The 115,343-nt window shown below is 39.8% G+C and carries 116 protein-coding genes, 1 riboswitch and 2 other annotated features (2 of these 119 cut by a window edge); of the genes, 79 read left to right on the plus strand and 37 right to left on the minus strand.

The features are described 5' to 3' along the window. Together AABM38_RS11835 and AABM38_RS11840 are read left to right on the plus strand one after the other, a co-directional pair. On the plus strand, positions 1–38 hold the end of the coding sequence (locus AABM38_RS11835; RefSeq protein WP_423410568.1) for an AAA family ATPase. Its footprint begins 487 nt before the window's first position; only the last 38 of its 525 coding nucleotides appear in the window; its start codon lies beyond the left edge, outside the window; its stop codon occupies positions 36–38. Between the two features lie 99 nt (positions 39–137). Next, a complete protein-coding gene (locus AABM38_RS11840) occupies positions 138–809 on the plus strand; it encodes an NAD(P)H-dependent oxidoreductase (protein WP_423410569.1) in 672 nt (223 codons plus the stop codon). Between the two features lie 56 nt (positions 810–865). On the opposite strand, the gene AABM38_RS11845 is transcribed toward AABM38_RS11840, so the two are convergent. Further along, positions 866–1,324 carry a DinB family protein gene (locus AABM38_RS11845; RefSeq protein ID WP_423410570.1) on the minus strand — a complete coding sequence of 153 codons (459 nt, stop codon included), beginning with the start codon at positions 1,322–1,324 and terminating at the stop codon, positions 866–868. A 605-nt stretch (positions 1,325–1,929) separates the two neighbouring features. Here AABM38_RS11845 and AABM38_RS11850 point away from each other — a divergent pair. The 7 genes from AABM38_RS11850 to AABM38_RS11880 all read left to right on the plus strand — a co-directional run bounded on the left by AABM38_RS11850 (position 1,930) and on the right by AABM38_RS11880 (position 9,149). Next, on the plus strand, positions 1,930–2,811 hold the full coding sequence (locus AABM38_RS11850; RefSeq protein ID WP_423410571.1) for an aminoglycoside 6-adenylyltransferase: 882 nt from the start codon (positions 1,930–1,932) through the stop codon (positions 2,809–2,811). Between the two features lie 75 nt (positions 2,812–2,886). Then, positions 2,887–3,134: a binding site (T-box leader), on the plus strand. A gap of 87 nt (positions 3,135–3,221) precedes the next feature. Next, complete coding sequence (locus AABM38_RS11855; RefSeq protein WP_423410720.1) at positions 3,222–3,779, plus strand: GNAT family N-acetyltransferase; 558 nt, start codon at positions 3,222–3,224, stop codon at positions 3,777–3,779. A 23-nt stretch (positions 3,780–3,802) separates the two neighbouring features. Further along, positions 3,803–4,477, plus strand: coding sequence for a Type 1 glutamine amidotransferase-like domain-containing protein (locus AABM38_RS11860; protein ID WP_423410572.1), 675 nt, complete (start codon positions 3,803–3,805; stop codon positions 4,475–4,477). A 556-nt stretch (positions 4,478–5,033) separates the two neighbouring features. Next, positions 5,034–6,227 (plus strand): hypothetical protein, encoded by a 1,194-nt coding sequence (locus AABM38_RS11865; protein WP_423410573.1) that lies wholly within the window; start codon positions 5,034–5,036, stop codon positions 6,225–6,227. Positions 6,228–6,244: 17 nt separating this feature from the next. Continuing rightward, positions 6,245–7,474: a Zn-dependent hydrolase gene (locus AABM38_RS11870; protein WP_423410574.1), complete on the plus strand. Its 1,230-nt coding sequence runs from the start codon at positions 6,245–6,247 to the stop codon at positions 7,472–7,474. After that, a complete protein-coding gene (locus tag AABM38_RS11875; protein WP_423410721.1) occupies positions 7,474–8,652 on the plus strand; it encodes an amidohydrolase in 1,179 nt (392 codons plus the stop codon). Before AABM38_RS11870 ends, AABM38_RS11875 begins: the two co-directional genes overlap by 1 nt. 104 nt (positions 8,653–8,756) lie before the next feature. After that, the gene (locus AABM38_RS11880; protein WP_423410575.1) at positions 8,757–9,149 is read left to right on the plus strand and encodes a VOC family protein; all 393 of its coding nucleotides are present in this window, start codon (positions 8,757–8,759) and stop codon (positions 9,147–9,149) included. A 112-nt stretch (positions 9,150–9,261) separates the two neighbouring features. On the opposite strand, the gene AABM38_RS11885 is transcribed toward AABM38_RS11880, so the two are convergent. Further along, positions 9,262–10,044, minus strand: coding sequence for an SDR family oxidoreductase (locus AABM38_RS11885; RefSeq protein WP_423410576.1), 783 nt, complete (start codon positions 10,042–10,044; stop codon positions 9,262–9,264). A gap of 717 nt (positions 10,045–10,761) precedes the next feature. On the opposite strand from AABM38_RS11885, the gene AABM38_RS11890 reads away from it, so the two are divergent. Continuing rightward, positions 10,762–12,144 (plus strand): LVIVD repeat-containing protein, encoded by a 1,383-nt coding sequence (locus AABM38_RS11890; protein ID WP_423410577.1) that lies wholly within the window; start codon positions 10,762–10,764, stop codon positions 12,142–12,144. Positions 12,145–12,193: 49 nt separating this feature from the next. Here AABM38_RS11890 and AABM38_RS11895 read toward each other — a convergent pair whose 3' ends face one another. After that, positions 12,194–12,412 carry a hypothetical protein gene (locus AABM38_RS11895; protein ID WP_423410578.1) on the minus strand — a complete coding sequence of 73 codons (219 nt, stop codon included), beginning with the start codon at positions 12,410–12,412 and terminating at the stop codon, positions 12,194–12,196. Positions 12,413–12,515: 103 nt separating this feature from the next. Here AABM38_RS11895 and AABM38_RS11900 point away from each other — a divergent pair, with 103 nt between their 5' ends. The 11 genes from AABM38_RS11900 (at position 12,516) to AABM38_RS11950 (ending at position 24,860) form a co-directional block, all read left to right on the plus strand. Beyond that, positions 12,516–13,391 carry a formate/nitrite transporter family protein gene (locus AABM38_RS11900; protein WP_423410579.1) on the plus strand — a complete coding sequence of 292 codons (876 nt, stop codon included), beginning with the start codon at positions 12,516–12,518 and terminating at the stop codon, positions 13,389–13,391. Then, positions 13,384–16,365 (plus strand): formate dehydrogenase subunit alpha, encoded by a 2,982-nt coding sequence (gene fdhF / locus AABM38_RS11905; protein WP_423410580.1) that lies wholly within the window; start codon positions 13,384–13,386, stop codon positions 16,363–16,365. Before AABM38_RS11900 ends, fdhF begins: the two co-directional genes overlap by 8 nt. Continuing rightward, a complete protein-coding gene (locus tag AABM38_RS11910) occupies positions 16,340–16,837 on the plus strand; it encodes a DUF1641 domain-containing protein (protein ID WP_423410581.1) in 498 nt (165 codons plus the stop codon). The genes fdhF and AABM38_RS11910 overlap by 26 nt, the downstream gene beginning before the upstream one ends. Positions 16,838–16,851: 14 nt before the next feature. Further along, complete coding sequence (locus tag AABM38_RS11915) at positions 16,852–17,064, plus strand: heavy-metal-associated domain-containing protein (RefSeq protein ID WP_423410582.1); 213 nt, start codon at positions 16,852–16,854, stop codon at positions 17,062–17,064. 12 nt (positions 17,065–17,076) lie between these two features. Beyond that, complete coding sequence (locus AABM38_RS11920) at positions 17,077–17,217, plus strand: hypothetical protein (protein WP_423410583.1); 141 nt, start codon at positions 17,077–17,079, stop codon at positions 17,215–17,217. A gap of 548 nt (positions 17,218–17,765) precedes the next feature. Further along, positions 17,766–18,131 (plus strand): GNAT family N-acetyltransferase, encoded by a 366-nt coding sequence (locus AABM38_RS11925; protein WP_423410584.1) that lies wholly within the window; start codon positions 17,766–17,768, stop codon positions 18,129–18,131. A gap of 108 nt (positions 18,132–18,239) precedes the next feature. Continuing rightward, on the plus strand, positions 18,240–19,181 hold the full coding sequence (locus AABM38_RS11930; protein ID WP_423410585.1) for a lysostaphin resistance A-like protein: 942 nt from the start codon (positions 18,240–18,242) through the stop codon (positions 19,179–19,181). A gap of 99 nt (positions 19,182–19,280) precedes the next feature. Then, a complete protein-coding gene (locus tag AABM38_RS11935) occupies positions 19,281–20,069 on the plus strand; it encodes a GNAT family N-acetyltransferase (protein ID WP_423410586.1) in 789 nt (262 codons plus the stop codon). 386 nt (positions 20,070–20,455) lie between these two features. Beyond that, complete coding sequence (locus AABM38_RS11940) at positions 20,456–21,025, plus strand: YdhK family protein (protein ID WP_423410587.1); 570 nt, start codon at positions 20,456–20,458, stop codon at positions 21,023–21,025. A 703-nt stretch (positions 21,026–21,728) separates the two neighbouring features. Continuing rightward, complete coding sequence (locus tag AABM38_RS11945) at positions 21,729–22,895, plus strand: TraB/GumN family protein (RefSeq protein WP_423410588.1); 1,167 nt, start codon at positions 21,729–21,731, stop codon at positions 22,893–22,895. A 150-nt stretch (positions 22,896–23,045) separates the two neighbouring features. Next, a complete protein-coding gene (locus AABM38_RS11950; RefSeq protein WP_423410589.1) occupies positions 23,046–24,860 on the plus strand; it encodes a S9 family peptidase in 1,815 nt (604 codons plus the stop codon). A gap of 54 nt (positions 24,861–24,914) precedes the next feature. On the opposite strand, the gene AABM38_RS11955 is transcribed toward AABM38_RS11950, so the two are convergent. Both AABM38_RS11955 and AABM38_RS11960 read right to left on the minus strand, forming a co-directional pair. Then, entirely contained in the window at positions 24,915–25,070 is a 156-nt protein-coding gene (locus AABM38_RS11955) for a hypothetical protein (RefSeq protein WP_423410590.1), read from the minus strand. An 87-nt stretch (positions 25,071–25,157) separates the two neighbouring features. Beyond that, entirely contained in the window at positions 25,158–25,622 is a 465-nt protein-coding gene (locus AABM38_RS11960) for a hypothetical protein (protein ID WP_423410591.1), read from the minus strand. 401 nt (positions 25,623–26,023) lie between these two features. Here AABM38_RS11960 and AABM38_RS11965 point away from each other — a divergent pair, with 401 nt between their 5' ends. Beyond that, positions 26,024–26,839 carry a DUF2935 domain-containing protein gene (locus tag AABM38_RS11965; RefSeq protein WP_423410592.1) on the plus strand — a complete coding sequence of 272 codons (816 nt, stop codon included), beginning with the start codon at positions 26,024–26,026 and terminating at the stop codon, positions 26,837–26,839. 200 nt (positions 26,840–27,039) lie between these two features. Further along, complete coding sequence (locus AABM38_RS11970) at positions 27,040–27,135, plus strand: putative holin-like toxin (protein ID WP_229365770.1); 96 nt, start codon at positions 27,040–27,042, stop codon at positions 27,133–27,135. A gap of 226 nt (positions 27,136–27,361) precedes the next feature. Here AABM38_RS11970 and AABM38_RS11975 read toward each other — a convergent pair whose 3' ends face one another. After that, a complete protein-coding gene (locus AABM38_RS11975; RefSeq protein ID WP_423410593.1) occupies positions 27,362–28,228 on the minus strand; it encodes a phosphotransferase family protein in 867 nt (288 codons plus the stop codon). A gap of 174 nt (positions 28,229–28,402) precedes the next feature. On the opposite strand from AABM38_RS11975, the gene AABM38_RS11980 reads away from it, so the two are divergent. Beyond that, positions 28,403–28,612 carry a hypothetical protein gene (locus tag AABM38_RS11980; protein ID WP_423410594.1) on the plus strand — a complete coding sequence of 70 codons (210 nt, stop codon included), beginning with the start codon at positions 28,403–28,405 and terminating at the stop codon, positions 28,610–28,612. A 127-nt stretch (positions 28,613–28,739) separates the two neighbouring features. Here AABM38_RS11980 and qoxD read toward each other — a convergent pair whose 3' ends face one another. The 4 genes from qoxD to qoxA are packed head-to-tail and all read right to left on the minus strand — an operon-like array spanning position 28,740 to position 32,626. Further along, the gene (gene qoxD, locus AABM38_RS11985) at positions 28,740–29,039 is read right to left on the minus strand and encodes a cytochrome aa3 quinol oxidase subunit IV (protein WP_423410595.1); all 300 of its coding nucleotides are present in this window, start codon (positions 29,037–29,039) and stop codon (positions 28,740–28,742) included. Further along, the gene (gene qoxC, locus AABM38_RS11990; RefSeq protein WP_335378831.1) at positions 29,040–29,645 is read right to left on the minus strand and encodes a cytochrome aa3 quinol oxidase subunit III; all 606 of its coding nucleotides are present in this window, start codon (positions 29,643–29,645) and stop codon (positions 29,040–29,042) included. Continuing rightward, positions 29,635–31,611 (minus strand): cytochrome aa3 quinol oxidase subunit I, encoded by a 1,977-nt coding sequence (gene qoxB / locus AABM38_RS11995; RefSeq protein ID WP_423410596.1) that lies wholly within the window; start codon positions 31,609–31,611, stop codon positions 29,635–29,637. The genes qoxC and qoxB overlap by 11 nt, the downstream gene beginning before the upstream one ends. Further along, positions 31,601–32,626: a cytochrome aa3 quinol oxidase subunit II gene (qoxA, locus tag AABM38_RS12000; protein WP_423410722.1), complete on the minus strand. Its 1,026-nt coding sequence runs from the start codon at positions 32,624–32,626 to the stop codon at positions 31,601–31,603. The genes qoxB and qoxA overlap by 11 nt, the downstream gene beginning before the upstream one ends. 1,290 nt (positions 32,627–33,916) lie before the next feature. On the opposite strand from qoxA, the gene AABM38_RS12005 reads away from it, so the two are divergent. The 3 genes from AABM38_RS12005 to AABM38_RS12015 all read left to right on the plus strand — a co-directional run bounded on the left by AABM38_RS12005 (position 33,917) and on the right by AABM38_RS12015 (position 38,084). Beyond that, entirely contained in the window at positions 33,917–34,144 is a 228-nt protein-coding gene (locus AABM38_RS12005; RefSeq protein ID WP_423410597.1) for a hypothetical protein, read from the plus strand. 142 nt (positions 34,145–34,286) lie between these two features. Then, the gene (gene adhE / locus AABM38_RS12010) at positions 34,287–36,890 is read left to right on the plus strand and encodes a bifunctional acetaldehyde-CoA/alcohol dehydrogenase (protein ID WP_423410598.1); all 2,604 of its coding nucleotides are present in this window, start codon (positions 34,287–34,289) and stop codon (positions 36,888–36,890) included. A 300-nt stretch (positions 36,891–37,190) separates the two neighbouring features. After that, entirely contained in the window at positions 37,191–38,084 is an 894-nt protein-coding gene (locus AABM38_RS12015; RefSeq protein WP_423410599.1) for an oxidoreductase, read from the plus strand. A gap of 198 nt (positions 38,085–38,282) precedes the next feature. On the opposite strand, the gene AABM38_RS12020 is transcribed toward AABM38_RS12015, so the two are convergent. Both AABM38_RS12020 and AABM38_RS12025 read right to left on the minus strand, forming a co-directional pair. Then, on the minus strand, positions 38,283–38,483 hold the full coding sequence (locus AABM38_RS12020) for a cold-shock protein (RefSeq protein ID WP_207497661.1): 201 nt from the start codon (positions 38,481–38,483) through the stop codon (positions 38,283–38,285). Positions 38,484–38,661: 178 nt separating this feature from the next. Continuing rightward, a complete protein-coding gene (locus tag AABM38_RS12025; RefSeq protein ID WP_423410600.1) occupies positions 38,662–39,417 on the minus strand; it encodes a hypothetical protein in 756 nt (251 codons plus the stop codon). A 397-nt stretch (positions 39,418–39,814) separates the two neighbouring features. Here AABM38_RS12025 and AABM38_RS12030 point away from each other — a divergent pair, with 397 nt between their 5' ends. Together AABM38_RS12030 and AABM38_RS12035 are read left to right on the plus strand one after the other, a co-directional pair. After that, the gene (locus tag AABM38_RS12030) at positions 39,815–40,501 is read left to right on the plus strand and encodes a hypothetical protein (RefSeq protein ID WP_423410601.1); all 687 of its coding nucleotides are present in this window, start codon (positions 39,815–39,817) and stop codon (positions 40,499–40,501) included. 345 nt (positions 40,502–40,846) lie between these two features. Then, complete coding sequence (locus AABM38_RS12035; RefSeq protein ID WP_423410602.1) at positions 40,847–41,602, plus strand: NAD-dependent protein deacylase; 756 nt, start codon at positions 40,847–40,849, stop codon at positions 41,600–41,602. Positions 41,603–41,638: 36 nt separating this feature from the next. Here AABM38_RS12035 and AABM38_RS12040 read toward each other — a convergent pair whose 3' ends face one another. Continuing rightward, a complete protein-coding gene (locus AABM38_RS12040) occupies positions 41,639–41,980 on the minus strand; it encodes a hypothetical protein (RefSeq protein WP_423410603.1) in 342 nt (113 codons plus the stop codon). Between the two features lie 177 nt (positions 41,981–42,157). Here AABM38_RS12040 and AABM38_RS12045 point away from each other — a divergent pair, with 177 nt between their 5' ends. The 3 genes from AABM38_RS12045 to AABM38_RS12055 all read left to right on the plus strand — a co-directional run bounded on the left by AABM38_RS12045 (position 42,158) and on the right by AABM38_RS12055 (position 44,612). Continuing rightward, on the plus strand, positions 42,158–43,123 hold the full coding sequence (locus AABM38_RS12045; protein ID WP_423410604.1) for an alpha/beta hydrolase: 966 nt from the start codon (positions 42,158–42,160) through the stop codon (positions 43,121–43,123). Between the two features lie 12 nt (positions 43,124–43,135). Beyond that, the gene (locus tag AABM38_RS12050) at positions 43,136–44,008 is read left to right on the plus strand and encodes an MBL fold metallo-hydrolase (protein WP_423410605.1); all 873 of its coding nucleotides are present in this window, start codon (positions 43,136–43,138) and stop codon (positions 44,006–44,008) included. Between the two features lie 148 nt (positions 44,009–44,156). Next, entirely contained in the window at positions 44,157–44,612 is a 456-nt protein-coding gene (locus AABM38_RS12055; protein ID WP_423410606.1) for a CoxG family protein, read from the plus strand. A 50-nt stretch (positions 44,613–44,662) separates the two neighbouring features. Here AABM38_RS12055 and AABM38_RS12060 read toward each other — a convergent pair whose 3' ends face one another. After that, positions 44,663–44,965, minus strand: coding sequence for a hypothetical protein (locus tag AABM38_RS12060; RefSeq protein ID WP_423410607.1), 303 nt, complete (start codon positions 44,963–44,965; stop codon positions 44,663–44,665). Between the two features lie 163 nt (positions 44,966–45,128). Between AABM38_RS12060 and AABM38_RS12065 the strand changes: the two genes are divergently transcribed. Together AABM38_RS12065 and AABM38_RS12070 are read left to right on the plus strand one after the other, a co-directional pair. Further along, the gene (locus AABM38_RS12065; RefSeq protein ID WP_423410608.1) at positions 45,129–45,842 is read left to right on the plus strand and encodes a DUF2161 domain-containing phosphodiesterase; all 714 of its coding nucleotides are present in this window, start codon (positions 45,129–45,131) and stop codon (positions 45,840–45,842) included. A gap of 365 nt (positions 45,843–46,207) precedes the next feature. Next, positions 46,208–46,624, plus strand: coding sequence for a hypothetical protein (locus tag AABM38_RS12070; RefSeq protein WP_423410609.1), 417 nt, complete (start codon positions 46,208–46,210; stop codon positions 46,622–46,624). 172 nt (positions 46,625–46,796) lie between these two features. On the opposite strand, the gene AABM38_RS12075 is transcribed toward AABM38_RS12070, so the two are convergent. From AABM38_RS12075 to AABM38_RS12085, 3 genes are all read right to left on the minus strand, one after another. Next, positions 46,797–47,570: a glycosyltransferase gene (locus AABM38_RS12075; RefSeq protein WP_423410610.1), complete on the minus strand. Its 774-nt coding sequence runs from the start codon at positions 47,568–47,570 to the stop codon at positions 46,797–46,799. A gap of 13 nt (positions 47,571–47,583) precedes the next feature. Then, the gene (locus AABM38_RS12080; protein WP_423410611.1) at positions 47,584–48,774 is read right to left on the minus strand and encodes a glycosyltransferase; all 1,191 of its coding nucleotides are present in this window, start codon (positions 48,772–48,774) and stop codon (positions 47,584–47,586) included. Positions 48,775–49,489: 715 nt separating this feature from the next. Continuing rightward, positions 49,490–50,350: a TetR/AcrR family transcriptional regulator gene (locus tag AABM38_RS12085; RefSeq protein ID WP_423406652.1), complete on the minus strand. Its 861-nt coding sequence runs from the start codon at positions 50,348–50,350 to the stop codon at positions 49,490–49,492. A 183-nt stretch (positions 50,351–50,533) separates the two neighbouring features. On the opposite strand from AABM38_RS12085, the gene AABM38_RS12090 reads away from it, so the two are divergent. After that, on the plus strand, positions 50,534–52,078 hold the full coding sequence (locus AABM38_RS12090) for a DHA2 family efflux MFS transporter permease subunit (RefSeq protein WP_423406653.1): 1,545 nt from the start codon (positions 50,534–50,536) through the stop codon (positions 52,076–52,078). Positions 52,079–52,509: 431 nt separating this feature from the next. On the opposite strand, the gene AABM38_RS12095 is transcribed toward AABM38_RS12090, so the two are convergent. Then, positions 52,510–53,346, minus strand: coding sequence for a GDSL-type esterase/lipase family protein (locus AABM38_RS12095; protein WP_423406654.1), 837 nt, complete (start codon positions 53,344–53,346; stop codon positions 52,510–52,512). Between the two features lie 188 nt (positions 53,347–53,534). Here AABM38_RS12095 and AABM38_RS12100 point away from each other — a divergent pair, with 188 nt between their 5' ends. The 4 genes from AABM38_RS12100 (at position 53,535) to AABM38_RS12115 (ending at position 57,041) form a co-directional block, all read left to right on the plus strand. Beyond that, positions 53,535–54,902: an MATE family efflux transporter gene (locus AABM38_RS12100; RefSeq protein WP_423406655.1), complete on the plus strand. Its 1,368-nt coding sequence runs from the start codon at positions 53,535–53,537 to the stop codon at positions 54,900–54,902. 332 nt (positions 54,903–55,234) lie between these two features. Next, positions 55,235–55,585, plus strand: a complete 351-nt coding sequence (locus tag AABM38_RS12105) for a DUF2200 domain-containing protein (RefSeq protein WP_423406656.1) — start codon at positions 55,235–55,237, stop codon at positions 55,583–55,585. A 40-nt stretch (positions 55,586–55,625) separates the two neighbouring features. Beyond that, a complete protein-coding gene (locus AABM38_RS12110; RefSeq protein WP_423406657.1) occupies positions 55,626–55,973 on the plus strand; it encodes a VOC family protein in 348 nt (115 codons plus the stop codon). Between the two features lie 537 nt (positions 55,974–56,510). Further along, positions 56,511–57,041, plus strand: a complete 531-nt coding sequence (locus tag AABM38_RS12115) for a DUF1572 family protein (protein ID WP_423406658.1) — start codon at positions 56,511–56,513, stop codon at positions 57,039–57,041. Between the two features lie 94 nt (positions 57,042–57,135). Here AABM38_RS12115 and AABM38_RS12120 read toward each other — a convergent pair whose 3' ends face one another. Next, a complete protein-coding gene (locus tag AABM38_RS12120) occupies positions 57,136–57,564 on the minus strand; it encodes a DUF4395 domain-containing protein (protein ID WP_423406659.1) in 429 nt (142 codons plus the stop codon). Positions 57,565–57,762: 198 nt separating this feature from the next. Between AABM38_RS12120 and AABM38_RS12125 the strand changes: the two genes are divergently transcribed. Together AABM38_RS12125 and AABM38_RS12130 are read left to right on the plus strand one after the other, a co-directional pair. After that, positions 57,763–58,785 (plus strand): VanW family protein, encoded by a 1,023-nt coding sequence (locus tag AABM38_RS12125; protein WP_423406660.1) that lies wholly within the window; start codon positions 57,763–57,765, stop codon positions 58,783–58,785. Between the two features lie 121 nt (positions 58,786–58,906). Further along, on the plus strand, positions 58,907–59,053 hold the full coding sequence (locus AABM38_RS12130; protein ID WP_423406661.1) for a hypothetical protein: 147 nt from the start codon (positions 58,907–58,909) through the stop codon (positions 59,051–59,053). Between the two features lie 40 nt (positions 59,054–59,093). Here AABM38_RS12130 and AABM38_RS12135 read toward each other — a convergent pair whose 3' ends face one another. Together AABM38_RS12135 and AABM38_RS12140 are read right to left on the minus strand one after the other, a co-directional pair. Further along, complete coding sequence (locus AABM38_RS12135) at positions 59,094–59,312, minus strand: hypothetical protein (protein WP_335430534.1); 219 nt, start codon at positions 59,310–59,312, stop codon at positions 59,094–59,096. A gap of 260 nt (positions 59,313–59,572) precedes the next feature. Continuing rightward, the gene (locus tag AABM38_RS12140) at positions 59,573–60,250 is read right to left on the minus strand and encodes a YqcI/YcgG family protein (protein ID WP_423406662.1); all 678 of its coding nucleotides are present in this window, start codon (positions 60,248–60,250) and stop codon (positions 59,573–59,575) included. A 260-nt stretch (positions 60,251–60,510) separates the two neighbouring features. Between AABM38_RS12140 and AABM38_RS12145 the strand changes: the two genes are divergently transcribed. Further along, positions 60,511–62,100, plus strand: coding sequence for a PhoX family protein (locus tag AABM38_RS12145; protein ID WP_423406663.1), 1,590 nt, complete (start codon positions 60,511–60,513; stop codon positions 62,098–62,100). A 60-nt stretch (positions 62,101–62,160) separates the two neighbouring features. Here AABM38_RS12145 and metH read toward each other — a convergent pair whose 3' ends face one another. From metH to AABM38_RS12170, 5 genes are all read right to left on the minus strand, one after another. After that, on the minus strand, positions 62,161–65,613 hold the full coding sequence (metH, locus tag AABM38_RS12150) for a methionine synthase (RefSeq protein WP_423406664.1): 3,453 nt from the start codon (positions 65,611–65,613) through the stop codon (positions 62,161–62,163). After that, positions 65,594–67,456, minus strand: a complete 1,863-nt coding sequence (locus AABM38_RS12155) for a bifunctional homocysteine S-methyltransferase/methylenetetrahydrofolate reductase (RefSeq protein ID WP_423406665.1) — start codon at positions 67,454–67,456, stop codon at positions 65,594–65,596. The genes metH and AABM38_RS12155 overlap by 20 nt, the downstream gene beginning before the upstream one ends. Continuing rightward, positions 67,453–68,637: a cystathionine beta-lyase gene (metC, locus tag AABM38_RS12160; protein WP_423406666.1), complete on the minus strand. Its 1,185-nt coding sequence runs from the start codon at positions 68,635–68,637 to the stop codon at positions 67,453–67,455. Before metC ends, AABM38_RS12155 begins: the two co-directional genes overlap by 4 nt. Beyond that, complete coding sequence (locus AABM38_RS12165; protein ID WP_423406667.1) at positions 68,634–69,746, minus strand: methionine biosynthesis PLP-dependent protein; 1,113 nt, start codon at positions 69,744–69,746, stop codon at positions 68,634–68,636. The genes metC and AABM38_RS12165 overlap by 4 nt, the downstream gene beginning before the upstream one ends. Positions 69,747–69,832: 86 nt before the next feature. Further along, a riboswitch (SAM riboswitch) is annotated at positions 69,833–69,943 on the minus strand. Between the two features lie 789 nt (positions 69,944–70,732). Next, a complete protein-coding gene (locus AABM38_RS12170) occupies positions 70,733–72,364 on the minus strand; it encodes a M4 family metallopeptidase (protein ID WP_423406668.1) in 1,632 nt (543 codons plus the stop codon). 416 nt (positions 72,365–72,780) lie between these two features. Here AABM38_RS12170 and AABM38_RS12175 point away from each other — a divergent pair, with 416 nt between their 5' ends. Both AABM38_RS12175 and AABM38_RS12180 read left to right on the plus strand, forming a co-directional pair. Then, entirely contained in the window at positions 72,781–73,698 is a 918-nt protein-coding gene (locus tag AABM38_RS12175) for a thermonuclease family protein (protein WP_423406669.1), read from the plus strand. A gap of 224 nt (positions 73,699–73,922) precedes the next feature. Next, positions 73,923–74,816 (plus strand): alpha/beta fold hydrolase, encoded by an 894-nt coding sequence (locus tag AABM38_RS12180; protein ID WP_423406670.1) that lies wholly within the window; start codon positions 73,923–73,925, stop codon positions 74,814–74,816. 36 nt (positions 74,817–74,852) lie between these two features. Here AABM38_RS12180 and AABM38_RS12185 read toward each other — a convergent pair whose 3' ends face one another. Beyond that, the gene (locus AABM38_RS12185; protein ID WP_423406671.1) at positions 74,853–75,635 is read right to left on the minus strand and encodes a hypothetical protein; all 783 of its coding nucleotides are present in this window, start codon (positions 75,633–75,635) and stop codon (positions 74,853–74,855) included. A gap of 299 nt (positions 75,636–75,934) precedes the next feature. Here AABM38_RS12185 and AABM38_RS12190 point away from each other — a divergent pair, with 299 nt between their 5' ends. From AABM38_RS12190 to AABM38_RS12200, 3 genes are all read left to right on the plus strand, one after another. Further along, positions 75,935–77,182 carry an ATP-binding protein gene (locus AABM38_RS12190; protein ID WP_423406672.1) on the plus strand — a complete coding sequence of 416 codons (1,248 nt, stop codon included), beginning with the start codon at positions 75,935–75,937 and terminating at the stop codon, positions 77,180–77,182. A gap of 395 nt (positions 77,183–77,577) precedes the next feature. Continuing rightward, positions 77,578–77,778, plus strand: coding sequence for a cold-shock protein (locus AABM38_RS12195; RefSeq protein WP_023614341.1), 201 nt, complete (start codon positions 77,578–77,580; stop codon positions 77,776–77,778). A 142-nt stretch (positions 77,779–77,920) separates the two neighbouring features. Next, positions 77,921–78,895: a hypothetical protein gene (locus AABM38_RS12200; protein ID WP_423406673.1), complete on the plus strand. Its 975-nt coding sequence runs from the start codon at positions 77,921–77,923 to the stop codon at positions 78,893–78,895. A 115-nt stretch (positions 78,896–79,010) separates the two neighbouring features. Here the strand turns inward: AABM38_RS12200 and AABM38_RS12205 are convergent, their stop codons facing one another. Further along, the gene (locus AABM38_RS12205) at positions 79,011–79,853 is read right to left on the minus strand and encodes an STAS domain-containing protein (protein ID WP_423406674.1); all 843 of its coding nucleotides are present in this window, start codon (positions 79,851–79,853) and stop codon (positions 79,011–79,013) included. Between the two features lie 400 nt (positions 79,854–80,253). On the opposite strand from AABM38_RS12205, the gene AABM38_RS12210 reads away from it, so the two are divergent. From AABM38_RS12210 to AABM38_RS12230, 5 genes are all read left to right on the plus strand, one after another. Beyond that, positions 80,254–81,399 carry an exonuclease SbcCD subunit D gene (locus tag AABM38_RS12210; protein ID WP_423406675.1) on the plus strand — a complete coding sequence of 382 codons (1,146 nt, stop codon included), beginning with the start codon at positions 80,254–80,256 and terminating at the stop codon, positions 81,397–81,399. Then, positions 81,396–84,533 carry an AAA family ATPase gene (locus tag AABM38_RS12215; RefSeq protein ID WP_423406676.1) on the plus strand — a complete coding sequence of 1,046 codons (3,138 nt, stop codon included), beginning with the start codon at positions 81,396–81,398 and terminating at the stop codon, positions 84,531–84,533. Before AABM38_RS12210 ends, AABM38_RS12215 begins: the two co-directional genes overlap by 4 nt. A gap of 79 nt (positions 84,534–84,612) precedes the next feature. Continuing rightward, a complete protein-coding gene (locus AABM38_RS12220) occupies positions 84,613–85,674 on the plus strand; it encodes a DUF3900 domain-containing protein (RefSeq protein WP_423406677.1) in 1,062 nt (353 codons plus the stop codon). A gap of 174 nt (positions 85,675–85,848) precedes the next feature. Further along, the gene (locus AABM38_RS12225) at positions 85,849–86,343 is read left to right on the plus strand and encodes an NUDIX domain-containing protein (protein WP_423406678.1); all 495 of its coding nucleotides are present in this window, start codon (positions 85,849–85,851) and stop codon (positions 86,341–86,343) included. 5 nt (positions 86,344–86,348) lie between these two features. Next, a complete protein-coding gene (locus AABM38_RS12230) occupies positions 86,349–87,140 on the plus strand; it encodes a class I SAM-dependent methyltransferase (RefSeq protein WP_423406679.1) in 792 nt (263 codons plus the stop codon). A gap of 248 nt (positions 87,141–87,388) precedes the next feature. On the opposite strand, the gene AABM38_RS12235 is transcribed toward AABM38_RS12230, so the two are convergent. After that, positions 87,389–88,438, minus strand: a complete 1,050-nt coding sequence (locus AABM38_RS12235) for a M42 family metallopeptidase (protein ID WP_423406680.1) — start codon at positions 88,436–88,438, stop codon at positions 87,389–87,391. A 174-nt stretch (positions 88,439–88,612) separates the two neighbouring features. Between AABM38_RS12235 and AABM38_RS12240 the strand changes: the two genes are divergently transcribed. From AABM38_RS12240 to selB, 5 genes are all read left to right on the plus strand, one after another. Next, complete coding sequence (locus AABM38_RS12240) at positions 88,613–89,503, plus strand: superoxide dismutase (protein WP_423406681.1); 891 nt, start codon at positions 88,613–88,615, stop codon at positions 89,501–89,503. Positions 89,504–89,599: 96 nt separating this feature from the next. Beyond that, entirely contained in the window at positions 89,600–89,911 is a 312-nt protein-coding gene (locus AABM38_RS12245; protein ID WP_423406682.1) for a DUF3892 domain-containing protein, read from the plus strand. Positions 89,912–90,135: 224 nt separating this feature from the next. Beyond that, complete coding sequence (locus tag AABM38_RS12250) at positions 90,136–92,067, plus strand: PhoX family protein (RefSeq protein ID WP_423406683.1); 1,932 nt, start codon at positions 90,136–90,138, stop codon at positions 92,065–92,067. Between the two features lie 233 nt (positions 92,068–92,300). Beyond that, positions 92,301–93,107, plus strand: a complete 807-nt coding sequence (coaW, locus tag AABM38_RS12255) for a type II pantothenate kinase (RefSeq protein ID WP_423406684.1) — start codon at positions 92,301–92,303, stop codon at positions 93,105–93,107. Positions 93,108–93,206: 99 nt separating this feature from the next. Beyond that, positions 93,207–95,063 (plus strand): selenocysteine-specific translation elongation factor, encoded by a 1,857-nt coding sequence (gene selB / locus AABM38_RS12260; protein WP_423410723.1) that lies wholly within the window; start codon positions 93,207–93,209, stop codon positions 95,061–95,063. Positions 95,064–95,184: 121 nt separating this feature from the next. Here the strand turns inward: selB and AABM38_RS12265 are convergent, their stop codons facing one another. Further along, positions 95,185–95,727 carry a DUF3231 family protein gene (locus AABM38_RS12265; protein WP_423406685.1) on the minus strand — a complete coding sequence of 181 codons (543 nt, stop codon included), beginning with the start codon at positions 95,725–95,727 and terminating at the stop codon, positions 95,185–95,187. Positions 95,728–95,871: 144 nt separating this feature from the next. Beyond that, positions 95,872–96,342 carry a DinB family protein gene (locus AABM38_RS12270; protein ID WP_423406686.1) on the minus strand — a complete coding sequence of 157 codons (471 nt, stop codon included), beginning with the start codon at positions 96,340–96,342 and terminating at the stop codon, positions 95,872–95,874. Positions 96,343–96,424: 82 nt separating this feature from the next. Between AABM38_RS12270 and AABM38_RS12275 the strand changes: the two genes are divergently transcribed. Beyond that, positions 96,425–97,024 carry a YdcF family protein gene (locus AABM38_RS12275; RefSeq protein ID WP_423406687.1) on the plus strand — a complete coding sequence of 200 codons (600 nt, stop codon included), beginning with the start codon at positions 96,425–96,427 and terminating at the stop codon, positions 97,022–97,024. Between the two features lie 111 nt (positions 97,025–97,135). Then, complete coding sequence (locus AABM38_RS12280) at positions 97,136–97,963, plus strand: MBL fold metallo-hydrolase (protein WP_423406688.1); 828 nt, start codon at positions 97,136–97,138, stop codon at positions 97,961–97,963. A 66-nt stretch (positions 97,964–98,029) separates the two neighbouring features. Here the strand turns inward: AABM38_RS12280 and AABM38_RS12285 are convergent, their stop codons facing one another. Continuing rightward, positions 98,030–98,233 carry a thioredoxin gene (locus AABM38_RS12285; protein WP_335377892.1) on the minus strand — a complete coding sequence of 68 codons (204 nt, stop codon included), beginning with the start codon at positions 98,231–98,233 and terminating at the stop codon, positions 98,030–98,032. Between the two features lie 239 nt (positions 98,234–98,472). Between AABM38_RS12285 and AABM38_RS12290 the strand changes: the two genes are divergently transcribed. The 7 genes from AABM38_RS12290 to AABM38_RS12320 all read left to right on the plus strand — a co-directional run bounded on the left by AABM38_RS12290 (position 98,473) and on the right by AABM38_RS12320 (position 102,547). Then, entirely contained in the window at positions 98,473–99,078 is a 606-nt protein-coding gene (locus AABM38_RS12290; protein WP_423406689.1) for a class I SAM-dependent methyltransferase, read from the plus strand. 125 nt (positions 99,079–99,203) lie between these two features. After that, positions 99,204–100,325 carry a DNA polymerase III subunit beta gene (dnaN, locus tag AABM38_RS12295; protein WP_423406690.1) on the plus strand — a complete coding sequence of 374 codons (1,122 nt, stop codon included), beginning with the start codon at positions 99,204–99,206 and terminating at the stop codon, positions 100,323–100,325. A gap of 20 nt (positions 100,326–100,345) precedes the next feature. Continuing rightward, entirely contained in the window at positions 100,346–101,053 is a 708-nt protein-coding gene (locus AABM38_RS12300; RefSeq protein WP_423406691.1) for a class I SAM-dependent methyltransferase, read from the plus strand. A gap of 13 nt (positions 101,054–101,066) precedes the next feature. After that, entirely contained in the window at positions 101,067–101,519 is a 453-nt protein-coding gene (locus AABM38_RS12305) for an NUDIX hydrolase (protein WP_423406692.1), read from the plus strand. Between the two features lie 12 nt (positions 101,520–101,531). Next, positions 101,532–101,909: an HIT family protein gene (locus AABM38_RS12310; protein ID WP_423406693.1), complete on the plus strand. Its 378-nt coding sequence runs from the start codon at positions 101,532–101,534 to the stop codon at positions 101,907–101,909. Between the two features lie 103 nt (positions 101,910–102,012). Beyond that, complete coding sequence (locus tag AABM38_RS12315) at positions 102,013–102,375, plus strand: NUDIX domain-containing protein (RefSeq protein WP_423410724.1); 363 nt, start codon at positions 102,013–102,015, stop codon at positions 102,373–102,375. Next, on the plus strand, positions 102,362–102,547 hold the full coding sequence (locus AABM38_RS12320) for a hypothetical protein (RefSeq protein ID WP_423406694.1): 186 nt from the start codon (positions 102,362–102,364) through the stop codon (positions 102,545–102,547). Before AABM38_RS12315 ends, AABM38_RS12320 begins: the two co-directional genes overlap by 14 nt. Positions 102,548–103,152: 605 nt before the next feature. On the opposite strand, the gene AABM38_RS12325 is transcribed toward AABM38_RS12320, so the two are convergent. Beyond that, complete coding sequence (locus AABM38_RS12325) at positions 103,153–103,893, minus strand: class I SAM-dependent methyltransferase (protein WP_423406695.1); 741 nt, start codon at positions 103,891–103,893, stop codon at positions 103,153–103,155. Positions 103,894–104,339: 446 nt separating this feature from the next. Here AABM38_RS12325 and AABM38_RS12330 point away from each other — a divergent pair, with 446 nt between their 5' ends. Genes AABM38_RS12330 through AABM38_RS12340 form a run of 3 tightly spaced genes read left to right on the plus strand, consistent with a single transcriptional unit; the run spans position 104,340 to position 105,713 of the window. Further along, positions 104,340–104,954, plus strand: coding sequence for a LysE/ArgO family amino acid transporter (locus AABM38_RS12330; RefSeq protein WP_423406696.1), 615 nt, complete (start codon positions 104,340–104,342; stop codon positions 104,952–104,954). A gap of 12 nt (positions 104,955–104,966) precedes the next feature. After that, positions 104,967–105,416 (plus strand): metallophosphoesterase family protein, encoded by a 450-nt coding sequence (locus AABM38_RS12335; protein WP_423406697.1) that lies wholly within the window; start codon positions 104,967–104,969, stop codon positions 105,414–105,416. 3 nt (positions 105,417–105,419) lie between these two features. After that, complete coding sequence (locus tag AABM38_RS12340) at positions 105,420–105,713, plus strand: metallophosphoesterase (protein WP_423406698.1); 294 nt, start codon at positions 105,420–105,422, stop codon at positions 105,711–105,713. Between the two features lie 57 nt (positions 105,714–105,770). Here the strand turns inward: AABM38_RS12340 and AABM38_RS12345 are convergent, their stop codons facing one another. Together AABM38_RS12345 and AABM38_RS12350 are read right to left on the minus strand one after the other, a co-directional pair. Beyond that, a complete protein-coding gene (locus AABM38_RS12345; RefSeq protein ID WP_423406699.1) occupies positions 105,771–106,244 on the minus strand; it encodes a hypothetical protein in 474 nt (157 codons plus the stop codon). Between the two features lie 96 nt (positions 106,245–106,340). Then, on the minus strand, positions 106,341–106,469 hold the full coding sequence (locus AABM38_RS12350; protein ID WP_335377857.1) for a hypothetical protein: 129 nt from the start codon (positions 106,467–106,469) through the stop codon (positions 106,341–106,343). Positions 106,470–106,681: 212 nt separating this feature from the next. Between AABM38_RS12350 and AABM38_RS12355 the strand changes: the two genes are divergently transcribed. From AABM38_RS12355 to argS, 6 genes are all read left to right on the plus strand, one after another. Next, positions 106,682–106,882, plus strand: coding sequence for a hypothetical protein (locus tag AABM38_RS12355; protein WP_423406700.1), 201 nt, complete (start codon positions 106,682–106,684; stop codon positions 106,880–106,882). Then, on the plus strand, positions 106,883–107,152 hold the full coding sequence (locus tag AABM38_RS12360; RefSeq protein ID WP_423410725.1) for an OsmC family protein: 270 nt from the start codon (positions 106,883–106,885) through the stop codon (positions 107,150–107,152). A 159-nt stretch (positions 107,153–107,311) separates the two neighbouring features. Next, entirely contained in the window at positions 107,312–107,845 is a 534-nt protein-coding gene (locus AABM38_RS12365; RefSeq protein ID WP_335377855.1) for an RNA polymerase sigma factor, read from the plus strand. Then, complete coding sequence (locus tag AABM38_RS12370; protein ID WP_423406701.1) at positions 107,829–108,734, plus strand: hypothetical protein; 906 nt, start codon at positions 107,829–107,831, stop codon at positions 108,732–108,734. The genes AABM38_RS12365 and AABM38_RS12370 overlap by 17 nt, the downstream gene beginning before the upstream one ends. A gap of 47 nt (positions 108,735–108,781) precedes the next feature. Next, positions 108,782–109,264: a GNAT family N-acetyltransferase gene (locus AABM38_RS12375; RefSeq protein WP_423406702.1), complete on the plus strand. Its 483-nt coding sequence runs from the start codon at positions 108,782–108,784 to the stop codon at positions 109,262–109,264. A 42-nt stretch (positions 109,265–109,306) separates the two neighbouring features. Beyond that, positions 109,307–109,519, plus strand: a binding site (T-box leader). A 41-nt stretch (positions 109,520–109,560) separates the two neighbouring features. Further along, positions 109,561–111,258, plus strand: a complete 1,698-nt coding sequence (gene argS, locus AABM38_RS12380; protein ID WP_423406703.1) for an arginine--tRNA ligase — start codon at positions 109,561–109,563, stop codon at positions 111,256–111,258. A 133-nt stretch (positions 111,259–111,391) separates the two neighbouring features. Here argS and AABM38_RS12385 read toward each other — a convergent pair whose 3' ends face one another. Next, on the minus strand, positions 111,392–111,688 hold the full coding sequence (locus AABM38_RS12385; RefSeq protein ID WP_423406704.1) for a HesB/YadR/YfhF family protein: 297 nt from the start codon (positions 111,686–111,688) through the stop codon (positions 111,392–111,394). Positions 111,689–112,139: 451 nt separating this feature from the next. Continuing rightward, positions 112,140–113,285, minus strand: a complete 1,146-nt coding sequence (locus AABM38_RS12390) for a TIGR04053 family radical SAM/SPASM domain-containing protein (protein WP_423406705.1) — start codon at positions 113,283–113,285, stop codon at positions 112,140–112,142. A 413-nt stretch (positions 113,286–113,698) separates the two neighbouring features. Between AABM38_RS12390 and AABM38_RS12395 the strand changes: the two genes are divergently transcribed. The 4 genes from AABM38_RS12395 to AABM38_RS12410 all read left to right on the plus strand — a co-directional run. Further along, positions 113,699–114,169, plus strand: coding sequence for a hypothetical protein (locus tag AABM38_RS12395; RefSeq protein WP_423406706.1), 471 nt, complete (start codon positions 113,699–113,701; stop codon positions 114,167–114,169). Between the two features lie 129 nt (positions 114,170–114,298). Further along, positions 114,299–114,502 carry a DUF1657 domain-containing protein gene (locus AABM38_RS12400; protein ID WP_335377847.1) on the plus strand — a complete coding sequence of 68 codons (204 nt, stop codon included), beginning with the start codon at positions 114,299–114,301 and terminating at the stop codon, positions 114,500–114,502. Between the two features lie 61 nt (positions 114,503–114,563). Further along, positions 114,564–114,767, plus strand: a complete 204-nt coding sequence (locus AABM38_RS12405) for a DUF1657 domain-containing protein (RefSeq protein ID WP_423410726.1) — start codon at positions 114,564–114,566, stop codon at positions 114,765–114,767. 16 nt (positions 114,768–114,783) lie between these two features. After that, positions 114,784–115,343, plus strand: partial view of a DUF421 domain-containing protein gene (locus AABM38_RS12410; RefSeq protein WP_423406707.1) — the 5' portion only. Its footprint extends 298 nt past the window's final position; the window shows 560 of its 858 coding nt (coding positions 1–560); the start codon lies at positions 114,784–114,786; the stop codon falls past the right edge of the window.

The raw sequence follows: 115,343 nt of genomic DNA on the forward strand, positions 1-115,343 counted from the left end.
ATTATATTCTGGAAGCCATAGAATATATCAATTCTTAACGAAAGTTTTCTGTTATCAACAGTAAAGTACAATTTACAGCTTATCTAAAATTAACATTTATTCCGAACAGATTAACAATTTTAAAGGGAGATGCCCAAGTGAATATTTTAATCGTGTTTGCGCACCCTGAGCCAAAGTCTTTTAATGCAGCAATGAAAAATACTGCAGTCACGACATTGATGGACCAAGGACATTCTGTAAAAGTATCAGACTTATATGAGATGAATTTTAATCCCGTCGGGGGCCGGGGTGACTTTTTGCAAATGAAAAATCCTGACTACTTTCATTATCTGGTGGAACAGGCGTATGCATCGGATACAGAGGGCTTTGCCAAGGATATTGCTGAGGAACAGGCGAAAATAAAGTGGGCTGACCTGATTCTTTTCCAATTCCCATTATGGTGGACGGATCCTCCTGCCATTTTAAAAGGCTGGTTTGACAGGGTTTTAGCTTATAAATTCGCTTATGCAGGCGGTCATCGGTTCGAAAAGGGCTTACTAAAAGGTAAAAAGGCAATGCTGTCCATCACAACCGGTGGATCACCCGATGAATATGGGGAAGGATCGCGGAAAGGACCCTTACTAGATCGCTTATATTCCGTTCATCACGAAAAGCTATTTTATTGTGGTCTTGAAGTGCTGGAGCCATTTGTTGGCTGGGGCGTACAGAGTTTGTCAGAAGAAGAACGGGAGCTTTTATTAAAGGAGTATGCTGCTTTGCTTATTGAGATTGATGATGTTCCTGCTTTGTCGTTTTATCAGCCGGTCTAAAAGCACCAAAGTAAAAATGCTAAAAGACAACTGTCTTTTAGCATTTTTACTTTGCGCTATAATAGTTTCTTAATATCTAAAATGGTTTGCAGGTGCATTCCCTCATGAAAAATCGTTCTAGTCAGTACTTGTTCTATCGTATGCATGCCCATTTCAGTAGGAGGGAATTCTTCCTCAAGCCTATTTCCGTATTCCTCTTTGATCTTTGCAGGCTGCTCTTTTAGCAGATTTCTTAATTCTTCAAAAGAAGGCGTCTCAGAAGTAAAGTTTGCAGGTGAACTTCCATAACCAAACCACTCTTTAAATTGCTCAGCAACAGGCGCTTTTTCTTTCGTTAATGCTTGAATCCACAGGTACTGATCTAAATAAATATGCCCCAGGTTCCAGCGGATGTTATTGTTGAAGCCTTGTGGGATGAGGTCTGCTTCTTCAGCTGTTACTTGCTCAACAACTCCCAAAATATAATTGCGAAAAGATTCTAATTGAGTGAATAATACTTCATGTCGTTTTTTCATATTTGTATCTCCCTTAATCTTTTTCTAGCTAAGGTATTCGATAGTAACCTATATAATCCTGCATTAGAAATTGGATAATTATGCTAAACTGATTATTGAGCATAATCATTCTAATTAATAGATTCGTAAAACCCTAATAAAATCTGGATGTAAGGTCAATGGGGTTTTTGGATAGCTGGGCAGATTAAAAAAATGTAAGAATTCATTATCTTGATTGTAAGGACTATGACCAGAACATGACCTCCTAATTTTATTAATGGCGGCGGCTTATCTTTTTGTGGAAAGGTAATCCGACCTGAATGGAGAATAAGTAACATATTATTAAAGGGGTATTTGTTTTTTTAAGTTAGTTTTAATAAAAGTTTGATAAATAACCTAGTGAAAGGCTGTGTTACAAATGGTTTATGTCTTACTTTCAATCATGTTATTTGTTGTATTTTACTCGATTTATAATATATTTAAAAAAGGTAAATTGCCAAGCAACGAATATACTCCTTTTGATGACCTGACTGAGGGGAAAGCAGACAAGGATTAATTTGTATGCAGGCCAAAATACAGAAATCCTTACAACAGCGGTTTAAAAGTGAAAGCTGAGGTATTCACAGATGAGAACTGAAAAAGAAATGTATGATTTGATCTTAGAGATTGCTCAAAAGGATGAACGGATTAGAGCTGTGTATATGAATGGTTCAAGAACGAATCCCAAGGCTCCAAAGGATATTTTCAAGGATTTCGATATTGTTTATGTGGTTACAGAGACTGCTTCTTTCATAAATGATGCAGACTGGACTTCCAACTTCGGGGATCTACTGATGATTCAGGAACCAGATAAGAATGACCATTATGTTGGTATGGCAATGGACTTTGACAGGTCTTATGGTTATTTAATGCTTTTCAAAGATGGGAACCGGATTGATTTGCATATTGAAACGAAGCAAGTGATGATGGAAAATTATCTCCAAGATAAACTTACCGTCGCTTTAATGGATAAGGACAATATCCTTCCAGCCATCCCTGAACCAACAGATATGGATTACTGGGTAAAAAGGCCAACAGATGCATTCTACTTCAGTTGCTGCAATGACTTTTGGTGGTGCTTGCAGAATGTTGGAAAAGGAATCTGGCGAGATGAACTGCCTTATGCGAAACAAATGTTTAATCTTGTCATCCGGGAAAGATTGGATGAGATGATTTCATGGTGGATTGGTATGAATCATGATTTTAAAGTTTCTGCTGGGAAAATGGGGAAATACTTTAAGAACTATTTACCGAATCCCTACTGGCAGATGTATAAAGAAACGTATTCAGACCATAACTATAAGAATTTTTGGAAATCCATTTTTGTGGCGTGCGAATTGTTCAGGAAATTAGCACTAGAGGTGGCAGAAGGTCTTTCTTTCAAATACCTGATCCATGACGATCGAAATATGACTGAATACCTTATGCATATCAGACAATTGCCGGCAGATGCAGAGAGTATCTTTTAGGAAAGTTATTGAAATTTACTGTAAAAAAATATTTACAGTCCTTGGATTTATTTGTTAATATTATAAAAATTATATTCATAGACGCTGAAGAGATGAGTAGTTAAGGTATGGTTTTGTACAGAGAACTCTTGACCGGTGAAAGGGAGTAAAAATCAGCTTAACGAATAAAACCTCGGAGTTTCTTACTAAGCTAATTTGATTAGGGATTGTAAGACGGTTTCTCCCGATAGAGAGATAGGGTATAGATGTACCCGAAAAGGCTGATATAGTGATGTATCGGCAAACTGAGGTGGTACCACGAAGTTTCAACTCTCGTCCTCAAGATTCATAATCTTGGGGGTGGGGGTTTTTTTATTGTTGTTTTTAAGAAAACTAAAGGAATGATACGGAGGGGAAATACATTGCACCCTATGCTCATTGATGTCCCATCACAGTTGGAAACCGAAAGATTAATATTAAGAGCGCCCTGTCAAACAGGGGATGGCCAAATTGTTAATCAAGCCATCAAGGAATCTTATAACGAATTGAAACCATGGATGCCATTTGCCCAGAGCATCCCAGCTGTTGAAAAGACAGAAGAAAATTTGAGAAACGCATTTATTAAATTTCAAAAAAGAGACAGTTTTCGCTTTCTTATTTTCCTTAAGAATACGAATGAATTTATAGGAACAGCAAGCCTGCAGGGAATCAATTGGGATATTCCAAAAGGGGAAATCGGCTACTGGATCAACACCAAATTCAGCGGAAACGGGTATATTACCGAAGCGGTCAAAGCAGTTTCAAACCTTGGCATAGTGGACCTTCATTTTAACAGAATAGAGATTAGGGTCGAATCTACGAATATTAAAAGTCGAAGAATACCTGAAAAATTAGGCTATACCTTAGAAGGAATCCTCAAAAATGATGACCTTTCAGCAGACGGAAAAATATTAACGGACACCTGTATTTATGCATTAATAAATACATAATCAGTATAGAAAGTGAGATTATCATGGGGAAAATCATTGCAATTGGCGGCGGTACTAATGGTGGAGATTTTGATCCTTATCTAGAAGAGAAGATACGGAAATTTATTAATAAGGATCAACCAAAGGTCATTTTTATCCCTTATGCATCAACGGATGATGAAGAGAATTATCAACAATTCTTTAAAATTTATGAATTACTTGGATGTGAAGTAGAATTACTACAGCCAGGATTGGAAAATCTGCTGCTTGAAGCAGATCTCATTTATTTTGGCAGAGGATCGACTATTCAATTAATTGACAAACTAAAAGAATCAAAAGTAATACCCTTTCTGAATCAGGCATTTGAAAATGGTACTATATTAGCCGGGTTTAGTGCAGGAGCACATGCATTATTTACTTTTGCTGGAAGTTATGAAATGGAGATGGGTTATACAATAGTAGAGGGATTAGGATTTGTTAATGGCTGTATCATGTCTCACTACAATTATCAGGATCGAGCAGAAGCTTTTCACAATTTGCTGATAGAAAGAGGATTTAGTGGCATCGGGTTAGATGATCACACGATGATGATTGTAGAAAAAAATGTAGGCTCTTTGTATTCCTCGAAATTGGAATCGAATGGGTATTTTATTCAGAATCAGGATTCAAATCTATCAATTTATACTATTAAAAGTGAGAAAATTGTTATTCCTTTTTAGAGAAGTCTGCTTTTTATGTTTTATAATGTGATAGGTGAATTAAAAGATAAATTTAAATGGAGGACCATCTAAAAATAGATGGTCTCAGACTGTAGACAAACTCGATTATAGTGGGCTTGTCTATAGTTTTTTACCTTGGGTGGGCAGTAAAACAGGTCTGTTGATTTCCGTTCCAGGCGCTTCGCTTTCCGCGGGGCTGGCGCTGAGCCTCCTCGTCGATTCGCTCCTGCGGGGTCTCACCTGTCCAGCTTGAGCCCGCAGGAGTCTGCGCGCCTTCCACTCCAATCAACAGGTTTTCAATAATTGATCTGTGACCTGTATCTTTGTCGACAAGCTGGGACCATCTAAAAAAAGATGGTTTATTTTTTTAAAAAGGTATAGCAAATAAATAATACTTTTAGGTATTTAGTAGGAAGTTTATCAAGTAAACGTTTTCATCTGAAAATTCTAAAAATTATAATTGACTGAATTATATAACTATATTATTATTCTCCTAATAACTTTTTTCTTTCGTATGACGAAAGATGTAAGTCATCTAGAAATTGGGGGGATTCTTTTGTCACAGATGTTAGCTTTGGTTATTGTTGTATTCATTTTATTGGTAGGTGATCTCGTTGCTGTTCGAACGAAAGCTTGGATTCCTTCCATGTTCATTTCAGCTGTCCTGTTCCTGATTGGCTACTGGACGTTTTTTCCGAAAGAAATCGTAGCACTGGCGGGTGTACCATCTGCTGTCGCGGTAATGATGATGTATTTATTGATTACTAATATGGGGACTTTGCTTTCTCTTAAAGAATTAAAAAATCAATGGAAAACCATTGTTATTGCTTTGTCCGGAATCTTGGGAATCATTGCCGTCTTGTTAAGTGTAGGGACACTCATTTTCGGGTTCCAAACAATGGTCGTAGCTATTCCTCCATTAGTCGGTGGTGTCGTATCTGCCTTGATCATGTCTGAAGGAGCAAAAGAGGCTGGCCTTGCCTCACTTTCGGTGTTCGCAATCGTTATTTATGTCATGCAGGGGTTTGCCGGATATCCATTGACCTCTCTCGTATTAAAGAAGGAAGGAAAAAGACTCCTTCAGCAATACCGTGAAGGGGGATTATCTGCAGCGAATGCTGAAGTGGCTGCTGCTGCTGAACCAGCACCAGTTGCAGAACTCAAGCTTTTTAAAAATATGCCGGAAAAATACAATACAGATTTCTTTAAATTTTTCAGGCTTTCATTAGTAGCCTTTCTTGCCTATCAGATTTCAACACTTTTGGCTCCAGTCGTGTCAATTAGTCCGTTTGTTCTCTGTTTGTTATTTGGAGTCATTGCAACAAGCGCCGGATTCCTTGAGAAACAGGCATTGCAAAAGGCGAACGGTTTTGGGATCGCGATATTAGTATTGATGCTCTTTATCTTTGATGGCTTAAAGCAGGCAACGCCAGGCATGCTGCTAGAAATCATTGTTCCTCTGATCGGTACGATTATCCTTGGTGTCATCGGGATGTATATCTTCTCTTTCATTGCAGGAAAAATCCTTAAGGTCAGCAAGGAAATGGCTTTTGCAGTGTCATTGACTGCTCTTTACGGATTCCCCGCTGATTACATCATTACAAATGAGGTAATCAAATCATTGACAGATGATGAAAAAGAACGTGAAGCACTGACAAGCCATATGCTGCCGCCAATGCTCGTCGGCGGGTTCGTAACGGTAACGATCGTATCGGTGGTTCTGGCAGGTATCTTTGTAGGATTATTGTAAGGATAGGGGGAAATGTCATGAAACAACTAAAGGAACGAATTGAAGATCACATTGTGAACATAAGTGATTTTACTGCCACTCCAGGGAAAGGAACCACACGCCTTACTTATAGCCCGGAAGATCTTCAGACACGTAATTATATTAAGGAGAAGATGAAAGAATACGGACTTAAGGTAAGAGAGGATGGTTTTGGAAATATCTTTGGCAAGCTTGAAGGGATTTTAAAAGACGCACCGTCTGTAATGGTGGGCTCTCATTTTGACTCAGTTCCGAATGGTGGTGCATTTGACGGCCCTGCTGGTGTAGTTGCAGCTCTTGAAGTGGCGGCGCTTTTTGGAAAAAATAACGTGACACCTAAATATCCACTTGAAGTTGTCGCACTTGTTGAGGAAGAGGGTTCTAGATTTGGCGGCGGTTTGATGGGTTCGAGAGGAATGGTTGGTCTCCTCAGTGATGAAGATTTCAGAAGCCTGACGGATAAGGACGGGATTACTACTGAGGAAGCGATGGTGAAAATCGGTTTAGATCCAACACTTGTGAGACGTCGAGACCCAAAAACGATGAAGGCTTTTCTTGAGCTGCATATCGAACAAGGACCTATATTAGAAGAAAAGAAGATTCCTATAGGTGTTGTGGAAGCTATTGTTGGATTGACCCAACTGGAGGTTACAGTGGAAGGACAGGCTGGCCATGCCGGGACAACACCGATGGACCGGCGGGCTGATGCCCTTGTTACGGCTGCAAAGATTGTTAGCCAGCTGCCAGGACTTGCGGATGAAGAAGGTGAGCGTACGGTTGTAACCGTCGGACGATTCAATGTATTTCCAAACGGAGCGAATGTTATTCCAGACAAAGTAGTGTTCTCTGTGGATATTCGATCAGGGAAAGAAGCGAATGTATTGAATGTAATAGAAAAAACGAAATCGCTCATTTCTTCCTTTAACGAGAATGGTATAAAGACATGTGTTGAAGAGCTATTATACATCCAGCCGAAAGAATTAAATCAAGGAATCCGCTCTCTTTTAAAAGAGAAAAGTGAAGAACTTCAAATACCATATTGTTCAATCAACAGCGGTGCAGGGCACGATGCAATGGTCTTTTCCGATTACACAGACGTAGGGATGCTTTTCATTCCCAGCAAAAATGGACTTAGCCATTGTCCAGAGGAATGGTCTGATTCAAAGGATATCGCAAAAGCAGTGCAAATTTTTTACGAGACAGCCAAGAACTTAACGGAGGCAGAATGATGATCAATCAAAAATTAAAAGAAGCATTCAAAGAATATAAAGATGAACTTACTGAATTAAGAAGGAAGTTCCACAGTGAACCGGAGCTTTCCTGGGAAGAATATAAGACTACTGAATTTGTATGCGACTATTTAGGTAACTTGGGAATTGAATACCGAAGAACAGAGCCAACAGGAGTGATCGCTGAAATAAAAGGTGGTAACCCTGGGAAAACTGTTGCGCTTAGGGGAGATATGGATGCCCTATCTGTTGAACAGCTGAACAAGGACCTGCCATATGCCTCCAAAGAGGAAGGGAAAATGCACGCCTGCGGCCATGACGCCCATACAGCCATGCTGTTGATTGCGGCAAAAGCATTAAACGAAATAAAAGATGAACTCCCTGGAAATGTTCGCTTACTCTTCCAGCCGGCCGAAGAAGTCGCAGAAGGCGCAAAGGCATTAGTGAAGCAGGGTGCTGTGGATGGAGTAGACAATGTTTTCGGCATACATATTTGGTCGCAGATGCCAACTCATAAAGTATCATGCACACCTGGACCATCGTTCGCGTCAGCGGATTTATTCAAAGTCACCTTCAAGGGGAAAGGAGGTCACGGCGCCATCCCTCAAGCATGCATTGATGCGGCAATTGTTGCTTCCTCATTTGTAATGAATGTACAAACCGTTGTTTCAAGAACAATTGACCCACAACAGGGAGCAGTCCTGACGGTTGGTAAAATGGTCGTAGGCACACGATTCAATGTCATCGCTGAAAATGCAGTGATTGAAGGAACCGTGAGATGCTTTGATCCAGCTACACGCGACCACATTCAAACCCAGCTACAGCATTATGCTGAACAGGTTGCAGCCATATATGGAGCAACAGCCACAGTTGAATATATTCGTGGGACACAGGCGGTTATCAATGATGAGGCCAGTGCGATGCTCGTCCAAAAGGTTGCCGCTGAAGCATTTGGTGAGGACGTAGTATTTAATGAAAAACCGACGATGGGTGGAGAGGATTTCAGTTTTTATCTGGATGAAGTACCTGGGAGCTTTGCACTCGTAGGTAGCGGAAACCCTGATAAAGATACGGAATGGGATCACCACCATGGCAAATTCGATATCGATGAGGATGCACTTGCTACTGGAGCCGAGCTGTATGCTCAGTATGCATGGTCATATTTGAACCAAAAATAGTATGTAAATGAGGAGGCCTATACTGGTTCTCTTTTTTACTTTTTTGTGGATTATAAAGGTAATCTATGCTGCTTTGTTGTATATATAGAATATTAATTAAAGAGGTGATCAAGTTGAATTCGATTAGTTCTCCAATTTCCTGCAAGGTAAACAATGTATTCATCCATGTAAGTGACTTAAAAAAATCAGCAGAATGGTACAGCAACCTGCTTGGAATTCCATATGTATCTGAGAAAGTTGAATCTCCTGTATATAATATCCCTGTTACAAGTGAAACAGGACTAACGCTAGATGAACATTCATTCGATAAAGATTTCAAATTACAGCCATCCGAGCATGTATTGTTTAATTTCTTTGTTTCTGATATTCATGAAGCCTATCAATTTATTAAGAGAAACAATATTAAGGTGGTAAAAGAAATCGAGCAAATTGGTGATTTTGCTTATTTTAATTTTCAGGATTTGGATGGCAATGTATTAATGATTTGTAATTGCTGAAGTATCTTTAATGCAGTCCTAGTAAATAACAAGGCGAACAACATAATATGTTGTTCGCCTTGTTATTTGATGATCAGAAGTGTTATACAGGATGAATCCTAAGCGCCACTTTCTACAATAGTGATTCTGCTCCATCAATATAGACTTCAGTTCCCGTGATGTGTGATGACATATCTGATGCTAAAAAGAATACGAGGTCTGCAACTTGCTCAGGTTTTCCCGATCGCTCTTCGAGAGGCTGATTGCCTTCAGGATATTCCACAGGAATTTTGATTTTTTCCAAATTATCTTCCTGTGGGAAGGTATTTTGCCCGATATTAGTTTCAATCGCACCCGGGCAGATGGTATTTACCCTGATTTTATATTGCGCTAACTCGAGAGCAGCCATTTTACCAAATCCGGCTTGGCCAATTTTAGAAGTACTGTAGGCTGACATGCCAAAATTCTTGTATATTCTGTTGCCATTGATTGAACTGGTTATAACGATACTGCCTCCGCTATTCTTCATATGTGGAATAGCATATTTTACAGTAAGGAAAGTCCCTTTTAAATTAGTGTTGATTGTCGCATCCCAGTCCTCAGAAGAAAGGTCTTCTATTGGTGCAATCACGCCATTAATCCCCGCATTGGCAAATACAATATCGATCCTGTCCCATTTCTCGATCACCTTTTGATAGCTTAGTTGAACTTCATCCGCTTTGGAGATGTCACATTCGCAAATGAGAGCGCTGCCGCCAATTCCATGGATTTCGTCTTTCACTGCCTTGGCGTTTTCTTCTTTTATATCAATCAGTGCGATTTTTGCGCCTTCTTTTGCAAGCTTTATTGCGGCGGCTTTGCCGATTCCCGAACTAGCACCAGTAATAAAAGCAACCTTTTCTTTTAAATGACTCAATCTTGCTGCCTCCCTTTGAAATATGAATTATTGTTACATATGCCCAAGTTGAAGGTTTATAAAACTGGCATCTCTGTTTAAAGCTCAAGGCCACACCTATACATTCTTTTATTTAAATTAAATTCATTTCCATATACTTTTTCTTCGGTACCATATCCATAGATGGTATCATGTAGAACTGGTTTAAAATCTAGGCTCTGTTAAAGCCCAATGTTATTTTTTAATACCTGTTGATTGTAGTGGAAGGCACGAAGACTCTTCCGAAAATGCTAACGCATTTCCATCGTGCGTGGGCAGGTTCGAGGAAGCAAATCAATATCCTGCGGGCTTAGCTGGTCAGGTGAGACCCCGCAGGAGCGAAGTAACGAGCAGGCTCAGCGCCAGCCCCGCGGAAAGCGAAGTGCCTGGAACGAAAATCAACAGACTTGTTTAACAGAGCCAAAATCCAAAATAGGTCCAATAGACACGACATTTTACAAGTCCATTGTAGTGTAAAGTGCAAGTTTCCCAACTTTTCTGGTAAAAAAGGTCGGAATTAGGCTTGTCTAATAATGTAGAAACATTAGGAAATCTAGGTTATATAAAAATGGCTGAATATTCCTTATTATTTAAATCACACTATTTCAGAACCCGAATTATTGTTCAGTGAGAAATAGGGTGCTACAGGACTACTACATAAGTGGTTTATTTATTTCATGGAAAAGGGAGGAATACATTTTGAAAAAGAAACTTATAGTCAATACCGCATTGGCAGGTGCATTGGTATTTTCCGCGGGAGGAACATCTGTATTTGCACATGATGAGATTGGCGGAGGAGTTGAAAAGGGCGATAATCTGGCTGGTGTAGAATTGGCTGTTCCATTGATTGAAGGCAGTAAGAACACAGGCAATCTTCAGGAAGTAGCTGCAGTGCCTTTGAAAGAAATCCGAGAAGGTATAAAGAACTCAACAGGAGATGTATACGCTCATAAAGGGTTTGCTTATTTAGGCACGCATCGAGCAAATGGCGGAGGCGGCGGAGTCCGCGTTTTTGATATGAAGGACCCTTCCAATCCTGTTGAGGTTGCAGCCTTTGCAGAGATCGAGGGCACCTGGCAGGAGAAAGTAATCGTCAAATCTGTAAATACGAAGCACTTTAAAGGAGATTTGGCTGCGGTAAGTGTACAAAAAATGGATCAAAAGGATCCAAACGCCCAGGGAGGTTTCGTGCTTTATGATGTTACAAATCCCCGCGAGCCTAAAAAGCTTGGATTCTGGGAATCTTCTTCGTCAGGAGCAAGGGGCACCCACGAACTGTATTTAACAGTTCAGGGTGATAATGTCTATGTTCTGACGGCTGACTGCTATGCAGACTATTACTCACATGGCGAGAAAATGGATGTATCTATAGTGGATGTATCAAATCCTAATAATCCAGCTACTATTTATCAGTTTAATCCACGTGATTATATCCCTGAAGTAAGTGATGAAAACTATGACGGCTACAACTGGACGGATGAGGAAGGCATTAAGCGAGTTGCATTCGCGCACAGTGTAAAAACAGATGAAACCGGAAAAACAGCTTTCCTTTCATACTGGGATCTAGGCACGATCATGCTTGATATCAGCGATGCGGAAAATCCGGTCTATCTTGGAAGAACCGATTTTGCAAATAATGTTCAAGGAGCAGCACATTCCATGGATCTTGCAAAGGGCGGAACGGTCCTTGTTGAAACCAGGGAGATTTTCGGCCCAACAAGAGAAGGTTTCGAGTCAGCTTACGGATATACGATGATTTATGATATTAAAGATAAATCAAAACCAAAGCTATTAAGCTCCTTTAGAACCGATTTTACTGAAACCATTCCTAACGGAGCGACTGTCCATGATCCTAAGGTTCACGGAAACACATTATATCTATCGCATTACTCAGGCGGTGTCCGAACTGTAGATATTACTGACCCATCCGCTCCAAAACAAACAGGCATGTATATCCCTAGCAAATCAAATATCTGGGGAGTATTCGTTGACCGGAACTATGTACTTGCCTCAGATATCGGCTCAGGGTTGAAAGTACTCCAAAAATCAGGAGGTTCATCTTCTCAGGGGTTGACAGAATAAGATGAATTAGATGAAGCACATTCTCTTTCGGGAATGTGCTTTTTCAATTTTAAGGCAATAAATAAATATCATGATATGGCGGGCTATCGAGCTTCGATTGTTTTAAATAGCCTTCTGCAATTAATTCTTCCAATCCCTTTTCCACTTCTTCCGGTTTGACTCCAAATATGTCAGCAACTTTTACTGTAGAAACCGTCATGTACTTTGGCCGCTTTGTTGATGATTGAATCATAGAATGAACACGCTGAAGTAACAGGTTTTTATCCATTATTATCTCCTCACCTTTTTCTCGTGAAAAATTATCATGATTATGCTAAATAATTTTCCCAGTATTGTAAATATTATTAGGGAATTTAAAGGAGTTGATATGGATGGGTTTTCATGCGCCATTTAAGATTGCCCAATTGGCGGCTGAGCATGGTCAAAAGAAGGCCAATCTGCCATTTGCAAGTATTCTGGTGCTGGGATTTCTCGGAGGTGCCTTTATATCCCTTGGTTATTTGCTTGATATCCGTGTGATCGCAGATCTACCTAAGGAGTGGGGAACATTAAGTTCGCTGATCGGAGCTGCTGTTTTCCCGGTAGGCCTTATTCTTATCATTATAGCCGGTGGTGAACTGTTAACCGGCAACATGATGGCGGTATCGATGGCATTCTTTTCAAAGAAGATTTCAATTGGACGACTTATTAAAAATTGGTTTTGGATCACTGTATTTAACTTTATAGGAGCATTGTTCGTCGCATATTTTTTTGGACATGTAGCCGAGTTAATTTCACATGGTCCTTATCTTGAAAAAACCGTTGCGATTGCCGGTGGAAAACTGAAGGAAGGATTTTTAGCGTCACTTGTTTCAGCGATTGGGTGCAATTGGCTTGTTGGATTAGCTGTGTGGCTTGCGTATGGCGCAGAGGATATTGGCGGAAAGATTCTTGGAATCTGGTTCCCGATCATGGCCTTCGTAGCAATCGGTTTCCAGCACGTTGTCGCGAACATGTTTGTGATACCGGCAGCCATCTTTTCTGGGTATTACAGCTGGCAGGATTTCATTGGAAACTTCATTCCTGTATTCATCGGGAATGCGATTGGCGGCAGTATATTTGTCTCCTTGATTTACTGGATTGCTTATAGGGGAACGATGGAGGAAGGCACCAGCAAAGAAGTAAAAAAGAGACAAGGCAGCGGAAAAGCAAATATGAGAAGACAGGGCATGAGTAAAGCAGGACTAAGGAGGCATGGGAATGAGTGACACTCGTTTTTCGGTAAACATCAATGGCAAGGAATATCAGGCTGTTGAAGGGCAGAAGATTCTTGAGGTAGCAAGAGCAGAGGATGTGTTTATTCCAGGGATTTGCTATCATCCCGATCTTGGAACCATCCAGACATGTGATACGTGTTATGTCATGGTCGATGGACAATTGGCAAGGTCTTGTACGTTAAAAGCAGAGCCTGGCATGAAGGTTGATACAATGTCCGAACAGGTAAAGTCTGCACAATATGAGGCAATGTCGCGCATCCTGAAAAACCATGAGCTTTACTGTACGGTTTGTGATAACAACAATGGCAATTGCACGATTCATAACACTGTTGAGGATATGGGGCTCGCCCATCAAAAGTATCCGTTCGAGGCAAAGCCCTATCCAGCGGATAATTCGCATCCATTTTATCGTTATGAACCGGATCAATGTATTTTGTGCGGCCGCTGTGTGGAAGCATGCCAGGATTTGCAGGTGAATGAAACACTGACCATTGACTGGAGCCGTGAAGTGCCTCGTGTCATATGGGACAATGATGTGCCAATTGATCAATCTTCTTGTGTTTCTTGCGGCCATTGCGTAAATGTTTGTCCGTGCAATGCTTTAATGGAAAAATCAATGCTCGGTAACGCCGGCTTCCTGACTGGAATCGCTCCAAACATCCTCGCTCCAATGATTGATATGACAAAAGAAGTGGAACCAGGCTATCGCGAAATTTTTGCCGTATCTGAAGTGGAAGCTGCGATGAGGAAGGCTAGGATCAAACGGACTAAAACCGTATGTACGTATTGTGGTGTCGGCTGCAGCTTTGAGGTGTGGACGAAGGATCGGGAAATCCTGAAAATCCAGACGAAGACCGAAGCCCCGGTAAATGGCATTTCAACCTGTGTAAAAGGAAAATGGGGCTGGGATTTCGTTAACAGCGAGGAACGTTTGACGAAACCGCTTATCCGTAAAGGTGATGAATTTGTTGAATCAACCTGGGATGAAGCACTTTCGCTGATCGCAGAAAAGTTGACTGGGATAAAAGAAGAGTTTGGACCTGACTCGATTGGCTATATCGCATCGTCCAAATGCTCAAATGAAGAAAATTTCTTATTTCAGAAGTTTGCACGTGGAATTATGGGCACTAACAATGTAGACAATTGCTCACGTTACTGCCAGTCACCAGCTACAACCGGGTTAATGAGGACGGTCGGACTTGGCGGTGATTCAGGAACAATGGACGATATTATTGCATCAGAGCTTGTTATTGTTATTGGTGCGAATCCAGCTGAGTCCCACCCGGTGCTGGCAACACGTATCAAACGATCTCATAAGCTTTTTGGCCAAAAGCTCATTGTGGTTGATTTAAGGGAAAACGAACTGGCTCAGCGCGCCGATCTCCATCTCCATCCAAAGCCGGGAACAGATATCATCATGCTCAACGCGATTGCCAAATACTTTTTTGATCAGGGCTGGGAGGATGCTAAATTCCTTGCGGATCGGGTGAACGGAGTTGAGGAATTCAGGGCTTCGCTGGAAAAATTCACTCTGGAATATGCTGTGGAAAAAACAGGACTCAGCATGGAACAGCTGCTCCGTCTCGCTGAAATGATCAAAGAAGCAAAGTCAGTCTGTATGCTGTGGGCGATGGGTGTAACCCAGCATATGGGGGCATCTGACACAAGCACAGCCATTTCGAACCTGCTTTTGGTTACAGGGAATTATGGACGAACAGGTACCGGCGCATATCCGTTGCGCGGGCATAACAATGTTCAAGGGGCATGCGATTTTGGAACTCTGCCGCCATGGATGCCTGGATATGAACCTGTACAGGATGCGGGTGTCAGGGCAAAGTATGAACAGGCATGGGGCGTTAAGCTTCCAGAAAACCCTGGTTATGACAATCATCATATGGTTGAAGCCATCAATAAAGGCAAGCTCAAAGCGCTTTACCTGTTTGGAGAAGATATGGCCATTGTCGATGCGAACTCAAACTATGTTGATTCGACTTTTGAGAAATTGGATTTCTTTGTTGTCCAGGATATCTTCTTCAGTAAAACCGCTCAATTTGCGGATGTCATTTTACCAGCTGCTCCGAGCCTTGAAAAGGACGGAACCTTTACGAACACAGAAAGACGGATCCAGAGGTTTTACAAAGTGTTCGAACCGATGGGTGATTCCAAGCCGGATTGGATGATTTTCCAAGAGCTTGCGAATCGGATGGGAGCAAACTGGAATTATCAGCATCCATCTGAAATTATGGACGAGGCAGCTAAGCTAGCAACAATGTTTGCTGGCGTAAGCTATGAACGCCTGGAAGAATGGGAATCTCTAGTATGGCCTGTAAAAGCGGATGGAACGGACACTCCACTGCTATATAAAGATAAGTTCGGTTTCCCGGATGGAAAAGCGAGGCTGTTCCCGGTTGAATGGACGATACCGTTTGATCCAGGAGGAGAATTTGACTTACATTTGAACAACGGCCGATTGCTCGAGCATTTCCATGAAGGAAATATGACACATAAGACGGAAGGGCTAATGCATAAGGTGCCTGATGTGTGGCTGGAAATTTCTCCTGAGCTTGCTGCTGAACGTAATCTCGAAGATGGTGCACTTGTTAGATTAACTTCTCCGTATGGTCATGTGGAAGTTCGCGTTATTGTGACTGACAGGGTGAAGGGCAAGGAATTGTACTTGCCGATGAATTCTTCTGAAGATAACGAAGCAGTTAATAGACTAACTAGCAGCTATCACGATATTGTTACCCATACACCTGCTTATAAGGAAATGAGCGTAAAAATGGAAGTGCTTGAAACTACCGGTGAACCACCACTTCCTAAGCACAATCACCGATATGGGAACAGGATTCCCCAAATCAGTGTGAAAGTCGAGGAAAAGTGGCTGCGTTCTGATTATATCCCAATTTCCGAAATCGACGATTTGAAGGAGGGGCATTATGGCGAAACCGATCAGGCAAATTAGCAGGGGTGTTCCTAACCTGAAAGAAGAGCAGGACAAGGCCATTGATGAGATCCTTAAAGCACTGGCTGACAACAAAGAAGCTGTACTTTCTTTCATAGAGTTAACAAAAGAGCTTCATGAAGTAAGTGTGTTTGATTCAGCTAGCTCCTTGCTGAAGCAGCGGAACGACGTAGGCGTGATCGCGATGCAGCAGATCAATCAGCCAGCAGTCCACAATATTATTAAAAGCGGATTCGGATTGTTTAAATTCCTTGGCGCCATGCAGCCTGCCCAGCTGGAAACACTTTTGCAGGGAGTGACGCTTGGGCTGAAACGGATGTCCAGGACAGGCGAAAAAGGCAAGAAACAAAGTATCTGGAAAATGAGAATCAGGCTGCGCAGTCCTGAAATCCGGGCAGCAATGACAACAATGGTCGATTTTCTAGAGGGAATGGGCGAAGCCTTCCTTAAGAATAGGGAAGACCATAAGTAAGGATGGTGTCGTAAATGAAGGAACAAGTTTTTCACGTAGGTAATCTTGATTCGAAGGAAGACGCTGATAAAATCACCCAGGCCTTGCTCCACGTCTGGGGGATTTCCCAAGCCGAAGCAAATGCCCAGCATAAGACGGTTTCAATTAAGTACGATGAACGGATGGCGTCTTCTGACGATTTTGAGCAGGTAGTTAAGGAAGCTGGATTTAATCTAATTAGTGATTGATGAGGTGATTTTGTGAGACTGTGTGAGGTTTGCGGAATAAAAGAGGATTTTGAGGACAAGAATGATGAAATGATCCAAGCAGTCACGCTCCATATTTGTGAAAACTGCCGTGAAGATCGGAAAGTACATTCATTGCCTGACTGGGCGTTTTGATTTGAAGTGAGCAAATTTCCCGATTATGTCTTTAATCTAAATCCAGGCTACCGCCTGGATTTTTTTGTGCAAAAAAAGGGAAAAGGCTTGGCTTAAAAGAAATTATGATAGAAATCGCTTATTATAAAAGGGCACATTGCAAGGGGTATACAACAGAAACGGATTGGTTGATTGTTGATAAGGTAAATGACGAAATTATATTGCAGTGAAATAAAGCAGGATTCACCCGTCATTATTTTGATTGCATTCGTTTTATTGAAAAAGCCAGCTTTCTTAAGGAAAGCATTACGCGAAAGAAAGTCACTATCAACGGAAAGTGGGGGGATCCTCGGCTGCTGGCAATTGTCCATCAGAATGACTAAAAGGGATCACACAGGGAAGCCATTTGGTATTTATAAGTGGTTTTGATATTAATATGCAGGGGAGAGTTTAGGTTGGAATTTTATGAGAGTAAGAGAGATTTGATTATGGTTGAAAGGGAAATTATGAATACGCATCCAGAGTATAACTTGCTGGCGGATGGAAAAAAGCTTTAAAGCGATGAGGATTTGCTTGAGGAGCATGAAGAAGGGGATGGACTTGACAAGGAACGATACTTAATTAAAGTGGGTGATGACTTCATAGGGATCGTTGATTTTATCATGGAAAATCCACGTGACAAAAAACCATGGCTCGGATTGCTGATCATTCGCAAGGATTGGACTCGAAAATCCTTTGCCGGCAAAGCACTCGCTAAATATGAAGAATTAATGAGAGGCAGAAATATTACAGAAGTCAGGTTAGGGTGCTTTTCCGACAATAGCACAGGAATGCAATTTTGGGAGAAGAATAGTTTTCAGAAGGTGGAGGAAATCAATTTTAAGGAAAAACCACTTTGGATTTTAGAAAAGAAGATAGTTGAAGACGGCATTTAGTTGTCGTCTATAACTTGCGAATTTCATTAGAGAAAATTGATAGAAAAAAATTGTATACATGGTATAATTTTCTAGTGTCTTGTACTTTGAGTGTAGGGGGCAACAATTTTGGAACAAAATTTCATAAAGATGAACCAGGGGATCAATAATTGGAAAAGGTACACTTCTTCTTTTTTCCTTTTTATGTTCTCGATGTTTCTTGGTTCCATTATTTATTTTCTCGCACTAATTATTTTTGCGGAGAAAGATGGAAATGATCAAACCTATTTTGATTTCAAGGAAATGGTCGGGGTAAATGTAAGACCGGAATTTGATTTTATTTTTTCGAATCTGACCTATGTCATTTGGATTCTAGGTATGGCCTTATTCATAAAACTCATTCATAAAAGAAAACTTAAAACACTTATTACACCAAACGAAAAGATTAATTGGAAAAGGGTCTTTTGGGGCTTCGGTTTATTTTTCTGCCTTCTCACAGTGACGACAATTGTGGATGCTCTATTTAATCCGCAAGATTATTCGTTAAATAACATTCAGGTTCAGGATTTTCTTTTCTTGTTTTTATTTGTTTTAATTTTAACGCCTATTCAGACAACCGCCGAAGAGGTCTTTTTCAGAGGATATTTGATGCAGTGGTTTGGCCGAAAAGTGTCACATCCTTTGGTTTTATCGATTATTGTTGGAAGCATTTTTGGTGCACTGCATTTTTCAAATCCGGAAATGAACTATTCTGCCTTCTTTGTTGGCAGTGATTATGTCCTTTCAGGTATTTTATGGTGCTACATTACCGCGAGGACGAATAGTGCAGAACTGACGATTGGTGCTCATGCAGCAAATAATATGTTTATAGGCTGGTTTTTGACAATGGATGACTCTGTATTTGGAAAACTTCCATCATTATTTGTGATTGATAATATTAACCCAAAAACCACCTTGCTCTGGACAGTTATTTCGCTTTCTGTGTTCACCTACTATTCCATCAAAAATTTTGATAACAAGAAAACAATAAATGATGAATTGGAACAGGATATTCATAGTTCGTTTAAATAATTGGATGATGTAATTAATGCTTGGAGAGCGTTACTCTGAGGATTGGAGCCGAATAAACATTGTTGTGCTTTTGATTTTGCTGAAAGATGGGGAATGAAAATGGAATTATTAAATAAGGTACTTGAATTAGATCGAGCGTATATCAGTACGTTTACCAATAGACTGGACAAGACATGGGGAACCATATTTTACAATGAAAGGCAGCCTAAATACTATGATGCGAATCATGCTCAGATTAGTAAGGCAGTCGATGATCCAGCAGAGGTAGTACAGGAAGTAAGTGACTTTTATAAAGAGAAGAATATCATTCCAAGGTTTTATATTTATAATCATGAGGATTATGCAGCTTTACTTAAAGAGTTGAATAGTGCAGGATTTCGTAGTGAAGAACTGGGAGGACCAGTGCAACTATGGGACAACAATCTCTCAGATACTCCATTAGGTGAAGACTTTTCAATCGAAAAGGTAACTGAAAAGAATCTTCGAGAAGCAATCGATATTGAGATTACCATCAAAGAATTCGGCGGGGCAATCAGGGAAGAGGCATTAAAGGAAGAAATTAAGCATCCTGGATTTACTCACTTTTTGCTTAGGTATAAGGGAGTCGCATGTTCGACTGCATGTATATTTCATGATGGAAACCAGGCGAGGCTTGAAAGTGTTGCCACATTAGAAGAATACCGTGGAAAAGGCTTGATTGGCAAGTTGATACGCCATATCCAGCAGGAAGTCCATGATGGAGGGTTCAGCCACTTATGGGTGTTCCCAATCAGCGACCCGGTCGAAAAGGTATATAATCGGTATGGATTTAAGACACTGGGAAATATAACCACGATCCATGCATTCGCAGGCGGAAAAAGTATCATGGAAATTCGCGAAGGAAAATAGTGATCATCGTATAGGAACTCTCTTTGGATGAAGAGAGGTTCAAACTGTAGACTAACTCGATAAAAGCGAGCTAGTCTACAGTTTTTTCATGTTGGTTGAAAACTAAAAAGGTCACCACTAAGGCTCCATGGTGACCAAAAAAAGTGAAAAATTTGAAAAACAGGTCACCAATAACGCTCCTTAGTGACCGAAAAAGTTAAATATTGGATTAAAAGTTCATCATTAAGACCTAAGAATTACCTATAGGAAAACTTAGAAAAATAAGACACCAAAAAAGCCTTTTGGTTACCCAGAATAGATAAAAAAACTCTTCTAAATAGCTGCTCGATATTTTCTGCACAATTTCCTGTTATAAAATACTTATCAACTATAGAGGAGAGATATTTATGAAATTCAAAAGCAAATTTTTAATGTTGATGATTTCCTTTGCTACTGCATTCTTTATATCGGCATGTTCAGGGGATCAAGCAGAAAACGCTGGCAAGGAGAGCAGTGGAGATCATAGCAGTCATGCCAATATGGAGCATTCTGGTTCAGGGGAGATTCCTGAAGGTTTAAAGAATGAAGAAAACCCTGCCTATAAAGTTGGCAGCAAGGCGGTCATTATTGAAGACCATATGCCGGGCATGGATGGTGCTGAAGCTACGATAGTTGGTGCTTATGATACGGTTGTTTATTCTTTGTCATATGACCCGACGAACGGTGGTCTAAGGGTTGAAAATCATAAGTGGGTCATCCATGAAGAGCTGAAGGATGCCGGGGATCAGCCATTAAAAGCTGGTGATGAGGCAATCATTAATACGGATCATATGGAAGGTATGAAGGGAGCAAAGGCAGTAATCGATACAGCGGAGCAAACGACAGTATATATGGTGGATTTTACCCCTACTGACGGATCTGAAAAAGTAACAAACCACCAGTGGGTTACTGAAAGTGAACTTTCCTCTGCAAAATAAAAATCATGGTGTTACCCCGATTCCTATGGGATTGGGGTTTGTTTTTTATAGCTGCAAAAAAGAATCTTCCAAAAAAATGCAGGATTGTCTTACCTATAGCCCGGGTATATATACAGTAACAAATGAGGAGGTAAGACTCATGAATAAATTAATCAGAATGGCAATCAAATGGGGACCAGTTTTGTATCCTGTGGTTAAAAAAATGATGAATAACCGAAAATCAACTAAGCTGAAAACAACATATTCCAAGTAAATGACAAGTATGGACTAGAAAAGCTGCACAAGTAGTCAGAAATTATGACTCTTGTGCAGTTTTTTGTTTTCATTGGAACCACCTAAGGTTAAAAAACAGGATTAGATTGTTCCAATAACCTTCATTGAAATCATCCTGGGGTATTAAACGTTTCAAGCTTGTTCCTTTAGTGTATATGAGCTATTTCGATTATAAGATTCATTACTTGATTTGAATAAATCTTAATGTTTTGTAGGCAATGCAATCAGAATTTCCTTTATAATTCATACGATACAGTCAATTCACAAAAGTAAGTGAATCAAATGATAGATTCTTTGGTAATTAGACCAATGGTTCATGTTATAATGGAAAAATGAAACACTAACATTGTTAAAATGTTTAATATATAAGACTGTACATAATGGTTTGCCGCTGGGCAAGGCCGCTTGGTCTATTTAAAGGAAGGTATCTATGATCGAGGATAACATAACGAGAATTAATTTAGATGGAAAAGAATACATACTGATTGGTACGGCCCACGTTTCAAAACACAGCGCGGAGCAAGTAAAGGAAGTTATTGAAGCCGAAAGGCCTGATTCCGTTTGTGTAGAGCTGGATGAACAAAGGTATCAAACGATCACTGAAGGTGCCAAGTGGAAGGAAATGGACATTATCCAGGTCATCAAGCAAAAGCGAGCGTCATTGCTATTAATGAATCTTGCAATTTCTTCTTTCCAAAACCGTATGGCTAAGGAACTTGGAATTAAAGCGGGACAGGAAATGGTCCAGGGAATCGAATCCGCTAAAGAAGCAGGCGCGAATCTAGTGCTAGCTGACCGGAATATCCAGATTACTTTTTCACGAATTTGGGGTAATCTCGGTCTGAGAGGGAAGTCCATGCTGCTCACTCAAATCATCACCAGTATATTCAGCCATGACAGTATTTCTGAGGAAGAACTGGAGAAGATGAAGGAGCAGGATACCATCAATGCCATGCTCAATGAATTTACTGAAAGTTTCCCGCGTTTAAAGAAGCCTTTAATTGATGAGCGAGATCAGTATCTTGCCCAGAAAATTAAGGATGCGCCGGGTGAAAAGATTGTCGCCGTCCTTGGGGCTGCGCACGTACCTGGTATAAAAGAAGAAATTAAAAAAGAGCAGGATTTAAAGAAGCTGAACGCAATTCCGCCTAAATCTAAATGGCCGAAAATCATCGGCTGGGCACTTCCGATTATGATTGTCGCACTTATTGTGATTACGTTTTTTGCAAATCCGAATGCAGGACTTGATCAATCGGTAAGCTGGATTCTATGGACGGGATCACTTTCAGCACTTGGAACAGCTATTGCAATGGGGCATCCATTAACGATTCTTACTGCATTTGTGGCCGCACCGTTCACTGCACTGCATCCATTGCTGGCAGCTGGCTGGTTTGCTGGTCTTGCCCAAGCCCATATTCGTCGTCCGAGCGTTAAGGACTTTGAAACTCTGTCAGAAGACGTATTTAGTGTAAAAGGATTCTGGCGCAATAAGGTAAGCCGGATCCTTCTGATTGTTGTACTGTCAAATATTGGAGCATCAATCGGAACATTCATTGGCGGTGCAGATGTCATTAAAACATTTTTTGAAAACTTCTAATTTAATCAAATGCATCATGGGATGGAATCACTACAATGATTCCATCCTTTTTTTCTAATGTTAGATATATTTACTAGACATTTCAGAATTTTTCGGATAAGTTGTCAGTATAGTTAAATGTATAATTTTAGAAAATAGGGGTGGGTTTTTTTGGTGAATTTTAACAAACCGGATATCGAGAATTTTTATCGCACATTCAATATTCAAGCGTTTACAGTAAGTCCAGATGAAAAACAAGTCGTTTTCAGCACCAATCTTACTGGAAAGTATAATTTGTGGGCAATGGATTTACCCAATCAATATCCATACCCACTAACATTTGTTGATCAGAGCTGTCATGCTTTAAGATATTCAGAAAATGGAAGTTTTATCGTTGTGGGTTTTGATCATGATGGTGATGAAAATGCCCAGTTATATGCACTTCCTCCTGCTGGGGGAGAGCTGGTGGACCTGCGGGTAGCTGAAGGGGAACGCCATATGAATCCAATTTTATCTAAAGACGGAAGCAGACTTTATTATACATCCACTAAAGGGAATGAAATGTATCTAAATATCTATCAATATGACATTGAAACAGGTGAAGAAAGCCTGTTGCTGGAAGGCTCCGAGGCAGCCTGTTTTTTAGTAAATGTTAATGAGGATGAAAACAGCTGTGTGTATGTTAAGCAATTTGCAAATACATATGCGCCGGGCTACGTCCTTCAAGATGGGCAATCCTACTCTCTTACACCAGAAACCGATGATCAGTTCACAGTTGGCGAGGGTGTATTTGTTGAGAGAGACTATTTCTTTGTCACTACGTTTGGCGAAGACTTTTCCTACTTGGCGAAATTTAATCTGGATACCTTGAATTTTACAAAGGTACTTGCTATTGAAAAAGAAGAAATTGAAACGGTTCGATATGATAAAAATTCACAATCCCTTTATTTGTTAGCATCAAAGGGTGTAAATGATTATTTGTACCGATATGAATTAGAAACTGGACATTATAAAAAAGTAGAATTGCCTGCCACTGTCGTCCAGGGTTTAACAGTAGCAAAAAGCGGTAATATCTATCTTTTAGCCGGTTCAGCTGCAAAGCCGTATAATATTTTTCAAAACGAAGCTGGCAGTCCTGAATGGAAGCAGTTGACCAATCTGGCAGTCCCGGGGGTAAAAGAAAATGCCCTTGCACAGCCTGAAGTCCTGACTTACGCATCTTTTGACGGGCTCCCTATAGAGGCATTATTCTTTAAGCCGAAAGAAGAGGCAGATAATGGTCACGTTATTCTGTGGCCGCACGGTGGTCCGCAGGCAGCAGAGCGTAATAATTTCCGTGCCATGTTCCAATTTCTCGTGAATCGGGGTTATAGCATTTTCGCGCCAAATTTCCGCGGATCAACTGGATATGGTCTTTCGTTTACAAAAATGGTTGAAGGAAATTGGGGAGAGGGACCACGCCTGGATAATATTGCAGGACTTGAATACCTATACGAAAATGGGATTGCAGATCGAGACAAAACTTTATTAATGGGCGGCAGTTTTGGCGGTTATATGGCTCTATTATTGCATGGGCGCCATCCGGAGTATTTCAAGGCAGTAGTAGATATTTTCGGTCCTTCCAATCTTTTCTCGTTTATCGAATCAGTACCAGAGCACTGGAAACCAGTCATGAATCAATGGGTTGGCGATCCAGAAAAGGATTTCGACAAGCTCACGGAGTATTCACCAATCACGTACTTGGATACCATGACGAAGCCAATGTTAATCATCCAGGGAGCAAACGATCCAAGAGTTGTGAAGCAGGAATCCGACCAAATCGTAAAAGTACTGCAGGATAAAGGCAGGGATGTAAAATATCTTGTCCTGGATGACGAAGGGCACGGTTTCTCGAAGAAGTCGAATGAAATCCTTGTCAACCGTACCATTCTCGAATTCTTTGACCAATTTGTAACAGCAGACACAGGCAAAGTCCTAGCTGAATAATTCGATCAATGAAAGTATAAAAGCTTGAGGGTCACATTCCTCAAGCTTTTTTCATTATTTTTTATTTACTTGCTTACCGCTTTTCTTCTGGCTTTGTGATTTGGAGTTTCCTACCTCAAATTCTGTACCTAATTCAATATCGTTTCTTTTATCCTGTTTCTCGATACGCTCTCGTGTTTGATTATTATTTTGTCTGCCTTGTTTTGACATTTAGATGTCAGCTCGCTTTCTTAACGTTTTTTTTAGTATGCTCATATCTGAAAAAGCTTAATTTGCAAAGTGCTGGAAATGGATGGCTCATCCTTCTCCGCGGATCACTTTATCGTAAAACACCTGGAATCCATACATTACAAACGATTTTATTAAAAAAATAATGGACAATTGAAGTTTGTTTATTCTTACAAGATAGCCGTAGCCGACTTTTTTAAATAATTCAAGCATGAAAATGGTGAAAAAAGAATCAACTAGGAGATTGACTAATACATACAGGCTGAATTTTTTATAAGTATATTTTAAGATCCAAAATGAACCCACGAAGAAGGGTCCCCAAATTAAAGGGAGTTCACCTAAGACATTAGGTTTGACGTTAACAGGCCACCACCACCATTTTCTCTTCTCTGCGAGCATTCCTTCAAATGTTACATAAATACCCATGAATAAGGCGCCAGGAAGGAACTTTTTAATCGTGCGTTTTCCCAGAAGAGGGAAGGTAAGCCACGGCAATATTGTTAATAGCAAAATGAAAAATTTAGACTTCTTCATTACACAACACCCTTTAAAGGAAGAAATGATTTAATGTTGGATTTTTTTATTATTCCTTAAATCAGGTAAAAGATGAGTGAAGGTCTTGATTAATTTTATTTCTAAGGAAATGAATATAAAAATTGGATTGTATTCCCTTGTTGATGTTAACCATCTGATGAATTGAGCGAATGTAAGCATGCTATTTAATTTTCGCCAAAAAAATTTAGCAAATAAATCATTTCTACTTCCTTTTGACCGTATTTATTAAAATAAGACTTTTTTGAAAGCGTTTGTATTGCGGTCTAAATTTCACTGAAATTTAGGATGCCAACATTATATTTTTTTACTACCAAAATAAATGCCACTAGATTTAAAACCTTTCGAAGAGAGCTCGAGGAAATAAAGGAGGAAGAACTAGGATGATTTCTTTATGGGATGAACATTTATTTTGGCTGGAGATGCTCCAGGATCACGCCTTTTTTGTAAGGGATCATTTATCCCCATCCGAGGTACAGTATGTAAATATGGCACAGCAGTACATTCATTTATACGGAGAGCTTTTAACCGTTTTAAACACGATTCCCCGTACAGCAAATTATTTTGACAGGCAAATGATTGAATTTGCAGGCCAGGTTTGGCCTGTTGCAAAAGGGTATCTTGATTTTGAGGGCCATTTACAGGCATTAAGAATTGATAACAAAGTTAATCTGAATTTATCTCCCTCTTATTTTAATGGGACTCAGATTGAAAATGCAGAATATTTGAGGATATTAAGCCAGCTGGCAGAGGGAAAAGACCCCGTACCTCTCCCACTGCCAGAATTGATGGATCTTTGGCTTGAGGATCAGTTAGGCCACGCAGTGCTATTCGAAAATATGTTAGATCCGATTGAGGTCATGGCGAAAAGACAGGCAGAAGCTTACATTAGCAAATACCAACTTTTTATTGTTCAGAACCATCAGTTAAAAGGATTTTTACGCGTAAAAGAACCCGGTTTTGCACGCCAAAGAGAATTTATTCATGACGTGGGAAGCACCACCCTGGAAATGAATCGCTTTATCATCGGCATGGTGGACAAATTTAAATCAAATAAACTGCTCAACAAAACAGACCTTCGCTTTTTGGAGCATCATTTCCCTGAAACCTGTTATTTCCTCACCAAGCTAAGTTATTATGATCCGAAATTGAAAGCAGAAATCAGCAATTGTTCGCTAGTAAAACCGTCTTTTCATTGATTGGATAAACTATCACCATGGAATCAAGAAAAAGCCCTCTTTTATAAGCCAGGCCCATGATTTTGTTGATCAATTTGAAAATAATTTGAGTCTTTTTGCATGTTAGGAGGGGGAGTTAAAATATGGTATAATTTGCTCGTACAGCAAATTGCAGGGTGGGCAGAGGTCACCTCCATTTCGATAGAAGGGGGGTGATGCTGTTGGTAACTTATGAGGCAATGAATTTGGTTGTGAGTTTCGCGACACTGATCGTTGCCGTAATTGCCATTGGTATTTCTTCAAACAAAAAGAAATAACCTACCCTGCACGCCAATGTTGGAATAGGTTATTTCTATTTTAAGCGGCCGCTGCACTTCAGGCAGCTTGCTGTACACTAGAGTTCCGGTTGCCGCCGGGACTCTTTTTAATTTATGTTGTTTATATGTAAATTATATACATAAACGAAAACATTATCAATTAAAGAGCACAAAGTACAATATTTTTTAGAAATCTCCAGATTCTCACTGGGCTTTAGAAGAGCATTTAGCAAACAAAATCAAAAATATCCGTTTGTAATGTCCATTCCAGTCTACGCACCCACTCTTGCTGGTCCTCCAGCGGCGAATGATCAAGTTTATTTAAAACCTTCCAAACTTTATATAAGCAATAAGCCTTGAGTTCATCAGAAGAAAAGTTAGTCTGACTAAAATGTTGATATTCTTCAATAAACAATGGATTTAATGATTTTGCATATTCTTTGTAATGCAGATGTGTAAACCAGCATACCCAGCTCACATCGGATAAAGGATTTCCCCATTCAGCCCATTCCCAATCCAATACTGTTAGATGATCAGCTTCGCTCAAAAGCACATTGTGCACCCCGTAATCACCGTGGATTAAAACCCATTCAGCTGGCAGATCATTTACTCTTTTTAGAAAATCCATTGATTGCTCAGCAAGCACTTCTGGAACGAACGCAAGATGATAATTCAATTCATTCATATTCGATGTTCTGATTCCGTATGAGTCATTCGCATATTTCCTGGAATGAATGCTCTTAGCAAGTATAGCTGCCATTCTTTTATACAATACTCTAGTTCTTTCTAGATCATTATGATCGACAATGGATTGTCCATTTTGACCTTCGCAAAATTCCGATAAAGTGACCTGCAGGTTTATGGTTTCTTTATGTTCATGCAAAATAGGAGAAATACCCGAATCGTGAAGGAGCTTTAGAGAATTCACTTCATTTTCAATGTCCTGATTATTTGAACGAGCAACTTTGGCCACAAGCGGCGGACTTGTGCCATTTAAAAGAAATGTTTCATTGGTGTAGCCCCCATTTAACCTGACAGGATGGAAATCGCCATATTGTTCTTTAAAAAGCTCTTTTAATAGATCCTCTGTCAAATTTGTCCACTCATTTCTTAATTGAATTTGGCTTAATTATATTTTAAGTACGATGTATGGTCAGAATAAAAGATGCTAATGTGAAAAAATAATGAACTATTTGTGAACATTATGTGACATTTTTTCGTAAATTCTGTTAATATTATTACAAACGAAAAAGTGGGGGAATGAGAAGTGGGGAAGCTTCTTATGTATTTTTATCTGGTAGTCAGCATTTATTGTTTTGTAAGCGGATTCTTAGCATTGTATACGCATGGTTTTCAGCACGCTGTATTATCGCTTTTCCTTGCAGTGTTCAATTATGCGATGTTTTCTCTTTTTAAAAAGGAAGGGAAGCTGCCAAGACTGCGCGTGATCAAGGGGCATAAAGGGGAACTTGCGTAATGCATCGCTGCATTTTTGCAGGTGAAATCTAAGGGGAATTGCTTTCAAGTGGCAAAAATTTTATTGAAAGACTGCCAATAATAAAAAAACAGGCGCTCCGCTTGGAACGCCTGTTTTCCATTTATGTTTAATGTGAATGTCCTGAATACATGACCCAGATTGATCCTGCTACAATCACGACTGCGATGAACGCAGAGTAAAGAATGTTAATATTGTTTGTCACCTTGTCTTCGCCTTCATTGATATGCATGAACATATACAGCTGGATACCAGCCTGGACAACTGCAAGGGAACCGATGACCCACATAATAGCTTTCATCGATAATGAAGTTTGAAGGGCAACCCAAGCAGCTCCTAATGTTAGGATGAGTGACATGAAGAATCCAAGGACATGGCTGATTGGGAAACCTTTTGAGTGATTATCCATTTACATCACCAACCCTCTTAAATATACGAATGTGAAGATGAAAATCCAAACTACGTCAAGGAAGTGCCAGTAAAGACCGAAGATGAATGTCTTACGCGCAGTGATTGGCGTCAATCCGCGCTTTAGGATCTGGATGATCAACAAAGTAGCCCAGCCGATACCAATCGTGACGTGCAAGCCGTGCGTGCCAAGCAGAACAAAGAAGCTTGAAAGGAACGCGCTTGTTTGCATAGTCGCACCTTCATGTACGTAATGCATGAATTCTCGCACTTCCATGAACAAGAAGCCGCCGCCGAGCAGCAGTGTAAATACTAGCCACATCAGCATGCCTTTAATATTGCTGCGGCGCATCTCATGGATGGAAATTCCCATAGTGAAACTGCTTGTTAACAATAGGAAGGTCTGGATCATCACGTCTTTTACAACAAAGATATCCTGTTGTGTCGGGCCGCCGGCATGACGGTGTCCAAGGACACCGTACACACCGAATAAAGTGGCAAAAAGTACGATTTCCGCTCCAAGGAAGATCCAGAAGCCAAGGATGTTCATCCTGTTTTGTTCAGTCTGGTATTCAAGCGGCAAAGCTGCATTGACTTTAGCTGACATGGTTCTTCACTCCTTTGCGTACATTTCTCCATTTGCTTTCTGTTTCAATGATTTCATCCTTGTGCACGTGGAAGCCTTCATCATAATCAAATGAACGGAAAGCAAGACCAGCAAAGATTCCAAGAGCAGCTACACCTGCAGCAATTGTCCACTCGAATACAAGCAGGAAGCCTGCGATTCCGAACACGGCACCCATGTAAATTGGGATCCATGTATTGCTTGGCAAGTGGATTTCTTCAATTTCATCTTCGCTCAATGGCTGGATTTCATTGTTCTTTTTCATATGCCAGAAAGCATCGACCTTTTTCACATCTGGAAGGGAAGCGAAATTATAGTGCTGGACAGGAGTAGCAGTTGCCCACTCTAGAGTCCTCGCATCCCATGGATCATTTCCAATATTGCGGTCTGCATGACGCGCGCTCCAATAGATGTTGTAAACAAGTGCAGCAAAACCAGCAGCAAGAATCACAGAACCGATTGCTGACACCATCATTAACGGAGCAAAGCCCGTATCTGCTGAATAGGTGTAAGCACGGCGTACCGCACCGTCTAGGCCAAGGAAGAACATTGGCATGAATGTGACATTAAAGCCGATTACAAATAGCCAGAAATGCCATTTACCAATTTTTTCGTTCAGCATATAGCCGAACATCTTCGGCCACCAGAAGTAAAGGCCAGCAAAAATAGGGAACACTACACCTGGTATTAATACATAGTGGAAGTGGGCCACTAGGAATAATGTGTTGTGATACTGATAGTCAGCTGCTGCCATAGCAAGCATGACACCAGTTACACCACCGATGACAAAGTTCGGTACAAATGCAAGTGACCAGAGCATTGCAGTCGTAAACTTAATTCGGCCTTTTCTCATTGTGAATAGCCAGTTAAATACTTTAACCCCAGTAGGGATGGCGATTGCCATTGTTGTAATCGAGAAGAATGAGTTTACACCAGCACTGTTGCCCATTGTAAAGAAGTGGTGAACCCATACAAGCATACTTAAAACCGAGATCATGATAATGGAAATGACCATTGATTTATAACCGTAAAGCGTTTTTCTAGAAAAAGTTGAAATGATATCTGACAGCATACCGAATGCAGGCAGAACAACGATATAAACTTCTGGATGTCCCCAAAGCCAAAATAGGTTGGCCCAAAGCATATCCATACCGCCACCAGATATAGTGAAGAAATGGGTACCGAATGTGCGGTCAAATGTCATTAAAGCAAGAGCTACTGTAAAAATAGGGAAGCTCGCTACAATAATGATTGATGTGATGAAAGATGTCCAACTGAACATCGGCATCCTCATCAATGTCATGCCTTTTGTTCTCATTTTTAACACTGTGACAACGAAGTTAATACCAGTCATCAATGTACCAGCACCTGCAATTTGCAAGGCTACTGCGTAAAAGTTGTTCCCGATGCCAGGACTAAATTCCTTGCCTGCCAGAGGGAAGTAGGAAGTCCAGCCGGCATCCGGTGAACCACCAATGATGAACGAAATATTGAAGAGCGCCGCACCGGCTACTGTAAGCCAGAAGCTAAGGGCGTTCAACTGTGGAAAAGCAACGTCACGGGCCCCGATTTGCAGCGGAACCACAAAGTTCATAAGTCCAATCAATAGCGGCATCGCAACGAAAAGAATCATGATGACACCGTGTGTGGTGAATACTTCATTATAGTGCTGCGCGTTTAAAAATGTATTTTCAGGAACGGCTGTCTGGCCTTTCATCATCAAGCCGTCAATACCACCGCGGAAAAACATGACCACTCCGACCAGGATGTACATGATCCCGATTTTCTTGTGATCAACAGTGGTCAGCCAATTAGTCCAAAGCCAATTCCACTTTTTAAAATAGGTAAGTGCAGCGATGATCCCAACCATCGTCAGGGCAATTCCGATTTGTGAAGCGAAAATCAATGGATCGCCTGTTACAAAAAATTCATCCCATTTAATGCCCACTATGCTCACCCCCGTGCTCGTCAGTAGTTTCAGATTCTTTATGATTCATATTTTCATGGTTTTCATGATTTGTTTGCTCATTCTTGCCGTTTTTGTTTTTGTAGTTATTTTCATCTTCAAAGATCTTACCTGGCCAGCCATGTCCTGGATAATACATTTCTGGATTTGTGTAATTCTTTGAATTATGGTCAGAATGGTCGACCCATTCTAAGTGAGTGTTTGAGAATGTCTTCCGTCCAAAGTGAGAAGGCTCAAGCATTTTTTCATACTCTGGCAGTGTCATCTTTGGAGCAGTTTCTTTTACTTCTTTAACCCATTTATCAAACTCTTCTTGTGTTTGTGACAAGACTTCAAACTCCATGCCAGCATATCCCTTACCATTGAAGTTCGTATTACGGCCAACATATGAGCCAGGGTTGTCAGCTACAAGATAAAGCTGTGTTTCAGCATGTGCCATCGTATATTTCTGGCCGCCAAGAGCAGGGACCCAGAAGCTTTGCATCGTTCCAGCTGAGGTCAGCTTGAAATCAACAGGACGGTCTTCAGGGATATTAACGTAGTTAACCGTTTCAATTCCTTGCTCAGGATAACTGAAAATCCATTTCCAGTCAGCTGAAGTCACTTTAATGACAAGAGGTTCTTTGTCTTCATAGCCTTTAGGTACTTCATCTATTGCATATATCGTTTTTACCGTCGGAATGGTTAAAGCGACGATAATCAGGATCGGGATAACAGTCCATATGATTTCCAATACAGTGCTGCCATGTTCTTCTGGCGGCTCATATCCCATATTATCCTTGCGTTCTCGGTATTTCCATACAATGAACGCGAAGAGGCCGAATACGACAACCGTAACTAATAGCATCAATGCAATTGAAAAGTTTATTAAATCGAGAATTTGCCTTGCGATCGGTCCTTCTGGATTGAACACGACCATATTATTCTCACAGCCGCTCAATAACAATACGGCGATCATTGAGGTGAGTGAGAGCAATAGAAGTTTTGATTTCTTCATCACTGACTGCAGCTCCTTTCAGATAAAAACCTTGTTCATTATATCACATACTTTTGCTCATTCGTTCACAAAGGTTTCGAAACTACCACTAAAATAGCCGGTAAGTAGTGGCAAAAGGTGTGATAAAAATCACAGCGGTGTACTTATAACAATGATTCTAACATAGAAATTTGTACACCTTACAAGGTAATTGTGAACAAAATATGAAAACATAAAATGGTATTCCTGTGAAATGTTTGTGAAGGGGATTGACGCCAAAAACTCAGGGTTTCTATTAAAGAGGCCCTGAGTTCAAGCGGGGGATACTATTTTAAGATATCTTATTACTTTCAATATAAGTTTCCAGAGCCGGATGAAATTCCTTTTGATAAAGTTTTTTTGGACACATTTTAATTGTGATCGATTTGGAATCGACACTGACCTTCGTTACCAATATGCTGCAGCATCTCGGACATTTTTCTTTGACAAACGATGTAAATAAACTCTCAAACCATTCACTCCTTATTATTTCTTCAATTCCTATAAAGTTACTATGAATTATACAGAGTATAATAAGTTTTTCAATGGTTATTCCGACCAATGGACTAAGGTTTATTTGTGAGTGCATCTATGGTGATAATATGAAAATAAGATTCATAGTGTTTAGCTAATAACGGGATGTATATAGAATTCTTATTTAATAAATAACTAGGTTAATTTACTGTTGATTGGAGGTGAGGGCAATCGACTCCTCAGAAAATTCTAACGCATTTCCATCGTGGGAGGGGAAGGTTAGTGGAAGCTATTCAAAGTCATGAGGAATTAGCGGACCAAGATGAGAACTCGCACAAAGCGAGTATCTGGAGCTGAAATCAACTGTCTAATTTATATAAGATTGGACAAGGTGAATAAGAAGCTTCAATTTTAGAGAGTATTATGAGATTGAAATGGAGAATTTCCGAATCATGTCCAGCATATAAAAATAATCAGAAAACCTCCTATAATATGATCGGGTTTAAATTTTTTATCAGTCCCTATAAAATAGGAAGTGAATAAGGAAAGTACATACTCTTTTAATTTTAAATAAGGGGAATAATCCTTCTTAATAGAATACAGGATATAATTATTATATTAAAATATTAATTAAAATGAAAGCGCTTTAATTTTAAGGTATTAAAAAAATCACCTTTACCTATAAAACATGTATTCGGTTAAAATGATTAAAGTTCAAAGTTTGTTCAATTTTTCACAAACTATTATTCTTACCATGTGATATTCTTTAATTAGAAAAGGAAAAAGGAGTGAGTGTAAATGATTTATTGCGAATTTAAGCCTTTCTCAACTGATACTGAAACTTATACGCTGGAGGTTTTTGAAGAATTAGCGGGTGATGAGTTTGAAGCGATGATGTTCACAGAAAATGATAACATTCCGGCATACATCTGGACAGTTAACTTTGTCATCATCGTGAAAAGAGGTTCAAGATACATCACGGATTTATCCTTTGAAAAAATTCCGAGAAATCCAGTTTGTGAGTGAAATATTTTTTTGAAAACTTTTGTGAAATACTTCACAAATTAACTAATAAAAAACCATCTTATCATCAATGGCTACATACAACACACCAATAAACGAATCCGAGAAAAGTAATTTAGAACAAAATTATATGGAGGTTTTAAATATGTCGACAACAGAAAAAGTGATAAAGGAACAGCAGCCAGCGATTGAAATGGTCGATAGCCTGGTGGAAAAAGGGCTTAAAGCTCTAGGAGAAATGCGTGAGCTTAATCAGGAAAGCATCGATACCATCGTAAAGGAAATGGCGCTGGCAGGACTGGATCAACATATGCAATTAGCAAAAATGGCAGTCGAAGAAACAAAGCGTGGTGTATATGAAGATAAAATCATCAAGAATATGTTTGCAACCGAATATGTGTATCACAACATTAAGTACGATAAAACCGCGGGCATCATCGAGGAAAATGAGCATGAGGGCATGATTACGATCGCTGAGCCTGTAGGGGTAATTGCTGGGGTTACACCAGTAACGAATCCAACCTCAACGACGATGTTCAAGGCGCTGATTTCTATTAAAACACGGAACCCAATCATATTTGCCTTCCATCCATCTGCTCAGAATTGCAGCAGCGCTGCTGCGAGGATTTTAAGGGATGCCGCAGTTAAAGCGGGTGCTCCTGAAGATTGCATTCAATGGATTGAAAAGCCATCCTTAGAAGCAACGCAGGCATTGATGAATCATCCGAGAATCTCACTTATTTTAGCAACGGGCGGATCCGGCATGGTTAAATCAGCATACAGTTCAGGCAAGCCAGCTCTAGGGGTTGGACCTGGCAACGTACCTTGTTATATTGAAAAAACAACCAATGTAAGGCGTGCAGTCAATGATTTGATTTTATCAAAAACATTCGATAATGGCATGATTTGCGCATCTGAACAGGCTGTGATCATCGATAAGGAAATTTACAGCGATGTGAAAAAGGAAATGATTTCAAACAGATGCTATTTCCTCAACGATAAAGAAAGAGAAAAAGTTGAGAAGCTGGTGATCAATGAACATAGCTGTGCCGTTAACGCGGATATCGTTGGGATGCCTGCTTATAAAATCGCTCAGATGGCTGGAGTGGAGGCTCCTGAAGATACAAAAATCTTGATTGCTGAATTGAAGGGTGTTGGCCCGCAATACCCGCTATCACGCGAAAAATTAAGTCCTGTATTGGCTTGCTACAAGGTAAACAGCACTGAGGAAGGCATAAAGCGTGCTGAAGAGATGCTGGAATTCGGAGGTTTAGGTCATTCAGCCGTAATCCACACAAGCAATGATGACATCATTAGGGCATTCGGGCTAAAAATGAAAGCAGGACGTGTGATCGTTAACGCACCTTCATCACAGGGTGCGATCGGGGATATCTACAATGCTTACCTGCCATCTCTGACTCTAGGCTGCGGAACTTATGGAGGAAACTCAGTTTCTACGAATGTTGGTGCAATCAACTTGATCAATGTCAAAAAAGTAGCGAGAAGGAATGTGAATATGCAGTGGTTTAAGGTCCCTTCAAAGATTTATTTTGAAAAAAATTCAACTCAGTATCTCACGAAGATGCCGAATATTTCTAAGGCATTCATTGTAACGGATCCAGGAATGGTAAAGCTTGGGTATGTTGACAGAGTGCTTTATCACTTAAGGAAGCGACCTGACTACGTTCACTGTGAAATTTTTTCAGAAGTTGAACCTGATCCATCAATTGAAACAGTGATGAAGGGTGCAGAAATGATGGCAAGTTTCCAGCCAGACGTCATCATTGCACTCGGAGGCGGGTCCGCGATGGATGCTGCAAAGGGAATGTGGCTATTCTATGAGCACCCTGAAGCCGAATTTCATGGATTGAAACAGAAGTTTCTCGATATAAGGAAGAGAGTTGTAAAATATCCTAAGCTTGGACAAAAGGCTCAATTTGTTGCGATTCCGACAACTTCAGGAACTGGTTCCGAAGTAACGTCCTTCTCTGTCATCACAGATAAAAAGGCAAATATTAAATATCCGCTGGCTGACTATGAATTAACACCTGACGTAGCAATCGTGGACCCGCAATTTGTCATGACCGTTCCAAAGCATATTACCGCAGACACTGGAATGGATGTATTAACACATGCGATTGAAGCATATGTCAGCTGTATGGCGAATGACTATACGGACGGATTAGCGATTAAGGCAATACAGCTTGTGTTCGAATACTTGCCTAGGGCATACCGAAACGGCAATGATGAAGTAGCTCGCGAAAAGGTGCATAATGCATCAACAATTGCAGGTATGGCCTTTGCCAATGCATTCCTTGGCATCAATCACAGTCTGGCTCATAAGCTCGGTGCAGAATTCCATATCGCACATGGACGTTCCAATACGATCCTTATGCCGCATGTCATTCGCTATAATGCAACGAAGCCCAAGAAGTTCACTGCTTTCCCTAAATACGAAAGCTTTGTAGCGGATCAACGCTATGCAGAGATTGCAAGAATTCTTGGACTGCCAGCACGCACGACTGAAGAGGGAGTAGAAAGTCTTGTGCAGGCAATAATCAAACTCGCAAACGAAATGGATATTCCAATGAGCATTGAAGCGAATGGTGTAGACAAGGATGAATTTGAAGCAAAAGTAGACCTGCTTGCAGACCGTGCATTTGAAGATCAATGCACAACAGCCAACCCTAAACTTCCACTTGTATCTGAGCTCGCTGAGATTTACAAACTCGCATTTAAGGGTATATAGATCGAACAAAGAACCAGCTCCATTTAAACTGGAGCTGGTTCTTTTTGTTTACTCTTGATTTTATTTATCAAGGCTGTTAATTTTCAATTCATCACTGAGCATGTTCTCATAAAACAAAAAACCCCGCTCTTTAACAGAGCAGGGAAATGAAGCAATAAAGAAAACGGTATTCTCAGTATAGCACACTGTTTGTCAGTTCCCTAATGTTTTTTTTAAATTGTATAGACAAGCTCCAAGAAGACCATAACAGACGGCCATGATAAACTATAGGATAATATGAATAATTGAGGTGTAACCATTGTGTTAAATAGAAATCTGCAGGGAAAGACAGTCATTATTACTGGAGCAAACAGCGGCATTGGTTTTGAGGCTGCAAAGGATTTTGCTGAAAAGGGAGCGCATGTCATTATGGCTGCTCGCAACATGGAAAAAGGGGAAACTGCGATGAATGCGATTTTAATAGAAAAGACAAATGCTAAAGTTGATTTGATGCAGCTTGATTTGGCCGATCTAACAAGTGTCAGAGCATTTGCGAATGCTTTTACTGCCAAGTTTAATCAATTGTATCTCTTAATTAATAATGCCGGAGTAATGATTCCTCCTTTTGGTAAAACAAAGGATGGATTTGAACTTCAATTTGGAAGTAACCACCTTGGTCACTTTGCTTTGACGGGATTATTATTGCCATTACTTAAAAATACAACTGGTTCACGTGTTGTAACCTTGAGCAGCATTGCCCACAGGGGAGCTTCGATTGATTTTAATAATCTCGATGGCTCTAAAGGGTATAAGGCCATGAAGTTTTATGGCCAGAGCAAGCTGGCAAATTTATTGTTCGCAAAGGAGCTCGACAATCGATTCAAGCTGCATGGGATCAAGACGATTAGTATCGCATGTCATCCTGGTATATCAAATACAAATCTCTTTAAAATGGGAAAATCTGAAACTCCAGGATATATGAAGCGAATTATGAATATCTTTTTCCAGCCTGCCCAAATAGGGGTGCTCCCAACACTGTATGCCGCAACAGAAGAAAGTCTCCAGGGCGGGGAGTATGTAGGGCCGGATGGAAGAGGGAATAGAAAAGGAAATCCAGCAATTGAAACACCTGCGCCAGGGGTATATAACGAAACCACTATGAAAAAGTTATGGGAAGTCTCAGAGGACTTGACAGGGGTAAAGTATCATTTTTAATTTGTTCCATTAGGTGCTGGGCTTAAAAACTCTGGCACCTTTTTATTCGAGGTAACTTAAAAAAGAGGTCACCAACTCTAATGCTGTGTTACGTACCTTGATAACACACCTGTTTATGAAAGGGAGCAAGTTTTTTGAGTCTTTAAAGCAACAAAAAAACAGACCCTCTATAAGAGGATCTGTTTTAGAAAGCTATAATTAAGCTTTTTGAACGTTAGCAGCTTGTGGTCCACGAGCGCCTTGCTCAACGCTGAAAGTTACTTTTTGACCTTCGTCTAATGATTTGAAACCTTCGGACTGGATAGCAGAAAAGTGTACGAATACGTCTTCGCCAGCTTCACGCTCGATAAATCCAAAACCTTTTTCTGCATTAAACCATTTTACTGTACCTTGTTCCATTTTTGTTGCCTCCTAGTGCTATGTGCACAATATGTTACTATCCTTGCCCAAAGTGATCATTAAGACGAAAATTACTATCCTTTACACCGAACAAAAATAATTCTTCTTAAGAATAACAGGTAATGGAACAAATAGCAAATAAAATAAATATAATCATTCTTTTATAGAGCATTGGTAACTATTTTCTGCTGTCAGTATCCATTAATTCAGATGTAATCAGCATTTCCGATCCGCTGCTATCCTTCATATAAAATTCCTTTTTGACCAGGCCGTACTTAGGAGCCCAGTATTGTCTTGATATACTGCTGTCTTGATTTTCCTGCTCTAACACGACCGCCTTTTTGATGGAGCCGATCGGAAGGAGGAGATTCTTATTTGAGGAGACGATTTTCCATCCATTTATAACAGTGCCTTCTGATATTGGGTTTGTCAGGATAGGAGCCTCTTTAAAATCTTTTTCAAGAGATGTAACGGCAGGCACATCTTTTTCATAATACTCGGACTGCTGGTAAACAAGAAAAATACCTTTCTCTGTTAACTTAAATATCTTCAACATGCTTGTTCCACCATTGCTGACAATGGTCGGCAGGTAATTGCCCTGCATTTCGAATACAATTTCTTTTTCTTCGGCAAATTCATTTCCTGTTCCCTTGAAGTATTTGATCTGGTTTTCTGAAGGGAAATAATCCTTTAAAGATATCTTCTGGTCGGACTGTCCAGGCTTAGAATCAGGGCTAGTCGGGGAAGTTGGCGTATCGTTGGTCTTACCTTGGTCATTCGTTACCGGTTTTTCATCACTGTCTCCTGGCTCAGGTTGATCCGTTTGATCATGAGCGGAATTTGTTGGTTTTTCCTGCTCTTGTTTACTATTGGACTGGAAACCGCTGCATCCAGCCAGAGTTATCGAAATTAGCAATATTAGAAATGCTCTCATTTATTTCACATCCATCCTTACAGATTGTTTCACTCATTTGACGAATCTTAACAATGGAAAGTTTCTTGTTGATTTAGAAATGGGCTTCTGATTAAAAAACAGAAATTTGAAGAAGTTAGATATATCCTTTTTACAAAGTGGAGAGATTTAAAACAATGGCTCTGTTAAAGCTGAATGTGGATTTTAAACCCTGTTGATTGTAGTGGAAGGCGCGAAGACTCCTGCGGGCGCAGCTGGTCAGGTGAGACCCCGCAGGAGCGGAGCGACGAGGAGGCTCAGCGCCAGCCCCGCGGAAAGCGAAGCGCCTGGAACGAAAATCAACAGCCTTGTTTAACACAGCCAAAACAATAAGCAGGATACATACTAAAGAATATTTAATAGAAAGAAGGAAGTGACGATGAAAAAATTGGCTGCTCTATTTTGCTGTTTATTTTTCGTGTGGTCAAGCGGTGTTTCTTATGCTAATGAACTTAAAAAGCCTTCCGAAATGCTGGTAGCAAAAGATGAAAAAGAAGGGGTTTTTATCTATGCTACACCCTTTCCTAAAGATGATCTTTTCAGAAACTTTCGAGTCGAGATTGGAAAAGCGGTAGTGGAACCTCTTGATTGGCAAATTTCAACGAGAGAAGAACGAAGACCTGAGTTGCATGTGATTGATCTCAATGATGATGGCAAGAAGGAAGTTGTGGTCATTCTAACTTTAGGAACCGGTACTTGGGTGGTTCAAAAAGAAGCACATATTCTTCAAGAGGCAGATACGGCTAACGGGAAAGCCTTTGAGGAAATGGACATAGACAATCCTGTCCATACGATACAGAGAGACTTCAGGATTACAGCAACGGATAAAAAGATAAATGTTGAGGGGCGCGGACATACTTGGGAAGCAAACAATATTTGCGGTATAACCAATTTTAAACACCGGTTCCCGCTCCATCAATCGGTGAATTGGAAAGTGGAGGGGAAAAACCTCAGTGCTCATGTTGGTTTGACCCTTACCGATAACTGTGTACCAGGAGAATTCATTCTTCAATATAAGCAAAGAGGCGAAATATATATCGCAGAGCGTATCAAAGTGAATTTATAGAACGTTTTTTTGGGTGTAAATTAGGTTACTTGATAAAAATATATTCTTTTTCTTAAGTTAGTCCAGAATTCTATATAAAAAGAATAGTTGGTAGCTTTAAACACTTCATTTTTTCTTCTAAGAAAAATCAATTTACTAATTGAATCGGATTATTAACCAGTTGGGAGCGGTTATTCACCAGTTGCTGATTTTTTTCAACAGTTGAAACCATTTTTTCACCAGTTGAAAAAATTCTCCCTTTAAAAATGTGAAACAAAAGAACCGTCCCCATGTTCCACCGTGATATCATAGGTATGAAGTACATTTTGTGAATGAGTAGGAGTTGTCTTTGAGGTGTACAGTAGTGTGGAGACGTGTATTAATATTATAAATAATGCGAAGAAGATTGTTGTTTTGACTGGTGCTGGAATAAGTACTGAATCGGGAATAAAGGATTTTAGGTCACGGACGGGTCTTTATAAAATGGCTCCTGAGTATATTCTTTCTCTTGATTATTTTTATGATCGGCCTCAGGATTTTTATAAGTTTGCTATGGAGAATCTTCATCATCCAAATGCTCTTCCTAATAAAGGACATGAAATTTTGACAAAATGGGAGAATGACGGAAAAATCCGGCACATCATCACTCAAAACATTGACGGGCTTCATCAGAAAGCTGGGAGCAAAAAAGTGATTGAGTTCCATGGGACAATGAAGACGGCTTCCTGTTTAAACTGTGGGAAAAAGTATTCAATCGAAGAAATGGTTTCAAAAATGGAAGAAAATAAGCATTTTCATGTTTGCAGCAAGTGCGACACATCAAATGAAAGATCCCGGTTTATTAAACCTGATGTTGTGCTCTTTGGAGATGCAGGAGAATGGTTTACAGAGGAAGGTTTTGAATACATTCTCAACCTAATTCAAGAAGCTGATTGCTTACTAGTCTTGGGAACAAGCCTTAAGGTGACCCCATTTTCCATTTTTCCGCAGTATAAGAGCCCGAATGTGCCGATGATCATAATCAATAAAGGTGACACACCTTATGACTTTGCTCTTGATACATACGTCATTCAAGATTCAATTGGTGAAACGTTGTCAAAAATAGATGCCAGTTTAGAATGAAAAAAAGAAGGTGCATGGATTTCCGCATGCACCTTTTTATCTTATCCGATTATTAATTATACGCTCTGGCAACGGGCGTTCCAAGTCAATACTGTTATTTGCTAATTCATCTGGGTTTTCTGTTTCAACTGATTCATTAGTATTATCTTCATCAACTGAATCATAAGTGGAATCTTCCATAACGGGTTCTTGCCTATCGAGTGAGTCTTGGCTAAAATCATTTGTCACAGGATCATTATTCTGTGGTTTTTCAACATTATACCCTGATATTGAACTTGTTTGTGTGAACTCTTTTTCTGCTTTAATTCTTTTCACCTCTTCAATGGCTTCTTGTTCATTTTTGAATGATTTCAGGATGTGCTTTTTCTCCATTTCCATAAATATCACCCTCCAAGGTTTTAATTTTATTATTGATATACCCATTTAAAATACATCTCTAACAAAAGTATAAATTCTTTCTTTGAATGTGATCCCAAGTCATGGTCTTTTTTAACTTCGTTTCTGGTAAAATATTTTTAGAATACATAGAAAACTAGATAAAAAGGGGATTGGGATTTGAAGAAGCGTATTATTTGGATATCCTGTGGTGTGGTGCTTTTGATTATGATTAGCTTGCTTGCGGCAGGGAATTATTTTTACAATGTAGCAATCAATCGAAGTCATGAAGCGGTCGATCTTCATGGTGGCGGGGAAAGTGTTGCAGCTGCTGGTTTGCTCAGCGAGGAAGAGCATCAGGCTAAACTGGAAGAAGTCATGAAATGGACAGAGCAGCAGACTTTTGACATTGTCGAAATCGAGTCAGTAGATGGCTTGAAGTTAAAAGCTCGATTTTTAAAAAATGAACATTCTACCGGGAAAGCTGTCATACTGGCGCATGGATATAAAGGGAACAGTGAACAGATGCCGGGCATCACTAAATATTATTATGAGCTTGGCTATGACATTCTGAAGCCTGATGCAAGAGGGCACGGACTGAGCGAGGGAGAGTATATCGGCTATGGCTGGCATGAACGTAAAGATTATGTACAGTGGGCCGGATTTTTAGTAGATCAAAAGGAAGAAGAGGCTATCTTCCTTCATGGGTTTTCAATGGGTGCGGCAACGGTCCTGATGGCGAGCGGTGAAAATCTGCCTGTTGAAGTGAAAGGGATTATTGCGGACAGTGGCTATACATCTGTGATTGAAGAACTCTCTCATCAATTGAAATTTCTTTATCATTTGCCAGCCTTCCCAGTTATACAGGTGACGAGTGTCATTACAAATTTAAGAGCAGGATACACATTTAGTGAGGCATCTGCACTCGAGAGTGTTAAGAAAAACAAGCTTCCATTATTTATTATTCATGGTGACAAGGATGATCTTGTCCCAACTGAAATGGCTCAGCGTATTTTTGACATGGCCACAAGCAAGAAGGATTTATGGATTGTTTCTGGTGCCGGCCATACAGAGGCATATACGATTGCGGAAGAAGTGTATCAGGAGCGACTTAAAGCGTTTTTAAACGATGCCCTAGAACAGTAGGAGGAATTCCACATGCAGAGTATTGAAAAACTCGGGAAAAGATTTTGGTTTATGACGCCAGTGTCAGAAACAGACCGTCCTATTCTTGGCATGGTGGTTGGCGATGAGAAAACATTAATGATTGATGCAGGGAATTCGAAATCACATGCACAATTATTCCTGGATATGCTCGCCGAAAAACAGGTTAACAACCCTCAGATAGTCGTCCTGACTCATTGGCACTGGGATCACATTTTCGGACTTTCTGCTTTGAAAGATGTGCTATCAATATCTTCAGCTTACACAAAAGCTGAAATGGAAAAGCTCATTCCGTTGTCTTGGTCTGATGAGGCATTGGACCAGAGAGTTTCCGATGGCACCGAGATTGAGTTTTGTTCTTCAGCAATTAAGAAGGAATATGTCAATCACCGAGAAATAAAAATCACTCTTCCTGAATTGACGTTTAAAGACAAACTGGAAATTGATTTAGGAGGAGTTACATGCATTGTGAAGCATGTTGGCGGAGATCACGCATATGATTCAGTTGTTGTATATATTAAAGAAGAAAAAATCCTCTTCCTCGGTGACAGCATTTACCCTGATATTTTTTCTGAAAAAAGAAATTACACCATCGAGCGTACACTTGCACTATTGGAGGAACTTGAAAACTTCGATGCGGAAATTTATATCCTATCTCATTGGAAACCTATTACAAAAGAAGAATTCCGAAGTGAGGCCAAGCTTTTAAAAAGAAGTGCTGAGCTCTGTTCTCAATTTAATGGTGATTTCATGAAAATAATCGATGAGTATAAATGTGAAACGGGTCGAGAGCTGAACGAGGATGAGCTAGAAACAATTGAATTTTTCGTGAATGGCTACGAAATGACAAATGGGCTAAGTATTTGACCTGTTAGCTATAAAAACCTTATCTAATCCGTCTATGGCTGTTACCGTTATCTAAGAATGGGTAAACACTTAACAAACATCAGCTGGACAAAGTATAATTCATCCTTCCTCACATATATCTCTAAAAGACCATCAAAAAGGAGAGATAATGATGCCGGTTGGAATGCACGAAATTACGATGGATATCCCGATTGAAGAGGTGTGGGATTTCGTAAAAGATATGGATAATTGGGCCCCTTTATTGCCTGGCTACATAAGCCATGAAAAACTGAGTGAACAGGAATCAAATTGGACATTCAAGGAAACTGTGGGGATCCTTAAGAAGAAAATAAGTTTGCATGTCACGATAAAGGAATGGATTGAACCGACGAGGGTAACATTCGATTTGAAGGGGATCAATGAGAACCTGACTGGGAATGGATACTTTAAGGCAGAGGCAATGGATAAAAGCAGGACAAAAATGACAGGGTATTTGGAAATGGTCGCTGAAGGAGCATTAGCGCCAGTGATGAACGCTGTGATGAAAACTTCACTCCCAAAAAGCGGTGAAGATCTGACTACTTCGATAGCAGAAAAACTGATGGAACAAAGAGCACTTCGATAGAATTCAATAAAGGAAACAAAGAAATAAGGAGCATGCGTGCAGCATGCTCCTTATTTCTTTTCCACTTTAATAAGCCCATCTTTTCGCACGTCTTTTTCGAAGTAAATGACGACAGTATCATCGAGTTCTAGCTTTTGTCCCGCTGGAAGATGTTCTCTTTTAAAGAAGATGGTTTTACCGTCTTCATCCTTGCCATAGTAACCCGAATCAACAATTTCGGTAATCATGTAATCCTGAGTTGTATATTCGTTTTTTATTGTATTGTCGGCTCTTGTGGCTTCATTCATCTCCAGCTTAAGAAAGATTAATAATCCTAGAAACAATGTCAATAAAAAAAGGATAAAAGCCTTCATATCGAATCCTCCACAGCTTAATACACAAACCATTATATGCATTGTTCCTGTATGAATGACTGTAAAAATGAGCCTATTTAAAAACGAAGGAGATTCTAAATTTGCTATAATAATAGGAATAGCTTCTGAAAATAAGCAATGAATGAAAAGAAAGGTTTTTAATATGCCAGAGAAAAAGAAATTATATGAAGTTGATCTTTATGAGCCTATACAGAAACACTTTTTACAGCAAGGGTATCGCGTAAATGGAGAGGTGCATGATTGTGACTTGACTGCAGTGAAGGGCGAGGAATTAATTATAATAGAATTGAAGCTTAACCTGAATATTGATTTATTGCTGCAGGGAACAAGAAGACAGCGACTGACCGATCTTGTTTACATAGCCATTCCAAAACCAAAGCGAATTTCCAGGCGACGTTGGAATGATGTGCTACAACTAATTAAAAGATTGGAACTTGGTTTGATTACGGTCTCATTTTCCGGAAATCGGCGAAAAATTGAGTTTGTTGTCCATCCAGAGCCGTTCGAACGACGAGCTGTTAAAAACAAGCGGAAAAAGTCTGCGCTCCTAGCAGAAATAGAGGGAAGGAGTGCTGATTACAATATCGGCGGCAGCAGCAAAAAGAAAATCATGACCGCATACAAAGAAAATTGCATACAGATTGCCTGCTATCTCGAAAAGTTGGGTCCAATGGCTCCTAAAGCACTGGCAGCACTGGGAACTGGCGACAAAACACAGTCGATTTTATATCAAAACTATTATAAGTGGTTTGATAGGGTGCAAAAGGGAGTCTATGCCATAAGTGAGCAGGGGAGAATCGAGATTCGCGAAAAACCGGAGCTAGTGAGTTACTATTTGGATAAGCTGGAAGATTAGTGATTACTTTATTTTTTTGGCTCTGTTAAAACTGAATGTTGATTTTAAACCCTGTTGATTGTAGTGGGAGGCGCGAAGACTCCTCCGAAAATGCTAACGCATTTCCATCGTGCGTGGGCAGATTCGAGGAAGCAAATCAGTGTCCTGCGGGCGCAGCTGGACAGGTGAGACCCCGCAGGAGCGAAGCGACGAGGAGGCTCAGCGCCAGCCCCGCGGAAAGCGAAGCGCCTGGAACGAAAATCAACCGTCTTGTTTAACTGAGCTATTTTTTTAAAAATTCCCAAAAATGTGAAACTTAGGGTCAGATGAAACGTAATAAAATATATCACATCTGAATCAGGAAAAGTTTCAAAGGGGGAAATGAAATGAGAAAGTTTTTATTCATAAGTATTTTCTTCATATTGCTTGCAGGATGCTCAAACAGCATGACTGCTAAAGAGGCGATTGAAAAGAACTATGAACATTATAATAATAAAAACTTCGCAGCCTACTTCGATATGCAAAGTGAAAGACTTCAAGAGGAAATGGTCAAAACCACAAAAATGAGCAGGGAGGAGCTTATCCTGGGCTGGAAAAAAAGCTGGATTCCTGCTGAAGTGATAAAGATTGAGACAGAAAGCGGCGGGACTGATGAGGGTACAATCGTCACAGCAACCATCCATTATCCATCAACCCTTCTTAGCCCCGAAACGACCACTAAAACAACTTTCGAACTGATTAAAGAAAATGGAGAATGGAAAGTCGATGAGATCCTAAAAACAGAAACACTTGCCATGCAGTAAGTATTTACTAGACAGTAATGGACGTGAAAGAATTTCATTAAAAGCCATTCGGTGAAACAGCTCATTTTGTATAAAAAAATCAACCGGTGCAATAATCCAACAAGGATTATTGCACCGCTTGAATTCTTTTTAATGTATTAAGATTGCTGAATGGAATAATTGAATATCTGAATTAATAGGAATGGATATTAGTACCCATTCTACTTCTCTTCATTCTACTTCTCTTCATTCGGCTTCTTTTCATTTTGATTCGTTTCTTAACAAAGTTACTGTTTTCCAAGAATTTTTCGAAGTTTTCCGTATAAGTGACCAAGTGGCCAAAACTCATTAATTCGTCATCAGAAATTTTCCAAGAATGATTCTCTATGCTATGCCTTATCACTACAAAGTGTTGAGAGTCAAGTGCATAAATTGGATAACCACATTTTTTGGATTGGTCAATAAAAAAGTAATCCTCTGCACGGTTTACTTTTTCGAATCGTACATCCTTAAATATCTCCTTCCTAAATACTAAAGTTGCTCCAGCAACAGTTTCTGTAACACTATTTACTTCCCCTGGCAGAAAAAATAATGCTTTTTTATTTTTGAAGTAGATATAGTAAGAACTTTTCCCTGCGATCATAACTTCTTTATTTTCAAAAGCAATCATAGCATTAGATAAATAATGGGAACCATAATAGTCGTCGTCGTCAAATTTAGCAATTATGTCATATGTGGATTGAAGAATTCCAAAATTTAAGCAGTCTCCTAAGCTAGCTTGTTCGTGAAGCTGATATACTCTTATATTTGGATAATAACTTGCCTTTTCTATCCATTTATCTAGATTCATCGAGTCTTTATTCAACACAATAATCAGTTCTTTATGATCTAGATTTTGCTGAAGAAAATTCTTAAATACATTATCGATGAATTCTTCTCTCATAGTGCAGGTTATTACTGAAATCAATTTTTCTCCCCCCTTATGATTTTATTAGTTTTTCTAGAAATTCTATTAGATTTATATATTCATTAGATTTTTTTAACGATTGAATGTCTTTTACCAGCTTATTAACCTTGTCCTTGCCGTATCCAGCTGCTTCTAAAATCTTTATATGCCTTATATCGATTTGTAGGAAGAGATTTATCGCGGTTAGGAGATCGACTAAATTTTCTTTAAATCCCTTTAACTCGTTGTTTCTTATAAGCTGGTTATATTCATATAAAATAGTATTCATAGTAAAAAAATCCGTAATTTGTGCTAGTTCTATACCTAGGATCATTACTTCCACATCTTGATGCTTAGATGTGAAAAGCTGAAAATTTTCTATTGCCTCACTCCAGTTACTTTCTCCAATCGGATGTTCCTGATGATAAGTTATTAAATTATCCCCAGCAAAATACTTCGCACCCATTTTATATAGACGGTAACCTAGTTCCCAATCTTCATACCCATATTTAATAAAATCTTCATCAAACATTCCTGCCTCTACAATAAAGTCTTTAGTTATGGATACATTACCGGTTAAAAATGCCATCCACGGAAACTGAAAACCATCGAATTCGTTTCCATATTTTTGGACAATGTGTTGATACCAGCTATCTCTTACAATGAACCAATCTTTATAAGTTTGATTTGAGATATCTAACTTACTTAGGAGCGGGTATGGTGTATTTGAGGAAGGGTGATAATTTTCTAAGCGGTTAGGAATTTTGGTGTTTCTGTTAGCTGCAAGCATGTTAAGAGTGGATGTTTTTGTTTCTGGAAAAATACAGGAAATTATATTCTTAGAATGCATCACTCCCGTTATTATTGCCTTTTTATTATTTTGGTGGTATTGATAATGATTTATAACAAAATCTGGTTCGCATATCATTTCCGCATCTAAAAAGATAAGGATATTCCCTTTAGCTGATTGAATACCTAGATTCCGAACCCTTGCTCTTCCCAAATTTTGTTCATTTCTGATGTACTTATAATGATATGAAGGTTGGTAGATTCCTAGTTCTTCCTGAGTTTGATCCGTTGAAGCATCATCAATAAAGATTACTTCCATTTTTGAATGTTCGAATGTCTGGTTTTCAAGGGAATAGAGAGTAAATAGATTTAAAGGATATCTATTATAAGAAGGTATAATAATACTTACCTCAATGTTTCGTTCGTTTTCTAACAAAGTATCACCCCATCTAATAAGTCTATTTTCTTAAGTTGTCCTGTCGTACCATTTACAATATGAAAGGTAATCCAATGTTGACAAGGCATGTGTACAAGTTATTATCAAATTGATTAATATGCTTAAAAATAAGATGTTAAATAACATATGAATAGTAAATTATTCGAGCGGTTAGAAAGAACCTTATCTTCTGAAATGATGATGATACATTAGATCATGAATAGCTGACATAGCATTTTGTGAGGAATTATTTTGACCAAAATTAAAAAAGAATGCATTTAGGAAAAGAAAGAACGGGAGAGAAAAAATATAAGGAATTATAACAATCGTACATTTGTATCAATTGATAATACTGCTAAAGGCGAAGTATCTTCAAAAACAACTTTTAGATATAAGCAAGAAGGGAAGATTATCTCAGCAACGTACAGTGGAGAAGAATGTGTTTCAACTCCCGAAATCCAGGTTAATGGACGAATAAGGCTATTTGAGAAATGGAAATGGCGTTATAAGAAACTACCTTATTTCAAAAACGGGTGCGATCGTTAAATAATGAATAAAAAATAAAAAATGCTCAGACCTTATAAGGTACTGAGCATTTATTGAGATAATCCGCTTTTGAATATGTTGCTAAATCTATAGCTTATCGCCCTGTTAAATCGAATTTTTTTACTACAATACCAATCCCGTTGATCAAAAAGGGATAGGTTTATTCCTTTTACGAAAATTTATTTTCAACAAGCTTCTTTAACCCTGAAAGCTCAGTTTCACCTACATAGTCTAGAGAGGAAAGGACACTATCTATCAGGAACTTCCTCGGTGCTTTTGATTTCAAAAGTTCGTCCTTGATAAAATCAAGCTTTTCGATATAATCTGTTTGTTTACAATCAAGCTTTTTGAGTTTAGAAATCACACAATAAAGGTTTTTCCTTAATTCAAGATCTTCCGTGCGCGATGTAGGTAGCCATTTTTCCAGAATTTCAGGCGAAATCAGCTGTTCGCGTGCTTCTCCAGCTTCTGCCACCATTTTCATGATCCGATTTACGCTATACCGGACCACTGGTAAAAGATTTGCACTTGTTCCGTGAGCCATCACATAGTACCTTATATTTTGCTGCAACATTCCCTTGAGCATGATTGTCGCATCAAGCAAATAAGGATGTAAGCTTTCATCAAAAAGATCCTTGAACCTTTCATACCCCCATCTGAGGGTCTTCATCTGCCCGATTTCAAGAAATTTCTTCAATTCTTTATCGTTAGAAAAAAATACTTCCTCATACAGAGGAATCAAGTTATTTTCCCTGTTTGTCCTCATTTGTATCTCAATCTGTTTAACCAGGATTTCCGGATCAGAAGGATCCTTTCCAGTGATCAATTCCTGTCGTTCCTTTTCTATTTTTTGAAAAGTGTTTTTAAAAATAGCAATTAACAGCTCGTTTTTGGAGGAAAAATAATTATAAAAGGTACCTTTCGATATTCCGCTGTATTCGAGGATTTCCTGTAATGAAGTGGCTTGGAAACCTTTTTCAATAAATAAATCACGTGCTTTATCAATGACATGCTGTTTTCTATCGTTCATTTTTTCACCTTACTTTCAATTAGACCGACTGTATAAAAAATATACTACATTAAAATTTCTAATTATACAAACCCCTTAACAAAGGGGATTTTTAATGGTTGCAAAAAATGTACCGATGGTATATGCTAGTGTCTATGCAAAAGGAGAAATTATAAAGATCAAAACTTCATAGGGGGAAATTTAATGCAGCAAACACAACCATTTAAGGCTCCTGATCGTCCGCCATACGGAATTCTTGCGGTATTGATTATCGGTGCTTTTATCGCTTTCTTGAACAATACATTACTGAATATTGCTTTGCCATCGATTATGGCAGATTTGGAAATAGAACCATCTACAGTACAGTGGCTTACGACAGGTTTCATGTTAGTCAGCGGAATCATGATTCCACTGAGTGCATATCTCATCCAGAAATTTTCTGTCAGGCGCTTATTTTTAACGGCTATGGGGCTCTTTACTGCAGGTACAATTCTTGCCGGTGTAGCACACATCTTTCCGGTGCTATTGGCAGGCCGTATGATTCAGGCTTCGGGTACGGCGATCATGATGCCTTTATTAATGAACGTCATGTTAGTTAGCTTTCCGATTGAAAAAAGGGGAGCTGCTATGGGTATCTTTGGACTTGTTCTTATGTTCGCACCTGCGATTGGCCCGACTCTTTCCGGCTGGATTATTGAGCACTATGATTGGCGCATGCTTTTCCATGTGATTACGCCAATTGCTGCTACAGTGCTTATCTTAGGCTTCTTCATGTTAAAGGATAAGAAGGAAAAAGTTTATTTACGATTAGATTTCTTTTCACTGATCCTTTCAAGTATTGGTTTCGGAGGATTGCTTTACGGCTTCAGCTCAGCAGGATCAAAGGGCTGGGATAGTCCATATGTCTACGGAACACTGATTGCAGGTGTTATAGCATTAGTCTGGTTTATTTTACGACAATTAAATCAAGATAATCCAATGCTTAATTTCAGGATTTATAAATATCCAATGTTCGCTTTGTCATCTGCTATTTCTATGGTTGTGACTATGGCAATGTTCTCAGGTATGCTGTTATTGCCGATTTATGTTCAGACAGTTCGCGGCATTTCTCCATTGGATGCAGGACTTATGCTGCTTCCAGGCGCCATTGCAATGGCGATTATGTCACCGATCACTGGTCGATTATTTGATAAGTTCGGCGGAAGAGTTTTAGCGATTATCGGCTTATCCATTACCGTGATTACAAGCTATTATTTCAGCAAGCTTTCGCTGGAAACTACCTACACACAATTAATCATTCTTTATACTTTAAGGATGTTCGGAATGTCTATGGTCAACATGCCTGTTTCCACAAACGGCTTGAACCAGCTGCCTGCCCGTTACTATCCGCATGGTACAGCCATGAACAATACCATGCAGCAGGTGGCCGGCGCAATCGGTACTGCTTTATTGGTTACGGTTATGTCTAACCGTGCAGAAGTACATGGCAAAGAGTTAGCCGAGGAAGCAATGAAACATGCTTCTGCAGCAAGCGCACAGCCAACAGCCGCGGCAATAGCCGAAATGAAACATCAAATCGCAATGAAAGCGATGATGGAAGGAATCAATGACGCGTTCTTTGTAACAGTATTTATTTCATTGGTCGCATTGATTTTGGCATTCTTTATTAAACGAGCAAAACAGGCAGAAGATACAATTGGCAGAGAACCTGTCAGCCAAAAATCGACAGCAGAATTAGCGAGAGAATAAGTTTTGAGACCCCTGGATTCCAGGGGTTTTTTCTTTTTCCCTTTATTCTAATATGTAATTATATCCACTATAAATATGGGTTAGGAAAATGGGAAACCTACCTCTAAATAAAATTTATTTTTTATTTACTTTCTCATTTCAGCCAGTATTGCCATTCTAATCTTATAGAAGAAGGGGGAAATCTAAGTGGATAAAAAGAAAGGATCGTCTTCTAAGGATGCCGAAGCAAAATTATTTGGATTAGATGAAGATCTTAGTCTGCAATCAGTCAATTTTGCAACGACAGAAAATCCACTTTTATAATGAACATTTTCGGGATGAAAAGGATGAAGAATAATTATTGAGTTAATGATATGTTTCTTTCTTGACTAGTAAATTGAATACTTGAATATAGATCATAATTAAAAATAAGCCGGACAGGATTGCCCAGCTTATTTTTTACTGTTTGCCACAACGGCTTCTTCTTTATATTGGGTTTTAAATTGTTCAAGCATTTGATTCGAAATCGCACTGTATCCTGAAATGCTTGGGTGTACGCCATCACTGTAAAGATTTTGAAGATTATCACTATTGATGACTTTCGTAGTTTGTACAACAACTGCCGAGGGAGTGTTGTTTGCTACTTCGTAAATCATTAAATTCCATTTCGGCAGGAGTTTGTCTGCCAGGGAATAAAATTGATGGTCGGCTGGCATTGGGTTATACAGCTCAAGAAAGACAATTGTTGCATCAGGATTAAGCTGGCTGATTTTTTCAGAGATTCCTGATAAATTTTCGCTAAAATTTGTTTGCAAACTATCAAATGATTTTAGAGCACTATATAAATCTGCCTTTTTTACAGCTCTAAGCACATCGTTTCCGCCGACATTGACAGTGATGATATCTGCCTCTTTTATTTCTTCATCAAAATTGCCTTCCTGTATCAGCTGGTTTAGCTTCTGGCTGGTGATTCCAATAATTCCTCTGTTGTTTGTAAGGACCTGCTTACCAGTTTGTACATGCAGCTGATCCGAAAACTGAGTAACCAAATTTTCTTTTTCAGCAACTCGATATCCATATATAATAGAATCTCCAAGGGCAAGATGGGTAATTGTCTTGTCATGGGATTCGCGGTAATAATCTAAATAAGTTAGCTTATTGGTATTCGTGACTTTTACTGTGCTTTGTTCCATCATTTTGTTGAGCTTGTACTGGGGATAATAAATCCAGGCAGAAACCGACAAGACAATTAGAAGGGATAAAAGCAGAAGATACTTTATGATTCTCATGATGTTCACTCCTCGATATATTTCTATTTTATCAAGGATAGAGGAAGAAATAATTAGGGGGGTATTTCCAATTTGAAATAGTTTGTATATTCTTGACGAACTATGACATAAATCCGTTGAAATAAATGAATGTTTTCTCATGATAATTTGTTATAATGATAGAATTATTATATTCAAGGAGTACAACTATGTACCAGACTTATTCAACAAAGGAAAAAATCAAACAAATTTTTGTCATGCTGATCCCAATTCTTATTACACAGCTCGGCATGTTTTCGATGGTATTCTTCAATACAATCATGTCAGGTAAATATAATTCATCAGATCTTGCTGGTGTCGCAATCGGGTCGTCAATCTGGAACCCGATTTTCACTGGCTTGAGCGGAATCCTGCTTGCGGTCTCGCCGATTGCTGCTCAGCGTTTCGGTGAGAAAAAGGGGAAGGAAGTCGCATCGATTCTTTCACACGGAATATACCTTGCCTTGATGATCGCTTCACTTGTCATCATTTCAGGGGTTTTCTTGCTTAACCCGATCTTGTCTGTGATGAACCTTCCGGAAAGTGTGAATGAAACAGCTCATGACTATTTAGTCGGACTGAGTTTCGGAATCATTCCCCTGTTCATTTTTAACGTGCTGCGTTCGTTCATTTATGCACTCGGGAAGACCAGGGTGGTCATGTATATCCTGCTGATGTCCCTGCCTGTCAATTTCTTTTTGAATTATGTCCTGATATTCGGCCGTTGGGGCTTCCCAGAACTTGGAGGAGCAGGCGCAGGATATGCGACATCCTTCACTTACTTTCTCATCGCCGGCATGACCGCCATCCTGATTATCACACAGCGACCGTTCTCGGAATTTGTGGGACTTGAGCATTTTAAAGAATTTTCATCTGAAAAGTTTAAAGAAATCCTGAAAATCGGTGTCCCGATGGGGCTGTCTATTTTCTTTGAAACAAGCATGTTTGCAGTTGTAACGATACTAATCAGTAAATTTAATATTACAACAATTGCCGCTTATCAATCTGCCTTGAACATTGTTGCGTTCCTGTACATGATTCCGATGAGCATTTCGATGGCACAAACTGTTCTGGTAGGCTTCGAAGTCGGTGCAGGGCGTTATAAAGACGCTAAGGCATACAGCTGGCTTGGCATCTATTTATCCATTGTGATCGCTGTGGTCGCCGGTCTGCTGGTTGTATTTTTCCGCTATGAAGTCGCCGGGTTCTATTCAAATGAACCGGCCGTCATTACCTTGACAGGACAGTTCCTGATTTATGCACTATTTTTCATGATATCCGACGCCATCCAGGCAACCGCGCTTGCTGCTTTAAGAGGTTATAAAGACGTGAATTTTTCCTTCGTCATCACGCTGATTGCATACTGGCTCATCTGTCTTCCAGTCGGTTATATTCTGGCCCATTACACATCTCTTGGAGCTCCAGGTTACTGGATTGGTTTGACAGCAGGCTTGCTCGCAGCAGGCATATTCCTGTCTATGAGATTGATTTATATACAAAAGCGCCGATATACTGCCAACTTGGCTAATGTTGTTTAATAACTTTGTGATTTCCCTAACGAGTTCGTATACCAATCATAAATAAAGGATTTGCCCAATATAAAGGGTTATATTGAATGAATGTAAAAGAATCATTCATTTGTAGGATCAGATTGCTATGCTTGCAATTTGGTCCTTTTAATTTTTTTGCCTACAATCATTTTTACTTAGAAGGAATTACGTTCCTTTTCATTGAATTTCATTATTAAATGACGCTATTAAACTTGTCGGTTGATTACTTAATGATAAAGTTGAAAAATGGGAGTTCTATTCAACATGGAAGTTTTATTTGGAATAGAATTTATCAAAAAAAACGAAAGGGAGGATGTATTATGAGCAAACATAAGATCTATACAATGAGTGTCGCAAGTGTGTATCCACATTATGTTACGAAGGCTGAAAGAAAAGGTCGTACGAAAACAGAAGTAGATGAAATCATCCGCTGGTTGACAGGGTATAGTCAGGAAGAGTTGGAAGTGCAACTAGAAAAACAGACAGACTTTGAGACTTTCTTTGCGGAAGCTCCTCAAATGAATTCTTCACGGACATTGATCAAGGGTGTTGTATGCGGTGTCCGAGTTGAAGACATTGAAGAACCAACAATGAAGGAAATTCGCTATTTGGATAAGCTGATCGATGAGTTAGCAAAGGGAAAAGGGATGGAGAAGATTTTGCGGAAGTAACAATAATCAAAATACGAATAATGGACTGGAGACAGATACGATGATAAAAGGTTTCGGAGGAATTTTTTGGAGAACTAAGAACCTTAATGAAATAAAAAAATGGTACAGTGACGTGTTGAAGATTGAAATAGAAAATTGGAATGGGACTGTGATTCAACCCCAGTCTGGAAATGAAACTATATTTTCTTTCTTTACCGAAGATGACAATTATTTTCCTACAGATCAACAAGTGATGTTGAATTTCCAAGTACATAATTTGAACCTTACGATTAAGCACCTTGAACATATAGGTATACCTCTTGAAAAGAAAAAGGAGATTAGTGAATTTGGAAAGTTTGTATGGATTAAAGATCCTGAAGGTCGATTGGTCGAGCTTTGGGAGAAATAGCTGGTTGTAATCTTTGCTATTAACTTAAAATTTGTGTTGATCCATATAGGTTCATGATATTTTTTTTGAATTACTAATTGAACAAAAGATTCAAATTAGTAGAGGAATGAAACAAAGATTTTTTTATTCTGTATGTGAGATTAGGAGTTAGATAGATGAGTTGTTTTTTTGTTATTCAAACAGCATAAATATTTTCGTAAGCCAGTCGACCTTAGTTCTTCCCTTCATTTTTCGTCTATTATCCTTATTCTGTGGGCTCTGTAAAAGCTGAATGTTGATTTTTAATATCCTGTTGATTGTAGTGGAAGGCGCGTAGACTCCTCCGAAAATGCTAACGCATTTCCATCGTGCGTGGGTAGATTCGAGGAAGCTATTCAATGTCCTGCGGGCTCAGCGCCAGCCCCGCGGAAAGCGAAGCGCCTGGAACGAAAATCAACAGCCTTGTTTAACAGAGCCATTCTGTTAAAAGAAACACAATGAAAAAGCAGGAATGTCAGCAAACCAGCTTGAATATACGTAAATGGGGGTGTAAGTCGCATGGTAAATCAACCATATTTAAAACTGGTGACAGAAAATTTTCAAAGTATCAAAAAGCTTGCAGATCGTGCAATGGAACAACTGAATATCGATGAGCTTACCTATACACCAAATGAGGAATCAAACAGTATAGCCGTTCTTGTCAGGCATATGAGCGGTAACTTGAAATCGCGGTTTAGTGACTTTTTAACTTCCGATGGTGAGAAGCCAGATCGAAATCGAGACGGGGAATTCGCTGGAACTTACGAATCTAAACATCAGTTGATAGAAGCGTGGAATTCAGGATGGGAGGTTTTATTTAAAACTCTTTCGGGGCTGAAGGAAGAGGATTTGAACAAAACGGTGTTGATCCGAAACGAGCCTCACTCTGTCATGGAGGCGATTCAGCGGCAGATTGTCCATCAATCCAGCCATTCTGGACAAATCGTTTATCTTGCAAAAATGATTAAAGATAAAGAATGGACTACATTAAGCATTCCTAGGGGAAAGTCAGAAAAATTTAATCAGCAGATGAATGAGCAGTTTAAATAGGATCTATACGTCGCATGCATCAATCCGTTATCAGATGGCAGGAATATTAAAAAGCCCCAAGGTGAATTATTTTTCACCATGGGGCTTTTATAAGTCAATGTACTACTGTTTTCCTTGCGCGAAACTTTTTCCACTGGAAACGGATAAAACAGCCGACACAGAATCCGAGAATTGCAATGAATGCTGCCAGGGCCACCATAATCGTAAAGAAATGGCCAAGTCCATTAAGGTTCATGGAATAGGAGATCAGTCCGCCTGCTAAACAAATGACTGCAATAAGTTGATTAAATTGCTGCTGCTCCCAATCTTCAGGAATGTATTCCGATGTAGCCTTTTTCAAAAAGGTTTTCGCAATCCGCATAACCGGGTTAAACCCAAACACTAAACCTAATATTCCCGCTCCAAGCGGTAAAACCAATATCCATTCGAAACCTGTTATCCAGGCAGAAACCACACTTAGTACAATAAACCATTGATTTGTTCTGACAAGAGGCTGGGGAACAGTGCGCAAGTTTGTTTGCATTTTAATTCCAACCTTTCTTATATGTTTTATAGGATAATAAGTATTTTATCTTATTTACGTTCCCTTGTGAAGAAAAATGATCATTTTTCACTAAAATGGACTTTTAGCTGAATTTGGAAAAGGCTCCCTGAATACTATATAAACTGAATGACCGGATTCAGAGTCCGGTACAAATATAGAGAGATCAATGGGGGAAATATGGGAGAAAGCAGAAAAGTACTAATCGTTTTGTTGGCCGCAGGAATTGTTGGATTAGCTGGATGCTCAGGGAACAGTTCAAGGGAAGATGAACTTGAGAAAAAAATAGCTGAGCTTGAAAAAAAGATTGAAAAGGAAAAAGAAAAAACAGAGGATGAAAAAAAAGCTGATGAAAAAGTGGTGGAAGAGCCATTACCTGTTGTCATAAATGTTATTGACCCAACTACAAAAACCGTGATCAAAACCTTTCAACCAGCTGACATGGGATATGGAACAGATATCACAAAATTCAAGGATGAAATTGAAAAATGGGCAAGAGAATTAGCAAGAGGTACTGAGACCGAGGCCGGTTATGATCAACGAATGACTTTGGACAAAATTGGACCAGATGGCCAGGTGATCAAAGGAACTCCTCAAACCATACTTGAAGAAGCGGAACTTGTTGAAAAAGTGATTGCCGCTTCCGAAAAAGGAGGGGATATCGAATTGCCACTCTATGTAACCGCGAGCGGTTACAAGATGGAGGATGTTACCCATTTAGGAGAAGTGGTTGTCGGGAGCTATACCACTTACTTCAATCCCGGTGTTGCAGGAAGAACGAAAAATATCGAATTGTCTGCTGAAGCAATCAATAATATCATTCTTGGATCAGGTGATGTCTTTTCCTTTAATACAACTGTAGGTCCCAGTGATGCTGCTCATGGATACCAGCCTGCAGAAGAAATCGTCAATAAGAAATTGGTTATGGGTATAGGCGGAGGCATCTGTCAGACATCTTCCACGCTATATAATGCAGTTGACCTGCTGGGCGTTGGATATGTTGAAAAGCATCATCATTCTTTAACAGTCGGTTATGTTCCGAAGGGGAGAGATGCCACTGTATCCTACGGAGGCAAGGATTTCAAATTTCAGAATACGACCGGGGTACCTCTTTTACTGAAAGCTGTCATGGGGAAAGGGTCATTGACGGTTGAAGTAAGGACATCCAAACAGTACGAATCCCTGGTGAAAAAGGGAATTTGATCCTTGGATAAAAGGCTTAAAAAATATCCGTCGAAAGACGTAGATAGAATCAATCCAACGGTGAATGTATGAAATATAAAATTCCCTTATTCTAATTATAAGAATAAGGGAGGCGATCAGAATGGAAATGAATCCTCTGATTTTAGAAAGTATGTGGAAAATGAAGAAAGAGCAAATGAAGAAGGAAGCTGATTTTAAGGAAACTTATAAGCTTTACCCCGAATTTGCTCATATCAGAAGTAATTTCAACAAGATGTTCAGAAGGTAAAATAAATCAAAATCCCCTGCCTTAACTGGCAGGGGATTTTTCACGATGTGCGTCTATTCTCATTAACATTAACCAGAAGCCCGCGTTTAATCCAGTATTGAAAGTTATCTTTTGGGAATACGCTTCTGTTTTCAGCATTGTTCATTTTAATGACGACGCTGCTATCTGAAACCTCCAGTACTTTAAGCCTGTCGGAGTTATACATATTTGGCAGAAACCCGCTTTTTATTTCAAACTCCATGTTATTATAGTACTCCATGCACAATTCCTCCTTAATCTTCAGGTAAAATTAGGTTTGCCATCCTGCTTACTTTTATCCAAAAAATGGCTGAAAATATATTTCTATAGCACTGAAGGGTTAATGTTCCTCAATGGATGTTTTTATTAGTATTTATTCCATACTCTCTTGCGGTTTTATATCTGACTTTAATCCTGTCATCCTTGAAGTAAATCCCAATAAAATAATGAAATATCTTAAAAAATCAAAACATCCTCATACAGAAGGCCTCTATATATTTACTACTTCTGATTTTTTAGGTATTTATGAAATGGACACTTCGACAATGTTGTTTTTTCATCATGAAGGAAGTATTGCTTCCATTCAAAATTTTCGTCATTTCCGTAACTGTTTAAATCAGGATGAATCGGGGTGGAATCGTAGTGTTCCAGTCTTTTTCTTATGCTTGCTTTTATTTTCGCTGCAGCAGCTGGTGAAGAATTAAATTCAGTCAGCACCCATCTTGGTGTGATAGCAAGCATGAAGCAGGGGAAATGCCTGCTTTTTCTTTTTTCATGAGCGGGTGTTGCGCAGTACATAAAATATTGCTCACCATGAAAACAAAATTCCCAGGCAGAATCTTCTGGATCAACTGGAATATGGGCTGGCCAATCTGCGAGATCCATTTTTCTCAGACCATTCAGCTGTTCCCAAAACAAATGCTCGTAATCTTCAACTTTATAACTCTCAAACATATTAACGGGTGTTTCGAAAAAAATGATAAGAGAGGTGAATTTCCCAAGGGATCTTGAAACCTTTGTATACTCTTGCAGCAGGTTAGCAAGTTCTATGATTGTGGACTGCTTTGTTGGATCTCCTGTAAAGCCAAAACAGAATTGATTTAATGAATGTCCAATCGTAGCTGGTATACAGGGGAATGGTCTATTTTTATTCTGGATTTTTTTAGAAAAAATCTGCAAAATCTTTCTTTCTCCACTGTCCATGCTGTCTATATTTTTATGCAAAATTCGAATGTTTCTCACCTCCATACACTTTTACAGTATTCCGTGGATGGGTGGGTAGGTGAATGTCCATTCGGCAATATAGGCATTCTATTTGGATCAACCAAAGGCATACTCCTTGTACTATTTTCTTCGTTATGAAAATTCTCCTTTATACTGGCATATATATTAAGTGGCTTTTTATTTACATGACATTATCGAAAGAGGTGGTATAAAAATTGACAAATTGGTATGATCCTTACCACCAACATTATCCACAATACCGGCAAAATTCCCACTATGTGCCGCAGCCGCAAGCTCAGCCAGAAGGGTTCAGGCAGCCATACGGAACATCCTTTGCCCAATTCCGTCCAATTAGGCCTTCAACCCAAGATAATCTGATCCTTCCAAGGGGCTTCAAGTACGACATTGTCGCCACATGGGGCGAGGATATGGGAAATGGGGAAAAATTTGGCTTCAATAATGACTTTAATTGCTATTTCGGTAAAAACCCGAATGAGGGCTTATTATGGGTTAATCACGAGTACATTGGCAACTTGGGCATTTTTGTAACAGGGTACAAAGAAGAGGAAGGCGCTCCTCCTCGGACTGCTGAACAAATCGCCGTTGAAAAATACAATGTTGGCGGATCTGTCATCCATATTAGAAAAGACCAGGGCGGGAACTGGCGCATTGTGAAAGCATCCACTTATAACAGACGGATTACAGCAAATACACCTATCAATTTAACAGGACCGGTAAAAGGGCATGCAGAAGTAGGGGGAGCATCTCAAGTAACGGGAACATTTGGCAACTGTTCTGGCGGAAAAACACTCTGGAATACCGCGATGTCAGGTGAGGAAAATTATGAGGGTATCGTTAAGGATTGGTCAGAAAATCCGGAAGTGCCTGGCTTGAATGTCACTCATTATGGCTGGATCGTAGAGATCGACCCTGCAGATCCCCATTCAACACCGAAAAAACATACAGCACTTGGCCGCTTTTCCCATGAAAATGCGGCAATGACTCTTGGGAAAACAGGCAAGGTTGTCGTCTATAGTGGTGATGATGCAAATGACCAATGTGTTTACAAGTTTGTAAGTGATGGTGTTTATAAGCCTGAATTAGGCAAGCAAAATAGTTCTCTATTAGAAAAAGGAACATTATATGTTGCTGATATGGGAGCAACAAAGTGGGTTCCCCTTGATTTAGAGAAGACGCCTAAGTTGAAGGAGAAATTCAAGTCACAGGCTGAAGTACTCGTAAATACCCGAGATGCGGCAAAGCTGGCTGGCGGTACACCATTAGACAGACCAGAGGATTTAGAGGTCCACCCAAGGGATGGCTCCGTATTTATAGCGTTAACAAACAACACAAAGCATGGGAATTACTATGGCCAAATTTGGCGTTTGTTTGAGGACGGAAATGATGCTGAAAGTACTGGATTTTCCTATGAGGTTTTTGCAGTTGGCGGCCCGCAGAGCGGCTTTGCTTCTCCTGATAACCTTATGTTCGACCAGGTTGGGAACCTTTGGGTTACGACAGACATTTCCTCTGATAAACTTAGCCAGGGGGCATATAAATCCTTTGGTAACAATGGTTTATTCATGATTCCGACTGAGGGTCCTAACAAAGGGATAGCTATGCAATTTGCATCTGCGCCTGTCCAGGCGGAATTGACTGGTCCTTGGCTTGCGCCAGATGGTGAAACACTATTCCTTTCAGTTCAGCATCCAGGGGAAGAAACTGAAGATGTAAATAATCCGACAAGCCGATGGCCATACGGTGATATCCCGAGACCGTCAGTAGTAGCGATTTCAAGACAATAACAAAGAAGGCAAGAGGGAGGTACCTCTTGCCGTTATTTATTAGGTTATTAGAATCAAAATCTACTCACTTTTCAATACATTAAAATATCTGGCATCAGGATGGGAGAAGACAATAGCAGTAACCGATGCTTCTGGTTCCATCATGCACCCTTCAGTCAAGTGGATACCTATTTCCTCCGGTTTAAGAAGATTAAACAACTTCTTCTGGTCTTCAAGGTCGGGACAAGCAGGATATCCGAATGAGAATCTCTGACCTTGATACTTGGCAGCAAATCGATCTTTCATTGTCATGTCCGGCGTATCCGGAAAACCCCATACGTCTCGCATCTGGCGGTGGATGAGCTCGGCGAATCCTTCCGCAGACTCCAATGCCAATGCCTGAAGAGCATGACTTTCAAGGAAACGACCCTCATTTTTTAACTGATCGGCAGCCTGGCGTATTCCTGAACCGGCCGTCACCGCGAACATCCCGACATAATCCATTTCGCCGTCACTCACGGGTCTTGCATAATCTGCAAGGCATAATCCTGGTGAGACCTGCTGACGTGGAAACTCAAAGGTCTGCAGTATCTTTCCGGATTCCACTGCGTCATAAATATATAGTTTATTTCCTTCCGATTGAGCGGGGAAGAACTGATAAACAGCAGCCGGCTTAATCCATTCTTTTGATTTAGCTTCTGATAATAGAGATTGGACAACATTGTTGATTTTTAGCGCTTTCTCATCCTTTTCTTTCAGTAAAACTTCCACCTTGCCCTTCAAACCGAGATGGTGGCCAATGAGCATTTGCTGATTGATGTACGGTTCTATATGAGAAAGAGAGTATGATTTCAATAAGTGCCTTCTGGTATCCTTCGGAATATAAACTGGTGCAGTTGCGATTGCTTTAGGACGGTCCAAAACGGCTGTTGCAGAGCTTTTTTCACGAACAAAAGCTGGTTTGAGCTGAGCGGCCTCCTGTTTCTCTTTTTGTTCGATCATGAACCTTTCGTAGCCGTCAGGTTCCCGAAGCTGATTGGCAAGGGATAAACCATTCATTGCATCTTTCGCGTATAATACGAGACCGTCATATTCCCTGGCAATTTTCGTATCAGTAAACTTTCTTGACAATGCGGCACCGCCAACTAAAATAGGGACGTTAATTCCCGCTTGCTTCATGTCATGTGCCGTCAGGACCATTTGCTGTGCTGACTTGACAAGCAATCCTGAAAGGCCGACAATATCAGGCTTTTCTTTTTTTATGGCTTCCACCAGGACAGTCGGTGCTACTTTTATCCCGAGGTCCACCACCTCGTAGCCATTATTGCTTAGGATAATATCAACAAGGTTCTTGCCAATATCATGTACATCGCCTTTCACTGTAGCCAAAAGCACCTTGCCTTTAGTGGAAGCAGATTCATTCTTTTCCATAAACGGTTCCAGATGAGACACAGCAGCCTTCATGACTTCTGCACTCTGCAGTACCTCGGCAACAATTAATTGATTGTCATTGAACAGCCTGCCGACTTCCTTCATCCCATCCATTAATGGTCCATTAATGATATCAAGCGGAGCAGGGTAGGTGGAGAGGGCCGTATCCAGGTCTGGAACCAGGCCTTCTTTTGTTCCTTCTATAATATAGTAAGCCAGTCTCTCTTCAAGTGTCATGTCTGGCAGCGTGCTTTTTGATTCCTTCTTTTTATCCCGATAGAAATCCGTGAACTCAGCCAGGGATTGATCTGTCGTGTTGAATAACAATTCCTCTGCCATTTTAACTTCTTCAGGACTGATCGAAGCGAAGCGTTCAAGCTTTTCTGTATTTACAATGGCGTAATCTAATCCGGCCTGGGTGCAGTTGTATAGAAACACTGAATTCAGTACTTCCCGGCCAACTGGAGGGAGACCAAAGGAAACATTGCTTATTCCGAGAATGGTTTGTGTTTCAGGGAAAGCTTCTTTGATCATCCTGATTCCATCAACTGTTGCTTTGGCAGACCCAATATACTGCTCATCCCCGGTTCCGACCGGAAAAACAAGCGGATCAAATATTAAATCCTGAGCCGGAACTTTATATTTATTCACAAGTAAATCGTAAGAACGCTTTGCGATCTCCAGCTTTCTTTCAGCGGTGACACCCATTCCTATTTCATCAATCGTTCCAACTACAACCGCCGCACCGTATTGGTGAATAAGCCGCGCTACTGATTCAAAGCGCTCCTCACCGTCTTCCAGGTTAATAGAATTAATGATTGCTTTTCCTTGTGAATAGGTAAGGGCTTTTTCAATTACATTGTCATCGGTCGAATCAATGACCAGCGGAACTTTTACCTTTTTGACTACCTCGGGGATAAAATTCTCCATATCCTGAAGCTCATCTCTGTCAGGATCTGCAAGGCAAATATCGATGACATGCGCGCCATTCTTGACCTGTGCTCTGGCAATTTCGGCTGCTTCTTCGATTTTCCCTTCTGAAATAAGGCGCTTAAATTTCCGTGAACCAATGACATTTGTTCGTTCACCGACCATGATGGGCCTTAAGGTTGGGTCGTCGTAAATGAATGGCTCGATACCAGAGACCATATGATCAGGCTTTGCCACTGATTGACGAGGCTGCCGTTCCTGCATTTTTTCGGAAATCGCTTTTATATGGGCAGGGGTCGTGCCGCAGCAGCCGCCTACAATATTAATCCATCCTTCTCCGGCAAAATCAGATAGCTTATGTGCGAGCGTTTCCGGTGTCTCATGATATTGTCCTTCTTCATCAGGCAAGCCTGCATTCGGGTAGCAGCTGACGGCTGACGAAGAAAGGGCAGAAAGGGAGCGCAGGTGTTCCTGCATGAATTCCGGTCCGGTCGCGCAATTCAGTCCGATTGCAATTGGATTCATATGCTGTACCGATATATAAAAAGCCTCAATTGATTGGCCGGCAAGCGTTGTACCCATCGGTTCAATGGTTGCGGAAATCATGATGGGCAATTCTTTTCCACTTTGTTTGAATGCTCTCTGTATACCTGAATAGGCTGCTTTTACATTTAACAGGTCCTGGCTTGTTTCTAAGAGCAGCAAATCTACATTTCCATCGATCAGACCAAGTGCCTGTTCTTCGTAAGATCTGAACATCTCAGCAAATGATGACCCACCTGTCACACTGAGTGTTTTCGTCGTGGGTCCCATTGAACCAGCTACAAATCTAGGTTTCGATAATGAGGATGCCTCGTCAGCTGCTTTCCTTGCGAGTAGTGCAGCAGCCTTATTGATTTCATAAGCTTTGTCACCTAATCCATATTCATCAAGTACAAGTCTTGTGGCTCCAAAAGTATTGGTCTCGACAATATCGGCGCCCGCTTCATAGTATTCCCGATGTATGTTTTCAATTACACCTGGGGCAGTAAGGTTAAGGATTTCATTACATCCATCAAATTCTTCTCCGCCAAAATCTTCAGGAGTGAGATTTGCCTGCTGGAGCATAGTGCCCATCGCGCCGTCCATGATCAGGATCTTTTTCTTCAGCTGTTCAGTTAACGTAGTTGACATTTTGTTTCCTCCTCAGTAGAAGGCTGCTGTATTCGTTGGCGTATTGTGATAATTCAACGCTCATCTCATAGTTCATAAAAGGGGTGATTAAATAGATTCCGTTAAAAAGTTCTGCTGCAGCCTCGATCAGACCTTTTGTAATCGCAATGCCTTCCTTTTTTGACAGTAGAGGCTCATTATTAAATTTCGCCATTGTTTCAAGGATTTCCTGTGAAATCTTTATGCCTGGCACTTCATTGTGAAGGAATTCAGCATTCCTGCTGCTCGTAAGCGGCATCAAGCCAATATAAATTGGGACATCCAGATGCTTCGTTGCTTCGTAGGTTTCCAAAAGCAATTTTTCAGAGTATACCGGTTGAGTAATGAAGTAATCTGCACCACAATGGATTTTCTTCTCCATTCTAAGTACGGCTTTTTCCAATGAGCGGACATTTGGATTAAACGCAGCCCCGACCGAAAAAGCTCCTTTTTGACCAAGATCCTTACCTGAGTATGAGAGACCAGAATTAAATTGTTTGATCATCTCAATCAGCTCAAAGGAGGATAGATCAAATACTGATGAGGCACCCGGAAAGTCACCAACACGTGCAGGATCGCCTGTGATGGCAAGCACGTCGTGCAGACCGAGAGTATGAAGACCCATCAGATGGGATTGCAGTCCAATAATATTACGATCCCGGCAGGTCAAATGCACAAGGGGCCGCAAGCCGATATTTTCCTTAACCATGTGGCCAATGGCTGAATTTGAAATTCTTGGGGAAGCCAGCGAGTTATCTGCGAGCGTCAATGCATCAATGCCTGTTTCCTTTAAAGCCTTGGCTCCTTCAAAAAATCTTATTGTATCCAGTTTGCGTGGTGAATCAAGCTCGACTATCACAGAGGGCCGTTCCTTCACTATTTGATGAAGTGGGGGAGTGGCTCTTATTATTTCAGCTGATTTAACTTCAACCCTGGCTGTTTTTACTATGACTCTCTTATCTGCAAGTGGCTTCAAACCTTTTAACTCCTCTGAAATAGCCCTGATATGTTCAGGTGTCGTACCGCAGCAGCCGCCGATTAGGCGAACACCTTGTTCGCGGAAGCTATGGGCTGACTTGCGGAAATATTCAGGGTTCCCCTCATAATGGAATTGGCCGTCTGTATAGGCTGGCAGGCCGGCGTTAGGATAAGCAGAAAGATATGCCTTCTTTGGCAGCTCTACTTGCTCAAGGCTGGCAATCATATGATGAGGGCCGAGCCTGCAGTTCAGGCCAACAATGTCTGCACCCTTGTCCTCTAATGTATTAAAAACTTCCTGAAGAGGAGTCTGATCCTGCATGATGCCAATTTCCTGTAGTGAAACCTGCGCGATGATCGGAAGGTCTGTTTCTTTGCGGGCAATCGCGAGCACCGTTTCGATTTCTTCCATATCGTAAAAGGTTTCAAGCAGAATCCCGTCAACGCCCTCGAGAAGCAGACAATAAAGCTGCTCTCTGAAGCTTCGTTTGATTTCCTCAATTGGAATGGCAGACGGCCTTATACCCCGGTTACCGCCAATTGTACCCAAAACATACGCTTTTTTGTCCGCTGCCTGGCGGGCGAGCTTGACAGCTGCACTGTTGATTTCTTTAACTTGATCCTCGAGTCCATATCTTTCAAGTTTTATATAATTTGCTGCGTACGTATTTGTCTGAATCAGATTTGCACCTGCATCCATGTAAGCCTTATGGATTCGCATAATGTCTTCGGGATGAGAAACATTCAATTCTTCAATACAGGTACCTGCACCGTAAGAATAGAGAAGGGTGCCAATTGCTCCATCCGCTATTAAAATTTCATTTTCCAATATTTTCAGGAAACTCATCGGATTCCCTCCTTGTAAGCTGAGTGTTTATTTGCTGATAATAAAGCCTGCTCGAAGTCCTTGATCAAGTCATCCACATTTTCAAGTCCAACCGATAACCGCAGCAGGCCGTCGCTGATTCCTCGTTTTTTCCGTTCGTCCTCCGGCATGGCTGCATGAGACATTTTTGCGGGGTAGGAGATGATCGATTCCACTGCTCCAAGGCTGACCGCAAATACTGGCAGGTTTAAATTTTCTATGAACCTTTTTAATTTCTCCGCGTTTTCAAGCTCTAAAGAGAGCACTGCACCTGGGCCTTCAGCCTGACCGCGTTGTACATGATACTGCGGATGCTCAGATAGACCAGGATAATAGACGTTTTTGATAGAAGGTTCATTCTTCAGGAAATGAGCGATCTTAACCGCACTGTCTTGTGACTGGTTCATCCTTACTGATAATGTTTTGATGCCTCTCATTACCAGCCAGGCATCCTGGACTCCGAGGATTGCTCCAAACGAGTTTTGCAGGGAATAAAGCTTATGTCCGAGATCTTCATTTTTAACAACAGCAAGACCGGCCACGGTATCACTGTGTCCTGATAAAAATTTCGTCGCGCTGTGGAGGACAAGGTCCGCTCCAAGCTCCAATGGTCTTTGTAAATAGGGAGTCATGAAGGTATTGTCGACAAACGTATATGCTCCATGCAACTTAGCTAACTTGCTAATTCCCTGAATGTCAGTTACCTTCAGCAAAGGATTAGAAGGAGTTTCTACATATAGTAATCTAGTATTTGGCTTGATCGCCTTTTTGACTGCATCAAGATCTGTCATATCGACAAAAGTATGTTCAATGCCAAAACGATTGAGTACCTGTGTCACCATCCGATAAGATCCGCCATATACATCCTCCGTCACGACAATATGGTCGCCCTTTGAGAATAGAAGAAAGGCCGTCGATATGGCTGCCATACCAGAAGAAAAGGCAAAGCCTCGAGTTCCGCCTTCGAGTTCGGCAATGATTTCTTCAAGTGCTTCCCTGGTGGGATTTAGACTCCTGCTGTAATCGTACTTTCCGAAATGGTCTACAGAATGCTGGTGAAAGGTGGAGGCATGCTGGATCGGCACGCTGACTCCTCCGGTAACTGGGTCTACTTTATGCTTATTATGAAGGAGTCTTGTCTCAAAGGTGTAACAGTCGGTCATACTTTTGCCTCCAGTTCAGCTCTTTTAAAAGCATTTTCTAAATCAGCCAGTAAATCATCAGCATTCTCAATCCCCACCGAGAAGCGAAGCAGACGATCGCAAACTCCAATTTTTTCACGGATATCAGCTGGGATGTCTGCATGTGTCTGTGTAGCCGGGTAGGTGATAAAGCTTTCAACACCTCCAAGACTTTCTGCAAAGGTGATGGTTGATAAGCTCTGTAAAAACGGATTAACCATTGAAGGGGATTTCACTCTGAAAGAAATCATCCCGCCTCTGCCAGGGTAAAGGACATCAGTGACGGCATCATGTTCTTTTAAATAATCCACCAGTTGAATTGCATTTCGTTCATGACGCTCCATCCTTAATGACAAAGTCTTCATCCCGCGGATCAGCAGCCAGGAATCAAAGGGACTGAGCACAGCGCCGCCTCCATTATGATGAAGGAAAAGAGAATCACATAATTCCTGGCCTTTAGCAACGATCAATCCTGCCAATACATCATTGTGACCTCCCAGATATTTAGTGGCACTATGGATAACGATATCCGCTCCCAGGGTAATCGGTTTTTGTAAGAGGGGAGTATAGAATGTGTTATCGACTATCAATAACAGTCCATTTGCTTTTGCGATGTCTGCGATTGCCTTAATGTCAGCCTGCTCCATCAGAGGATTTGTCGGTGTCTCAACAAATAGAGCCTTCGTTTTTGGATTGATGGCTGAGGCGACTTCTTCCAAATCCGCCATATCGGCATATGTACAATTTAATCCCCACTTTTTGAAACCTTGCTCCAGAAGTCTATAGGTTCCGCCATATAAATCCTTGGATACGACCCACTCATCACCATTCTGAAAGAGGGAAAGAATCGTCCAGATAGCAGCCATGCCTGAACTGCAGGCAAATCCGCGGTCACCTTCTTCAAGGTCTGCGATTGCTTTTTCAAGAATTTCCCGAGTAGGGTTTCCTGTTCGGACATAGTCATATCCGCTTGACTGGCCAATTCCTTCATGTCTATACGCAGTCGTTAAATAAATCGGGGGATTTACTGCACCTGTAGCAGTTTCACTTCTATTGCCAATTTGAGCTAATTTTGTCTCAATTTTCACCATTCATCTCACTCCTGATGTTGTTATTCTTTTAGATAAAATAAAAAAGCCTTCTATAAGAAGAAGACTTTGATAAATACGAGCCATTCTCCTTATCTGCCAAGTTATAAAAACTTGCTGGAATTAGCACCTTTTCAACAAATAGTTGATGGTTGCTGAAGCTTCATAGGGCCAGAACCCTCTGCTTCTCTCGATAAGAAATAAATTTATTTAATTGTGAAATTTCTCTAAATATTACAACTTATATTACCTGATGTCAATATTTAATTAAAGCGTTAAAGCGAAGGAGTGCAATAACGGTTTTCCCATTTATTAAGATTCTGTAAAGGGAGGAGGGGGAATCCGCGAAAACTGGAATTACTAAGTAATAATAAATTGATCGTCGGGTGTAAATACCTGCAAGTATCGTGGACTAGTAAACTTTAAGTGCTTTTTCTGATTTTATGATAAAAAAAAGGTTATTTACACTCTGAAAATTCATATTGGATCCAAACTGGTAACAAACAAGAGCCATTGGTTCCCTGAAAATGCTGATAAGAAGAAAACTGGTGCTCAATAAGAGTGATTGGTGAACTGAAAATGGTAATAGGATGAAAACTGGTCAAAATTTTTATGTATCGGCTGGAAAAAATCGCGGAAAATTTCCAGTTTACGGGATTTCGACAAATTTTAGCGAAAACTACAGATTTTTAACGCTTGTTTGGATTCACTCAAGAGTATTTTATCTCTGTAGAAGGCTTCAATAAGAAAATTACATGCCCTTTTGGCTGCATTAAAAGCGATTGGTGACATGAAAGTACTAACACGATGAAAAAATAGGTAACCAATAAAGAATATTGATAGGAAGTAAGTGCTCCTAAGATAAAAAAGGTTGCCCAAAAGAGAAATTACTGCCCGAACGAGTCATCCATCAAATACTAGTAAAATAAAAAGACTGACTCAAAGAAGTTTTTCAACTTTTTGAGTCAGTCTCTTAAAATGAAACTCTATTAATTTACACCAACAGCATCAAATGCTTTCTTAACTGATGTTACTTCAGCAGAAGAGGCACCATACAGATCTGTTGCAGCCTGTACAAGTCCTGCTCTTGCCTGGCTGAAGTTGGTTGAAGATGTGAAGTATACTGTGTTAGCACGGTAGAAAATTGCACCTAGCTTGTCCGTACCTACTCCAGACACTGTCACACCATAATGTGTTCCACCTTGACTTAGAAGATAAGCAGCCTTGTTGATGATTCCGCTGTTTGTATGAACTCCGCCATTATCGGATGTACCAGTATAACGCTTAGAATAGTGGTCAGGATCACCATATTTAGTTGGGTCGCTCATTGAACGAAGAGCATCGCCAGCTGTATTTGGTGTATAGATGTCTTCACCAATCTCAAAGTCTGGATTGTTATTTGTATGGAATTCAAGGATTGTACCAAAGATATCTGAAATTGATTCATTTAATGCGCCTGATTCGTTTTGGTAAACGAGATCAGAACTGAAATCTGTTACAGCGTGTGTCAATTCATGTGCTACGACATCAAGTCCGCCTGAAAGCGGTACGAAAGTGGTTCCATCTCCATCACCATAAACCATTTGAGCGCCATTCCAGAAAGCATTGTTGTAATTTCTGCTGTAGTGTACAGAAGATTTTAAAGCTGCTCCTTTATTGTCATAGGAATTGCGGTTAAACACATTCTTATAATAATCATATGTTTTGCCTGCGTAGTAGTGTGCATCCACGGCAGCACCATCATATTTCGCGTTAAGGTTGTTATCAGCATCCACCCATAAAGAGCCAGGCGTTGTTTGACGATTTTTAGCGTCATACGTGAATACACCGGAACCGCGAGTATTGTCCTGTAGATAATAAGCGCCATTAGAAAGTAAAGTATTCAGTGTTTTAGTATCACCTAGAACACCGACTCCAGAACCAACTGTGTTCGAGCCTGTCAGTGAAGGATCCGTTTTTCCGGCAGTGTCGATCGCATTGTATTTATTGATAACTTCACCTGTTTCAGCATTGATAAAATATTGGTAGTTTCCTGGTTCAGGGCTTAAGAAATTTAATGTTACATGGTATGCATAAACGGCTTTATCAGCAGCAGGGTAGACAACTAGCTCAGCAGTTGGATCCTGCTCATACACAGGCTGGAAGCCTAAATCAGCTTCTGCCAGTGTAACAGCCTGCTTTTGAGATTTTTGATTGGCTTTTTTAACTAGCTTACTGCTTAGCTCTTTGCTTAAAGTCCCTGTGAATACTTGAAGTACGCCATTTTCATCAACTTTGGCAGCCTGTGTTGCTCCCCAAACTGGCACTCCATTATAAACTTGCTGTAAGCGGACCACATCTCCGCCTAGCTTGTCAGCTTCCTGTGATTTCACAATGAAACTATCTGCAGTTCCTAGCTTATATTTTCCCTTCGAATTCTTAAGATAATCAAGCACAACATCTTTGGCAGCCTTAGCTGAAGGATTTGTCAGCTTACCGGCAACAAATTCCGGCGAGCCTTGGCTTTTCGTATACTTGTTTGATTGTGCATCTGAAGATGAAGCTGCAAAACCGGTTGCACTTACTAAACCACTTAATGCAAGACTTGCTGTAAGACTTAAAGCTACGACATTCTTCTTCAAATAAATTCCTCCTAAAAATGTATAATGATAGACTCTAGCTAATAAAAATTAGTAGATTAACATAGTTATACTTTAATATTCTGAACATTGCAACAAATAGATCGGTTTTTGTCGAACTGATAGGTTGGGAAATTTTTTGAGTAAGTATCACTTATTTTAATTAAGTTGAATGAAAATTTGCGAGTTTGATTTAGGTTCAATACCGATAGGATAATTCTAGGTTTAATAGCAAAAATTGTAAATTGAGCAAGAAAAGATAATAAGTAGTATTATTTGAATTAGACAAGTTATTGACTCCAAGTTGCCTTTTTAGGCAAAAATTCAGCACAATCCTTATATAAATACCGGCATAGTAGCAGGGTGAATTTTCTTGGGAAAATTTGATATATTAATATAATTTAAAGGGAGGACCGTCAATGAAATGCGCAAAATTTTATACATTAGCGGCATTCATCATCATTGCATATTTGTTTTTGCCTGAAAATGCATCAGCTCATAATGGAGGGCTTGACGAGCTTGGTGGTCATTTTCGCAGTGGGGATTGTGCCTATCAACTCCATGAGCCAACCCAAATTGCTAAAAGCGCATCAAATATGAAGGACTTAATCAAGTTAATCATGCAGTACAACAGCAATGCTTGTGCAGAAGAATTAAATGAAAGTAAAGTAGAACTTGAAGGATATAATTTTCCGAAAGCAGGGAGTACAGTACAAAACTCTGAACAGACTCCTAGCACTTCAATTGCGTCCCCATCGAAAGGAATACCACAGCTCGGAAAAACATATCCTGCGAAACTAGTGGATTGTATTGATGGAGATACAGCGGTATTTAACATTAATGGAAAAGATTATAAAACTCGCTTTTTATATATCGATACGCCAGAGAGCACGACCGCAATAGAACCGTTTGGTCCAGAGGCAGCTGAGTTCACATGTTCATTATTGAACCAAGGCAACATTACACTTGAAACTGATGGCCGCAATTTGTTTGATAAGTACGGCCGTCTGCTGGCTTGGGTATGGGTAGGGGATAAGCTTCATCAGGAAGTAATTACAAAGGCGGGATTGGTCGAGGATTTCTACGACTATGGAAACTACAAATATGAAAATCGCATTTGGGAGGCCATGGACTACGCCAATTCAAATCACAAGGGGATGTATGCTTCAACAAAGCCACGAAAACAAGAACAAACTAATGAAAAAGCCAGCAAAGGAAAGCAAGATCAAAAAACAGCAGAAGAATCAAAATCTGAAAGCATTGGAATGAAGGGTTGGTCCCTCCTTGCAATACTAATGTTTGCGTTGCTCTTTTACCTCATCAGGAAATGGCGATAGGGGAAGTAACGATGATAAAAGATGGTTCAATTGTTTCATGCCTGTTCTTCAGTATCCCTTACTATGCAGCTTAACCCTGCTTAGGATGATTTGTAATAGGTTTTAACATAAAAATCTGAATAAAACGATCAATTGTATACCACAGCTTGCGGCTGTGGTATTTTATTATCAAGAACTGATTTCGGAATATTAAAAAATTAAAATTCCTGCTGGAGGAAAAAATCGTGTTGGAAAAAAATTTAAAATTGAAGAATTCCATCTGCTTAAACGTGAAATATACAGAAGTAAACGATCAAAAACCTTTTCTGCTTTTACTGCATTTCAGCGGTGGGACCTCTGCAATGTGGAGTGGAGTTGTACCATACCTTCAAGAAGACTTTAACCTGATTATCCCTGATTTACGCGGCCATGGAAAATCTGATCGGCCAGGTTCTGGCTACCATATTGATGATTTGGCCGGGGATCTTCATCTTTTATTAATGGAATTTAAAGTCACCCGATGTCATGTTGTCGGCAGTTCTATGGGTGCAGAAGTTGGCTTAGGCCTTGCTGCTGCACATCCAGAACTAATAGAATCGCTTGTTTGTGAGGGAGCTTTGACAAATGAGTTTGGAGAATATGGTTTGATAGACGGAAATGATGTTGAAATTAAACAAGAAAAAGATAAGCTTCGAAAGCAACTCTCTGAAAGAAAGGACATTGTTTTTCCAAACAAGGAAGAGTATATCCTTTATTATAAAAATCCACTGGAGAAACAAGGGATTTGGAATGAGCATTTTTTAATCTTCATAGAGAGCTGTATGGAAGAGACGGATGCCGGCCAGTATGTCCATTTCTACAAAAACCATGTCAGGAATGAATATATGGAAAGCTATTGGGACTTGAGGTTCGAGGAATATTACAAGAAAATCCGCTGTCCTGTCTTATTTATGCCAAGCGAAGCTGAGTGGAGCGATTTAAAAACAAAGCAGAATCTCTACTATTTTTCCAGTTTACTGAAATCATACGAAATAACTCCTTTAGATCAATCATTGCACGCATATGTTTGGATGCAGATTCCAGACAAAGCTGCTGCAGTCGTTCGAGAGTTTCTTGGAACACAGCTGCAAAAAGTTTAATAAATATCAAGGATGGCGATGCCCGCCATCCTATTTTTATGGAATAACAACTCTTAACAATTTTACAAATTCTTCAGAGTCGTTCATCTGATATAATACTTTTTCATGATTAAATACTGCATAGTATGGCAGGGAGGTGATCTGCAATTCGGGGAACATCGCTTGAGCTTCCTCAACACTTCTTGCTGTCCTGGACTGAGCTTTGTGTATATAGGTATTTGTTACCTTTTCAAGGGACCAGTTATCCTGTTTCTGGCTGTCATCGTGGATCTCTAATACAGCTAATTTTCCTTTTTCCTCAGCAAGCTGATGCTGGTAAGAAATCGTTTGTTCTATTATTACTGGAAATGTATAATGGAATTCTTGATTCCCGTAACTTGCACGTATAATGACTGTCCGAGTACCGGGATAATTATTAAAGGTGTATTGGTTTTTGATCAGGCTGTTGAATTCAGAAATCCCTTGTTCTAAATCATAATTGGCCTGGAAGACTGCTATTTCAGCATGATCTGGTTCCTCTGAAAAAGAAATGTCAAGTATACTGAAGGGCTTGACTGTAAGGGACTGTATATCATGGAACATAATGGGCGGCTCATTTTGGTCGATAATAATGCCAGTCCCTTGTTCAATCCAGTCAAAAATTCCTGATTTATACTCAACAGGTTCACCAGAAATCAGAAGCTGAACCTCTGGAACCTTTGCAAAAGTGGTTGATCCACCATTGTTTTTACCATCTCCATCTGATTGAAACAAGTCAAGTGAAAAAGCTATTACAACAGCTATTATAACGAATACATAAGGAACCCATTTATTTTTCATTCTCGAAACTCTCCTGTACCAATCCTATGGCTATTACTGTATTGGATAGAGATTTTCCATGCAAATTTTGTTCTATATATCTCTTTCCTTTACTGTGTTGTCTTTTAAAATCAATGATGAATAATAGCAGAACGATATATATCCACGTCAACATCAGGCACCTCTCAGATTTACTTTTTATATCAATATAAAATAATTACAGAGTTTTGAATAGATAAATCTCGTATGAGCAGGGAATTTGATTGTGCTTGCAACTGGATTATATTAGTATCTTAGTGAATACATATGGTGGTGTTGCAGTGGAAATTACTAAACATTTACTCCTGAATCTGTCGCTATTAATTGTACTGCTGTTTTTTACACAGCTGGTTATTGAGAGACAGGCATCTGAAAAGAACAGGAATGGCTTGCAAATACTTTATTTTATATTATCGATTTTGATTTGTTTTATTTTTTCAATCGAAACAAGTGACGGTATACGCTTTGATCTGCGACAGGTGCCAATGATTCTTGGCAGCCTGTATACAGGGCAAGGATTTTTGCTTGCTGGGGTGACCATCATCATGCGTGGGTTCATGGGAATTAATGATGGTTTTTGGACATCTGCGGGAGTTTTCACCGTTCTGGCATTTCTACTTACCTGGATGCATAGCTGGTTTTCAAGCCTATCACTCAATCAACGGGTAGGAGTTTCCATACTGGTCACGGTGATCACATCTATGGTGCTGATGCAATTAATCGGTATTATTACTGAACCAATCACACATCCGGAGGCATGGATCAGTTTCCTTGTGATTCCAGCTATCACTTCAGGACTTATAAGTTACTCAATTGAAACAATTCGCCAATCCTTGCTGATCCGCCAAAAGCTGGCTAAAGCGGATAAAATAGAGGCTGTAAGTCATCTCAGCGCAGCGATTTCTCATGAAATACGGAACCCCTTGACGACAGTAAAGGGTTTTCTGCAGCTGCTTGGGGAACAATCCTATCCAGAAGAAAAGAAAAAGGAATTCATCCAGATTGCTGTGAGTGAGCTTGATCGAGCAGAGGAGGTTATTAATGATTATTTAACTTTTGCCCGGCCTGCTTTTGAAAAAGTCGAAGAAATCGATGTGGAAAAAGAGCTGAATCATGTATTGAATGTCCTAAAGCCACTCGCTAATTTAAATGATATCAAGATCAACCGTAAGTATACACCTGGTTTGATTATTTCTGGAGATCGTTCAAAATTTCAACAAGGCTTCATCAATCTCATTAAAAATGGTTTTGAAGCAATGCCAGATGGCGGCGAACTCACAGTACAAACCTTCCTTACGGGGCATACGGCACATATCCTTATATCAGATAATGGAATCGGGATGACCGAGGAACAAATTAACCGACTTGGCGAGCCTTACTATACAACAAAAGGACAGCAGGGAACTGGACTTGGAATGATGGTCACCTTCAGTATCATCCGGGCAATGAGAGGGAAAGTGGAAATAAAAAGCCAGCCAGGAAAGGGAACGACTTTTCATATGAAGTTCTCTAACCAGACAGAAAAGTAAGAGGAATCCTTCTGTATAGTCAGAAGGATTCTTTTTCTATTACATATTCCATTAAAATGGAGTTGGTGAGAACTGGCCCATTGGAAAAGGCCGTCTTCCATGTAATCGAGCGCAACTTTAAACGATATAAACTAGGTTAAAAAATAAACAGTCTGGACAGTATATTTTGCTAAAATTTTTCACAGAGAAGCAGATTGATAAGTTTGTCTTTTCTTGACATTTATATCCAAAGTTGCTATATTAAAAGTAGCAATTTGCACGTGTTAGGCATTATGCAATTTGCTTGTTCTAATGTTTGATAACGTTTGAATGAGGCAAGTAGAGAGGAACTAAACGTTGTGATTTGCTAAATTTAAATCATGGCTTGTTCGGCCGATTTAGGAGGATTTTCTTTTATGAAAAACGGTAAAGTTAAATGGTTTAATGCAGAAAAGGGTTTCGGTTTCATTGAAGCTGAAGATGGCAACGACGTTTTCGTTCACTACTCAGCAATTCAAACTGAAGGATTCAAAACATTAGAAGAAGGCCAAGAAGTATCTTTCGAAGTTGTTGAAGGTGCTCGTGGACCACAAGCTGCTAACGTTACTAAACTATAATTATCATATTTGACCTTATAGTCCAGCCTTTTGGCTGGACTTTTTTATATACATATAATTTACAGTTCGCATGAAACTTTTTCCTTATTCTAATCGTATCTACAATAAATCATTTTTACCATATAAATAGGGGGTACATGAAATGATGATATTTTTAGCCTCCACAGCAGGAGTAGCCATCCTCGTCTCGATTGCTTTTTATAAAAAAAAGGGAAATCATCGTAAGGCGTTACTGAAGGAAAATATACCTGAAAATCTTGGCTTCCTTAATGAGGTACCTTCACAAAAATTACGATCAAAACTAGAACATGCGCTTTCATACGAATATGTGAACCAGGTAAAAATCCGTTTTTTAAGTGAACATCCCGAAGTCAGTGAGGATGAGTTTGAGTGGAGAATGTTTGAATTGAAACGGTACTTTTTGCTGAATTCCATCATGAAAAATACACCGATGTTCAGCGTGAAGGTGGACGAAATCTGGCATGAAATGCTAATGTTCACAAAACAATATGAGGTTTTTTCGAATAAATATTTGGGAAAGATGCTGCACCATACACCAAATCTCGAACCGGAACCAGCACCTCAGGAACGTGCCTTCTTCGATTGGGTATTTACACAGATGTTTGAGGTTACAGAGTATACATGGAGGGCATGGGGCGCCTTCTTCCAAAATCCAATGGATCCAACTGTATTAAAAAATGTTTATGCATTAAATGCGGAAGAGCTAAAACAGCGATATTTTAAAGTGAATAATGAGAATGAAGAGTTGGTAAATTATTTAATTCGCCAGTTAAAAAAGCAGATCCTTGAATCAGAGGAAATGTATATCAAACATAAAAAAGGGAAATTCACTCGTCCAGCAAGATACGGAGATTTATCCACATTATCCATGTGCATGGTATTTTATTCGTACTATTATTTTGATGATTACTGGTTGTACGCAAAAGATTACGCCTATGCCAGCCAAACTCAAGGCACGTCAGGGTGCAGTGCGGTTTTTTGCGGAACGGGTGACAGCAGTCATGATTCCCACGATGGGAACAGTTGCTCTGGTCACAGCTGCTCTTCAAGCTGTTCGTCGAGCAGCTGCTCTAGCTGCGGCGGAGGCTGCTCATGATTTTTTCTTTTTGATAAAAAAATAAAACCTGCCAGATTCATCCCGGCAGGTTGTTTTTATTATGTGAGCAATCCTAAAAATAAGAAAATTAGTCTAACCATCGAATTAAAAATTATTAGTTGAGTAGTAGCTTTTTAATGATGTGCTGCAGATCTCCAGCAGTCATGATCCCTGAAAAATCCAAACCCAGCTGTACTGCCGTTTGAGCCACTTCAGGCCTGATTCCTGTCATAATCGATTGTATACCTAGAAGCTTTAATGCATCCATCAATTTGAAAATTTGATGCGCAACCATTGTATCAACCATTACAACACCAGATAGGTCGAGAACTAAAGTATTGATACCAGCCTGAACACTCTGAGTCAAGGTTGTTTCCATTAACCCCCTTGCCCTTGTCGTGTCGATTTCTCCAATAAGCGGAAGGAGTCCTACATTCTTCGTTATTATTATTACTGGAGCACTGAGTTCCCTGATGAGTGAAGCTTGTGAAGAAAGACGATTCATCATGATTTCCATAAAAGAAATAATAAAAGTTTCAAGTACATAATCAAGAGTATAGTTTAATTTCTTTTCCCACATGAAAACATCTTCAAGGGTGATTTCTAAATCTGTTTGTTTAACAAACTTCTGGATGTATTCCCAGTAAACACGACGAAAAACACCTGAGTTCCACGCAACTTCCGTAAGCTGAGTATTTGATTTAATCCTGTCCGCTGCCGTCTGGCTCGTCCAAGCAGATATGGTTTCTTTCATCTCATCTTCTGTCTGAAATAGGGACTTTGCAACCAGTCTAACATAATGAGAGTTTTGTTCTTTTACCCTGTTCATAACCTCAGGAGGAGCATCAGCAGAATAATCTGAGCCTGTATTAATCTGTTGTCTCTTTAGCCAGTCGTCCGTAAAGTCTGTAGCATGTTCGACAAGGAATTGGTATAAAGCATCAGCTTTTGTATTCATATTTTCTCCCCAGCTTTTTCATTGATTTACTATCTACATTGTTTAAGACTTGATGAGAAAAGTCAATTTTTAATGGGCAAATTATATTTAAAACTTTAATAAAGTTTTTTGGAGATATCCGCTCATGCACTCGCTTTACACGGGGGAGAATCATGTAAAAACCATACTGCCGGCTTTATTCATTAACCACCAAGTTAATTATTAATACTTGCATAGTGAAAAGGAAAATTTAGGTAGATTTCCATCGTGAAATTTGATAGAATAAGAACAAATGTTCCGTCCGGTTTCCTGTTTTTAAATGCACATTGAAAATACGAGTCTGATATAATAGTAGCATTGTAAAAATGATCTTGTAATGACCTACTATATAAATAATTTTTTGATTACAGGGGGGATTGGAATGAAATTTATCCATACTGGTGACTGGCACCTGGGAAAGCTTGTTCATGGGATGTATATGACCGATGATCAGCGCGAGGTATTGAATCAATTCGTCGATTTGGTCGCAGAGGAACAGCCGGATGCTGTTGTAATTGCAGGTGATCTCTATGACCGATCTGTCCCGCCTACCGATGCGGTGGACCTGCTTGATGAAGTACTTTTCAAAATCAATGTTCAGCTGAACACACCGATTGTGGCTATTTCAGGCAACCATGACAGTGCGGAACGGCTATCTTTCGGAAGCTCATGGTATCGTCACAGCCATTTCTATCTTTCTGGTAAATTAACAAACGACTTTAAACCGGTTCATATAAACGGGGTGAACTTTTACCTCGTTCCATATGCTGAGCCAGGTCTTGTCCGCCATTTGTTGGACGATCCTTCGATTCATTCGCATCAGGACGCGATGAAAGCAGTCATTGGCAAAATTGAGGAAAACCTAAATCCGAATGAAGCGAATGTCCTTGTTGGACATGCCTTTGTCCTTGGCGGGGATACCAGTGATTCGGAAAGAACATTATCGGTTGGAGGGTCTGGCTGTGTTACACAAGACCTGTTTAATCCTTTTTCTTTTACTGCTTTAGGCCATCTCCATAGTCCTGACGCGATCAAACATGACAAAATCAAGTACTCAGGGTCACTTTTAAAATATTCATTTTCAGAAGCGAAGCAGCGTAAGTCGATTTCTATCGTAGAAATGAATGAGAAGGGCGGGTTTGAAATGCGGTATCGAACCCTGCAGCCCAAACTGGATATGCGCGAAATCGAAGGCCATATTGACCAGCTCCTTGATCCTTCTTTTTATGAAAAAGAGAATACGAACGATTATTTAAAAGTCACCTTACTTGATGACGGAGCCCTGATTGATCCAATGGGGAAGCTGCGCCATGTATTTCCTAACGTTCTGCATCTTGAAAGGAAAATCGAATCCATTGACCAAAAGCACAAGCAGAACTTTACTTCCATCAGGGAAGAAAAGAAATCGGAACTCGAATTGTTTGAGCAATTTTATCAAGAAATGACGACTGCCGATTTTACCGATGATAAGCGCGGGCTGATGGCTGGCGTGATTGATAAGGTGCTTAAGGAGGACGCAGTAAAATGAAACCTCTTAAATTAACCATGCAGGCTTTTGGACCATATGCGGATACTGAAACGATTGACTTCAGGGAACTTGAAAACAGGACGATGTTTGTCATTTCAGGGAAAACGGGATCTGGGAAGACAACAATCTTTGATGGGATAAGCTATGCAATCTATGGGAAAGCATCAGGTGAGGACAGGAATGGAGCCGATTTGCGAAGTCAGTTTGCCAATGATGATTTACTGACCGAAGTCAGCCTGGAATTTTCACTCCGCCAAAAAACATACTTAATAACGAGGTCTCCGCAGCAGGAAAAGAAAAAGAAGAGCGGTGACGGCTTTACCATGTTGGGTGCTAAGGCAGAACTTTATCTGCTTGACGTGAACGGAGACCCGCAACTGCTAGCATCCAATGTTCGCGAAGTGGATGAAAAAATCAAGGAAATCATGATTATCGACAGTAACCAGTTCCGGCAAATCCTGATGATTCCCCAGGGAGAATTCCGCAAGCTTTTGACATCAGACAGCAAGGATAAAGAAGTCATCCTGCAAAGGCTTTTCCACACTGAAATTTATAAAAGAGTGGAAGAAAAACTCAAAGAAGAGGCGACGGTCCTAAAGAAATCAGTTGAGGACCAGGTAGATAAAAGAAACTCAGCTATCCGTGCCATTAAGGCTGAAGAAAATGATGAGCTTAAAGAATACGTTGAAGCTGGAAGTGTGAATGATGTCTTAATCATGCCGCTTTTAAAGGCAGAAATAGTAGCAATGGGCTTGAAGCTTGAAAAAATGAACATTCAGCGAGCAGAAAGACAAAGGGAACGTGATATGCAGCAGCAGCGGTTATTTGAAGCTCAAACTACAGTTAAGCAGCTGGAAACCCTGGAAGATCTCCGATTGAAAAAAGAAAATTTGGAGGGACAGCAGGAAAGTTTTAAACAGAAGGAAAATGAAGCAGATTTGGCTAAGAAAGCTGCACTGCTTGCAACTCAGGAACAGCTTTGCCATCGTTTAAAGGCTGAATGCGATAGCCTTGCGGAACAAGCGGAGCAAATCTCCAAAAAAATAACCCTGCTTACTGATAAGGTTGATCAGGCTGAGAAAGAACATCAAAAACATCTTGACCGCGAACCTGAACGTAAAGCAGCAGCGGAACAAATGAACAAACTCGAAAATATGAAAGATGATGTACTGGCATTCGCGAGTATTGCTAAAACTGTCGAGGGATTATCTTTTTCGCTTAAAGCTGCTAAGCAAGAGAGAGAGAAGGGTGAATCCACTCTTAAGGCATCGGAAGAGCGTGTAAAGGTTTTGCAAGCTGAAAAAGAAACGGCAGAAAAGGCTCAACTCTCATTATTGGATAATGACCGGAAAATTGAAAAGTTCAGTATTGAGCTGGACAAGCTAAAAAAAATGCAAGCTTATAATCATAAAGTGAATATGGCCAGTCATTCTCTTTCTCAGAAAAAGTCTGCCTTTAATAACGCTAATGCCCGTTTCGAGGATGGGAAAGCAACCGTAGAAGAATTGGAGCAAAAATGGCTTCACTCTCAGGCGGCTGTACTGGCAGCGGCTCTTCACGATGGAACAGCTTGTCCAGTGTGTGGCTCTGAGCATCATCCTCAGCCAGCATCTGCAAACGACGGTTTTATACCAACAGAGGAAGATCTAAAGGCAGCCAGGGAACAGGCATCGAAACTGGATAAGGAAAAAAGATTCGCTGAAAAAGGGTATATTGAAGCAGAAGCAAACCTTAAATCTTTGTCCACGGCTGGCGAAGAACTGATCGCAGAAATCCTAAAGCTCCGCCCTGATTTCAAAACCGACGAACTTGCTGATGTGATCTTGCAAATACAAAGTGTTCAAGAGAAGCTTCAAAAAGAACAAAGTCAGCTTTCTATCAAGGTGAATTCTCTTGATAAAACAACATCTGAAATTAAGAGAATTGAAGAAGGCAAAGAGAAGCTTCTGCTGCAGTTAAAAACGTTAGAAGAAAGCTATCATCAGATGGTGATTCAATATACAGAAAAGAAGACGACATTAGAAAGAATGACAGAAACAATACCAGAAGACCTGCGATCAATTGTGGCTTATGAAAAGAAGCTTAAAGATGCAAGTGACTTGCAGCAGTACCTTGAACATCAGCTTGAACAAGCCAGGAAAAATTTTCAGGATGCGAAGGAACAGCTGGGAACAGAAAAGGCACGTGGAGAAGATGCAGAAAAACGGCTTACAGAAAAGAATGCTGAACTTGTTTCTGAACGAGATGTTTTCAAGAATAAGATGAACGCCCAGGGATTCGAAAATTTTCAAGCTTACCATCAAGCGAAAAAAGATGAACGAGATATTCAAAAGCTTGAAATGGATATACGTAATTATCGTGAAGAGTTTCGATCCGTTTCTGACCGATATACTGAAATGTCAAATATATTACAAAAAGTAAAAAAGCCAGATATTGAAAGTCTCCAAAAAGAATTTGCAGAGCTTAACGAGAAAATTAAACAAGCAGATGAAATCTGTCAGGATTTGAATCTGAAAAAGCGTGATAATCAAGCCATTTTGGAAATGGTTGAGTCATTGAATGAGCAGATGAAGATGCTTGAAGAACGGTACAAGCTTGTAGGGCACCTCTATGAAATTTCTAAAGGACAGAACACATACCGTATTACCTTTGAACGCTTTGTGCTGGCAGCCTTCCTGGATGATATTCTGGCTGAAGCAAATGTTAGGCTTAATAAGATGACAAGTGGACGTTATAGACTTCTGCGTAAAACAGATCGTTCTAAAGGGAACGTCCAAAGCGGTCTTGAGCTTCTTGTGCTGGATGCCTATACCGGCCAGGAACGGCATGTTAAAACACTGTCAGGCGGAGAAAGCTTTAAAGCAGCTTTATCACTGGCATTGGGCCTTGCTGATGTTGTTCAAAACTATGCAGGCGGGGTTTCACTGGAAACAATGTTCATTGATGAAGGCTTCGGTACTCTTGATCCTGAATCATTAGATCAGGCAATTGAAGCACTCATCGATATTCAGAGCAGCGGCCGCCTTGTCGGTATCATTTCCCATGTACCGGAACTGAAGGAACGAATCGACGCACGGCTAGAGGTCATCTCTACCCAAACAGGTAGTAAAACAGAATTTCATTTAATGAATTGATTCGTCTAATATAGCATCATATTTTAAATGATGCTGTATTTTAATGGATGGAAGAAATACAGCAGCAGGGAGATTGAACATGGAATTTGAAGTGCAGAATCTATCATTTTATGTCGTCCAGGTTGAAGGAAAAGGTGACCAGGCTGACAAAAGATATAAACATTTCCAGACATTGAATGAAGAAGAATATGAGAATAGCTCCTTGAAGGATTTCCTTGATGGAGAGTTTGCTAAAATTGTGAAACGGAAGGTTGAACGCCATCCAAAAACGGAAGAAGTGCCTACAAAAATAGGCTACTTCATTGTTGAAGAAGGTCATGACCTCACTTCCAATCCAAACTACAATCTTTTCCACAGAGTTCGTTTCGCGGAATCAAAGGAAGTTTTCCAGAATGAAAGTGAAAAATTCGCGATCGCTTATGTGGATACGAGTGCAGTGCGCGGCGGTGTCTTTATTGTTGCCCGCGCTAAGCTTCGCAAGTTTTTTGATGATTCATTCGTATTTATTTTGAAATGTGATTTCGAACCCAAAGTTGCTTCAATTTCTGATGAGTCTACCTTGATCCGCCAGGTTGAAATGGCGATCACGACGAAAAACATGAAATCAATCCAGTATCCTTACATGCCTGAAGAAGGAATGATTCAGGATAATGAACTGAAAATCAACCAGGCCTCACATGCCCGCTATTTCGAGGATTTCCTGAAATACGTTGAGTATGGACAGTCGATGCCAGAAATCGTGAAGACTCAAGTAATTGAAATGGTAAGAGGGCACATGGAAGAAACCTTCGAACCAGAAAGTGAAGAACGAGAACAGCTTGAGAACGCAATGGAAATATGGGCTGCCAGTGAAAAACGCGAGCTGCAGGAACGCTTCGAACCAGAGCAGGTTATCGAAGCAGCGGCTCAGCTGATCGAGCATACACCTGAGCTAGAACTTAAGATGAAACTCGACCACGTATCGGTAAAGGGCTTGCTTGCGGACTTTGGCGATAGTATTCATCTTGCTAAAATGAACGGGAAATATGTACTTATGATCGAAGCAGACTCCGTTGTTTTTGAAAAAGGATTTTCACCGGTTGAATTTGTTAAGCCTGATGAGGTCGCAACTGTAGTGGAAAGGATCAGACAAAAAGGGTAGATTCAAATTATTAAATCTAAAATTTATTACCTTTGCTCTCAATTTTACATTGGGGGCTTTTTTTATTGTCATAGAATAGTTAATTTGAGTATAATTGGAAAGGAATGGTAGGGACTCTCCGCCAATTAGATTCAGCTATGAAGCAAGCAAAATTCTCAAAAATGGGGGAAAACATTGAGCACTACATATGTTAATTGGGGAGAATCAATCATTAAATTAACTTGGTTAAGTGAACGAAAGCTTCCTCCTCGCGAACTCATTACAAGTGTACACGGTTTTTGTTTTTATGAGCATGATTTAATGTTAGTGAATTTAGACCAACGTGGCTGGGATTTTCCCGGTGGACATCTAGAACCAGGTGAATCAGCGGAGGAAGGCTTTAAGCGGGAAGTGATGGAAGAAGGATATGTATCCGGGGAATGTAAACAAATAGGATATATCATTGTCGATCATTCTGAAAATCCAATTTGGAGTGAAGGCAGCAAATATCCAATGGTGGGGTATCAGGTTTTCTATCGCATGGATATAACGCAAATCCATGAATTTCACGCTCAATATGAATCAGCTGAGCGTATTTTTATAAACCCTTGCACTATAAAAAAATATTATCGTGATTGGCATGAATTATATGAGGAAATCCTAATTTGTTCTTTGGATTTTCCTGGATAGGAAGGATGAGGACTTTGAATATTGTAAAACAAAATAGCCTTGCATGGGATAAGAAGGTAGAGGAAGCGGCTGTCTACACGAAAGCTGTATCTAGAGAAATGATTGAGAAAAGCAGGGCTGGGGATTGGGAAATAACCGTGACAACAGGCAAGCCGGTGCCAAGGAACTGGTTTCCAGTTTCCCTGAAAGGATTAAAAGTACTGTGCCTTGCGTCTGGAGGAGGCCAACAGGGTCCCTTGTTGGCTGCAGCAGGAGCAGATGTAACTGTTGTAGATATCTCGAAAAAACAATTAGAGCAGGATGAATTTGTCGCTAAAAGAGATGGGTTAATGCTAAAAACGCGACTTGCAGATATGACAGACCTATCCTGCTTTGAAGATTCGCAGTTTGATATCATCGTACATCCTGTAGCGAACTTATTCGTTGAGGAGATCTCAAAGGTTTGGAATGAAGCTTCACGTGTTCTAAAAAAGAATGGAATTCTTATATCAGGCTTTACGAATCCTCTTCTTTTCATTTTTGATGATGAGGAAGATATGAAAGGGAATCTGATCGTTAAAAACTCCATACCATCATCTTCACTCGACAACTTAACCGATGAACAAATTGCGACCTATCTGAATTCAGATAGGACGATAGAGTTCGGGCATACGCTTGAGGATCAAATTCAGGGACAAATAGAAGCTGGCTTTGTGATTACTGGCTTTTATGAAGATGATTTTGGCGGCAGAAGACCGTTAGACGAGTATATCAAATGCTTCATCGCGACGAGAGCAGTGAAGCTGTCAATTGACTAAAGAAATTTATCTATTCAAAAAGGTGACCATTCACGAATGAATGGTCACCTTTTATCTTATAGGCTCTGTTAACCAAGGCTGTTGATTTTCGTTCCAGGCGCTTCGCTTTCCGCAGGGCTGGCGCTGAGCCTCCTCGTCGCTTCGCTCCTGCGGGGTCTCACCTGACCAGCTACGCCTGCAGGAGTCTACGCGCCTTCCACTACAATCAACAGGTCTTAAAATCAACATTCAGTTTTAACAGAGCTATCTTATAAAATCATCTCAGACTGCACGTAATGATAAAGAAGCTTAGCTGTATTATCAATTGAATCTTTATGTGTTCTTTCAAAGGCATGTGATGAATCAATGCCTGGGCCGATTAATCCGTGGATAATATCATTTCCTGAACGGATCGCGGCAGATGCATCTGACCCGTAGTATGGATAAATGTCGAGCTTGTAGCCAATTTGATGATCAATCGCAAGCTGTGTAAGCCTTTTTCTAAGTTCATAATGATACGGTCCGCTCGCATCCTTCACACAGATTGAGACAGTATACTCATCTGTCGATTGCCCATCGCCCATGGCACCCATATCTACAGCAAGATACTCAACTGTTTCAGGGGTAATATTGGAGTTGCCTCCATATCCGATTTCTTCGTTATTGGAAATCAGAAAATGTGTAGTGTAAGGGAGTTCAATATTCTCCTTCTTTACCTGTTTGATCAGCTGAAGCAGGATCGCTACACTCGCTTTGTCATCAAGATGACGGGATTTAATGAAACCTGTTGGCAAAATCTGAACACGCGGGTCAAATGAGACAAAATCGCCTACTTCAATTCCTAATGCTTTTACATCAGTAGCATTATGCACTTTTTCATCCAGACGTACTTCCATATTATCTTGATTGCGTTCAGCTTTTCCAGCATCTTTATAGACGTGAACTGAAGTTTGATGCATTAAAATAGTGCCAGTGAATTTTTTCCCTGAAGATGTTTCAATTTCACAATACTCACCTTCAATGGAATTGAAATTAAAGCCGCCGATTAAATCGAGCTTAAGGCGGCCGCTAGGCTTGATTTCTTTAACAATCGCTCCAAGTGTATCTACATGGGCAGTTAACATTCTGTGGTTCTGCTGATCCTTGCCGGGTAAAGTCGCGATCAACCCACCCTTGCGATTCCTCTTTGTATCAACATTTAATTCCTTTAGGTAATTCTCAACATATGTAATCACTTCATTTGTATTTCCTGATGGGCTTGGGATACTGACCAAAGCTCTCAATAAATTCAGGGTCTCTTCTGTGTTTGGATAAGTCATGGAAAAACTCCTCTCTTAAAAACGTTCATATAACTATTATTATAATCTTTTTTTATGAAGCAAAGTAATCAATTTTATACCTTGCTGTACAAATGAAGTTTTTTATAAAAGTCATCTCTAACCAAATCCTTTCATATTTTGTTACGGATGAGCATTTTTGGGGAGGCGATGTATATGAACGGTTATTGGTTCAAGTATTCCTTAGTTGAATGGTGCAGGGAGATGGAAACAAAATTGACTGCTATGAGGGGACAAATGAAGGATCTCAACGATGAAGCAACAATTCAGAAATGGGAAGAAACTCTCATCTCCTTAAAACAAGATGCTGATAAAGCCGATAATCAACCAGATTTATACTCAAAAGCAAGAAACTTATATGAGGACATTTCCGGTGGATCAGGAGATGAATTGGCAAGGCAGCAGGGACAAAGAGCCCAACCTGTTCCAATTGGGGGACATGTTTTGCCGCCTCTTCCGTATGCGTATAATGCACTTGAGCCTGTCATTGCTGAAGAAATTATGAAGCTCCATCACTTGAAGCATCACCAAAGTTATGTGGATGGATTGAACAAAGCAGAAAAAGAAATGCAAAAAGCGCGTGAAAGCGGCGATTTTAGTTTAATCAAGCACTGGGAAAGAGAAGCAGCCTTCCATGGTTCCGGACATTACCTTCATACGATTTTTTGGAGTATCATGAGTCCAGATGGAGGAGGAGCTCCAAAAGGCCAGCTAGGAAGAGCAATCAGTCAATCATTTGGCAGCTTTGAAAAATTCAAGCAGCATTTTACCGAAGCTGCAAAAAACGTCGAAGCTGTTGGCTGGGCAATCCTGGTTTGTTCACCACGAGCCCATCGATTGGAAATCCTCCAGGCAGAAAAACACCAAAACTTAACCCAATGGGATGTAATTCCGCTGCTCGTTCTGGACGTTTGGGAGCATGCCTACTATCTACAATACAAAAACGAACGGGCAAAATATATAGAAAATTGGTGGAAGGTAGTCAATTGGCAAGAGGTTGAACAAAGATATAATAAGGCTAGAACACTTATGTGGCAGCCATTTTAAAAAGACAAGGGTGATGATACGTCACCCTTTTTTGTACTCTACACATAAAAAACTTCCATCATGACAAAACTAAACATATGTTCGGGAGGTGTTTTTATGGCAAATAAGGATTTCAACAAAATTTATCAAGAATACAAAGAACAGAGCCAAGGACAAGCTCTAATCGAGACGAATGATTTCCAGACTGGGAAAGAGCAGATTATAGCTGTCCGCAAGAATGATGATGGGGATATCATTGCATTCAAGACAGAACAAGGCAGGGAATTAGATTATATTACTGCTTTAAACGAAGCAAAAGAAGGAAAGCTGGCTCATGTTGACGTTTTCCATAAATATGGGCGGGATATCATCCGAAGTGAACCAGATGGTATTAAAGAGAACAATTTAGATAACCTGCCTTTATTCTAAAATCAGTATCAAACCTAATTGATTTCCAGGCTTCCGTTGAATGACGGAAGCCTTTATTCATTTTCTGTGTGTAAAGAAAATTACATAGTTTTCAATAACTCCCCACGTATTTACTTAAATGAAATAAAACATAATGTTTTTTAACGCTAATCCAATATCAGATTTACATTTATAGAGTTTAATAGGAAATGGATAATCTATTACAAAGTTATAGGAGGATCAATATGAATAAAAAAAGAATGACTAAAAAAGGTGCTACGGTTGCTCTAGCACTGGCCTTAACGATTCCTGCTTTAACACCTGCAGCTGCGGCTGAAAAAGGCCAAACTAAAATAGATTCTGTGAAATTTAATGGCATGCAAGCCCCTTCAACAATTCAACAAATGGTCCAAACTTATACTCAGGCATCAGTTGATGTAAAGTATAGTGACGGAACTACGAAGAATTTCCCCCTATCTTATAACAGGCTTTTTAAATCAGAAGATAAGGTAGCAACAAACAAAGGCGAAATGATAGCTGCTGGGACACCAATTGACGTAAACGGTGATCCGATCATGGATAATAGCGTTCCTGGAAAACCAGTTCCTTTTGTATCGGATGCTCCAGATTCAAACAGCTTATTAAACCCTATTAACGGACAACAATTTATGGTTACTCATTATGAATACCAGACAATGGATGCTGCTGGAGAGTCTGCATATGGAGTTGTACCAGCTTCAATGTCTCTGACAAAATTAAACCAGGATGAAGAGACTGGGGAATTATCTGCGGATAAAGTGACAAAAATTGATTTTTCTGAAGTGAACGGACTTTGGATTCCTTGTAACGGCTCTTTATCTCCATGGAATACGCATTTAGGTTCTGAAGAATACGAACCAGATGCGAGAAGCTTTGAAAATGATCCTGAATCATCAGCAAGGGTTTCGGTCGAGAGTTTTGCACAGCTTTATTTTGGAGATAAAACTAAGGCAAATCCTTATTTCTATGGATATATTCCAGAAATTCAGGTCAATAAAAAGGGTAAGACAAAAGTGGAAAAGCATTACAGTACTGGCCGTTTCTCACATGAATTAATGAAGGTAATGCCAGACCAGCGAACTGCATTCTTCGGTGATGACGGATCCTATACAACGATGTTCATGTACGTAGCAGATAAAAAAGCGGACCTGTCAAAAGGTACTCTTTATGCAGCTAAGTTTAACCAGACCGGAACAGAAAATGGCGGTTCTGGAAACCTTGAATGGATCAAACTTGGACATGCATCGGATAAAGAAGTCAAAAAGATCATTGACAGCGGCATTAAGTTCAGCGATATCTTCGAAACATCTGATGCACCAAAAGAAGGATTCAAAGCCATTAAACAATATTCTCATGGTAAAACAGAATATCTTAAACTAAAGCCTGGTATGGAAAAGGCTGCCACTTTCCTTGAATCACGCCGTTATGCAGCAATGCTTGGTGCGACATCTGAATTCAACAAGATGGAAGGGTTAACGCTGAATGAAAAAGATAACAAAGTGTATGTTGCGATAGCAGATCAAAGCAAGGGAATGGAAAAAGATACAACTGGAAAGGATCCAGCAGACCATATCCAGCTGCCAAAAATGAAATCGGGAGTAACGTATCAGCTAAACTTGGCTGGTGGTCAAACAGATTGCAATGGAAATACAATCGACAGTAAATACGCTGCTGCATCTATGGAAGGGTTATTAGTCGGCGAAGATATGGCAAAAGCAGACGAATATGGCAATACAGCAAATGTTGATAAAGTTGCCAGCCCTGATAATTTGAGCTACTCTCCAGCAATGCGAACACTATTTATCGGCGAAGATAGCGGAATGCATACAAATAACTTTGTTTGGGCCTATAATCTGGATACAAAGCAATTAACACGAATTTTATCAACTCCTGCAGGCGCAGAATCAACTGGTCTGTTTGCTGCTGAAAATCGTAATGGATTCTCATATATCATGAGTAATTTCCAGCACCCAGGAGATGAACTTGATACAAAATCAATAACAGCAGTAGACAAAGATGAATTGAAAGCTGCTATGGACAGAGAAATCGGCATCAATAAAACTGGCGGAATTGGTTACATCTCAGGCCTTCCTTCCTTTGATGAGGATGCTGATAAGAACCATAAAGATGAAAAATAGATTTAGATCAAGCCTATAAAACCCAATAAATAAGAAAAATCCCTGACAAGATCGAAAAGTTTCGGTTACTTGTTCAGGGATTTTTTGATGATTTCCTAATCGATTTCAAAAATAGTTTAAAATGACAGATTGAACAACTTGTGCTTTTTATTGATTTGTGAAAGATTAGGGACGTACAATAGAGTTAATTATTTGGCTTATTCATGTATTATTCTTTTAAAAGGAGTCTCTCTATGAATGAGAATACAATTGGTATAGATGCAGGCGGTTCGCTCATTAAGATCGCTTTTGAAGAAAAAAGCAGAATTCATTTTAAAAAGTATTCTATTGAAGACCTGGAATCTGCGTTTAATTGGCTTAAAATGTTTGCAGCCAGTAAAAGAATCGTTTTGACAGGTGGAAAAGCAGGAAGTATAAAAGCAGATTTCTTTCAAGAGGCTGAAATTGTAAACGAATTCAAGGCAGCCTGTGAAGGGGCAATGTATTTGATGGAGCAAGAAAAAATCTCTTTGCAAGAAAAAGTCCTGCTCGTCAATATCGGAACTGGCACTTCATGGTTTGTGATGGAAGGGAGTCATTATGAACGGGTTCTTGGAAGCGGGATCGGTGGAGGTACCTTTATGGGTTTGGGTACGCTCCTTGGGGATAGCAGAGATTTTTCCGAGTTGGTTGAGTTGGCGTCAATAGGTACAAGGGGGAAAGTTGACCTCTTAGTCAAAGATATTTATCACCCAGAAGAGCCACCCATTCCAGGCGACTTGACTGCGAGTAACTTTGCCAAGGCCTCAAAGAGCAAAGAGAGCTCTGCAGCGGATCAAGTGGCCGCTGTTATAAATATGATTTCTGAGACAATCACTTTATTATCAGTACAGGCTGCAACCTTACACTCTACTAAGAAAGTTATATATATAGGGAGCACCCTCTCAGGAAATAAGGTGCTTCAATCCTATTTAGAAAAGTATGCTAAAATGTCAGGTCTTGAATCAGTGTTTCTTCAAAATGGTGAGTACAGCGGGGCTCTAGGAGCAAAAAGGATCTGAAATCAGTTGCTTGAACAATTCCTGTTTTAAAGTTAGAGTAATTTTATACATATAAAAAGAAGGTGTCAGCATTTGAGCAAGAGGTATTTTACCATCGGAATGGCAGGACATATTGACCACGGGAAAACGTCGCTGACAAAAGCTTTGACGAATGTGGATACCGACCGTTTGAAAGAAGAAAAGGAACGGCAAATTTCGATTGAACTTGGGTTCGCGCCTTTATATGAGGATGAGGAACTTCAAATATCCGTTGTAGATGTTCCAGGCCATGAAAGGTTTATTCGGCAAATGATTGCGGGAGTAGCCGGAATCGACCTAGTCGTTCTTGTTGTAGCTGCAGATGAAGGTGTCATGCCGCAAACAAGGGAACATCTGGACATCCTTGGCTTTTTGGGGATTCGGACCGGGATTATCGCCATTACAAAAATAGATCGGGTAGAAGATGAATTCGTTGAACTGGTCAAGGATGATATTTTATGTGAGCTGGAAGGCACTGTGTTTGAAAACGCTCCGTTTATGATGGTTGACAGTTTATCGAAAAAGGGAATCGAAGAGTTAAAGAAATTGATTATCGATACCTTGAAGGAACAGGAGATGCGTGATGCGAAAGGCGCGTTCCGTCTTCCAATTGACCAGGTTTTTACCGTTAAGGGACAAGGTACAGTGGTCAGGGGCACTGTGTATGAAGGTACGGTTGAAGAGGGACAGCTACTGAAAGTGCTGCCAGATGGCATTGAAGTCCGTGCCCGTCAGCTGCAGGTCCATCATAAGCCAGCAAAGATTGCATTTGCCGGCCAGCGTACGGCTATCAATCTTTCTGGTGTTTCCAAATATGACCTGGAACGGGGAGAGGTCCTTGTTTCATCCGATCATTTTATTGTAACGAATACATTAGATGTGGCAATTCGCGTTGTCGAAGATTTAGACCATCTTGTGAAGCAACGGACGCCAATTAAATGCCATATTGGTACAGCTGAAGTAATGGGCAGAATCGTTTTCTTTGACAGGAATGAACTGAAGGAAGAAAACGGGGAAATTCTTTGTCAGCTTAGGCTGGAAGAAAAAATCGTGACTAAACGCGGAGACCGCTTTATCATCAGGCGGCCAAGTCCGCAGGAAACAATCGGAGGCGGTTGGGTAATCGACCCGCGCGGAAATAAATATCGATTCGGCCAGCAGACAATTGAAGAGCTGGAAAAGAAAAAAGCAGGCACGCCGATTGAAAGGATCAATGCTGCATTATATGAGGCGAAAAGTCTTACCATGGCAGATTTGATTAAAAGGACGGCACTGGATGAAGAAACATTAAAGTTAAATTTGCAAGATGAACAATTTGTCCAGATTTCAGGCAAGGAATACACGCTTAGCTCTCTTGTAGAACTGATTGAAGAGGACATCAAAGACAAGCTAAAAGAATTTCATGAAGCAAATCCGATGCGCCCGGGACTAAATAAGGCAGAGGTTCTTCAATCACTGCAAAAACAGTTTTCAAAGTCGCTTATCGAATTCATCATTGATTATGGTATGGGGCGAGGTATTTTTTCAAGAAAAGAACAGTTCGTTTCCTTATCAAACTTTGAACCGCATGTACCGAAAAATTGGGAAAAACGGACAGAAAACCTGCTAAGTGAACTGAAAAAAGATGGCTTAAAGGTTGCTAATCTTAATGACTATATTAAGAATGCGGGAATACCCGAATCTCTCGGTTTGGAATTAAAGAGGTTATTGGAGGATCAAGGAAAAATTGTGTTGCTGGATGACCAGTTTGCCTGCCATGGCGAGCACTTCGCAAATGCGGTCCAGAAGCTGAAAAGCCATACAGATACTGAATTTGAAGTAGCAGAGGCTAAGGAAGCAGTTGAATTATCAAGAAAATACATGATTCCCTTCCTAGAGCGGTTAGATTCTCTCGGATATACAAAAAGGGTAGAAAACAAGCGGATATGGAAAAAGTAAATGAAGCAGCAGGTCTAAATGATCTGCTGTTTTTATTGTTATATCTAATTTATTTAAAATTTGAGGAAAGAATATAACAATGGACAACCAAATATAGTTGTCCATTGTTTACATAATAATATTATGCTTTTTCTGTTGATTTAACCTGCAGGGGAGGAGGTACCAGCCAGCCTTTTGTCTTATTTAACTTGAGCATTTTAGCTCCGAATTGAGCTTTTGCCATATGAAATTGGCCGTACATTGTCGCAATGTCTTCTCTGATCGACTGACCAATCATTGTGCTTGCTGCAACTAAGCCCTGAGCAACATCCTTTGAAACCGACGCGCTGATTTCAGGGTCACTGAACCGTGCTCCAGGAGGTATATCCTCCAGGTGAGCCACTGGACGTTCCGGTGGTGCCGGCGGAAGACCAATTCCGTTTGTTTTGAGCAATTCTTCAACCTGGCGTTTTTCTTCTTTAAGGGCCTCAATTGCTTCTAAGACAAGTTTTTTCAAATCCTCATCGCCAATATGGTTAACAAATGTCTGGTAGCCGGCAATAAGACCATGATTTACAGAAAGATGCGTCCATGCACCAAAAACCTCACCATAATGCATCGGTTCATCCTTTGGATTACCACTTAAAATTCCCATGATTGCACCCCTTATCGTATCAATATTCATGTTTTCTCCTTTTGACAGGAAATTGGACACATCTGATATTTTGCTCCAGACGAGTTAGAAGATACATTTTAATATTTGGAAAGTGAAGGGATTTGCATGAGGAAAAGAGAAAATTAAAAAGACCCCTTCAGTCCATGAAGGGGTCTAATAAATATCTCTAATGAGTAAATCACAATTTACTGGCTTTTTATCAAGTTCTCTCGCCCATATGGATAGTTGTCCAATATGGTGAATCTCATGGGAAATGATATGGTTCAACACTTTACGATATGGGAATGTAAATGAGCGTCCGTTCTTACTGTTTATTTCAAGGATTTCATCATCCTTTTGGACTGACCAATCCTTAATAAATTCTTTAGTCATTTCTCTTGTTATCAAGGAATACTCTTTTACCACTTCAAGAGTACAAGAGGCGTCGAATTTTCTCTCACGCACAGGGCTGCCAAGCATTTGATTAATCCATATTTGTTCACAATCAATAACATGGAATAAGGTTTTCAATATACTGCCCATGCCGCCAACACGGTGTTTTGTAAGTTCATGATCAGGTAAATCCTCACACCATTCAAACCAATCGTCCCTGACTTGCCAATTATACAAAAACAATTCGTACATAAGGAATCTCTCCGGGTTCTAAATTTTCTTATATTTTAACATGAACTTGCTATAAATGAGTTATAGAGGAGATGCAAATTACATGAAAATATCAGAACTAAATCCAAATATCCTTTCAGATGAACAGATTACAAAGCTCTTGTTCGGAGAATTTCAAGATGATCAACAGTCAGGGGATTGTATAGTCGTATTGGGCAGCAGTAAAGCAATACAATACAGACTGCCCGTGGCTCTTCAATTATATAAATCAGGTCGTGCTGATAAAATTCTGTTTTCTGGGGGTGTTACCTGGCCGGGCAATAATCTGACGGAAGCTGCTTTATTGAAAAATAAAGCCATCGCAGCTGGTATCCCAGAAGACAAAATTTTAGTTGAAGATGTATCTAAAAACACGAAAGAAAATGTCCTCGCTTCTCTACTGGTTCTAGACCGTTCATGCCCGCTGCATAAAATCAGGCGTCTGCTGATCGTGACGAGTAGTTATCATATCCGAAGAACATATCTTACTTTTAAGACTTATATGCCTGAATGGATTGAATTTACACTATGTCCTGCAGATGACCAAACCACATGTAAGGATAATTGGTTCTTGTCGCCATATGGCAGGGAAAGAGCTGTTACCGAGGCCAAGAAGATCATCGAATATATTAGTTGGGGAGCATTATTGGATGATGAATTATAAAAATGCAATTCTCAGCCAAAAGTTGTAGAAAAGTTACAACAATCAACCGAAGTGGACTACTTTTGAATTTTCTATAATTAAAATAAGAAAAATATGAGGAAGGTGTTCAATATGAACCATTTTATCTGCAATACTTGCGGTGTCCAATATCCAAAATCAATAAATACACCCGATACTTGTTTGATATGCGCTGACGAAAGGCAGTACATCCATCCAGATGGACAGTCTTGGACAACGCTTGAAACACTTATTGATTCAGGGAATTACAGAAATACTATTGTCACTGAAGAGCCTGGCCTGTACAGTATAACAACTACTCCTGGCTATGCAATCGGACAGACAGCTTACCTCATACAAAATCATGGATTCAACTTGTTATGGGACTGCATTACCTACCTCGACGACAGTACGGAAAATGAAATAAAAGCATTGGGAGGAGTAGATGCCATTGCCTTATCCCATCCGCATTATTATTCGACGCAGGTTGAATGGGCTGAACGATTCGGAGCAAGCATTTATATCCACGAAGCTGATCGACAATGGGTCACAAGGCCGAGCGACAGAATCATATTCTGGTCGGGAGATTCTCTTGAGCTTGATGAGGGTGTAACGTTGTATCGTTTGGGTGGGCATTTTAATGGGGGAAGTGTTTTGCACTGGGAACATGATGTGAACAAGCAAGGATTACTTCTTACTGGAGACATCATTCAAGTAGTGGCCGATCGACAATGGGTAAGTTTCATGTATAGTTATCCAAACCTTATTCCATTGCCAGCTATCAAGGTTCAGGAAATGGCAGATAAGGTCAACACTCTTCATTTCGATCGACTATATAATGCATTTCATCGAATTATTAAGGAAAATGCTCATCAATCTGTTCAAAAATCTGCTAAGCGGTATATTGCTGCTTTGGAGGGCAAGTTAGTTAATATGATTTAGAGGAGTTCTGACTGCATGTGAAATAACGCCTGTTTTAACAACACCAGGCGTTTTGCGAGCAAGTGATTATTCACCAAAAATACCTTCATAAATTTTAGTTACATCGTCCCTGAATTTTTCTACTTGGACGATCCTTGCTTCTCTTAAATATTCCCTGCCGTCTACATATAGGACAAGTACAGGTACTGTGAAAGCCATTAAGAATCCTGCGATTTCCTCTACCTTTGCAGCGTTTACTAATCCCATTGCAATTTTTGGGAAATCCTTCATCACTTCCTCAACCTGAGGAAGCAAACCATGACAAACACTTCAGCTGTCAGTTAATACATAAATAAAGCTTACTTCATGATCATTTATCAAACTTTTAACTTCATCCATCGATGTCAATTCATTCATATTTATACCTCCTATTAATACACCATACCCTTTTTATCTTAGGATAGCCTCAGGTTCTTTAATCATACTAAAAAAAGGGTATTGGGTATAATGAAAAAGGAAGGAGTGATCGTATGGGAAATCCATGGAACGAAAGATTCGGAGCAGAGCATTATATTTATGGAGAAGAACCTAATGAGTTCATACACTCGCATGCTTACCGCTTGAAAAATCTTGAAAAAGTCGCAGCGTTTGCGGAAGGTGAAGGCAGAAATGCCGTATTCTTAGCCAGACAAAACCACGATGTAACTGCCTTTGATTATGCAGACAACGGGTTGAGGAAAACAGAAGCTCTCGCTCATCGATATGGTGTAAAGGTCATCACGGAACAAAAGGATTTAATCCATGATGAAGTACCGACAGCAGAATTCGATGCAGCTATTATGGTTTTTGGCCATTTTGATAAAAAGGATCAAAAGACTGTATTTGATAGGGTGCTCTCGAGTATAAAAGAAGGTGGCGTCTTAATGATGGAGGTGTATTCGGAGGATCAGGTTCGTTACAAAACCGGGGGACCCAAAACGGTTGATATGCTTTATCATCCAGTGGATATACTGAAATGGACAGAAGGCTACAAGATCCTTCATTTCTTTTACGGCGAAAAAGAAAGAAAAGAAGGCGAGCTGCATACCGGAATGGGACATGTTGTCCAGCTAATTTTACAGAAGGAAAAAGTTTAATAAACGGTTGAATGATCATGCGATTTCCCTTTGAGGGAGGTCGCTTTTTTACGCAAAATTTTACAGGAATTTCCCATTTTTATGTCGAATTGAATAGTAAGATAAAATTTTTGTGAGGTTTTTAAATGAAATTTAGAATTGAGCGAGATTACTTTTATCAAGCCATAACTGAGATTATCAGGATTGTACCCTCAAATACCAATTCAGCTATCCTAGGCAGCATAAAAATTACTGCCGGTTCAAATGGTTTGACAGTGGCGGCAACCAATCATGACATTTATATCGAAAAAGAAATTCCTCTTTTAGGCAATGGCCGTATGGAAATATTCGAAACTGGGAGCATTGTTATTTCTGCTAAACATTTACTCGAGCTAGTGAAAAAAATGCCGAATATGATTACCATTCTATTAATCGAAAATGAAAAAATAAAAATTCATTCAGAGGAAATAACCATTCTGCTTAGCGGATTTAATCCTGATGACTTCCCTAAGCTGCCGGAATTGACAAGCATGAAATCTATTGAAATGCCGATGCACAGTTTAACCCAAATGATTAAACAAACCTCATTTGCTGTCTCTCATAATGATTCTCGTCCCGTTCTGACTGGTTTGCTGCTTTCCTTTCAAGCAAATAAACTTATGTTTGCTGCAACTAATTCACATAGACTGGCATTAAGCGAGATGGTAATTGCTACAGGAATTAATGGAGCATATATTTTACCATTGCAATCGGCAAAAGAATTGATCAGGATATTCAGCAATTCTTCTGAGGAAATAGCGTTATATATTTCTGATCGCTATCTCGTTTTTAAATCACAGGACATTACCTTTTATACAAGGCTGATAGAAGGAACATATCCAAATGTAACAATACTATTTCCAGAAGAATCTAAAACTACAATCATAATTGAAAGAAATCAGTTCTTAAAAGGAATCGACCGTGCTTGTTTATTTGCAAGAGATTCAAGAAATAACAATGTTAAACTCGAAATACTGGATGATTCAAGACTATTAATATCCTCTTATTCTAGTGATTTAGGAAAAATAGAAGAGGTTCAGAAGATTGAAAGCATAAGTGGTGAAAAGAAGCTTGTTATCTCACTCGATGGCTGTTTTTTAATGGATGCGCTAAAAGCGATCAGTGAGGAGCTGGTAAGCTTAAGCTTCTCAGGTTCAATGAGACCTGTTTTAATTCAGCCAGTTGAAAGCTGCACACAAAAACACCTTGTATCACCTGTAAGGACCTGAATAATTTAGGAGGATTTTAGATGAATGAAATGATTAAAAGCTATGATGATCTGTTGAATATGCTGGACCAATTTTTAAAAGAGGAAAGCAAGTTTGATTGGAATCACTTTTATTCCGATAGGGAAAGAAAGGTTCCTTTCTTCCGGAATGATCCGGACGAAAATGTAGTGGAATACTTTGAAACAGAAAAATTATCAAAGGGGAAAGTTCTTGAACTAGGCTGCGGTCCAGGCAGGAATGCGATTTTCTTTGCTGAAAAAGGCTGTGTTGTCGATGCAGTAGATCAGTCTGAAGAAGGAATAACCTGGGCAAAGGAAAGAGCTTCCGAGAAAAACATCGACGTGAATTTTATCGAGACAAATATTTTTGATTTAGAGATCGAGGAAGGCACATATGATATCGTCTATGATTCAGGATGCTTCCACCATATAGCACCCCATAGAAGGATGGATTATCTTGACTTGGTAAATCGTGCGTTAAAGCCTGGAGGATCTTTTGCGCTAACTTGTTTTGTTCAAGGTGGAGAACTAGGTGGAGCTGAAATATCCGATTGGGATGTATACAGATTAAAAAGCTTAAAGGGCGGGCTTGGTTTTACTGAAGAGAAATTAAAAAGAATTTTTCAGGATTTTGAAGTGGTCGAGATAAGGAAAATGAGAGATGTGTCTCAGGACGGACCTCTATTCGGCACTTCTGCATTATGGACCGCTTTATTCAAAAAACAGTGATAGAGTGATATGAATGGGATATGTCAGTGAACTTAGAGAATTGGTCGGTCATCGACCTTTGATATTACCGGGATCGGTTGTCTTAATTTTCAATCAAGATTCTGAGTTATTACTGCAGCATAGAATAGATGGAGGCTGGGGACTTCCGGGAGGAATAATGGAAATGGGGGAGAGCCTCGAAGAAACTGCAAGACGAGAAGTCAAAGAGGAAACAGGCCTGATAGTAGGGGAACTTAAATTAGCAGGAGTCTTCTCGGGACCGGAGTATTTTTTAAGGGTGGCAAACGGTGACGAGCTATTTTCGGTAACAGCCGTTTACTTCACGAATGATATACAGGGGGAAATAAATATAGATGAGAGTGAATCCGTAGATTTACAATTTTTTAGTCTTGACCAATTACCAGTGGGCCTGACAGAGTCATACCTCAGATTTATAAACCATTACATAAAAGAATTCGTACAATAAGGAGTGAGAAAAATGGATAACTTGTGGGAAGATTTTTATTGCGAAGAGGTTCTGTCAGGTAAAACAAAAGTGGACATTGTGATAGAAACAGAGCATAGTCTGGCTTTCTATCACACTCGTCCTTATTATGAGGTACATATTGTCGTCATACCTAAAAAACATATATTATCATTCATAACCGTGACTGAAGATGAAAATGTAATCTTGCAGGATCTAATTCATGTCATCAGACAGCTTGCCAGCCAGCTTAATGAAAAGCATGGTGCATGCACGATGTCTACGAATATAGGAGATTATCAAAGCAATAAGCATATGCACTGGCACATACATTTCGGGAAAAGAATTCGCGACGAACAGGGGAGAAAGCTGCTTGATCACCAGTCAAAATAATGGTTTTACGTTTGTTAAGCTCCTGAGACTCAGCGAGAAAGAGATCAATCAATACAATCCACTAGCCGGCTCCTTTGCCATCGTAGAATGTAACGGGAATTATTTGCTTTGTAAGAATAAATGGCGAAATCAATGGGAACTGCCTGTGGGCAAGAGGGAGGCAGGAGAGACACCAATGGAATGTGCGAAAAGAGAACTTTTTGAAGAAACAGGTCAGATTGTAAACGGCATGGAATTCAAAGGTTTAGCGATGGTTCGAAACAGTTCAAATTCTCAATTAAAATATAACCCCATTTATTTTACAAGCTTCAACAGTCTTCAACCATTTAGGGAAAATCCAGAAACGTCCGAGATAAGACTTTGGAATTTACAAGATGACCTTCATATAGATGGAGTCGATTTGATGATTTTGGAGAATTTTATTGCATTAAGAGCTGAAAAGTGGGGGAATCATGGGAAAAAATAAAAAAATGAGTGTTAGGCAAATTATATTTGCATCTGCATTTGTTGCAACGGTACTTATAATAGCAGATGATTTGTTCGATTGGAAATATCGGATATATCTTGGTATTTTTGCTGGCTTAACGACTTTAACAGGAATAGGATTAGCCAAGATTCTGTTTAAAGATAAATCATAAAATCAAAAGAAGCACAAAGTAGTCCGAAAGCAGTTCATATTCGGACAGGAGTTTGGATAAGAATCATTAAGCTGTCCGAAAGCAGTTCATATTGGGACAGGAATTTGGATAAGAAACATTAAGGTGTCCGAATGCAGCTCGTATTCGGACAGGAGTAAGGATTAGAAACATTAAGCTGTCCGAATGCAGCTCATATTGGGACAGGAATTTGGATAAGAAACATTAAGCTGTCCAAATGCAGCTCATATTGGGACAGGAATTTGGATTAGAAACATTAAGCTGTCCGAATGCAGCTCATATTGGGACAGGAATTTGGATTAGAAACATTAAGCTGTCCGAATGCAGCTCATATTGGGACAGGAATTTGGATTAGAAACATTAAGCTGTCCAAATGCAGCTCATATTGGGACAGGAATTTGGATAAGAAACATAAAGCTGTCCGAAAGCAGCTCATATTCGGACAGGAATTTGGATAAGAATTAATAAGCTGTATGAAAGAAGATTGTATTTGAAGAGGATTAATGAAAAGAAAAAAGCAAAAGGACCTCATTTAAAATTGGTCCTTATACTGCGGCTGCCGAAGGATCATAAAAATTACAACTAGATTATGATTTTGAACATTTAAAAATAATCGTAGTAGGAATCGCCGATACCTTCGCGTAGTTATACCATCTATTCTCATGTCTTGTTTTTAATTCTTCTGAATAACGGACATCCTCAACCATTTTTTCAATTCGAAATCCGTTTTCAATAAGTGTATTTATGTATGTACAAATTTTATATTGCTGCATAAAAGCAGGATGGTTCCATGCTTCGTGATCGTAAGAGCCTTCCTCATGATAGGATTTATCAAGCATAAGCCCTAAGTCAGTATTTTTCACGCGGCTATATAGGGGGTGCTCCCAGCTGAAAATGAAAATACCTCCTGGCTTAAGGTATTTGTGAATGTTTTTCAGAGTCAGATCAAGATTCGTTGTCCATCCCAGCGCGAAAATCGAGTATACCATATCGAAATATTCATGAGGCAAACCTGGATCTGATTCCATAGATGATTCAAATAAATGAACATCCGTTTGATACAATAAATCTCTTGCGGCCAAAATTTGACTGCTTGATAGGTCTAGACCCCAAATCTCACCGGCATTATTGTCATGCATATATTTTATCGAATGCCCGCTGCCACACCCAATCTCAAGCAGCCTGAGACCTGCAACATTTCCAAACAAATTCAATTCATCCTCAGTAGGGGCAAAGGGACCATACTCCGGAAGAGCAGTCCTTCCATAAAATCGAGGAGCCACTTCATCCCAGCTCTTCTTATTTATCCTTAAAGTATCAATTTGCAATTTTTTTAACCTCCATATGCTTTTTAGACAATATTCTATATCAACGGTCATTTTCCTTCCTTTTTCTTTTTGGCTCTGTTAAACAAGGCTGTTGATTTTCGTTCCAGGCGCTTCGCTTTCCGCGGGGCTGGCGGTGAGCCTCCTCGTCGCTGCGCTCCTGCGGGGTCTCACCTGACCAGCTGCGCCCGCAGGACACTGAATAGCTTCCTCGAATATGCCCACGCACGATGGAAATGCGTTAGCATTTTCGGAGGAGTCTACGCGCCTTCCACTACAATCAACAGGTTTGAAAAATCAACACTCATCTATAACAGAGCCTACTTTTTTAAAGGGAGTATGAAAAGAAATTGTGTAATTGATTTCAAAAAGAAGCAATAAACAGCTTTCAACTTTGCAAGTGTTATGATAATAGTAAGTAAAGGAACTAAAGGGTAGTGGTTTAATAAATGTTAACTGCAAGTATTCACGGATTTATTTTATCTTTTGGCTTGATTCTCCCGTTAGGGGTGCAAAATGTCTTCGTCTTCAATCAAGGTGCAATACAACCGTCCTATAAAAAAGCTTTGCCAGTAATCCTGACTGCATCTATTTGTGATTCTGTCCTGATCACTCTTGCTGTTTTAGGAATATCCGTCATCATTCTAAAAATCAGCTGGCTCAATACACTACTCTTGTCGGCGGGGATATTATTTTTAGTTTATATGGGTTATGTTACCTGGAAAAGTAACCCCCATAGCAATTCAATAGAAAAGGCATCATTTACGCCTAAAAAACAAATTGCCTTTGCAGCCTCTGTTTCCTTACTAAATCCACATGCAATTATGGACACAATCGGTGTGATCGGAACCAGTTCGGTTGCATACTTCGGTGCCGATAAAATAGCCTTCACACTAGCTTGTATTTTCACTTCTTGGATTTGGTTTTTATCGCTTGCGTATGTTGGCAGGCAAACAGGACGTCTGGAGAGCTCTGCTGGGTTTCTAGCACTCTTAAACAAAGTGTCAGCCTTAATCATGTGGGGGACAGCAATATACTTAGCAATTCAACTTTTAAACAAATGAGGTGAAAACTTAATGAAGTTTGCCGTCATAACTGACATACATGGCAACGCACCTGCATTAATTGCTGTTTTAAATGAAATCGATAGAATGAGAGATATCGAACATATTTATTGTTTGGGAGATATGATTGGGATTGGCCCAGATACTAACGAGGTATTGAACATTTTATTTTCGAGAAGTGATGTCTCAATGATAACCGGAAATCATGATGAAGCTATACTAGCCCTTATAAAAGGGGAAAAGCATCCTGAAAGTCATTTACATGCAAGAGAACATCATCAATGGATTGCTAATCAAATGGATCAAAGCTATGTTCCTAACCTTGAAAAACTACCTAGAATGCTGAAGGTAAATATCGAGAGTCAATCAATTATATTTACTCATTATCATATTGACACCGAGAGGATGAATGACCATATTAGCCAGGATCCTTTCAGTTCGATTGTTGAACCAAGCCTGTAAAATATGAAGACTTTGTTCTCTACTAATCAGGAAGATGCCATTTTTTTTGGCCATCATCATCCATTGCACTATTATAAAGGGGAAAAGCCCCTGTTCGAGAACCCGGGGTCTTTGGGCTGCACATTTGAGCCTTCTGCCCCATATGCAATCGTAAATATTGAAAGCAGCAGGATCGAGGTTGTTTTCGAAAAAGCCATTTATGACAATAGAACCTTTCTGCTGTCTTATGAAAAACTGCAGGTTTCAGACAGGGAATTCATTTTAAGCGTTTTTCATGGAAATCAGTCCTGGAAATAATAAAGCTGCCTTACCAAGATAAGGCAGTCATATAAAAAATTGTATAACAAAAAGAAATTACCTTCTTCTACGATTAGTTAGAGAAAGTAATTCTTTTTTTAAAACGGTGTTCTGCTCGCTGATTGCGCTCAGTTTCTGTTTTATCTGATCTAGTTCAATATGGATCTCTTTAAGGTCACCTGAAAGCAGTTCAATCGTTAGCATTAATTTGTCCATGTCGTTCTTTCTTTCTTGTTTCTCAATAGGAATATTTAGTTTTGATAAAAGAGAAATGGTAGAAGGGTTTACAAGATTCTTAGCCATACTCACCATCGAAGCTAGGTTTTCTTCTGTGATAACCTCTCCTAGATCCTTTAAAGGTGAAGAAGTGGAAGGATCGCTTTTTGGCAATTGCTCAATCTGCTGTATTTCCTTTTTCTGGTCTTCTTGAAGTAAACTTTCCGTAAAATTAACGAGCTTCTTTAAATCAAAAGATTGACCGCCATCTTCATTTTGTTGTTTCCGCTCATCATTGTTAGCCAATGTTTTCATCACTGCCTTTCTTTTGTTTTTTTATGTGTCTCCCCGGAAAATGACCGGTCCATCCGGGGAGGCAGTAAGGGGTTCAGGTGTCAAATCTCAAAGAGATTAAGCTCCAGCGTTAATTACAGCGGCGATACATCTTACAAGGGTTGTTTGTTGCTGTTCAGTGCCTAGCAATAAAGCAACAACCAAAGCAAGAGACATCAATAGTACAATCACAGCAGTTGCAATCATCTTTCCACCCCCTTTCTTTATGAAAGATAGGTAAGATCCGAACCTTACATTTACAACATATGAAAATATTTTGGACATGCCTCAGCTTGTACCCTATTATTTGTAAAATGGACAGCCTATCTTTAAAATGAACCTATAACAATCGTTACCAATCTAAATTTCTATAATGTCAAAACTTTAACGGTTAATTACAATTTCAGGAGGGATGACAATTGTCCAAACCAATCCATTTAACATCTATCCAAATTGTGCAGCTCGACTCCATTAATAAAATTAAGAAAGCTGTTATTGATGGTTTTTCCGAACCTGTTATTTATGGTGTTCACGGTGGTGTGAAAGAGTTCTATAAAGTTAACCCCGAAACAGAATACCCATCGACGCTAGACCATATTGTTGCAGCTGCTGGGGGCTGACTGGTCGGCACCCTTTCTGGAGCGCTGGAAGCGCGCCAAATACCTGCAACACCCGAAAAGGTTAAAGCAAAGGTACAAGGAATCATCGAAGCACCTGAAGGAGTATTAAAGATTACAAGAATCAACTGCCACTTTGAATTAAAGATACCTACAGGAAAACGTGAAGCTGCCGAGAGAGCCCTTTCCGTATTTGAACGGAGTTGTCCCGTTGCTCAAACACTAAAAGGGAGCATTCAATTCGCTCATACCTGGGAATTAGAAGAGTATTAAATATAATAAAATGGGTCCTCATCTTCTGCCGAGAGGACTCATTTTTTATGTGAAGAAGGCTAAATCCCTAATCTGTACAATATTTTTAAAAATAGCTGTCACGATTTCACAAATCAGCCGACTTATAATTTAGAGTATGGAAATGAGGTGGCGGAAAATTTGAAACCGGTAAAAGAAAAACAGGTAATGGAGTGGTATGAAACTTATTATGAAGACATTTATCGTTTTATCCTGTTCATGATTGGAGACCGGCAATGCTGTGAAGACTTTGTCCATGACACTTTTGTGCGGGCTTATACATCGTTTGACCGCTTCGAAAACAGGTCAAATGAGAAAACGTGGCTATTCAGTATCGCGAAGCACCTGGTTATGGATGAAATACGAAAGCGAAGGCGGAGAAGGATTTTTGCTGCTTTTATCACAGATAAAGACATCCCATCTCCATTTGATATGGAGCAATATGTGGCAAACCGTGATGCCGTGGAACGAATGCTTGTTGCTATTCAATTGCTTAAACCCGAATATCGTCTGGTCATAACCTTGAAGAAAATTGAAGAATGTTCGACAAAAGAAATTACTGAAATCCTTGGCTGGTCCGATACAAAGGTACGAAAGACATTATCGAGGGCAATAGCAGCTTTAAAAAAAATGGATGTTTTAAAAGGAGGCAGTCAAATTGAACAATCATTTTGATGAAAATTGGAAGATTCTAAAGCAAGTCAAACCACCTGCATCCAAAAAAGAAGCCATTCGTAACCGGATCACCCATTCAATAAGTAATAAAACAAAGGAAAGAACTGTTTTAAGAATCTTTGAATGGAAAAATGTAATGCTTACGAGTCTATTTTTATTGATTTCAGCAGGTATTCTATTCCAATTGCAATACAACTATCAAAAGAAGGAAGCACCAGATTCCTCTGCAAGCAAGAACGCTCAATTCACATGGAATGCAGCCAAAATTTATGGTGAGGAATCTGAAGATGGCTATGCGTTTTTTAAAGAGGGAAGCTCCATACCAGTTGGTTATGCAGATATAGTAACAGAAGAAGAACAAAAAAAAATAACCAGCACAGGTGCAATGTATGTGGAAAAGGAACTGGAACATTTCCCTTATCCCACAACCCTCTATATAGAACATGTGAAAATGACAGATGTTTCACTGCGGTACCATTTCTTCGTTAAAGCTGAGAATAAAACAACGCATTTCAGTTTTGACTTTCCAAAGCTTGAATATGCGGAAATATTTAATTTTATCGCTACATTGAAGTATAAGAATCAAAAGCCATACATCCATGATGAACAGCTTTATGCTACACATGGATATGACACTCTCCCTTTCCCTGTTGGATTGAACCCTGTAGAGAAGAATGGCCACACTGAAAAATACATTTGGGAAAATGCAAGTTTGAAGGAATACAATAAATACCTGAATAAAATTAGATCTACAGGTGAATGGGAGGAAAAATCAATGGGGGATTCATCTCATATTTTCACTTCCGTAACTGGATATGAAGTGGTAAAAATAACACTGAATGGAAAGAGGATCAGCTACGAATTTACTTATCCAGAGCAGGGTGAATAAGCTGCGTTTTCGCAGCAGCTCTTATCTTAAAAATGGAGGAAAATGCAATGGTTAATATAGTATCTGTAACCCAGGGAGAAGAAGATACACTACATCATTTAATGCAATTTTATATATATGAGTTTACGGTTTTTCAGGATATTAAAATTGAACGAAATGGGAAATATACGCCTTTCGACTTGATGCCTTACTGGACAGAACCGAATTTGCATGCATTCTTTATAGTTCATGAAAACGAACTTGCAGGCTTTTCGTTAGTAGAAAGCGGTAGTGAAGATCAGCCACATATCATTCGGGAATTTTTCATTTTGAGGAAATTTTACCGCAGGGGATTTGGAAAAGCAGCAGCAGTTAAGCTCTTTGACATGTTTCAAGGAAAATGGAGCATCACGCAAATTGAAAAGAATGAACCGGCAAAAGCCTTCTGGAGAAAGATTATTCGTGAGTACACAGGCGGTAACTACACAGAAAGGTCCGATAACCGCAAAAGGTCTATTCAGGAATTTGATACGGCATTAATCCTAAAATAATGGTTGCAAATCTTAAGTACAGTTGCATATAATGGTAAAAATATCTAATCGATGAAAAAGAGAGTAGTTATTCAATGTCTGCTGCAGCGAGCCGGGGATGATGGGAGCCTGGTGAGACAGAATAATGAAGCGCACTTTTGAGATGCCTGCCTGAAATCAGTAGGGCAAGCCGGAGAGCTTCCGTTATCAATGCAAGCAGGTTCCTTTTATGGAACAATTAGGGTGGTACCGCGGGATTTAACTCTCGTCTCTTTTAAAGAGACGGGAGTTTTTTATTTTATTTGGGAGGTCTTGGGATGATGTATATAAAGAAGTATGCAGAAGTCATCGTATCCGGGTTAGATGATAAGCTTACGATCCAGGAAGTAGAGCGTCTGATTGAAAAACCTAGATTTATAAATCAGGGTGATCTGGCTTTCCCATGTTTTCAGCTTGCAAAGATTATGCGTAAGGCTCCTTCAAAAATTGCGGAAGAACTCAGTCAAAGATTGCAAGGCGTGAGCATGGACCTTTTTGAAAAAGTGGAACCAGCAGGCGGTTTTGTGAATGTGTTTTTAAATAAAACCAGTGTTGCTCAAGATGTTTTGAATAATATTATTGAGCAAAAAGAACATTATGGTGATTTTTCAATAGGACAAAATGGTATTGTTGCTATTGATATGTCCTCCCCAAACATCGCAAAGCCATTTTCAATGGGGCACCTTCGGTCAACAGTGATTGGTCATGCAATCGCTCTAATACTAGAGAAAACTGGCTACAAGCCAGTTAAAATCAATCACTTAGGGGATTGGGGAACACAATTCGGAAAACTGATCACTGCTTACAGGCTGTGGGGTTCCGAAGAAACAGTGAAGAAGAATCCATTCAAAGAATTACTGGCCCTATATATAAAATTTCATGTGGAAGCAGAAGTTAATCCCGAACTAGAACAGACCGGCCGCGACTGGTTTAAAAGACTGGAAGATGGTGACGAAACCGCATTGCAGCTATGGAAATGGTTTAGAGATGAATCACTGAAGGAATTCTCAAAGATATATCATTTGATGGGGATTGAATTTGATTCATTTGCTGGGGAAGCCTTCTACAATGATAAAATGGATGAAATCGTTGAGCATCTGGAAAAAAGCAAACTTTTAGAGGAATCTGCTGGAGCACAGGTAGTTATGCTTAAAGAAGAAGAGCTTCCTCCATGCCTGATAAAAAAATCAGATGGTGCCACTTTGTACGCAACCAGGGATCTGGCAGCGGCTAAGTACCGGTTTGATCAATATCAATTCGTGAAATCTTTATATGTAGTAGGAAATGAGCAAAGCCTCCATTTTAAACAGCTAAAGGCAGTACTGGCAAAAATGAATTTTGACTGGAGTAATCATTTGGTTCACATTCCATTCGGCATGATCCTGAAGGATGGAAAGAAAATGTCGACCCGGAAAGGCAAAGTGGTTTTATTAGAAGAAGTTCTGAATGAATCGATTCAGTTAGCATTGAAAAATATCGAAGAAAAGAATCCATCACTGCCTGCAAAGGAAGAAACAGCAAAAATGGTTGGTACAGGCGCCATCATGTTCCATGACCTAAAAAACTTCCGTATGAATGATATAGAGTTCTCTCTGGAGGATATGCTTAAGGTGGAAGGCGAAACTGGTCCATACGTCCAATATACAAACGCTCGCGCACAATCAATTTTGCGAAAAGCGGCATGGAGCGGCAATCTTGAAGAGTTCCGGTTGAACGGGGAAGCAGAATGGCCTGTCATTATTGATCTTCTCAATTTTCCGGCAGCAATCTGTCGTGCTGCTGAAAAATACGATCCCTCACTAATCGCAAAATATGTCCTTGATCTCGCACAAGCCTTTAATAAATATTACGGGGAAGTCCGCATCCTTGAAGAAAACGATGAAAAAGAATCAAGACTGGCACTTGTATATGCAGTCAGCATTGTACTCGAGGAAGGTTTGCGATCGCTGGGAATCAAAGCACCGAAGGAAATGTAGCGGAAAATTAAGAGCCTCAGACAATCGCTGAGGCTCCGATTTTGATAAAAACTTTTTCCTGGTAAGAACTTTTTTTAAACAGTGCAATAGCATTTAATATTTAGAAAGTATTAACCAAAACACTTTCAACTCCTTAATGGAGCTCCTCATACAAAGCGAATATTTCTTGTTCTGTATCGCTGTACTTGATTTCAACATTAGTTTCTTCAAAGAACCATGTATCATTGGACTCGACAAAAAAGGTAATTCCATCAATCTCTTGCTGTTGGGCAGCAATAGACGGAGTTTCCCGAGCGAATGCAAGGCTGTACCCTTTGTTCTTGTCACCAAACCCGGCATATTGAGGGTAAAGGCGGATGTAAAACGGCTTTGGTGTATCAAATTCTCTCTCAAACCATTTGTATGCGTTTTGATCAATCGAGATTGTCATTTTTGCACCATCCTTTCGTTAGTTTTATTTTAAAGCCCTCAAGGACTCTGCGTCGGTGCTTTATGTCACAGTTATACTGAAGTCATGAAAGTGTCATAAATGAGAAAGATTGATTTTCATTCAAACTTAACAGTACTTTTCCAAATCGCCGAATGCTGCTCGTGGAATGCGGTTTGTAGTAAATATTCATTTCAATGTTTAATGAGAATTTTTTCTACTGAGGAAATTACACTGTTTAAAAACCTTCAAAATTGAAATTGGAAATTATCGATGATTATTTCCAGTTCGCCAGAATAATTGTGAACTTCGCCAATATATTTTTCGGGGGAGTAAATTTCACTATAATTTTTAATAAAATTGAGATTCTTGAACGCTGAATTACCTTACCAATACCTTTTCCAAACAAAAAATCCCCTGCAAATGATGCAAGGGGATCATAATATCATTCAAATTATACAGTTTTTTCTTTTTTGCGAATTGCTTCTGGGATGTAAACACAATATGGTTCGCTTCCCATGTAATCTCCTGTTACGGCATATGTTCTTGATCGTGACCCGCCGCAAACATAACGGAATTCACAAACACCGCATTTTCCTTTGTAATTGTCAGGGTTGCGAAGATCTTTAAAAATAGGCGACTCGCGGTAAATTTCAGCTAGAGACATATCCCTTACATTCCCGCCAACAAGCGGAAGCAAACCGGATGGCATGACATCTCCTGTATGTGATACGAAAACAAATCCATTCCCATCATTAACACCTTTTGGAGCCCTTTTTAGTCCATCAATGATAGAAGCCATATCCTTGGTCAATGTATCCTCATATCGGATTTCTGAACGATCCACAGCTTTTTCCCGTGCTTTTTGCTGGAATACAACCCGTCGATAATGCTGTGCAGCGGTTGTTTTAATATCAAATGGAGCCATCTTACTAAGTTCATAAAGCCAGCGGAAAACCTTCTCATGTTCTGTCGGTGTCAGGCAAGCATCAAGTTGCCCGCGGCCAGTTGGTACAAGCAGGAAAATGTACCACATGACGACTTTTAGATCCTTCATCAATTCAGCCATTTCCTCGAGATACTCGAAGTTATATCGTGATATAACCGTGTTTAACTGAAGTGGCATGTTAAGCTCATTCAAGTATTTAACTTTTTCAATCGTTAAATCGAAAGAACCGGGGGTACCCCTGAAGTGGTCATGAATAGTTGGATTCGGGCCATCCAGACTGAAAGCCCATCGTGATAATCCTACTTCCTTTGCTCGCAACATTCTTTCTTTTGTCACATTGTCAGTTGCGCTAGGAGTAATGGAAACTCTCATGCCCTTTTTTACAGCATAATCAGCAAGCTCGAATAAATCTTCTCGCATCATACAGTCACCACCAGTAAAAACAAGCATAGGGATGTTCATCTCATAAATCTGGTCAATCAGTTTGAACCCTTCCTCGGACGATAATTCCATGGGATCTGGCTTGTTCTGTGCATCTGCCCGGCAATGTACACACTTTAGCTGGCAAGCCCGGGTTACCTCCCAAATTACGATATACGGATTCTTTTTAAAATTAATCGGTTCCTGTTGTTTGAGTTCTTGTCCGTGCATATTAATCACCATGCTTTCAAAGTTATAGCTTTATTATAAAAATCTTAGCCTTAATCGCATGTAAGGAATGTTACAATACAACAAACCTGCAATTAAAAACTTACAATTCACTAATTTAGGGGCAAATGATGAGAGATCAAATATGATTAATCGCAGCCAGGAAGTTTGGATATGAGAATGGAACATTAAACACAGCCGGTTTGCAAAATCAAGTATATGGAATATGTCTCAGGTTAAGATGAGCAGACCGATACGTTGAAGAGGATAAAGATTATAATATGAATGAAACTCTGTATTCGTTGTTCTTTTTAGTGATAAAAATCTGAAATTTCCGATAAAAAAATGAAACTTACCCACACTTCAAATCGTCTACTTAATGGATGAAATTTTGCAGGCGAAATGAGGGGTGCTTGGTGAAGAAAACAGTGTTATCATTAACTGGAGCAGTTTTAATTCTGCTTATCATCAGTGCCATCGCTGGATATTGCAAATATAGGCCAAAACCATCTGAACTCGAGGTTTTAGTAAATAACCAGTCTGCAATTGCAGAACCCGGAACATATTCATTGAACAAATGGGGAAGAACGGCTGCCGATGATACATATTCTGATCCAGTTACACTTGTACTTAATGATGATCCGATCGTCGTTGCCCCTACAGAAGAAATTAAACTTGAATTTGAAAAACCCCCTGAAACAGTTAAGTATTATTTATGGGATGTTAGAACAGGAAAGCTTGCATATAAGGGTTTGAAAGGCTACCCGCTTAAGCTAGAGGATTCCAACGTTGAGTCGGGCGATTATGCCATGGAAATCCGGGCAAAGTGGGAATATGGCTATGTCCTTTATAACACAAGGATTATCGTCTACAATGACACAAAGTGATATATAACCACTTATTTCCGTCCCCACGTGAAGTAAGTGGTTTTTTCTTATCATTTTGTCATGAATATTTTTTTCTGACCTAGCAATACTAAAACAGTACCAAAATTATTTGGAAAGAAGGGAATATACATGACAGTTGGAGCTCAAGTGAAACAAACTCTTGCTGGATTAAAAAGTGCTCAGGCTAGCTTTGAAACCTTCGCTCTTGGTACTGAAAACCAACAAGCAAAACAGCTTTACCAACAGGCGGCTACTCAAACCCAATCCATCATTGACAGTATACAGCCGCGCCTGCAGCAAATTGAGCAGGAAGAACCACAATATAAATCGTAATCCAGGGAGGGCAGGGTGAACCCGCCCTTTTCCTGTACATATGAGTATGAGGTGAAGATTGATGACAGTAGCTGCAAATGTTAACCAATGTCTATCGACAATAAAAGGAATCGAGGCTCAAATATCCTCTCTAGCTTTAAATACAAACATTGAAGAAGCGAGCAGGGTCTTCCATGAAACGATGATGGTAATAGATGAAATTAAATTGGATTTGGAACAACGAAAAACCGAGCTGGAAGTCAAAGAGCCCCAATACAAAGGCTAGCTTAGGAGTGGAATGAATGTCTGAATGGATGCATATCATCGTCCGATCAATATTATTCGTCGTTACATTATTTGCAATCACCAAGCTTGGCGGAAAAAAACAGCTTGCTGAGCTTTCATTTTTCGAATATGTTTCAGGAATCACCATAGGCAGTATTGCCGGAGAGGTTATCATGGGCCTCGAAGGAAATATGTTCCATGGAGTTTTAGCTGTTATAATATTTGGAGGATTTACCTATCTTGTCGATGTTCTTTCAATTAAAAGCAAATCCTTCAGGGATGTAATTGAAGGTAAAGCCACCGTTTTGATTAAAGACGGAAAGGTTCTTGAAGAGAATATGAAAAAAGAAAAGTATACAATCGACGAACTGAACTCCTTGCTTCGGCAAAAGAATGTCTTTAAAACAGCCGATGTAGAATTTGCGGTACTTGAGCCAAAGGGAGATTTAAGTGTTCTTCTTAAAAGGGAAATGCAGCCAGTGACACCTAAAGATCTACATTTAAATGTCGCTCCTGAAAAAGAGACCCATACCGTTATCATGGATGGTGAAGTATTAAACGATCCGTTGACAGCAGC

Origin of the sequence: Heyndrickxia sp. MSNUG, assembly GCF_049532715.1 — a bacterium.
Taxonomy (GTDB): domain Bacteria; phylum Bacillota; class Bacilli; order Bacillales; family Cytobacillaceae; genus Mesobacillus.

Bases quoted from the DNA above. Each gene is read 5' to 3' on its own strand.
- argS (WP_423406703.1), top strand. From the start codon at position 109,561: ATGATGTATATAAAGAAGTATGCAGAAGTCATCGTATCCGGGTTAGAT.
- AABM38_RS11855 (WP_423410720.1), top strand. From the start codon at position 3,222: ATGCTCATTGATGTCCCATCACAGTTGGAAACCGAAAGATTAATATTA.
- AABM38_RS12110 (WP_423406657.1), top strand. From the start codon at position 55,626: ATGATAAAAGGTTTCGGAGGAATTTTTTGGAGAACTAAGAACCTTAAT.
- coaW (WP_423406684.1), top strand. From the start codon at position 92,301: ATGAATGAGAATACAATTGGTATAGATGCAGGCGGTTCGCTCATTAAG.
- adhE (WP_423410598.1), top strand. From the start codon at position 34,287: ATGTCGACAACAGAAAAAGTGATAAAGGAACAGCAGCCAGCGATTGAA.
- AABM38_RS11875 (WP_423410721.1), top strand. From the start codon at position 7,474: ATGATCAATCAAAAATTAAAAGAAGCATTCAAAGAATATAAAGATGAA.
- AABM38_RS12310 (WP_423406693.1), top strand. From the start codon at position 101,532: ATGGATAACTTGTGGGAAGATTTTTATTGCGAAGAGGTTCTGTCAGGT.
- AABM38_RS12050 (WP_423410605.1), top strand. From the start codon at position 43,136: ATGCAGAGTATTGAAAAACTCGGGAAAAGATTTTGGTTTATGACGCCA.
- AABM38_RS12095 (WP_423406654.1), bottom strand. From the start codon at position 53,346: ATGAGAATCATAAAGTATCTTCTGCTTTTATCCCTTCTAATTGTCTTG.
- AABM38_RS12155 (WP_423406665.1), bottom strand. From the start codon at position 67,456: ATGAGTTTCCTGAAAATATTGGAAAATGAAATTTTAATAGCGGATGGA.
- AABM38_RS11935 (WP_423410586.1), top strand. From the start codon at position 19,281: ATGGAATTATTAAATAAGGTACTTGAATTAGATCGAGCGTATATCAGT.
- AABM38_RS12195 (WP_023614341.1), top strand. From the start codon at position 77,578: ATGAAAAACGGTAAAGTTAAATGGTTTAATGCAGAAAAGGGTTTCGGT.
- AABM38_RS12125 (WP_423406660.1), top strand. From the start codon at position 57,763: ATGGGAGAAAGCAGAAAAGTACTAATCGTTTTGTTGGCCGCAGGAATT.
- AABM38_RS12275 (WP_423406687.1), top strand. From the start codon at position 96,425: ATGAAAATATCAGAACTAAATCCAAATATCCTTTCAGATGAACAGATT.
- AABM38_RS12200 (WP_423406673.1), top strand. From the start codon at position 77,921: ATGATGATATTTTTAGCCTCCACAGCAGGAGTAGCCATCCTCGTCTCG.
- AABM38_RS12245 (WP_423406682.1), top strand. From the start codon at position 89,600: ATGGCAAATAAGGATTTCAACAAAATTTATCAAGAATACAAAGAACAG.
- AABM38_RS12135 (WP_335430534.1), bottom strand. From the start codon at position 59,312: ATGGAGTACTATAATAACATGGAGTTTGAAATAAAAAGCGGGTTTCTG.
- AABM38_RS12330 (WP_423406696.1), top strand. From the start codon at position 104,340: ATGTTAACTGCAAGTATTCACGGATTTATTTTATCTTTTGGCTTGATT.
- AABM38_RS12065 (WP_423410608.1), top strand. From the start codon at position 45,129: ATGCCAGAGAAAAAGAAATTATATGAAGTTGATCTTTATGAGCCTATA.
- AABM38_RS12025 (WP_423410600.1), bottom strand. From the start codon at position 39,417: ATGAGAGCATTTCTAATATTGCTAATTTCGATAACTCTGGCTGGATGC.
- AABM38_RS12040 (WP_423410603.1), bottom strand. From the start codon at position 41,980: ATGGAAATGGAGAAAAAGCACATCCTGAAATCATTCAAAAATGAACAA.
- AABM38_RS12175 (WP_423406669.1), top strand. From the start codon at position 72,781: ATGAAATGCGCAAAATTTTATACATTAGCGGCATTCATCATCATTGCA.
- AABM38_RS12350 (WP_335377857.1), bottom strand. From the start codon at position 106,469: ATGATTGCAACTGCTGTGATTGTACTATTGATGTCTCTTGCTTTGGTT.
- AABM38_RS12385 (WP_423406704.1), bottom strand. From the start codon at position 111,688: ATGACAATCTCGATTGATCAAAACGCATACAAATGGTTTGAGAGAGAA.
- AABM38_RS12250 (WP_423406683.1), top strand. From the start codon at position 90,136: ATGAATAAAAAAAGAATGACTAAAAAAGGTGCTACGGTTGCTCTAGCA.
- qoxC (WP_335378831.1), bottom strand. From the start codon at position 29,645: ATGTCAGCTAAAGTCAATGCAGCTTTGCCGCTTGAATACCAGACTGAA.
- AABM38_RS11895 (WP_423410578.1), bottom strand. From the start codon at position 12,412: ATGGATAAAAACCTGTTACTTCAGCGTGTTCATTCTATGATTCAATCA.
- AABM38_RS12205 (WP_423406674.1), bottom strand. From the start codon at position 79,853: ATGAATACAAAAGCTGATGCTTTATACCAATTCCTTGTCGAACATGCT.
- AABM38_RS12290 (WP_423406689.1), top strand. From the start codon at position 98,473: ATGGGAAATCCATGGAACGAAAGATTCGGAGCAGAGCATTATATTTAT.
- AABM38_RS11955 (WP_423410590.1), bottom strand. From the start codon at position 25,070: ATGTCAAAACAAGGCAGACAAAATAATAATCAAACACGAGAGCGTATC.
- AABM38_RS11940 (WP_423410587.1), top strand. From the start codon at position 20,456: ATGAAATTCAAAAGCAAATTTTTAATGTTGATGATTTCCTTTGCTACT.
- AABM38_RS12030 (WP_423410601.1), top strand. From the start codon at position 39,815: ATGAAAAAATTGGCTGCTCTATTTTGCTGTTTATTTTTCGTGTGGTCA.
- AABM38_RS12105 (WP_423406656.1), top strand. From the start codon at position 55,235: ATGAGCAAACATAAGATCTATACAATGAGTGTCGCAAGTGTGTATCCA.
- AABM38_RS12230 (WP_423406679.1), top strand. From the start codon at position 86,349: ATGAGGACTTTGAATATTGTAAAACAAAATAGCCTTGCATGGGATAAG.
- AABM38_RS12210 (WP_423406675.1), top strand. From the start codon at position 80,254: ATGAAATTTATCCATACTGGTGACTGGCACCTGGGAAAGCTTGTTCAT.
- AABM38_RS12020 (WP_207497661.1), bottom strand. From the start codon at position 38,483: ATGGAACAAGGTACAGTAAAATGGTTTAATGCAGAAAAAGGTTTTGGA.
- AABM38_RS12340 (WP_423406698.1), top strand. From the start codon at position 105,420: ATGAAGACTTTGTTCTCTACTAATCAGGAAGATGCCATTTTTTTTGGC.
- AABM38_RS12280 (WP_423406688.1), top strand. From the start codon at position 97,136: ATGAACCATTTTATCTGCAATACTTGCGGTGTCCAATATCCAAAATCA.
- selB (WP_423410723.1), top strand. From the start codon at position 93,207: ATGGCAGGACATATTGACCACGGGAAAACGTCGCTGACAAAAGCTTTG.
- qoxA (WP_423410722.1), bottom strand. From the start codon at position 32,626: ATGAAGAAATCAAAACTTCTATTGCTCTCACTCACCTCAATGATCGCC.
- AABM38_RS12100 (WP_423406655.1), top strand. From the start codon at position 53,535: ATGTACCAGACTTATTCAACAAAGGAAAAAATCAAACAAATTTTTGTC.
- AABM38_RS12265 (WP_423406685.1), bottom strand. From the start codon at position 95,727: ATGAATATTGATACGATAAGGGGTGCAATCATGGGAATTTTAAGTGGT.
- AABM38_RS12375 (WP_423406702.1), top strand. From the start codon at position 108,782: ATGGTTAATATAGTATCTGTAACCCAGGGAGAAGAAGATACACTACAT.
- AABM38_RS11860 (WP_423410572.1), top strand. From the start codon at position 3,803: ATGGGGAAAATCATTGCAATTGGCGGCGGTACTAATGGTGGAGATTTT.
- AABM38_RS12305 (WP_423406692.1), top strand. From the start codon at position 101,067: ATGGGATATGTCAGTGAACTTAGAGAATTGGTCGGTCATCGACCTTTG.
- AABM38_RS12060 (WP_423410607.1), bottom strand. From the start codon at position 44,965: ATGAAGGCTTTTATCCTTTTTTTATTGACATTGTTTCTAGGATTATTA.
- AABM38_RS12115 (WP_423406658.1), top strand. From the start codon at position 56,511: ATGGTAAATCAACCATATTTAAAACTGGTGACAGAAAATTTTCAAAGT.
- AABM38_RS12070 (WP_423410609.1), top strand. From the start codon at position 46,208: ATGAGAAAGTTTTTATTCATAAGTATTTTCTTCATATTGCTTGCAGGA.
- AABM38_RS12270 (WP_423406686.1), bottom strand. From the start codon at position 96,342: ATGTACGAATTGTTTTTGTATAATTGGCAAGTCAGGGACGATTGGTTT.
- dnaN (WP_423406690.1), top strand. From the start codon at position 99,204: ATGAAATTTAGAATTGAGCGAGATTACTTTTATCAAGCCATAACTGAG.
- AABM38_RS12085 (WP_423406652.1), bottom strand. From the start codon at position 50,350: ATGAACGATAGAAAACAGCATGTCATTGATAAAGCACGTGATTTATTT.
- AABM38_RS11945 (WP_423410588.1), top strand. From the start codon at position 21,729: ATGATCGAGGATAACATAACGAGAATTAATTTAGATGGAAAAGAATAC.
- AABM38_RS12185 (WP_423406671.1), bottom strand. From the start codon at position 75,635: ATGAAAAATAAATGGGTTCCTTATGTATTCGTTATAATAGCTGTTGTA.
- AABM38_RS12240 (WP_423406681.1), top strand. From the start codon at position 88,613: ATGAACGGTTATTGGTTCAAGTATTCCTTAGTTGAATGGTGCAGGGAG.
- AABM38_RS12405 (WP_423410726.1), top strand. From the start codon at position 114,564: ATGACAGTAGCTGCAAATGTTAACCAATGTCTATCGACAATAAAAGGA.
- AABM38_RS11870 (WP_423410574.1), top strand. From the start codon at position 6,245: ATGAAACAACTAAAGGAACGAATTGAAGATCACATTGTGAACATAAGT.
- AABM38_RS12215 (WP_423406676.1), top strand. From the start codon at position 81,396: ATGAAACCTCTTAAATTAACCATGCAGGCTTTTGGACCATATGCGGAT.
- AABM38_RS12345 (WP_423406699.1), bottom strand. From the start codon at position 106,244: ATGAAAACATTGGCTAACAATGATGAGCGGAAACAACAAAATGAAGAT.
- AABM38_RS11850 (WP_423410571.1), top strand. From the start codon at position 1,930: ATGAGAACTGAAAAAGAAATGTATGATTTGATCTTAGAGATTGCTCAA.
- metH (WP_423406664.1), bottom strand. From the start codon at position 65,613: ATGTCAACTACGTTAACTGAACAGCTGAAGAAAAAGATCCTGATCATG.
- metC (WP_423406666.1), bottom strand. From the start codon at position 68,637: ATGACCGACTGTTACACCTTTGAGACAAGACTCCTTCATAATAAGCAT.
- qoxD (WP_423410595.1), bottom strand. From the start codon at position 29,039: ATGGATAATCACTCAAAAGGTTTCCCAATCAGCCATGTCCTTGGATTC.
- AABM38_RS12400 (WP_335377847.1), top strand. From the start codon at position 114,299: ATGACAGTTGGAGCTCAAGTGAAACAAACTCTTGCTGGATTAAAAAGT.
- AABM38_RS12300 (WP_423406691.1), top strand. From the start codon at position 100,346: ATGAATGAAATGATTAAAAGCTATGATGATCTGTTGAATATGCTGGAC.
- AABM38_RS12320 (WP_423406694.1), top strand. From the start codon at position 102,362: ATGGGAAAAAATAAAAAAATGAGTGTTAGGCAAATTATATTTGCATCT.
- AABM38_RS12165 (WP_423406667.1), bottom strand. From the start codon at position 69,746: ATGGTGAAAATTGAGACAAAATTAGCTCAAATTGGCAATAGAAGTGAA.
- AABM38_RS11915 (WP_423410582.1), top strand. From the start codon at position 16,852: ATGAAGGAACAAGTTTTTCACGTAGGTAATCTTGATTCGAAGGAAGAC.
- AABM38_RS12390 (WP_423406705.1), bottom strand. From the start codon at position 113,285: ATGCACGGACAAGAACTCAAACAACAGGAACCGATTAATTTTAAAAAG.
- AABM38_RS12055 (WP_423410606.1), top strand. From the start codon at position 44,157: ATGATGCCGGTTGGAATGCACGAAATTACGATGGATATCCCGATTGAA.
- AABM38_RS11845 (WP_423410570.1), bottom strand. From the start codon at position 1,324: ATGAAAAAACGACATGAAGTATTATTCACTCAATTAGAATCTTTTCGC.
- AABM38_RS12235 (WP_423406680.1), bottom strand. From the start codon at position 88,438: ATGACTTATCCAAACACAGAAGAGACCCTGAATTTATTGAGAGCTTTG.
- AABM38_RS12005 (WP_423410597.1), top strand. From the start codon at position 33,917: ATGATTTATTGCGAATTTAAGCCTTTCTCAACTGATACTGAAACTTAT.
- AABM38_RS11900 (WP_423410579.1), top strand. From the start codon at position 12,516: ATGGGTTTTCATGCGCCATTTAAGATTGCCCAATTGGCGGCTGAGCAT.
- AABM38_RS12220 (WP_423406677.1), top strand. From the start codon at position 84,613: ATGGAATTTGAAGTGCAGAATCTATCATTTTATGTCGTCCAGGTTGAA.
- AABM38_RS12285 (WP_335377892.1), bottom strand. From the start codon at position 98,233: ATGAAGGATTTCCCAAAAATTGCAATGGGATTAGTAAACGCTGCAAAG.
- AABM38_RS12090 (WP_423406653.1), top strand. From the start codon at position 50,534: ATGCAGCAAACACAACCATTTAAGGCTCCTGATCGTCCGCCATACGGA.
- AABM38_RS11960 (WP_423410591.1), bottom strand. From the start codon at position 25,622: ATGAAGAAGTCTAAATTTTTCATTTTGCTATTAACAATATTGCCGTGG.
- AABM38_RS12335 (WP_423406697.1), top strand. From the start codon at position 104,967: ATGAAGTTTGCCGTCATAACTGACATACATGGCAACGCACCTGCATTA.
- AABM38_RS11910 (WP_423410581.1), top strand. From the start codon at position 16,340: ATGGCGAAACCGATCAGGCAAATTAGCAGGGGTGTTCCTAACCTGAAA.
- fdhF (WP_423410580.1), top strand. From the start codon at position 13,384: ATGAGTGACACTCGTTTTTCGGTAAACATCAATGGCAAGGAATATCAG.
- AABM38_RS12130 (WP_423406661.1), top strand. From the start codon at position 58,907: ATGGAAATGAATCCTCTGATTTTAGAAAGTATGTGGAAAATGAAGAAA.
- AABM38_RS12120 (WP_423406659.1), bottom strand. From the start codon at position 57,564: ATGCAAACAAACTTGCGCACTGTTCCCCAGCCTCTTGTCAGAACAAAT.
- AABM38_RS11965 (WP_423410592.1), top strand. From the start codon at position 26,024: ATGATTTCTTTATGGGATGAACATTTATTTTGGCTGGAGATGCTCCAG.